This window comes from Actinomyces stomatis, assembly GCF_031292835.1.
Taxonomy (GTDB): Bacteria; Actinomycetota; Actinomycetes; order Actinomycetales; family Actinomycetaceae; genus Actinomyces; species Actinomyces stomatis.
In genome coordinates this window covers 57,302-172,644 of record NZ_JASPEP010000003.1, presented here as the reverse complement: position 1 = coordinate 172,644, position 115,343 = coordinate 57,302, and the positions used below count along the sequence as shown (strand labels likewise).

The 115,343-nt window shown below is 66.2% G+C and carries 101 protein-coding genes, 1 pseudogene and 1 riboswitch (2 of these 103 running past the window's edge); of the genes and pseudogenes, 39 read left to right on the top strand and 63 right to left on the bottom strand.

The window, feature by feature from the left end:
• Together RIV12_RS03295 and RIV12_RS03290 are read left to right on the top strand one after the other, a co-directional pair.
• A protein-coding gene (locus RIV12_RS03295) for an acylphosphatase (RefSeq protein ID WP_075418006.1) crosses the window boundary here: on the top strand, positions 1 to 8 show its final stretch. It extends 298 nt beyond the left edge of the window; the window shows 8 of its 306 coding nt (coding positions 299-306); its start codon lies beyond the left edge, outside the window; it ends in the stop codon at positions 6 to 8.
• Between the two features lie 12 nt (positions 9 to 20).
• Positions 21 to 245 (top strand): hypothetical protein, encoded by a 225-nt coding sequence (locus RIV12_RS03290; RefSeq protein WP_075418005.1) that lies wholly within the window; start codon positions 21 to 23, stop codon positions 243 to 245.
• A gap of 108 nt (positions 246 to 353) precedes the next feature.
• Here the strand turns inward: RIV12_RS03290 and RIV12_RS03285 are convergent, their stop codons facing one another.
• From RIV12_RS03285 to RIV12_RS03275, 3 genes are all read right to left on the bottom strand, one after another.
• Positions 354 to 1,250: a bifunctional methylenetetrahydrofolate dehydrogenase/methenyltetrahydrofolate cyclohydrolase gene (locus tag RIV12_RS03285; protein ID WP_309322095.1), complete on the bottom strand. Its 897-nt coding sequence runs from the start codon at positions 1,248 to 1,250 to the stop codon at positions 354 to 356.
• Positions 1,247 to 2,557: a serine hydroxymethyltransferase gene (gene glyA, locus RIV12_RS03280; protein WP_309322094.1), complete on the bottom strand. Its 1,311-nt coding sequence runs from the start codon at positions 2,555 to 2,557 to the stop codon at positions 1,247 to 1,249. Before glyA ends, RIV12_RS03285 begins: the two co-directional genes overlap by 4 nt.
• A gap of 65 nt (positions 2,558 to 2,622) precedes the next feature.
• Positions 2,623 to 2,708: riboswitch (ZMP/ZTP riboswitch) on the bottom strand.
• Positions 2,709 to 2,792: 84 nt separating this feature from the next.
• Complete coding sequence (locus tag RIV12_RS03275; RefSeq protein ID WP_309322093.1) at positions 2,793 to 3,989, bottom strand: CobW family GTP-binding protein; 1,197 nt, start codon at positions 3,987 to 3,989, stop codon at positions 2,793 to 2,795.
• A 56-nt stretch (positions 3,990 to 4,045) separates the two neighbouring features.
• Between RIV12_RS03275 and rpmB the strand changes: the two genes are divergently transcribed.
• The 6 genes from rpmB to purU all read left to right on the top strand — a co-directional run bounded on the left by rpmB (position 4,046) and on the right by purU (position 6,321).
• On the top strand, positions 4,046 to 4,285 hold the full coding sequence (gene rpmB / locus RIV12_RS03270) for a 50S ribosomal protein L28 (protein ID WP_309322092.1): 240 nt from the start codon (positions 4,046 to 4,048) through the stop codon (positions 4,283 to 4,285).
• On the top strand, positions 4,282 to 4,455 hold the full coding sequence (gene rpmG, locus RIV12_RS03265) for a 50S ribosomal protein L33 (RefSeq protein ID WP_003789591.1): 174 nt from the start codon (positions 4,282 to 4,284) through the stop codon (positions 4,453 to 4,455). Before rpmB ends, rpmG begins: the two co-directional genes overlap by 4 nt.
• Positions 4,455 to 4,760 (top strand): 30S ribosomal protein S14, encoded by a 306-nt coding sequence (rpsN, locus tag RIV12_RS03260; protein ID WP_075418001.1) that lies wholly within the window; start codon positions 4,455 to 4,457, stop codon positions 4,758 to 4,760. The genes rpmG and rpsN overlap by 1 nt, the downstream gene beginning before the upstream one ends.
• Positions 4,761 to 4,904: 144 nt before the next feature.
• A complete protein-coding gene (locus RIV12_RS03255; RefSeq protein ID WP_009403829.1) occupies positions 4,905 to 5,156 on the top strand; it encodes a type B 50S ribosomal protein L31 in 252 nt (83 codons plus the stop codon).
• A 78-nt stretch (positions 5,157 to 5,234) separates the two neighbouring features.
• The gene (gene ykgO, locus RIV12_RS03250; protein ID WP_003782012.1) at positions 5,235 to 5,357 is read left to right on the top strand and encodes a type B 50S ribosomal protein L36; all 123 of its coding nucleotides are present in this window, start codon (positions 5,235 to 5,237) and stop codon (positions 5,355 to 5,357) included.
• A 91-nt stretch (positions 5,358 to 5,448) separates the two neighbouring features.
• Positions 5,449 to 6,321, top strand: coding sequence for a formyltetrahydrofolate deformylase (gene purU, locus RIV12_RS03245; protein WP_309322091.1), 873 nt, complete (start codon positions 5,449 to 5,451; stop codon positions 6,319 to 6,321).
• Between the two features lie 114 nt (positions 6,322 to 6,435).
• On the opposite strand, the gene RIV12_RS03240 is transcribed toward purU, so the two are convergent.
• The 13 genes and pseudogenes from RIV12_RS03240 to RIV12_RS03190 all read right to left on the bottom strand — a co-directional run bounded on the left by RIV12_RS03240 (position 6,436) and on the right by RIV12_RS03190 (position 28,289).
• Positions 6,436 to 7,941, bottom strand: a complete 1,506-nt coding sequence (locus RIV12_RS03240) for an MFS transporter (protein WP_309322090.1) — start codon at positions 7,939 to 7,941, stop codon at positions 6,436 to 6,438.
• 95 nt (positions 7,942 to 8,036) lie between these two features.
• Positions 8,037 to 9,794, bottom strand: coding sequence for an AMP-binding protein (locus RIV12_RS03235; RefSeq protein ID WP_309322089.1), 1,758 nt, complete (start codon positions 9,792 to 9,794; stop codon positions 8,037 to 8,039).
• 54 nt (positions 9,795 to 9,848) lie between these two features.
• On the bottom strand, positions 9,849 to 10,574 hold the full coding sequence (locus tag RIV12_RS03230) for a 4'-phosphopantetheinyl transferase family protein (RefSeq protein ID WP_309322088.1): 726 nt from the start codon (positions 10,572 to 10,574) through the stop codon (positions 9,849 to 9,851).
• Positions 10,571 to 11,362: a thioesterase II family protein gene (locus RIV12_RS03225; RefSeq protein ID WP_309322087.1), complete on the bottom strand. Its 792-nt coding sequence runs from the start codon at positions 11,360 to 11,362 to the stop codon at positions 10,571 to 10,573. Before RIV12_RS03225 ends, RIV12_RS03230 begins: the two co-directional genes overlap by 4 nt.
• Positions 11,363 to 11,409: 47 nt before the next feature.
• The gene (locus tag RIV12_RS03220; protein WP_309322086.1) at positions 11,410 to 12,537 is read right to left on the bottom strand and encodes an HAD-IIIC family phosphatase; all 1,128 of its coding nucleotides are present in this window, start codon (positions 12,535 to 12,537) and stop codon (positions 11,410 to 11,412) included.
• Positions 12,503 to 13,675 carry an acyl-CoA dehydrogenase family protein gene (locus RIV12_RS03215; protein WP_309322085.1) on the bottom strand — a complete coding sequence of 391 codons (1,173 nt, stop codon included), beginning with the start codon at positions 13,673 to 13,675 and terminating at the stop codon, positions 12,503 to 12,505. Before RIV12_RS03215 ends, RIV12_RS03220 begins: the two co-directional genes overlap by 35 nt.
• A complete protein-coding gene (locus RIV12_RS03210) occupies positions 13,672 to 13,947 on the bottom strand; it encodes an acyl carrier protein (RefSeq protein WP_309322084.1) in 276 nt (91 codons plus the stop codon). Before RIV12_RS03210 ends, RIV12_RS03215 begins: the two co-directional genes overlap by 4 nt.
• Positions 13,948 to 14,031: 84 nt before the next feature.
• On the bottom strand, positions 14,032 to 14,871 hold the full coding sequence (locus tag RIV12_RS03205) for a 3-hydroxyacyl-CoA dehydrogenase family protein (protein WP_309322083.1): 840 nt from the start codon (positions 14,869 to 14,871) through the stop codon (positions 14,032 to 14,034).
• A gap of 12 nt (positions 14,872 to 14,883) precedes the next feature.
• Positions 14,884 to 16,572 carry a polyketide synthase gene (locus RIV12_RS13140; RefSeq protein ID WP_428978908.1) on the bottom strand — a complete coding sequence of 563 codons (1,689 nt, stop codon included), beginning with the start codon at positions 16,570 to 16,572 and terminating at the stop codon, positions 14,884 to 14,886.
• A 6-nt stretch (positions 16,573 to 16,578) separates the two neighbouring features.
• A complete protein-coding gene (locus RIV12_RS03200; RefSeq protein WP_309322082.1) occupies positions 16,579 to 26,073 on the bottom strand; it encodes a polyketide synthase in 9,495 nt (3,164 codons plus the stop codon).
• 204 nt (positions 26,074 to 26,277) lie between these two features.
• Positions 26,278 to 26,841, bottom strand: a pseudogene (locus RIV12_RS03195) (transposase); the annotation flags it as partial.
• Between the two features lie 565 nt (positions 26,842 to 27,406).
• Positions 27,407 to 27,700: an IS3 family transposase gene (locus tag RIV12_RS13135; RefSeq protein ID WP_428978907.1), complete on the bottom strand. Its 294-nt coding sequence runs from the start codon at positions 27,698 to 27,700 to the stop codon at positions 27,407 to 27,409.
• 97 nt (positions 27,701 to 27,797) lie between these two features.
• Positions 27,798 to 28,289: a transposase gene (locus RIV12_RS03190; protein ID WP_309322081.1), complete on the bottom strand. Its 492-nt coding sequence runs from the start codon at positions 28,287 to 28,289 to the stop codon at positions 27,798 to 27,800.
• Between RIV12_RS03190 and RIV12_RS03185 the strand changes: the two genes are divergently transcribed.
• Entirely contained in the window at positions 28,267 to 28,791 is a 525-nt protein-coding gene (locus RIV12_RS03185) for a mycothiol transferase (RefSeq protein ID WP_309322080.1), read from the top strand. The genes RIV12_RS03190 and RIV12_RS03185 overlap by 23 nt on opposite strands.
• A gap of 118 nt (positions 28,792 to 28,909) precedes the next feature.
• Here RIV12_RS03185 and RIV12_RS03180 read toward each other — a convergent pair whose 3' ends face one another.
• From RIV12_RS03180 to RIV12_RS03100, 17 genes are all read right to left on the bottom strand, one after another.
• Complete coding sequence (locus RIV12_RS03180; RefSeq protein ID WP_309322192.1) at positions 28,910 to 30,145, bottom strand: N-acetylglucosamine-6-phosphate deacetylase; 1,236 nt, start codon at positions 30,143 to 30,145, stop codon at positions 28,910 to 28,912.
• Positions 30,146 to 30,255: 110 nt separating this feature from the next.
• Entirely contained in the window at positions 30,256 to 31,506 is a 1,251-nt protein-coding gene (locus RIV12_RS03175; protein ID WP_309322079.1) for a DNA glycosylase AlkZ-like family protein, read from the bottom strand.
• A gap of 10 nt (positions 31,507 to 31,516) precedes the next feature.
• The gene (gene nucS / locus RIV12_RS03170) at positions 31,517 to 32,212 is read right to left on the bottom strand and encodes an endonuclease NucS (RefSeq protein WP_075417261.1); all 696 of its coding nucleotides are present in this window, start codon (positions 32,210 to 32,212) and stop codon (positions 31,517 to 31,519) included.
• Between the two features lie 237 nt (positions 32,213 to 32,449).
• Positions 32,450 to 32,866 carry a DUF2550 family protein gene (locus tag RIV12_RS03165; RefSeq protein WP_309322077.1) on the bottom strand — a complete coding sequence of 139 codons (417 nt, stop codon included), beginning with the start codon at positions 32,864 to 32,866 and terminating at the stop codon, positions 32,450 to 32,452.
• Between the two features lie 3 nt (positions 32,867 to 32,869).
• Positions 32,870 to 33,136 (bottom strand): F0F1 ATP synthase subunit epsilon, encoded by a 267-nt coding sequence (locus tag RIV12_RS03160; RefSeq protein WP_075417263.1) that lies wholly within the window; start codon positions 33,134 to 33,136, stop codon positions 32,870 to 32,872.
• Positions 33,137 to 33,181: 45 nt separating this feature from the next.
• A complete protein-coding gene (atpD, locus tag RIV12_RS03155) occupies positions 33,182 to 34,618 on the bottom strand; it encodes a F0F1 ATP synthase subunit beta (protein ID WP_075417264.1) in 1,437 nt (478 codons plus the stop codon).
• A 91-nt stretch (positions 34,619 to 34,709) separates the two neighbouring features.
• On the bottom strand, positions 34,710 to 35,654 hold the full coding sequence (locus tag RIV12_RS03150) for a F0F1 ATP synthase subunit gamma (RefSeq protein ID WP_309322075.1): 945 nt from the start codon (positions 35,652 to 35,654) through the stop codon (positions 34,710 to 34,712).
• 1 nt (position 35,655) lies between these two features.
• Positions 35,656 to 37,287: a F0F1 ATP synthase subunit alpha gene (gene atpA / locus RIV12_RS03145; protein ID WP_075417266.1), complete on the bottom strand. Its 1,632-nt coding sequence runs from the start codon at positions 37,285 to 37,287 to the stop codon at positions 35,656 to 35,658.
• Between the two features lie 105 nt (positions 37,288 to 37,392).
• Entirely contained in the window at positions 37,393 to 38,208 is an 816-nt protein-coding gene (locus RIV12_RS03140) for a F0F1 ATP synthase subunit delta (protein ID WP_075417267.1), read from the bottom strand.
• Positions 38,205 to 38,792 carry a F0F1 ATP synthase subunit B gene (locus tag RIV12_RS03135; protein WP_075417268.1) on the bottom strand — a complete coding sequence of 196 codons (588 nt, stop codon included), beginning with the start codon at positions 38,790 to 38,792 and terminating at the stop codon, positions 38,205 to 38,207. The genes RIV12_RS03140 and RIV12_RS03135 overlap by 4 nt, the downstream gene beginning before the upstream one ends.
• Entirely contained in the window at positions 38,792 to 39,001 is a 210-nt protein-coding gene (atpE, locus tag RIV12_RS03130; protein ID WP_009233409.1) for an ATP synthase F0 subunit C, read from the bottom strand. Before atpE ends, RIV12_RS03135 begins: the two co-directional genes overlap by 1 nt.
• Before the next feature lie 77 nt (positions 39,002 to 39,078).
• On the bottom strand, positions 39,079 to 39,951 hold the full coding sequence (gene atpB, locus RIV12_RS03125; protein WP_178388816.1) for a F0F1 ATP synthase subunit A: 873 nt from the start codon (positions 39,949 to 39,951) through the stop codon (positions 39,079 to 39,081).
• A gap of 209 nt (positions 39,952 to 40,160) precedes the next feature.
• Positions 40,161 to 40,622 carry a pseudouridine synthase gene (locus tag RIV12_RS03120; RefSeq protein WP_309322074.1) on the bottom strand — a complete coding sequence of 154 codons (462 nt, stop codon included), beginning with the start codon at positions 40,620 to 40,622 and terminating at the stop codon, positions 40,161 to 40,163.
• Positions 40,619 to 41,869 carry an MraY family glycosyltransferase gene (locus tag RIV12_RS03115; protein ID WP_075417270.1) on the bottom strand — a complete coding sequence of 417 codons (1,251 nt, stop codon included), beginning with the start codon at positions 41,867 to 41,869 and terminating at the stop codon, positions 40,619 to 40,621. Before RIV12_RS03115 ends, RIV12_RS03120 begins: the two co-directional genes overlap by 4 nt.
• A complete protein-coding gene (locus tag RIV12_RS03110) occupies positions 41,866 to 42,636 on the bottom strand; it encodes an L-threonylcarbamoyladenylate synthase (protein WP_309322073.1) in 771 nt (256 codons plus the stop codon). The genes RIV12_RS03115 and RIV12_RS03110 overlap by 4 nt, the downstream gene beginning before the upstream one ends.
• Positions 42,637 to 42,763: 127 nt before the next feature.
• Complete coding sequence (locus RIV12_RS03105) at positions 42,764 to 43,477, bottom strand: response regulator (RefSeq protein ID WP_309322072.1); 714 nt, start codon at positions 43,475 to 43,477, stop codon at positions 42,764 to 42,766.
• A gap of 86 nt (positions 43,478 to 43,563) precedes the next feature.
• On the bottom strand, positions 43,564 to 44,931 hold the full coding sequence (locus RIV12_RS03100) for a PspC domain-containing protein (RefSeq protein ID WP_309322071.1): 1,368 nt from the start codon (positions 44,929 to 44,931) through the stop codon (positions 43,564 to 43,566).
• Between the two features lie 125 nt (positions 44,932 to 45,056).
• Here RIV12_RS03100 and RIV12_RS03095 point away from each other — a divergent pair, with 125 nt between their 5' ends.
• From RIV12_RS03095 to RIV12_RS03085, 3 genes are all read left to right on the top strand, one after another.
• Complete coding sequence (locus RIV12_RS03095; protein WP_309322070.1) at positions 45,057 to 47,174, top strand: PspC domain-containing protein; 2,118 nt, start codon at positions 45,057 to 45,059, stop codon at positions 47,172 to 47,174.
• A gap of 74 nt (positions 47,175 to 47,248) precedes the next feature.
• On the top strand, positions 47,249 to 47,743 hold the full coding sequence (locus tag RIV12_RS03090) for a type 2 periplasmic-binding domain-containing protein (RefSeq protein WP_309322069.1): 495 nt from the start codon (positions 47,249 to 47,251) through the stop codon (positions 47,741 to 47,743).
• 180 nt (positions 47,744 to 47,923) lie between these two features.
• Positions 47,924 to 48,295, top strand: a complete 372-nt coding sequence (locus tag RIV12_RS03085) for an SdpI family protein (protein WP_309322068.1) — start codon at positions 47,924 to 47,926, stop codon at positions 48,293 to 48,295.
• 65 nt (positions 48,296 to 48,360) lie between these two features.
• Here RIV12_RS03085 and RIV12_RS03080 read toward each other — a convergent pair whose 3' ends face one another.
• The 4 genes from RIV12_RS03080 to RIV12_RS03065 all read right to left on the bottom strand — a co-directional run bounded on the left by RIV12_RS03080 (position 48,361) and on the right by RIV12_RS03065 (position 54,065).
• The gene (locus RIV12_RS03080) at positions 48,361 to 48,954 is read right to left on the bottom strand and encodes a DJ-1 family glyoxalase III (protein ID WP_309322067.1); all 594 of its coding nucleotides are present in this window, start codon (positions 48,952 to 48,954) and stop codon (positions 48,361 to 48,363) included.
• Positions 48,955 to 49,041: 87 nt separating this feature from the next.
• The gene (locus tag RIV12_RS03075; protein ID WP_309322066.1) at positions 49,042 to 50,574 is read right to left on the bottom strand and encodes an alpha-amylase; all 1,533 of its coding nucleotides are present in this window, start codon (positions 50,572 to 50,574) and stop codon (positions 49,042 to 49,044) included.
• A 399-nt stretch (positions 50,575 to 50,973) separates the two neighbouring features.
• Positions 50,974 to 52,089: a 5-methylcytosine restriction system specificity protein McrC gene (locus RIV12_RS03070; RefSeq protein WP_309322065.1), complete on the bottom strand. Its 1,116-nt coding sequence runs from the start codon at positions 52,087 to 52,089 to the stop codon at positions 50,974 to 50,976.
• Positions 52,086 to 54,065, bottom strand: a complete 1,980-nt coding sequence (locus tag RIV12_RS03065) for an McrB family protein (protein WP_309322064.1) — start codon at positions 54,063 to 54,065, stop codon at positions 52,086 to 52,088. Before RIV12_RS03065 ends, RIV12_RS03070 begins: the two co-directional genes overlap by 4 nt.
• Before the next feature lie 343 nt (positions 54,066 to 54,408).
• Here RIV12_RS03065 and RIV12_RS03060 point away from each other — a divergent pair, with 343 nt between their 5' ends.
• Together RIV12_RS03060 and RIV12_RS03055 are read left to right on the top strand one after the other, a co-directional pair.
• Positions 54,409 to 54,612 carry a CopG family transcriptional regulator gene (locus RIV12_RS03060; RefSeq protein ID WP_075417277.1) on the top strand — a complete coding sequence of 68 codons (204 nt, stop codon included), beginning with the start codon at positions 54,409 to 54,411 and terminating at the stop codon, positions 54,610 to 54,612.
• Between the two features lie 12 nt (positions 54,613 to 54,624).
• Positions 54,625 to 55,002: a type II toxin-antitoxin system death-on-curing family toxin gene (locus tag RIV12_RS03055; RefSeq protein WP_075417278.1), complete on the top strand. Its 378-nt coding sequence runs from the start codon at positions 54,625 to 54,627 to the stop codon at positions 55,000 to 55,002.
• 362 nt (positions 55,003 to 55,364) lie between these two features.
• Here RIV12_RS03055 and RIV12_RS03050 read toward each other — a convergent pair whose 3' ends face one another.
• The 4 genes from RIV12_RS03050 to RIV12_RS03035 all read right to left on the bottom strand — a co-directional run bounded on the left by RIV12_RS03050 (position 55,365) and on the right by RIV12_RS03035 (position 59,043).
• A complete protein-coding gene (locus tag RIV12_RS03050) occupies positions 55,365 to 56,174 on the bottom strand; it encodes a class I SAM-dependent methyltransferase (RefSeq protein ID WP_075417279.1) in 810 nt (269 codons plus the stop codon).
• Positions 56,175 to 56,262: 88 nt separating this feature from the next.
• On the bottom strand, positions 56,263 to 57,045 hold the full coding sequence (locus RIV12_RS03045) for an alpha/beta hydrolase family protein (protein WP_309322062.1): 783 nt from the start codon (positions 57,043 to 57,045) through the stop codon (positions 56,263 to 56,265).
• A 98-nt stretch (positions 57,046 to 57,143) separates the two neighbouring features.
• Positions 57,144 to 58,025, bottom strand: a complete 882-nt coding sequence (locus tag RIV12_RS03040) for an alpha/beta fold hydrolase (RefSeq protein ID WP_309322061.1) — start codon at positions 58,023 to 58,025, stop codon at positions 57,144 to 57,146.
• Entirely contained in the window at positions 58,018 to 59,043 is a 1,026-nt protein-coding gene (locus tag RIV12_RS03035) for an NADP-dependent oxidoreductase (protein WP_075417282.1), read from the bottom strand. Before RIV12_RS03035 ends, RIV12_RS03040 begins: the two co-directional genes overlap by 8 nt.
• A 113-nt stretch (positions 59,044 to 59,156) precedes the next feature.
• Here RIV12_RS03035 and RIV12_RS03030 point away from each other — a divergent pair, with 113 nt between their 5' ends.
• Positions 59,157 to 59,564 (top strand): winged helix-turn-helix transcriptional regulator, encoded by a 408-nt coding sequence (locus RIV12_RS03030; RefSeq protein WP_309322060.1) that lies wholly within the window; start codon positions 59,157 to 59,159, stop codon positions 59,562 to 59,564.
• A 92-nt stretch (positions 59,565 to 59,656) separates the two neighbouring features.
• Here RIV12_RS03030 and RIV12_RS03025 read toward each other — a convergent pair whose 3' ends face one another.
• The 4 genes from RIV12_RS03025 to RIV12_RS03010 form a co-directional block, all read right to left on the bottom strand.
• Positions 59,657 to 60,340, bottom strand: coding sequence for an SDR family NAD(P)-dependent oxidoreductase (locus tag RIV12_RS03025; RefSeq protein WP_309322059.1), 684 nt, complete (start codon positions 60,338 to 60,340; stop codon positions 59,657 to 59,659).
• Positions 60,300 to 60,440, bottom strand: a complete 141-nt coding sequence (locus tag RIV12_RS03020) for an SDR family NAD(P)-dependent oxidoreductase (protein ID WP_309322057.1) — start codon at positions 60,438 to 60,440, stop codon at positions 60,300 to 60,302. Before RIV12_RS03020 ends, RIV12_RS03025 begins: the two co-directional genes overlap by 41 nt.
• A gap of 215 nt (positions 60,441 to 60,655) precedes the next feature.
• Positions 60,656 to 61,435 (bottom strand): carboxymuconolactone decarboxylase family protein, encoded by a 780-nt coding sequence (locus RIV12_RS03015; protein WP_309322056.1) that lies wholly within the window; start codon positions 61,433 to 61,435, stop codon positions 60,656 to 60,658.
• A 129-nt stretch (positions 61,436 to 61,564) separates the two neighbouring features.
• Complete coding sequence (locus tag RIV12_RS03010; RefSeq protein WP_309322055.1) at positions 61,565 to 64,126, bottom strand: glycoside hydrolase family 3 protein; 2,562 nt, start codon at positions 64,124 to 64,126, stop codon at positions 61,565 to 61,567.
• Between the two features lie 176 nt (positions 64,127 to 64,302).
• Here RIV12_RS03010 and RIV12_RS03005 point away from each other — a divergent pair, with 176 nt between their 5' ends.
• Positions 64,303 to 65,307, top strand: coding sequence for an alpha/beta hydrolase fold domain-containing protein (locus RIV12_RS03005; protein WP_309322054.1), 1,005 nt, complete (start codon positions 64,303 to 64,305; stop codon positions 65,305 to 65,307).
• 67 nt (positions 65,308 to 65,374) lie between these two features.
• On the opposite strand, the gene RIV12_RS03000 is transcribed toward RIV12_RS03005, so the two are convergent.
• Both RIV12_RS03000 and RIV12_RS02995 read right to left on the bottom strand, forming a co-directional pair.
• The gene (locus tag RIV12_RS03000) at positions 65,375 to 66,637 is read right to left on the bottom strand and encodes an ATP-binding protein (protein ID WP_309322053.1); all 1,263 of its coding nucleotides are present in this window, start codon (positions 66,635 to 66,637) and stop codon (positions 65,375 to 65,377) included.
• A gap of 222 nt (positions 66,638 to 66,859) precedes the next feature.
• A complete protein-coding gene (locus tag RIV12_RS02995) occupies positions 66,860 to 67,702 on the bottom strand; it encodes a LysR family transcriptional regulator (RefSeq protein WP_309322052.1) in 843 nt (280 codons plus the stop codon).
• Between the two features lie 137 nt (positions 67,703 to 67,839).
• Here RIV12_RS02995 and RIV12_RS02990 point away from each other — a divergent pair, with 137 nt between their 5' ends.
• From RIV12_RS02990 to RIV12_RS02980, 3 genes are all read left to right on the top strand, one after another.
• Positions 67,840 to 68,718, top strand: coding sequence for an aldo/keto reductase (locus RIV12_RS02990; RefSeq protein ID WP_309322051.1), 879 nt, complete (start codon positions 67,840 to 67,842; stop codon positions 68,716 to 68,718).
• Positions 68,719 to 68,822: 104 nt separating this feature from the next.
• Positions 68,823 to 69,566: an NAD(P)H-binding protein gene (locus RIV12_RS02985; protein WP_309322050.1), complete on the top strand. Its 744-nt coding sequence runs from the start codon at positions 68,823 to 68,825 to the stop codon at positions 69,564 to 69,566.
• A 129-nt stretch (positions 69,567 to 69,695) separates the two neighbouring features.
• Positions 69,696 to 70,568 carry an alpha/beta hydrolase gene (locus RIV12_RS02980; protein ID WP_309322049.1) on the top strand — a complete coding sequence of 291 codons (873 nt, stop codon included), beginning with the start codon at positions 69,696 to 69,698 and terminating at the stop codon, positions 70,566 to 70,568.
• Between the two features lie 29 nt (positions 70,569 to 70,597).
• On the opposite strand, the gene RIV12_RS02975 is transcribed toward RIV12_RS02980, so the two are convergent.
• Together RIV12_RS02975 and RIV12_RS02970 are read right to left on the bottom strand one after the other, a co-directional pair.
• Positions 70,598 to 71,278: a response regulator transcription factor gene (locus RIV12_RS02975; protein ID WP_309322048.1), complete on the bottom strand. Its 681-nt coding sequence runs from the start codon at positions 71,276 to 71,278 to the stop codon at positions 70,598 to 70,600.
• Complete coding sequence (locus RIV12_RS02970; protein ID WP_309322047.1) at positions 71,275 to 72,462, bottom strand: sensor histidine kinase; 1,188 nt, start codon at positions 72,460 to 72,462, stop codon at positions 71,275 to 71,277. Before RIV12_RS02970 ends, RIV12_RS02975 begins: the two co-directional genes overlap by 4 nt.
• A 141-nt stretch (positions 72,463 to 72,603) precedes the next feature.
• Between RIV12_RS02970 and RIV12_RS02965 the strand changes: the two genes are divergently transcribed.
• From RIV12_RS02965 to RIV12_RS02955, 3 genes are read left to right on the top strand one after another with little or no spacing between them, the layout of a single operon-like run.
• On the top strand, positions 72,604 to 73,587 hold the full coding sequence (locus RIV12_RS02965; protein ID WP_309322046.1) for an ABC transporter ATP-binding protein: 984 nt from the start codon (positions 72,604 to 72,606) through the stop codon (positions 73,585 to 73,587).
• A gap of 1 nt (position 73,588) precedes the next feature.
• Entirely contained in the window at positions 73,589 to 74,731 is a 1,143-nt protein-coding gene (locus RIV12_RS02960; RefSeq protein WP_309322045.1) for an ABC transporter permease, read from the top strand.
• The gene (locus RIV12_RS02955; protein WP_178388808.1) at positions 74,718 to 75,902 is read left to right on the top strand and encodes an ABC transporter permease; all 1,185 of its coding nucleotides are present in this window, start codon (positions 74,718 to 74,720) and stop codon (positions 75,900 to 75,902) included. Before RIV12_RS02960 ends, RIV12_RS02955 begins: the two co-directional genes overlap by 14 nt.
• 99 nt (positions 75,903 to 76,001) lie before the next feature.
• Here the strand turns inward: RIV12_RS02955 and RIV12_RS02950 are convergent, their stop codons facing one another.
• The 3 genes from RIV12_RS02950 to guaA form a co-directional block, all read right to left on the bottom strand.
• Positions 76,002 to 76,868: a hypothetical protein gene (locus RIV12_RS02950; RefSeq protein WP_075417291.1), complete on the bottom strand. Its 867-nt coding sequence runs from the start codon at positions 76,866 to 76,868 to the stop codon at positions 76,002 to 76,004.
• A gap of 611 nt (positions 76,869 to 77,479) precedes the next feature.
• Positions 77,480 to 77,923, bottom strand: coding sequence for a hypothetical protein (locus RIV12_RS02945; RefSeq protein WP_309322044.1), 444 nt, complete (start codon positions 77,921 to 77,923; stop codon positions 77,480 to 77,482).
• 1,081 nt (positions 77,924 to 79,004) lie between these two features.
• Positions 79,005 to 80,591: a glutamine-hydrolyzing GMP synthase gene (guaA, locus tag RIV12_RS02940; RefSeq protein WP_075417292.1), complete on the bottom strand. Its 1,587-nt coding sequence runs from the start codon at positions 80,589 to 80,591 to the stop codon at positions 79,005 to 79,007.
• Between the two features lie 451 nt (positions 80,592 to 81,042).
• Between guaA and RIV12_RS02935 the strand changes: the two genes are divergently transcribed.
• On the top strand, positions 81,043 to 81,312 hold the full coding sequence (locus RIV12_RS02935) for a hypothetical protein (protein ID WP_309322043.1): 270 nt from the start codon (positions 81,043 to 81,045) through the stop codon (positions 81,310 to 81,312).
• A 288-nt stretch (positions 81,313 to 81,600) separates the two neighbouring features.
• Here RIV12_RS02935 and RIV12_RS02930 read toward each other — a convergent pair whose 3' ends face one another.
• The 9 genes from RIV12_RS02930 to iolC all read right to left on the bottom strand — a co-directional run bounded on the left by RIV12_RS02930 (position 81,601) and on the right by iolC (position 94,043).
• The gene (locus RIV12_RS02930) at positions 81,601 to 81,948 is read right to left on the bottom strand and encodes a nuclear transport factor 2 family protein (RefSeq protein WP_256695436.1); all 348 of its coding nucleotides are present in this window, start codon (positions 81,946 to 81,948) and stop codon (positions 81,601 to 81,603) included.
• A 332-nt stretch (positions 81,949 to 82,280) separates the two neighbouring features.
• Positions 82,281 to 83,447 (bottom strand): zinc-binding dehydrogenase, encoded by a 1,167-nt coding sequence (locus RIV12_RS02925; RefSeq protein ID WP_075417294.1) that lies wholly within the window; start codon positions 83,445 to 83,447, stop codon positions 82,281 to 82,283.
• A gap of 155 nt (positions 83,448 to 83,602) precedes the next feature.
• Entirely contained in the window at positions 83,603 to 84,883 is a 1,281-nt protein-coding gene (locus RIV12_RS02920) for an MFS transporter (protein WP_309322042.1), read from the bottom strand.
• 186 nt (positions 84,884 to 85,069) lie between these two features.
• Positions 85,070 to 86,686, bottom strand: coding sequence for an MFS transporter (locus RIV12_RS02915; protein ID WP_309322041.1), 1,617 nt, complete (start codon positions 86,684 to 86,686; stop codon positions 85,070 to 85,072).
• Between the two features lie 523 nt (positions 86,687 to 87,209).
• Entirely contained in the window at positions 87,210 to 88,703 is a 1,494-nt protein-coding gene (locus tag RIV12_RS02910; RefSeq protein ID WP_309322040.1) for a CoA-acylating methylmalonate-semialdehyde dehydrogenase, read from the bottom strand.
• Positions 88,704 to 89,061: 358 nt separating this feature from the next.
• Complete coding sequence (iolD, locus tag RIV12_RS02905) at positions 89,062 to 90,969, bottom strand: 3D-(3,5/4)-trihydroxycyclohexane-1,2-dione acylhydrolase (decyclizing) (RefSeq protein WP_309322039.1); 1,908 nt, start codon at positions 90,967 to 90,969, stop codon at positions 89,062 to 89,064.
• Positions 90,970 to 91,022: 53 nt separating this feature from the next.
• Positions 91,023 to 91,937, bottom strand: coding sequence for a 5-deoxy-glucuronate isomerase (gene iolB / locus RIV12_RS02900; protein ID WP_309322038.1), 915 nt, complete (start codon positions 91,935 to 91,937; stop codon positions 91,023 to 91,025).
• 137 nt (positions 91,938 to 92,074) lie between these two features.
• Positions 92,075 to 92,989: a Cgl0159 family (beta/alpha)8-fold protein gene (locus RIV12_RS02895; protein WP_309322037.1), complete on the bottom strand. Its 915-nt coding sequence runs from the start codon at positions 92,987 to 92,989 to the stop codon at positions 92,075 to 92,077.
• A gap of 10 nt (positions 92,990 to 92,999) precedes the next feature.
• Entirely contained in the window at positions 93,000 to 94,043 is a 1,044-nt protein-coding gene (gene iolC, locus RIV12_RS02890) for a 5-dehydro-2-deoxygluconokinase (protein WP_309322036.1), read from the bottom strand.
• 230 nt (positions 94,044 to 94,273) lie between these two features.
• Here iolC and RIV12_RS02885 point away from each other — a divergent pair, with 230 nt between their 5' ends.
• The 3 genes from RIV12_RS02885 (at position 94,274) to iolG (ending at position 97,426) form a co-directional block, all read left to right on the top strand.
• Positions 94,274 to 95,026, top strand: coding sequence for a GntR family transcriptional regulator (locus RIV12_RS02885; protein ID WP_075417302.1), 753 nt, complete (start codon positions 94,274 to 94,276; stop codon positions 95,024 to 95,026).
• A gap of 152 nt (positions 95,027 to 95,178) precedes the next feature.
• The gene (locus RIV12_RS02880) at positions 95,179 to 96,255 is read left to right on the top strand and encodes a transaldolase family protein (RefSeq protein ID WP_309322189.1); all 1,077 of its coding nucleotides are present in this window, start codon (positions 95,179 to 95,181) and stop codon (positions 96,253 to 96,255) included.
• Positions 96,256 to 96,436: 181 nt separating this feature from the next.
• Positions 96,437 to 97,426, top strand: coding sequence for an inositol 2-dehydrogenase (gene iolG / locus RIV12_RS02875; protein WP_075417304.1), 990 nt, complete (start codon positions 96,437 to 96,439; stop codon positions 97,424 to 97,426).
• A gap of 784 nt (positions 97,427 to 98,210) precedes the next feature.
• Here iolG and RIV12_RS02870 read toward each other — a convergent pair.
• Both RIV12_RS02870 and RIV12_RS02865 read right to left on the bottom strand, forming a co-directional pair.
• Positions 98,211 to 99,173 (bottom strand): aldose 1-epimerase family protein, encoded by a 963-nt coding sequence (locus RIV12_RS02870; RefSeq protein ID WP_309322035.1) that lies wholly within the window; start codon positions 99,171 to 99,173, stop codon positions 98,211 to 98,213.
• Positions 99,174 to 99,263: 90 nt separating this feature from the next.
• On the bottom strand, positions 99,264 to 100,343 hold the full coding sequence (locus RIV12_RS02865) for a LacI family DNA-binding transcriptional regulator (RefSeq protein WP_309322034.1): 1,080 nt from the start codon (positions 100,341 to 100,343) through the stop codon (positions 99,264 to 99,266).
• A 282-nt stretch (positions 100,344 to 100,625) separates the two neighbouring features.
• Here RIV12_RS02865 and RIV12_RS02860 point away from each other — a divergent pair, with 282 nt between their 5' ends.
• The 13 genes from RIV12_RS02860 to RIV12_RS02800 all read left to right on the top strand — a co-directional run.
• Entirely contained in the window at positions 100,626 to 101,822 is a 1,197-nt protein-coding gene (locus RIV12_RS02860) for a Gfo/Idh/MocA family protein (protein ID WP_309322033.1), read from the top strand.
• 97 nt (positions 101,823 to 101,919) lie between these two features.
• Positions 101,920 to 103,575: an MFS transporter gene (locus RIV12_RS02855; protein ID WP_309322032.1), complete on the top strand. Its 1,656-nt coding sequence runs from the start codon at positions 101,920 to 101,922 to the stop codon at positions 103,573 to 103,575.
• A gap of 231 nt (positions 103,576 to 103,806) precedes the next feature.
• The gene (gene iolE, locus RIV12_RS02850; RefSeq protein WP_309322030.1) at positions 103,807 to 104,733 is read left to right on the top strand and encodes a myo-inosose-2 dehydratase; all 927 of its coding nucleotides are present in this window, start codon (positions 103,807 to 103,809) and stop codon (positions 104,731 to 104,733) included.
• 243 nt (positions 104,734 to 104,976) lie between these two features.
• Positions 104,977 to 105,450, top strand: a complete 474-nt coding sequence (locus RIV12_RS02845; RefSeq protein WP_309322029.1) for a pre-mRNA-splicing factor — start codon at positions 104,977 to 104,979, stop codon at positions 105,448 to 105,450.
• Positions 105,451 to 105,588: 138 nt separating this feature from the next.
• On the top strand, positions 105,589 to 106,362 hold the full coding sequence (locus RIV12_RS02840; RefSeq protein ID WP_309322027.1) for a sulfite exporter TauE/SafE family protein: 774 nt from the start codon (positions 105,589 to 105,591) through the stop codon (positions 106,360 to 106,362).
• A gap of 167 nt (positions 106,363 to 106,529) precedes the next feature.
• The gene (locus RIV12_RS02835; RefSeq protein ID WP_309322026.1) at positions 106,530 to 106,922 is read left to right on the top strand and encodes a hypothetical protein; all 393 of its coding nucleotides are present in this window, start codon (positions 106,530 to 106,532) and stop codon (positions 106,920 to 106,922) included.
• A gap of 21 nt (positions 106,923 to 106,943) precedes the next feature.
• Positions 106,944 to 107,978, top strand: a complete 1,035-nt coding sequence (locus RIV12_RS02830) for a PepSY-associated TM helix domain-containing protein (protein ID WP_309322025.1) — start codon at positions 106,944 to 106,946, stop codon at positions 107,976 to 107,978.
• Between the two features lie 174 nt (positions 107,979 to 108,152).
• Positions 108,153 to 110,207: a phosphate acetyltransferase gene (pta, locus tag RIV12_RS02825; RefSeq protein WP_309322024.1), complete on the top strand. Its 2,055-nt coding sequence runs from the start codon at positions 108,153 to 108,155 to the stop codon at positions 110,205 to 110,207.
• Positions 110,208 to 110,323: 116 nt separating this feature from the next.
• Positions 110,324 to 111,508, top strand: coding sequence for an acetate/propionate family kinase (locus tag RIV12_RS02820; RefSeq protein WP_309322023.1), 1,185 nt, complete (start codon positions 110,324 to 110,326; stop codon positions 111,506 to 111,508).
• Positions 111,509 to 111,892: 384 nt separating this feature from the next.
• Entirely contained in the window at positions 111,893 to 112,822 is a 930-nt protein-coding gene (locus RIV12_RS02815; protein ID WP_309322187.1) for an ABC transporter ATP-binding protein, read from the top strand.
• On the top strand, positions 112,819 to 113,730 hold the full coding sequence (locus RIV12_RS02810; RefSeq protein ID WP_309322022.1) for an ABC transporter permease: 912 nt from the start codon (positions 112,819 to 112,821) through the stop codon (positions 113,728 to 113,730). Before RIV12_RS02815 ends, RIV12_RS02810 begins: the two co-directional genes overlap by 4 nt.
• 155 nt (positions 113,731 to 113,885) lie before the next feature.
• Positions 113,886 to 114,620, top strand: coding sequence for an ABC transporter permease (locus RIV12_RS02805; RefSeq protein ID WP_309322021.1), 735 nt, complete (start codon positions 113,886 to 113,888; stop codon positions 114,618 to 114,620).
• On the top strand, positions 114,617 to 115,343 hold the 5' portion of the coding sequence (locus RIV12_RS02800; RefSeq protein ID WP_309322020.1) for a sensor histidine kinase. 593 nt of this gene lie beyond the right edge of the window; only the first 727 of its 1,320 coding nucleotides appear in the window; the start codon lies at positions 114,617 to 114,619; its stop codon lies off the right edge, out of view. The genes RIV12_RS02805 and RIV12_RS02800 overlap by 4 nt, the downstream gene beginning before the upstream one ends.

Sequence of the window (115,343 nt, the reverse complement as noted above, 5' to 3'; positions counted from 1 at the left end):
CCGGGTGAGAGGATCGGGCCATGGATCCCGACGACGTCCGCAAGCCGCGCAGCGCACGACGACTCGGCGTATGGATGGCCGTCATCGTCATCGCCGCCGCCCTCCCCGTCCTGGCTCAGGCCTCGTTCCTGTCCCGCGTCAGCACCCTTCTGTGGCTGGCCTCCATGCCACTGTGCGTCCTGGGCTGCGCGATGCTGGCCAAGGAGCTGGCGGCACGTCGCGCCTCCAGGCAGGACCTGGACTGAGGGGCGGATCAGGACCCGACGACGCAGACCGGCCCTCAGGCATCCCAGGACGCCCGAGGGCCGGTCCGGTCAGGTGAGGCGGTCACGCGCCGGACCAGCGGCGCCGCTTCAGAGCGAGCGCTCCGCGGTCTCGACAACGTTGGCCAGCAGGAGGGCGCGGGTCATGGGCCCCACGCCACCGGGGTTGGGCGAGAGCCAGGAGGCCACCTCGTCGACGCCGTCGGCGACGTCACCGGCGATGCGGCCCTTGCCGGTGGCGGGGTCGACGACGCGCGAGACGCCCACGTCCAGGACGATGGCGCCGGGAGCGACCATCTCCGGGGTGATGATGCCGGGGCTGCCGGCCGCCGAGATGACGACGTCGGCCCGGCGCACGTGCTCAGCCAGATCCGTGGTGCCGGTGTGGCAGATGTCCACGGTGGCGTTGACGTCCTTGCGTCCCAGGAGCAGGCCGATGGAGCGGCCCACCGTGACACCGCGGCCGACGACGCACACGTTGCGGCCGGCCAGGTCGATGCCGTGGCGCTCCATGAGCTCGATGCAGCCGCGCGGCGTGCAGGGCAGCGGCGAGTCGATGGGTCCAGAGGCCCGCAGCACCAGGCGCCCCAGGTTGGTGGGGTGCAGGCCGTCGGCGTCCTTGGCCGGGTCGACGCGCTCCAGGACCGCGTTGGTGTCCACGCCCGCCGGCAGCGGGAGCTGGACGATGTAGCCGGTACAGGCGTCATCGGCGTTGAGGCGGTCGACGGCGGCCTCCACCTCGGCCTGGGTGGCGGTGGCCGGCAGGTCCTCACGGATGGAGAGGATGCCGACCTCGGCGCAGTCGGCGTGCTTCCCGGCGACGTACTTGACGCTGCCGGGGTCCTCCCCCACCAGGACCGTGCCCAGGCCGGGGGTGACGCCGCGCTCGCGCAGCGCCGCGACGCGCTCCTTGAGCTCGGCCTTGAGGGCGGAGGCCGTGGCCTTGCCGTCCAGGACCCGGGCGGCCCCGTTCCAGGGCGCCCTCACTGGGCCAGCCCCGGGTAGAGGGGGAAGGCGTCGGTCAGGGCGCGCACGCGGGCGCGCAGGGCGGCCAGGGTCTCGTCGTCGGCGGTACCGGCGGCGCCGTGGATGAGGGTGGCGGCGATGATGTCGGCGACCTCGGAGAACTCGGCGTCGCCGAAGCCGCGGGTGGCCAGGGCGGGGGTGCCGATGCGCAGGCCGGAGGTGACGCGCGGGGGACGCGGGTCGAAGGGGACGGCGTTGCGGTTGACCGTGATGCCGGCGGTGTGCAGGAGGTCCTCGGCCTGCTGGCCGTCCAGGGAGGAGTCGCGCAGGTCCACCAGCACCAGGTGGACGTCGGTACCACCGGTGACCAGGCTGACGCCGGCGGCCTTGACGTCATCGGCCCCCAGGCGCTCGGCGATGATGGCGGCGCCGCGCACAGTGCGCTCCTGGCGCTCGCGGAACTCCTCGGTGCCGGCGATCTTCATGGCCACGGCCTTGGCGGCGATGACGTGCATGAGGGGGCCGCCCTGCTGGCCGGGGAAGACGGCGGAGTTGAGCTTCTTGCCCCACTGCTCGGCGCGGCTGGACAGGAGCATGCCGGAGCGGGGGCCGCCCAGGGTCTTGTGGACGGTGGTGGACACGACGTCGGCGTGCGGGACGGGGTTGGGGTGCAGGCCGGCGGCGACGAGCCCGGCGAAGTGGGCCATGTCCACCCACAGGGCCGCACCGACCTCGTCGGCGATCGCGCGGAAGGCTGCGAAGTCGAGGTGGCGGGGGTAGGCGGACCAGCCGGCGATGATGACCGTGGGGCGCTCGCGCAGGGCGGCCTCGCGCACCTGGTCCATCTCGATGCGCATGGTGGTCTCGTCCACGCCGTAGGCGGTGGCGTTGTAGTTCTTGCCGGAGAAGTTGATCTTCATGCCGTGGGTGAGGTGGCCGCCGTGGGCCAGGGACAGACCCAGGAGGGTGTCGCCGGGGGTGGCCAGGGCGTGGAGGACGGCGGCATTGGCCTGGGCACCGGAGTGGGGCTGGACGTTGGCCCACTCGGCGTCGAAGACGGACTTGGCGCGCTCGATGGCCAGGGACTCGGCGACGTCGACGACCTCGCAGCCGCCGTAGTAGCGGCGCCCCGGGTAGCCTTCCGCGTACTTGTTGGTCAGGACCGATCCCTGACACTCCAGGACGGCCCGGGGAACGAAGTTCTCCGAGGCGATCATCTCCAGGGTCTCGCGCTGGCGGGTGAGCTCGCCGGTGAGGACCTCGGCGATGTCTGGGTCGAGCTCGGCCAGGGGCTGGTTCAGGGACGGGGTGACGGCTTGCGCGGTCATGTCTCTCCTCAGGTGTGAGGCGCAGGCCGCGGCGAAGCGGGCGGCCGTGCGCGCACTGGTGGGCGATCCGTGGCCCAGGCGGGCGACCCCGGAGTCGTGTTCGTGCCGCTCCCCGGTGGTGATCCACCCGGCGCCAGTCGCGACAGGACCACCCTACCGTGCCGGGGCGGAGCCGCGCCGCCCCCTGCCGCGCCGTGCCGCCCCAGAGTGAGGCTCGCGCCACAGGGGTGGACGCTCAGCCCTCCTGCCCGAACCAGTCGCCCAGGCCGTCGTCGGCGCCGATCCAGGCCAGCGCCTGGGCCATCTCCTCGGGTCGCAGGAGGATCCGGGCGAAGGCGCGGCGCACCTGCTCGCGCATCTCCTCATCGCCGACGCCGGTGACCACGAGGTGGCAGCGGGGCTCGTCGGCCGCGTCGCCGCCGGTACCGGAGGGGGCGGTCGGGACCTCCGCCCAGGTGCCGGCGTCGCCAACGATCACGGCACCTCCGGCGACCTCCCAGGTGCAGACCCGGCCAGGACGGCTGGGCAGCCAGAAGCAGCCGCGAGCGCACAGGCCCTGTCCGGCGAGCTCGACGACGAGGGAGCGCAGGCGTCCGGGATGGAAGGGCATGGTGGCGCTGAGGTCGAGGGTCCACACGCCGTGCTCGTCGGGGCCACCCCAGGCGCTGGTGGTGGCGGGGTGGATGCGGCTCAGGGAGGCGGCGGCGTCGTGGGTGAGGGCGGTGAGGGCCTCCAGGAGGGGTGCGTCGAGCCCCGGGAGCAGGAGGGCGTCGTGGGGGCGCAGGTGCTCAATGAGGTCGGCCCCGGCGGGGTCCTCGTCACGTCCCAGGGCCAGGACGAGGTCGGCGTAGCCGAGGTTGGTCAGGTGGACGGCGCCCGTGCAGCGGGAGTCGCCGGGGAAGGCGGTCAGCAGGCGGTGCTCGAGGAGCTCGTCCAGGGCGGTCGTGGCGTCCAGGACGTGGGCGGCTCCGGCCAGTCTCACGCCGGTGCCGGTGAGCTCCTCGGCCAGTCCGGGCAGGAGGTGGGCGAGCTCGATGGCCGCCGGCAGGAGGATGACGGTGGTGCCGCCCGGTTCCTGGGCGGCGCGGTCCTGGGCGACGGCGGCCAGGACCTCCCGCAGGGAGCAGGTGGGGCAGGTGGAGGGCATGGGGACGTCGAGCCTGACCGGTTCGTCGTCGAAGCCCTCGGCCGAGCTGTGGCTGACGAGTCGAACCAGGTCGCCGTCGGCGTCGCTGCTCTCGGCCTGGTCATCGGCGCCGAAGTGGAGCCCGGCGCGGATGACCACGGCGTCCTGGCCGGCCAGGGTGAGGTCGACCAGGTCCAGCAGAGCGGGGTCGACGGCGCCGATGACGGCCAGGGCGTGTCGGCCGTCGGCCGGGAAGCCGGGGATGTCGGCGCAGTTGTCGACGAGGTCGTCCGAGGGGTCGGTCACGGGTGTCCTCCAGCAGAGTTGACGAAACTGAGAATCATTCTTATATCATGCTCGTCATGACCACCTACTGCCAAGTCACGGGGGCCCGGCCTGTCTTCGGCCGGTCCGTCTCTCACTCCCACAAGCGCACGCCCCGGCGCTGGGATCCCAACCTGCAGCGCAAGCGCTACTGGGTGCCGTCCTTGGGTCGCACCCTGCGCCTGACGGTGTCCGCCAAGGGCATCCGCACGATCGACAAACTGGGCATTGATGTCGTCGTGGCTCAGATGCTCGCCCGAGGGGAGAAGCTGTCATGAGCGGAGCCAAGGGCAAGGACCTGCGGCCGATCATCAAGATGGTCTCGACCGCGGGCACGGGTCACACCTACGTGACCCGCAAGAACCGCCGCAACACCCCCGACCGGCTGGTGCTGCGCAAGTTCGATCCGGTGGTGCGCCGGCACGTGGAGTACAAGGAGTCGCGCTGATGGCCAAGAAGTCCAAGATCGCCGCCGAGCTGCGGCGCCAGCAGATGGTGGAGCGTTACGCCGAGCGCCGCGCCGAGCTCAAGCGGGCCTCGATCAACCCTCACCTGAGCCAGGAGAAGCGCGATGAGGCGATGGCGGCTCTGCACGCGCTGCCGCGAGACGCCTCCCCCACTCGTCTGCGTCGGCGCGACGCGGTGGACGGTCGCCCGCGCGGGCACCTGCGCGTCACCGGGACCTCCCGGGTGCGCTTCCGCGAGATGGCGCTGCGCGGCGAGCTGCCGGGCATCGTCAAGTCCTCCTGGTAGGCGGGTGCGGGCGGGGTGGGTCTGTGGGCCCGCACCCGCCGGGGGCATGCGGCGTAACGCAGCCGCAGCCGCCCTCTCGCAGCGCCGCCACCGACACCCGTCTCCACGTCAGTTCTTACATTCACCCCCACCCAAGGAGCTCGTATGCGTCCTGGGATCCACCCCAGCTACCAGCCCATCGTCTTTCGTGACAAGTCCGCCGACTTCGCCTTCCTGACCCGTTCGACCCTGACGTCGTCGGAGACCATCGAGTGGGAGGACGGCAACACCTACCCGGTCTACGACGTCGAGGTCTCCAGCGCCTCGCACCCGTTCTGGACCGGCCAGGGCAAGATCCTGGACACGGCCGGCCGAGTGGAGAAGTTCGAGCGCCGCTACGGCAAGCGCAAGCGGTAGGCGGGCAGGCGGGGCGCCACCGCCCCTCCCCTCGATCTCTCACCGTCCTCGCTGAACACAAAGAAGGAAGGAGCCGATATGAAGGTGCGTGCCTCGATCCGGTCCCTGGCCAAGCAGCCGGGGTCCAAGGTGGTCCGACGCCGCGGTCACACCTACGTCATCAACAAGAAGAACCCCCGTCTCAAGGCCCGTCAGGGCTAAGGCGTTACGGGAAGCCAAGGAGTACGGATCCTCCGGGACCGGCACCTGAGCCGTTTCTACGGCGGGGGCCGGTCCCGGTTAGGCTGAGACCATGGCTCTCTCCACGGCGCAACCCGACTCCGCCGCCCACCTGGTCCTGTCCCTGTCCTGCCCAGACCGTCCGGGCATCGTCCACGCGGTCACCGGCACGTTGGCGCGCCGCGGTGGGAACATCACCGAGTCCAAGCAGTTCGGGGACTCCTCCACCGGTCTGTTCTTCATGCGGGTCCAGGTGCTCACCACCGTGCCGCGCGTGGAACTGGAGAAGGACCTGGCCGAGCTGGCCGGCGAGTACGAGATGGAGTGGAGCCTCGATGAGGTGGGGCGGGCCATGCGCACCCTCATCATGGTCTCGAAGGAGGGGCACTGCCTGACCGACCTGCTCTTCAGGGAGCGCAGCCAGGGGCTGCCGGTCGACGTCGTCGGCGTAGTGGGCAACCACGAGACGCTGCGGGACGTCGCCGAGTTCTACGGAGTTCCCTTCCACCACATCCCAGTCACCAAGGAGACCAAGGAGGCCGCCGAAGCCGAGCTACTGGGGCTGGTGGACTCCCTCAACGTCGAGCTGGTGGTGCTGGCCCGCTACATGCAGATCCTCTCCCCCGCCCTGTGCGAGCGGCTGCACGGGGGCGTCATCAACATCCACCACTCGTTCCTGCCGTCCTTCAAGGGGGCGCGTCCTTACGCCCAGGCGCACGAGCGCGGGGTCAAGCTCATTGGGGCGACGGCGCATTACGTGACGGCGGACCTCGATGAGGGGCCGATCATCGAGCAGGACGTGACGCGGGCCGGTCATGAGGACTCGGTGTCCGTGCTGCAGGCCAAGGGGCAGGACGTCGAGCGCCGGGTGCTGGCGCAGGCGGTGCGCTGGCACACTGAGCACCGGGTGCTGCTCAACGGGCACCGCACCGTCGTCTTCGCCTGAGCGCGCTGCGGCCCACCACCGTCCGGATGGAGCCGGACAGCGACGTGGACGACTCGGGCGGCAAGAGTCGGGGTTATGCAGGCGGATCTGGCGCAGATTCTGAGGATGTCGCGCTCAGCGGTGTGGGGTGCGTGGTGTTTCTCGGACCGGGGGATTTTTCTTCCCCGGAGCCGACATGTTGACGCCTCCTCGTCGTAGCCACAGGACGCCGGTCACCAGCACCATTAGCATAATGAACAGCCCGATCGCGAAACTGGTCACCATCCCCCAGTCGGTGGCACGGTGCACGACGTCGGCAAGAAGGCTGCGCCCGGCACCGGGAGCACTAGCCGTCGTACGCAGTCCCTGTCCTGAGCGCACGCTGCTGACAAGCTCCTGCGCACCCACCGGCCACTGATCACGCACCACGTGCTCGCTCGCACTACCGAACCCCACGCCGGAGACAGCCACGCCGAGCACCACGCCGATCTGCCTCATCGCAGCGGACAGCCCAGAGGCAGCACCTGCCTCATCACCCTCGAAGGAAGCGACCGCCTGCTCGTTGACCACAGTCCCGGCAGCGCCAACCGCAATGCCTGCCAGGATCAGGCCCGGCAGAAGCACCACCCAGGTCGATGAGCCGTACAACAGTACCCATGACATCAGCGCCGCACACCCGACGACAAGGATCCCCAGCAGCCTGGCCGACGGCGCCCAGCGCCCATTACCACCACGAAACAGCCACGCCCCCGCGATGGCACAGAGACTGAACGGGAGGAAGCAGAGTCCAGTCTGCAGGGGTGAAAACAGGTAGATATTCTGTGCATACAGCGACAGCCAGGGCATCTGCCCCACCAGACCAGCCTGGACGGCAAAGCCGGTCAGGATACTCACCACATAGAGCCGGTCAGTCAGCAGGAGCCCCGGAACCATAGGTGAGTCCGAACACCGCTCGACGGCTATGAACAGCCCCATCGCGGCCAGTCCGACAGCAACGCCAACAAGCGTGCGCGCACTAGTCCACCCCCAGGCCGACCCCTCCAGCAGGACGACCGTCACGCCCCCGGTGGAAAGGACTGCCAGCAGTGTTCCGGGCCAGTCCACGTCTGAACCTCTGCGATCCGCGCCGTGATCCTTCACATGCCACGACGCCAGCCAGGACACCACCCCCACAGGGACGTTGATCCAAAAAATGGAGCGCCACCCGGCGACTAGGACCAGGCCCCCGCCTGCCAGTGGCCCCGCAGCGATAGCCACCCCTGAGATGAGCCCGTAGATTCCGGTAGCTCGTGCCCGCTCGCGTCCGGCGGCGTAGCGATCAGAGATCATCGGCACGCCGACGCCCAGGAAGATCGCCCCACCGACCGCCTGAAGAGCCCGGAAAGCGTTGAGTACGACCATCGAAGGGGCCAATGCGCACACGGCCGACCCCACCGTGAACAGGACCAGCCCCCAACGGAACAATCGCAGTCGCCCCAGACTTCCGCTCAAAGTCGCCGCTGACATCAACAACGCCCCCAACGGCAGCGTGTAGGCGTCCACTACCCACTGCAACTCACTCTGCGATGCACCAAGACTCTGCCCGATATCACCCAGTGCCACCGACACCACCGTGATATCCAGGACGTTCATGAAACTCACCGTGCAGACGAGCACAAGCGCCAGAACGCGACTATCCCTTAAATCTGCTATTTCGCGACTACCGGACTCTGCTGCAACTCCCACATCCCATCAACTCACTCGTCGTTCTCTCCAACGTCTAACCGACTGATTAGGTCCTCCAAACCTGTCCGGACAACCTTTCCAGAGATAGTCGTCGGCAAGCTGCCCGCTGGAATCACCCGCACGTCAGCAACATGCAAACCATATCTTTGCGCCACACTACGCTCGATTCCGGACCGCAACATGCTGCCAACCTCATCATCACCATCCCGAGCAAGACCTGGAACATCCGGGCTACCGTCAGTCTCAATCACTTGCTCCACGAAGCAACAGATAAGGTCCGCCGCATTCTGAAATACGACAAACCGCCGCCCACGCAGGATTGGCAAATCCCTTCGCAAAGATTTCTCGATATCGTCTGGGAAATAGTTCTTCCCCCTCACAATCATCATATCTTTGATGCGCCCAGTCACATACAGCTGCCCATCTTTAACGGCACCAATATCCCCGGTCCTCAGGTACCTCTCATGATCACCTTCGATCTCCCAACCGAATGTATTCAACGTACTAACACGATCACCCCAATAGCCCCGAGAGACACTCTCCCCCGCTACGCAGATCTCGCCAATACCTCCCTCGTCTAACGCCACACCCTGCCCGGCCTCCTCAAATCGGGCGATTCGCACCGTTGAGCCAGCTTCAACAGCCCCCGAGGAAACAACCTCAGTGGCCCCTTCACTGGCTGACTCCACCAACTCGCCCTCAGCTAATTCATCACAATCTACTGCAATTTTGCGAACGCCAGCACCCACCGGACCGCCGGTGACAAACAATGTGGCCTCAGCCAAACCATAACAAGGGAACAGAGCCGTCTGCCGTAACCCGGAGCGAGCGAAACGCGCCCCAAAGGCCTCCAATGTCATCGAGTCAATCGGTTCAGCACCACACAGCGCCACTCGAAGGTGAGATAGATCAAGACTTGCCGCCAACTGCTCACCACACCGAGCCGCCGCAATACCGTAAGCAAAATTTGGTGCGATCGAGTGCGTTGCCCGTCTCTCCGACATCCACTTCATCCACCTGTCCGGATGCTTCGCAAAATCATCGGGCCTCATACCATAGACAAGACAACCGCTATATATTGCGATCATCATACCTGCAACGAGTCCCATATCGTGTTCCATTGGAAGCCAACTCACGCCCACCGCATCGGAAAACAGTTCAGCGTACTGCCGAACTGCCCTCATGTTCGCCACGAGATTACGATGGGAGATCTCGATCGCCTTCGGACTACCAGTAGTACCGGATGAGTACTGCAAATACGCAACACTATCCAAATCGATCGGAACATACCTCTCACTTGAAGCATTTCCAGCGACTAGCTCCTCGGCAGCAACTACCCTGCAGTCAGCGCTCAAACCACGCTCCTGCAAAAGTCTCAGCGCTAGCCCCTTATCACACTCTGACACTACCAAAATTTTCGGTAGACAGTGCAACAGAATCGCGACAAAACGCTCCGAAACCGAATACCCTGAAGCCTCCGCAATAGGAGGCAAAGGAACAACAACTCGGCCAGCCAACAGACAACCTGCGAACACTCGCTGAAACCACAGCGACCGCCTCACTGCCACAGCAATGGTTCCACTATCGGAAATTGCTCCGAGCTTCATCGAAACAGTTTGAGCCTTTTCGTAGAGCCCACGAAATGTCTCAGAATCCTCAACTTCTCCAAATGCAGACAACCAGCGAAAGACATCTCTATCACCTTCGGTTTTCGCACGCCACCGTAGCACTCCCATCAAGCCATTAACGCTGGACTCGACTTCCGACACGACTAAACCTCCATTCGAGAACACGACAACGAGTCGTACTCCACGTTCTTTATTTTACGTCAGTTCCGAAAACCCTTGACAAGCGAGATTATCCAATACCGATCTCCAAGGCGCCAAGATCACCGACAAGTCCAAGTCTCCAGGCACGAAAGCAATCAGACAGCCTTCGTACGCACGCCAGCTACCGTACGCTGACGGGAATGCTCCTTTCTCTCCTGCGACCCTGAAACTCATACCGCCCAACCAGGACACATCCACGGTCCGTGGATCGACCTTCAGCCCCACACCTATCCACTTCAAATACGACTCCTTTGCCGTCCACACCCGCCCCAGCCATTCTGCCCTCCTGTTGTCCTGCAATGCAGACCACACACCGAATTCTCGGTCAGTCAGAACTCGCCGAGCGAATCCCTGACCTTCGGGCACCTCCGCCACCTCCACGATGTCGACTCCGATTGGCACAGCCGGCGCCATAGCCAGTACCGACGCCGGATGTGAATGCGAGATGTTGAACTCCACGCACATCCCGGCGGGATAGGTCACGACCGGTTTGCCATATTCACCTTGCCCAATTTCGATCTGATCAAAAGGTACCTGCGCATATGCGGAGACGAGTGCTCGCAGCAGTAAACGACAGACCACATAGGCAGCCCGGGCATGGACTGACCGCAGACACATCGCTTGGTTTACCTCAACCGCGCTAAGAGCATAGACCTCAAGCAGTTCGACGTTTATGAAACTTGACGGCCTTACGATATAAAGGCCACTATACTCACTCACAGGCCCACTCCTTTCACGCACCAGTCCTTGAGCAAACGAACAATCCTATTGAATGTCGAGTAGAAAACCTCGGCCCCGTAGTTCCTGAAATAGAAGTGTCCACCCGCCAACGTTACGAGTTCAAAGTAGCCAGCCGTATAGTTGCGCCACGCTTGGCACGCCTCAGGCGTAGCAATCACGTCCTCACGGCCCGTCAAGCAGAACATCGGGAACCCGACTGGTCGCAGTTCCGGGACGTAGTCCATGTTCATCATCAAATCCGAACGCAGGCGATCGAGTACCTCGCGCCGCTGGTGCTCGTTGAGGCTCGCGATCTCGTCAGCACTACCGGTTTTCCTTAAGAAGTCCATTAGGTAGACGTCGTCAGGTCGCTCTGGGCAGCTTCCGCACTTCCAAGGCTTCGACGAACCACTAGGGACCCGATACGGCGCCCGGCCCGAGAGGATCACGCCCGCAGGAGTCAGTCCCGCCACGGACATTTGGCTCGCTGTCTCATATGCCAAGGCCGCGCCCAAACTGTGGCCCGCCATGATGACCAACGCAGAGGCGTCCGTGATGTCCACCAGCGCCGAAGTCACCTCTGCGGCAACCTCCTCGACGGTCTGAACTGTAGGCTCGTCACTCCGCGTCCCACGACCGGCCATCTCAACCGCGAGCACCCCAACAGCCTCACCGACCACCGAGCACAGCCGCAAACAGGAAAGCGCGCTCGCTCCCGCCCAAGGAAAAACCACTAGATGGACAGCCTTCTCCGGGTCAAACCGAGAGTACGGAAATACCTCACTCACAGGCAAATCGTATACCATCACAATACCATGCCGTACATCGTCGGCTTTCACTCACAATTACTCCACTCCTCAATGACCTCTACGTAGGCGGGCTTTGAGTACTGGAACCCCTCGGACAGGGTCATCAACTGGGTGCTATCATCCAACGATGATGCCTCGGTAAATCCCGCCAGTCTGTACGTCACATACATCGGGCGATTTCTTCCGGTGTCCCTAAATCTAGCCTGCAACCGGACACCCTTCAGGGCCGCCCGCTCTGCTATCAGGCCAAGAAAAAGACTTCCAACTCCGCGCGACATCACCCTGCAGGACATAAGGAACAACATAATCGTCCACTCCGCCGCACCGACCTCGATTACAGCTATGCCAATTTGACCATATGAGCCGTACCAATCCTCCAGCTCGGCTACCAGCACAATGTTCTCACTGGACTCAACCATGGCATGAAGGTCGTCGAAGGAATACGTAACGCCCGTTGAGTTCAGTTGATTCGCTCGGACAACCAACTCCTCGGCTCGGCCAAGATCCTCGACTCGAGCCTCTCTCACAAAGAATCGCATCTTCAGTGACTCGAGAAACTCCTTGTCAGTTCCACCAAACTCCGTTTCGTCAGCATACCGCTTCAGCGCTGCCCTATAGAATTCCCTACGCCTTCCTGAGTCAGAAGTCAGAACTGTCGGAGCAAACTCAGCAAGGCTCGTAATTTCAGTCACCTGCTCCGCTGAATATGTTCGCACGTCGGGGAACCTGCACCGTACAGCATCGCGCTCAAATAGTTGATCATCGATAAAAGCCAACGAGTCGACTCCAATATTAAGATCTCCCTGGATTCGAGCAACCATTTCTGCCTTGTCGAACCAACCTATCTGCGGAACAAGGAAGTACTCATCGACCCCTAATTCCCGCAATCGCTGAATTGCAATATCGTACGAGTTCCTACTTGCGATCGAGTGCAGTATGCCCCGGCGATCCAGTTCGACTATCGTATCCAACACTCCTGAACGCAGAACATGGCCACCTCCTTCCGATAAGGTACCTTCCCATAGCGTCTCGTCCAGGTCCCATATGAGACACTTCACCTTACTTTTCGCTGTTGTACTCATATCGATGACTCTTGCTCTTCCGACAGTTATGACTCTACTATCTCGCTCCACGAACTTGGCGTAAGGCGTCACGTGTAGCTTCCGCGATAATGCCATGCTGGATCTGCGTGCTGCCCTCAATTATCTCCATCACCTTTGCATCCCGAAGCAATCTTTCTACAGGGTATCTGGTCGTCAATCCAGCAGCGCCATGCAATTGCACAGCATCGTTCGCCGCCTGCACTGCAGAAGTGGCTGCAAACTGCTTGGCTATGCATGTCTTGAGCAGAGTCGAAGAAAGTCCAAGCTCTTTGGACAGTGCGGCTTCAGCCACAAGAGCTCGACCGCCAGAAGCCGCAACAGACATTTTTGAAATAAGTTCTTGAATCAACTGGAAATCACCAATCTGGCGTCCATCCTTAGAGCGGGGCCACGCGTAATCTACCGAACAGTCAAGACAAGCCTGCACTATACCAACCGATCCCGCGGCGACGCTCAAACGACCGTAATCGAGAATACCGGTGGCGATCGCTAGCCCCATCCCCTCCCCACCTATGATTCCGTCATCGCCAACAGTCACATCCTCAAAATGGATGTCGGCCATCATACTTCCCCGCGTACCAATTACGTCGCACAAGGCCTCGCGATGTACACCCGTAGAGTGGCAGTCCACCAAGAACACAGTTGGACCCCTGTCCGCGACGGCTAGGACTAGCGCGCTGTCAAGAATCTGTCCTCCTGTGACCCAGCGTTTGATCCCGTGAAGCTCATAGCGGCCGCTCGCCGTGCGGCTAGCAGTAGCCTTCACAGCAGCAAGGTCGCTGCCAATTCCCATTTCCGAGAATGCCAGCCCGCCCAGACGCTTCCCCTTGAGCAGGTCTTGCAACCTGTTGTCTCCTACCGGTAGACGACCCCATCGACACACTGCCTGAAGAAGCATGCAGTGCACCGTAAGAAAACTCCTGACGGCAGCAGATCCACGTCCCACCTCCTCGTGTACTACCGCCATGTCGCTCAAGGAACCAAATTCTTCGCCCTCCACTTCTCCTAGTCCAACGGAGAACCCACCGATAGAGCCAATCTCAGCAAGCAAAGACCTGGGAGTGATCCCATGTTGGTCAATCGACGCAGCCTGGGGCAGAAGTCGCTCGTCGACCCATGCACGCCACTTGTCTCTGACCTCGGTTTTCTCAGAGTCTTTTTTGTCTATTTTTACATGCAGCACACTCACTGTTCCTCGCCCTCCAAGTTACCTGCCTCGCTATGTAGTGAACAGACCAGTTGTGTGAGACTGCCCAGCGTCCGGAAGCTCTTCATATCCAGCCTATCTGCAGGAATCCGAAAACCCAGGATCTCTTCAATATGCATCACAATTTCCATTGCGAACATCGAGTTAACATAACCCGATTCAAAAATATTCAGGTCGTCATCGAGGATGTTTTCAGGAATTCTGCGAGCAAGAAACGTCTTGAGTTCGTCCCGAACTTGTTCTTGTGAGTACATGTGCTACCTTCCTAATATTCAGACGGACTCAAACGTCCCATCGTTTACGTGACTCAGACTAGTTGTGGTTGTACAACATCAATATTAATAGAAACCCACTCCTTTCTTACGCCCGGTGTCTCCCGAGTCCACCATCATTCTGAGCAACGGGCACGCCCGGTACTTCGGATCGCCGTACTCCTTGTAGAGCTCGTCGATGCTTGCGAGGATGACGTCAATTCCAATTAAATCGGCTGTTTCAAGTGGGCCCGATGCGTGCCCAAAACACGATCTGAAGATGTCGTCTATCTGCTCAGGCTGAGCCACTCCTTCGTGGACCAGGAAGGCCGCCTCGTTGATCGTCATCATCAGTACTCGGTTTGTGACAAAGCCGGCAGAATCGTTCACTTCGATCGGACGGATACCTGTCCGCTTCAGCAGACCTAGCGTCTGCTCTACGGCACGCTCTCCTGTCCGGCGCCCGCGGATGAGCTCGGCAGTATCTTTCTTCGGGACAGGATTCATGAAATGAATACCTATAGTATTTTCAGGACAGGACCGCACCCCAGCAAGCCTGGTAATCGGTATACATGAGGTGTTTGCCGCGACGACCATCTGGCTCCCGCACACGTCATCGATGGCAGAATACACATCCCTTTTGACTGAAAAATCCTCAGTAACATTCTCGACGACATAGTCCACCCCACGAAGGTCCGTCACTCGGTCAGAGTATGTCACCAGTTCGCTAACGTTGCTAGACGGGGTGTACGCAAGCCCGAGCAAAGGCGATGTTCTTTCAAATGTCTCTACGTTGCGCCGGGCATTATCTAGCTGTTCAGGATCTGTGTCGATAAGTGTGACGGTTAGACCATGCCCGGCGAAGCGCTCCGCCAGCCCCGTCCCCATAGTTCCAGCACCAATGACGCCGACTCTCAACTCATTCACTTTTGTCGCTCCTCACTCACGAAATATGGACCTTGATCTGTCGATGGACTTGTGCCACCAGCGTTTTCCGCTCATCACGGTTCCAGGAATCTCCCCAGTACCCAGAGGCGGTACTGGCTCCGGGCAACGAGACGACTCAAGCCCTTCTGTGACATCACAACCTTCTCTCTCGTGTGTCTCCTGCGTTCGGTCATTGATTGAATTCCGAAGTTGGTCAGCCAGTTCGTCACTAGAAGACACAAGGTAGTCTGCACCAACACGCCACCTCGGCCTCGCATCAGCCATCACACTCCGCAGGTAACCAATAGGAAGACCAGGAGTGGAAAGAATCGCGTCAAGCAGTTGTCTTTCGTAAACCTTCAGCATCACACCCGATCGTTGACTAAGGTGCAGTTCGACTGGCGAAGAACGGGAAGTCGCCTTCTGAGCAGGATATGTGTTAGATGCTTGTTCCAGTATTACGTTGGCATTAACGCCCCCCAAACCAAAGGAGTTTACTGCTACCCTTAGACTGTTCTTGCCTAGTTGCTCCCGAGGCTCAGGACTGATAACAATACCCATTGGCAGTCCTTCCCCCGTAGTGAGTGGAGACTCTCCCATCACCTGGGGAAAACACATACGTTGCTCTACTATCAAGACGCATTTAAGAAGTCCGGCGAGGCCAGCAATTGAATCCAAGTGTCCGATATTACCAGCGAGAGAACCGACTCCGAGTTCGTTGGATCGCTCCATACTCTGGTAAGCTCTCGATATAGCCGCTAACTCGATTCGGTCAGCCAGTTCGATACCACATGCGTGGGCCTCTACATAATCGATCGAGTCGCGGTCGACGCCACCCGCCATCATGGCTTCGACCATCACGCGTTCTTTAGCCGCGCATTCGAATGACCGGATTCCCGGATAACTTCGTCCATCCATATTGGCTGCCGTGCCAAGTATTCTCGCGCGGTGTGGAGCCCCCCGTTTTTTTGCATCAGACTCTCTCTCTAGAATGAAACATACTGCGCCATTGCCCACCACACTACCGTCTGCCCGCCTATCAAAAGGGAGGCAGCGTCCCGAACGTGAAGCCTCCCTATAAAGGGGGAACTGCGGTACCTTGATAGAGGCCCCGCATACGATAGCCCTGTCACACTCGTGGTTTAGCAAGGACTCCACTCCGAGGTGAAAGGCGACGAGCCCGCTGGATGAGAATGACTCAAGTGCCAGTCCTGGTCCGTCGATTCCCAAGACGTGCGATAGTCGTGCTACGAAGCCGCCCCAACTGTGATTGTTAAGGAGTTCCGCGAGCCGATCACTCCCAACCGTATGAGAACTCATGAGGCCGAGAACGTAAGTGGAAGGGGTGGATCCGACGAACAAGCCCGCGCCGGGCACGCCTCTGGAGGGATCAGTGTTAGAAGACTCAAGCGCGTTCCATACAATTTCCATGAGCACGCGCTGCTGCGGGTCCAAGAGCTCTGCGTCGTGACTGTCGATGTCGAACAGTTCGTTCTCAAATCTATCGATGTCAGTCAGAACAGCCGCCGCTGGTGCCGACGGCACGTCTTCCCAAAATAGTCCTGTAGCGGCGTCCGCCCGGGTGTCCCGAGGCCGACTACGTATGTTCACCCTGGCAGAATGTAGCATGGCATACAGTTCGTTGTACGTCTGTGCTCCTGGAAGCCTAAACGCCATACCTGTGATCAGTACGCTGTCCAATTTTCTTCAGTCCTCCTTCCATTCTGCATCTGCCCGCATCTGAGTCAGACGCGTTGAGCGAGCTACGCGTCGAGCACTGCCTCTTCGGGAGCCCTCCTTCACACTCAGAACCTCGCTATGGCCATTTGAACCATTCTTTTTCACCCACTCAGTTATGTCACGAGCAGTTCGATACGAGTACATATCACCCGGATTCAGTTCAATACCATATGAGTCGCTCAGGTCTGCCGCAACCTGAATAGCGAGGAGAGAGTTACCTCCCATATCAAAAAAGTCGTCATCAAGGCCCAAATTGGGCACACCCAGAATTGACCTTAACACCTCTAAAACAGTGTTATCTAAGCCTGCCGAATCTACATTCGAGAACTTTTCGCGTCGACCGCCCACCTGTTCGATACTATTCTTAAGCAGCTGAGACAACGTCATTCGAGAACTGACATCGATCAACTGCTGTAGCGGCCTCGGCGATACAAGGACATTTCTTGCGTCAAGATTCAATGCCGTAACCATTGCGGCCCATCCTTCATCGAACGACAAGCCCATTCTACGTCGAATTTCGCTTAAACGGCGCCCAACAGCACTGTCAGCTACTTTAACGTCAGCGGCAAGCCACGCATCCCATTTCCACTCGTCCCAGAAAATCGTTTTCACAGGAAGATCCGGATAGGCCTCCCCTATGGCGGACATACACGAATTTGCAGCCGCGTAAATCGCTTGTCCAGGTCCCCCACCAGTTATGCAGGCAAGCGAAGCAAACTGTACGATCCACTGAACGGAGTCTGCGTTCTCCAAGTCACGTACCGCATTGAGCAAGTTCAGCGTTCCGAGCACCTTTGCCGCCATGACCCTGCGATATTCCTCCTGCCCGGAAGCCTGAACGAGAGCACCGCCAGGAACTCCTGCTGCGTGAACAACACCGCGGAGATTTTCGAGACTTTCTGATCTGAAGAGGCCGGCCACGGCGTCCTTGTCGCTGATGTCGCACGACACGACTTCGACATCCGCTCCGTATGCTCTCATTGTCTGGATGGCCGCACCAATCCGATCGATACGACTGCTCTGTATTTCATCGCAGGCGGCCCAGGATCCGTCTGGACGCTCAATGATGTTTGCAGAATCTCGTCCCACGAGAACTATTTTCCTGGCTCCTCGCTCGGCCAGTCTGAGCGCCATCTCGATCCCTAGTCCTCCAGTGCCTCCTGTTACTAGGTACACGCCCCCATCGCACTCAATCCTAGCGTTACCTCCATCTACATTACATTCAGCACCACTACCTGTAATCGTAGTTTCTTTCCACGAACAACTCCATACCTCTGAGCGGCGGACAACCAAATGCGTTGGTTTGGAATTTTTGTTATCCACCCAGGCCGTTGCCATGAAAGCACCTAGATCTCCCTGGTAACTGTCTACGTCGATATACCTCGTGGCGCAGCCTTCTAGTTCGAAAGACATACCTTTGAGCAGTCCTGCTAGCATGACACGTACGGGGACGCGTCCTCCTGCATCTCCATCTTGGCCCAGTCCACCAGTGGCTAATACTGTGACTCGAATGTCGCCCTTCGCCCGCCGAGCCGCTAGCCACGCAGCAATCGCGGTTAATGAATAAGGCCCCTGAGCAAGTTCCTCGTCGTATGGATGGGCATCACCGTAGGACCAGCAATGCAGAATGTCGTCAATCTCGATGCCAGCTGCAGCCAATGAACGCAACGTCGTGGTGAGCCCACTTACCGCGTCGTTTCGATCAACTTCGAAATCTGTCGCACTTAGGCTGTGTGTCGAATCGCCAACCATAACAGTGCAGGGGCGTAGCCCTGAGAGTTGCTGGCAGTCCTCGACGATCTGCTGCGCCACCGTACGATCCTGCGGCAGGAGAAGTAGTACTCGTCTTCCTTCTAAGGTCCGGCATGAGGTAGAACGAAGCATCGCTACACGATCCCATCTGGGCTCATAAAACCACCGCGGCCAAGGTTTCCGGACGATCTGCTCTATCTCGTTCAGAGGATCTTCTACATTAGAGTCCGCAACGTCTGCCTGCCCCATCTCCACATCGAACGCAGGCGCGTCGATCCAATGCGTCGCACGATTGAAAGGGAACGTTGGCAGTGCGATCCGGTGGCCGTCACTCCGAACTAGGCGAGACGACACAATGTCCGCTCCACGGAGCCACACCGCCAGCAGCCCGCTACGAAGCGGATACCGCTCGTACCCGACCCAGTCCCTGCTAGGGAAGACGGTCAGGATCGTACTATCGCCTTGATGCACATCTGGACTTGCAGTACCACCAATTCTTGCCGCGTTATCAGCGTCGTCGGATTCGTAAGTAGCACAACTCGTGCGTATGTCGACAGTTTCGTTATAACTGTTAACTTCATCCTGGTACCACCCGCTGTCGCCGTCATGTGTCCAACGTTTCCAACCGTCAGGCTGGTCGGATCCGCAGTCTGTCCGGCTCGCGGAAACATCAGGGTGGCGATCCATAACATATGCGAACACATCCTCCCACTCCATCTGGCCAAAATAGACGGACACAGCCAAATTTCCCGGCCCTGCAGCAAGCACAGTACGCAGCGGAACGCCTGCATCTACCAGCATGTCCAGAACCATGTAGTCTATCAGAACACTCAACATATGCTGCTCCGCACAGCCCAGAGGTTGTGATTCAACGCGACGAGCTCTCGGGTTATCCATGAGTTCCCTAATCAGCTCTAGCACGCCGGTCATGCCCCGTCGATCCGCCTCTTGTACGGCCGCATCTAGGCCCGCGACATCGACGAACGGGGGAGTAAGAGCCTCCTCTACTGCAGCTGTCACTCCGCCTAAGCCTCCATCGAGCACCAAGACGACCTTATCTATGTCTGGGACGGACTCATTCCTAATTTGTGGAGCTTCTATCGCTACCTTGAGCTCCTCCAGCAACTCGTTGGTTGACGAGACTACCCATCCCGTTCGCAAAGACCAGTGATCACGACCATGATTCAACGTGAACGCTATGTCGTCCAGACGTGCTTGGCCCGAACTCAGGACATTTTCAAGCTGTGCTAAGAGCAACTGGAGACCGGTCGAAGTGGTTGCAGATACCGTAACTATATGAGGAGAATCCATCACAGGCTGGCGATGCATCTTCGGAGGCTCTTCGATGAGCATATGCGCATTAGTGCCCCCCATACCGAGCGAATTGATCGCAATTCGCATAGGTTGTCCCGAACTCACCCACGCACTTTTCTCTACCATGAAGTCAAAACATACTGTCTGACGATCCAAATGCGGATTTGGGGTCGAAAAATTAATCAAAGGAGGGATGGTCCTGTTGCGAACCATCTGCACAGCCTTGATAAGACCAGCAATCCCCGACGCTCGATCCAGGTGACCAATATTGGGTTTCACACTCCCCAAGACGCAGGGCCTACCAGTTCTTCCACTACCATATACCCGTGATAGCGCCTCATACTCGATCGGATCTCCGATCGCGGTCCCAGTTCCGTGCGCTTCTATATATCCCACCTCGTCCGCCGTGCACCGAGCATCCATAAGAGCCTTCTGGATCGCCTCAACTTGCCCCTGAACACTGGGCGCTGTGAAGCCTGCCTTCACAGCGCCGTCATTATTTACAGCGCTACCTCGTACCACCGCAAGAATATTGTCGTGGTCTTTTATCGCATCTTCGTACCGCTTGAGGAGTACAACTCCCCCACCGTCACCGAACACTGTTCCTGATGCCCGCCTGTCGAATGCGCGGACCTTGCCGTCAGCACTCTCCATACTTCCGTTCTGATAAATATATCCGACATGGTCTGGTACTCTAATGGACATGCCGCCAGCCAGCGCCATGTCGCACTCCCGGTCACGTAAACTACGTATTGCCTGATGTGCCGCCACCAAACCGGTAGAACAGAACGTCTGAACCGCAACACTCGGTCCTGTTAGGTTGAGCCTATAGGACACCTTCAACGGCAAAGCATCCTTATCATTTGTGAGCTCCACTTGATAGTCGTTCATTTTACTGCGAACGTCGCTATTTGGCATCAAATTATTGAGCAAGTACGTGCTAATATTCGATCCAGCAAACACGCCCGTAACGCAATCCGTGCCGTGCGCTGGGTACCCCGCACTTTCGAGAGCCTCCCATGCCAGTTCCAGGAAAACTCGCTGCTGAGGGTCCGTAATTGAAGCTTCAAACGGCGAGACTCCGAACGCTTCCGCGTCCCATCGCCGAATGTCACGCAAAATTGGCCGCCTATTTATATAGCGTCCTCTCCCCTTGTCTACCGAAGAACGTGTCGAACCACCCTGGCTGCCGTCATCAGGAAACTCGCTGAAGGACTCGACGCCTTCCATAAGATTCTTCCAGTACTCATCCACCGAATCCGCGCCAGGAAACCTACACGACATGCCGATGATGGCTACACACTGCTGCTCATTCGGAATCGTCCTGCTAGACGTTGACTCACTGTCCAATTCTTCCCGATAATCAGACGTAGAAGTATCCAAGCTCCAAGCTACCTTCTCCGAACACAGATCGCTCAGTTCCTGGCTTCTCGAATACCGCCCCTCGACTTCAGCTGGCATATCCAGACTCTTACCAAGCCTTTCTTCTATCATCTTTGTCATTCGAGAGATAGTCGGAGATTCGTATAGCGACGCGATCGGCACAGAAATATCGAAATCTCGTGAAATCGTTTCGACTAACTGGACCCCCACCAGGGAGTTTCCTCCGGCATCAAAAAAATTCACGTCGTCGCTGGGAGAATCTTCTCCCAGTGCCTCGCTCCATGCCCGCCGAACTGTATTGCGTATCGATGAAGCAGACAAATCCGTATTGCGAGAATCACTACGATGTTCCGACAGGCCAGGTTGTACTACACTTTGCCTGGCGTTAGAAATAACACCCAGCCTGACGCTGTCATGAAGCCGACTTGTCATGTCGCCTGCCGACACCATCACAACTCGATGCTCGGAGGCCAACGCAACGAACAGAGCCTCCACAGCCTCACGAGTGCCCAATGCATACTGCCACCTAGTGTTAGCCGACGCATTGCTTTGGGGAAACTCGCGCTTGAGAGTATCTCTCCACGTGTCCCACCCAATAGCTAGGACTCTGTTGCCAGTGGGCTCAGACTCGGCCAGTGCTTCGAGATACGCATTCGCAGCAATGTATCCACTGAATCCTAGCCCACCTAATAACGTAGAGATGGAAGACATCAGCACAACTGGGCAGCCTGGCAGATCATCCTTAAGTACTGACAGCAGACAATTCGTGCCAGAGACCTTTGCTTCGCTATTTTTTCTTGCATCTCGTTGATCAGAACTGATCAGGAAGAATTCCGAGGTTTCCGTGCTGCCAGCAGCCTGGATTACAAGATCGACAGAACCCAGTTCAGACCTCGCCCGCAGAAGCGCTGCCCGAATCGAGGCAATATCCAGAACGTCACCTTCTATTCCACACAGTCCGGGATACTGCTGATTGGTCGTATCGAGCCAACGCAGTCTTTCGGCGTGCGTCGTTCCTTGCCGTTCTACTTCTGTCCACAAATCACCTGGTCGGCCACCTAACCTTCCGATTACGGCTACTCGGCACTGCGGAGTGCGTCCGAGCATCTCACTTGCCAGTACCCGCCCTACGCGGCCGAGACCTCCTACGATAGCAATATTCCGATACTGCCTTGCGTCCGGTTTGTCACAACCTCGAGCCGTCCGTCCCATGCCAAGAGGGTCCAAGTGACGGACAAGGCGTCGAGACCCTTCATAACGCACGCACGGAGACACATCGCCGACCGAAGGCAACTCTATTTCTTTAGCAACGAGTTGCGCCACGTAGCGTGCGGCCGTTTCCAACGGTACGCCATCAACAGTTGCCTGCTCAAGGTCAACGAGTCGGCAGGTCACATCTGGATGCTCCTGGCACGTGCACAGGAGCGGGCCTAACGCGGCACGAGACGACGGGCGGATGGACTTTCCCGCCCGGCTTGAGAACGCATCAAGCGTCAGGACCAACAGCCCTAGCGGGGCGCAGTTCAGTACATTTCTGCAAAGATTCCGTACATCCAGACAATTCACCTCAAAGTCTCGGCTCGTTCGGCCACTAGTGGTGTGCTGCAATGCCCGTATGTCCACAACAGTTGACCTAGCTGCCGATGCGTACCTGGCTTCAAAATTTGCTGCCACGCGATTTCTGGCATCGTCGATTACGTCACTCAACGAGTTCTCACGATCGGACAATTCAATAAAACGTTCAACAACGCTTCGCGACGGAAGCATGTCTGTCAACGCCGCTGCTACTAGCTCGCCCAACTCGTTGTCAGCACCCACTAGGACCACCGCCTCTGGCCCCCGATTCGATTCTATTTCGACGGATTCTGATTGTGTCCATCCCGGAACCAACAGCTCGACATCAGGAACGGCGATCTGGCCGCCGTCCATGGACGCTCTATTGCTATGAGCGCTCGCTGGCCCGGAATCTCCAGAAGGCCACAGTTGTTCCTCATCAAATCGGTAGTGGGGCAACGAGTACGGAGTAACATCTATTCTATCCGTCACATCAACGTCGAAACCCTTCACCCATGCGCGCCACAGGGATGCCTCATAGATTCCGTCATCTTCGGCAATCTTGTCCATCTGGGTACGCATCGTTCGAAAGCATGTTGCTCTCTCTCGGCGACTGAAGACAATCTGCATCGCCATGCTGCCAATCTCCCCAGTTCCCATGTCGAAGAAACACAAAGCCTTTTCTGAAAGACTAGCCGCCTCGGCTGCATTCTGCACACTTCTTGCAAAATCTACAGGCTTGCATGCGTGTTCAGCCCAGTATGTCTCACCGAGAGTCTTCTTCGATTTCAGACATTCTTCTGAAAGTCCCGCAAAGATAGGTATACGGGAATCCTGGTAGGAGACTTTCGCACATACCTGGCGCAACTCCGAACCAACATCACTTCCAATGATACTTGAATGCATAGGTAAATGAGTCTGGAGTCGGGAAACAGCAATGCCGGCTTTTCGAATAAGCAATTCCGCTTCGTCAGCCATATTTCCAGATCCTGCGACCACAGTTGCGTGCGGACCAGCCTTGATGACCACTTCCCCCACTGGATAGCTGACAATCCTGCTCAAACGGTTATAGTCGGCCGCTGCAACAATCATGTATCCATCAGATGCGGTCTCTAGAACCCTGGCTCTCTCGCATACCAAACGGACACCGTCCTCGATCGAGAAAACGCCCGCCCATGCAGCCGCACTAAGTTCGCCAATGCTATAGCCAATGGCCGCATCTGGGGTTATCCCATCATACTCCCACATTTTCGCCGACGCATATCCGGCACAGAACGCCAGCAGGTGCGTGGCTAGAGTAGACTGTGACGTATCCTTCTCGGACTCTCTAATCCCCAGAATCGCAGCAACGTCGACCTCTGGTTCTAGGACACGCCCAGCTTCAACACACTGGTCAATGGCCTGTCTGAAACCTGGATGTGCTTCATACAGTATTCTTATGGACTGTTGATTGTCATGTCCGACTCCAGGAAACACGAATACACCGTAAGGTGTTCTCTGTCTTGAGGCCTGAGTGTCCATTACATCGGCATCGGTAAGCTCACGGAGCGCCTGGACAAGCTCATCCGCGCGACGACCAGCGACAACTGTTCTGTGACTTAACGACTCACGATACCCCTTGAGCGTCTGACTTATCGCCGAAATCTTGTCATCATGTTCTTCTATTTCTGTAGCTAGCACTTTCGCATAGTCAATTAGACTGGAAGAAGTGGCCGCAGATAAAGGAATAACGGTATCGCCCGACCGGCAAACGGGAGATTTATCGCGTAGTTCCATAAGAGCAGACGTCTTGCCTCCATCACCACCTCTGCTCATTCTCGTGACAAATGCGTCAACATCACACAGAAGAACGTGACTGTTAGTTCCGGACCACCCGAAAGAGCTGATGCCAGCAACACATCCAGATTCACTCAAGCTGTCCCAGGGAACGGCATTCAGCGGTAGAGCAAAGTCGCGAGATTCCCAGCGAATTTGCGGATTGGGTGTTTCATAGTTTCGATTGGAGGGAATCACACCCTGTTTCATTGCCAGGACGGTTTTAATGAGCCCTGCCATCCCGGCAGCGCCGGCCAAATGTCCAATATTTGTCTTCACTGCACCTATATACAAAGGTGACTTTCGATTGATACCATAAGCCTCAGAAAGTGCATCTATTTCTATAGTGTCACCAAGCACAGTTCCAGTCCCATGAGCCTCAACATAGTCGACCTCCCATGGATCGACGCCCGCTGAGGTTAACGCACTGTTGATCACAGCAACCTGCGCTGACCTATTCGGTGCAGTAATTCCATTGCTGCGCCCGTCCTGATTCACCGCCGACCCCAGTATGACGGCATCGATTCGGTGCCCGTTCCTTACGGCGTCCGACATTCTTTCCAAATAGACAGCCCCACAGCCCTCGCCTAAAAGAAACCCGTCGGCCTTGGCGTCGAACGTCCAGCACCGTCCGCTGGGCGACAGCATCCGCATTTTACTGCCCTGCCTGAGTGAGTCTGGGTGAAGCACAGCGTTCACTCCCACGACGAGAGCATTGCGACAAGAACCTTGCTTAAGATTTTTGATGGCAACATCGAGGGCGACAAGCGACGACGAGCAGGCTGTATCCACCACCAGACTGGGGCCCCGCAGGTTAAGGAGATATGAGATTCTGCCGGCTGTAACACTAGCTGAAGTCCCTAGTGAATAATATGGGTCATCTAGCGCATCTTCGCCGAGCTTTTCTCTCAGCACTGTCGCATACTGCGATAAGGCCATCATTCCAATAAATACGCCTGTATTTAAAACTTCATGTCGATCCCGCACGACGCCCGCGTCGTCGAGGGCCTGTCTTGCTATCTGTAGCGCAATCCTTTGCTGCGGATCCATAAAGAATGCTTCGCGATAAGACAGCCCGAAATATTTTCTGTCGAAGCTAGTCATCCTCTCGACTGGAGCAATCTTATTTGTGTAGGACGTTCCAGGATGACTCGAGTCCGTATGTACAAGCCTGATACTGTCCCACCGTTCACTTGGCACCGGCTGGGAAATCGTCTCACCTTTGATTAGGAGATCCCAGAAAGCTCTTATGCCGTCTGCACCCGGGAATCGCGCAGACATCCCGGTAATACATACGGGATCTTCATCATTTATGACATTCTGTCTGATATGCGGCCTTTTCTCCGCAGGTGGAACGTCTATCCTTTCATCATTGCCACACTCCCCTGTCTCGATGTAATTCGCTAGCCCCTCGATTGTTCGGATGTCATACAGAAGAGAGGTCGGAATCTCGATCGACCATATGTCTTCAATTTCTCCCATAATCTGCATCATCTCAGTCGATTCGAGACCGAGATCGCTGAGCGGAGCCAAACTGTCGATTTCTTCTTCAGCGCACTTGAGTTGCTTCGCAACCCTTTGCACCAACCACATTTTAGGCTGAGGAATCCCATCGGTCTGTCGCCATTGCTGATGCTTATGCATGCGATTTATACTAGTACTGAGATGGCGTCTAGTCAATTGAGTAGTAGATTTGTTTCGGATCCTGACATTGGTTGTCCCACTTCGTCTCAGCCCCACCGTTGTTGACGAGGTGTGGCCGGGAGTTGCAAAGTCGGTGGGTGAAGGCGGCCGAGCGTTGACAGATGTGGAGTGTCGTTGAGCCGGGGGGTGCCCCTATGTGGTGTGTCAAGCGGCGGCGGGTAGTTTCGTGGCTGGTTGTGGGTCGTAGAGGGCTCCATCTCGGATCATGGCGTGCAGGGTCAGGATGCGGCGGTGGGCCAGGGCGAGAACGGCCTGGTTATGACGCTTGCCCTGGTCTCGTTTGCGCTGGTAGTAGGCCCGGGAGACGGGGTCGGAGCGCAGGGAGGCGAAGGCGGACAGGAACATGGCGCGCTTGAGCCTCTTGTTGCCGCCGTGGGAGACGTGCTCACCACGGATCGATGAGCCGGAGCGGCGTGTGACGGGAGCGAGCCCGGCGTAGGAGGCCAGCTGGGCGCCGGTGTCGAAGGTCTTGCCCAGGGTCTCGGCCAGGAAGACGGCGGCGGTCCTGACCCCGATCCCGGGCATGGAGATCAGGACCTCATAAAGAGGGTGGGCCTCCACCAGGGCCTCGACCTGGGCGGCGACATCGGCCCGCTGAGCGTGCAGGGAGATGAGCTGCCTGGCCAGGTGAGGTAGCACCGTTGCGGCTGCGTCGGTGCCGGCGACCACCACGGTCTGGTGCTCCAGGGCCGAGACGATCTGGCCGGCCCAGGTGGCGTGCCGCCTGCACCCGTGTCAAGCCCCGGGTTTTGTGGAGGCTGGTTTATCTGGTTCCGGTGGTTGCCGGTTGTGATTGTTCCTGGCGGTGGTGGTCGTGGTGGGTGTCGGGTGCCCAGGCGGCTTCGTGCTCGGCGGGGGTTCGCATCCCAATAGCGGAGTGTGGCCGGGTAGTGCCCGTACCAGTGGACCCACTCGGCGGTGGCGACCTCGACGGCGTCGATGTCCTTCCCAAGGGCCCTGGTTGCGGATCAGCTCGGCCTTGTACAGCGAGTTGAGCGCCTCGGCCAGAGCATTGTCGTAGGAATCCCCCTTAGAGCCTACAGAGGCGACTGCCTCGCAGTCGGCCAGAGCCTGCCCATAGCGAATGGACCGGTACTGCACCCCACGGTCGCAAGTGGTGCACCAGGCCCGTCAGGTCAGCACCGGCTCGTTTCCGCTGCCAGACGGCCATCTCCAGGGCGTCCAGGGCCAGGTCGGTGCACGTTGGCCAGTAGGTGGTCTGCCAGCCGATGATCCTCCGCGAGTACACGTCGGTGATGAAGGCGACGTAGACCTACCCGGAGAACGTACGCACGTAGGAGGGGGTACCTCCCGCTTGCGGGGGAATGTCGGCGACCCACAGCTCGTTCGGCCTGAACGCGCTGAAATGCCTTTCGACGAGGTCGGCTGGGCACTGCTCTCGCGGCGCGCTGCGCGTGGTTCGCGGGGACCTGGCGCGTCTGACGCCGCGCAGACCCAGGTCGCCCATGAGCCGTTCGACGGTGCACCGGGCCACGTGACCGGCACCGTGACGCTCGGCGGCCTCAGGGCGGTTGAGTATCGCGTGCATCTTGCGGGTCCCCAGCACCGGGGTAGCTGGTTCTTGTGGACCCTGGACATCTCCGCCTTGAGGATCTCGTCGCGCAGGCTCCTGGCGCTAGGAGGCCGGCTACGGCGAGCGTGAGTCAGGTGCTCGGGGCGTCTTGACTCGGCGCCAGTGAGCACCTTGCAGATCGGCCAGGCCCCGAACTCCTCCTTCTTGGTCTCGATGTACTGGCAGAGCAAAGGGACGGGCGCTCACACTCCGCCGCGATAGACAAGCCGACTGTGCTCTTCAGGATCGCGTTGGCTCTTCGCAGCTCTCGGATCTCTTTCTCAAGCTCCTTGATCCGCTGTGCCTCGTCGGTGGTGGTGCCGGGCCGGGTGCCCTGGTCGACCTGGGCCTTCTTGACCCAGGTGCGCAGAGCCTCGGGGTGAACGCCAAGCTCGTCGGCGATCCTGCGGATCGCGCCCCTGGCCCGCGCCGGGTCAGCCAACGCGTCCAACGCCATCCTCGTGGCTCGCTCACGCAGCTCATCGGGATACTTCCTTAAGTCCCATGACAGTGATCCCTCCGTGTCATCACTGCCTCCATCAAACCCGGGACGATTCACCATGACGACTCTTGAGATGCTCATTGACGTCCTGTCCCGGTCCCGTGAGCGCTTCAACCGCGCCTTCGACGGCGTCACGCTCCAGCAGGCCAACACCCGCCCCACCCCGGACCTGGCGCCCCGCATCGACTCCCTGACCTGGCTGGCCTGGCACACGGCTCGCGAGCTCGACCTCCAGGTCGCGCCCCTGGCGGGCGTCAAGCCCGTCTGGATCACCAGCGGCCACCGGGAGCGCTTCGCCCTGCCCCTGCCCGACGACACCGAGGACTGGCGTCACACGCCCGAGCAGGCCGCCCAGGTCGTCGTCAGCGACCTCGGGCTCCTCTTCTCCTACCTCGACGACGCCTACGCGCTGGCCACCACCTACCTGCGCTCCCTCACGCCGGAGACGTTCGACGACGTCATCGACGACTCCTGGGACCCGCCCGTCACCCGGGCCGTGCGCCTGGCCTCAGTCATTGACGACGCCGCCCAGCACTCCGGCCAGACCATCTACACCCGCCGCCTCCTGGGCCTGCCGGGCTAGACGCGCCCACCGGCCTCTCACCACACGTTCGCCCCGACCTGGCGGTTCAGGTCGGGGCGAACGGCTCCCACATGACAAGAGACTGCTGGGGCCCGTGCGGGCCGGTGGTGCGGGAGGATCAGGCGGCGGGCTCCACCACCTCGCCACGGCGCAGCACGGCCACGGGCCGCAGGTCCGCGTCAGTGACGACGACGTCGGCCCACAGACCCGCCCGCAGCGCTCCCACGGACGAGTCGCCGAGGACCTGCGCGCCCTGGACGCTGGCGGCGTAGACGGCGTCGACCAGGTCGACTCCCCCGCGCCAGGTGGTGCGCACGACGTCGATGAGGTGGGAGGTCCCCCCGGCGATCGCGCCACCCTCGGTGAGGCGGGCGACGCCGTCAGCCACGGTGACCGGCTGGGAGCCCAGTACGTAGTCGCCGTCGGCCATGCCGGCCGCGGCCATGGCATCGGTGACCAGGACGACGTTGTCGCGCCCCAGGGTCTCGAACATGTCCAGGACGATGGCGGGGCTGAGGTGCACGCCGTCGCCGATCATCTCCAGGACGCACTCGCCGCGCTGGGCGGCCGCCAAGAACTCGGGCACGGGCCCGGGCGTGCGGTGGTGCATGGGGCGCATGCCGTTGAACAGGTGGGTGGCGGTCGAGCGCGGGGCACGGACCGGCTGACCGGTCTCGAGGCGCTCGGCGATACGGGCGGCGGCGTCGGCCAGGGCGGCGCGTACGGGGGCGGCCTCGGAGTCGGTGTGCCCGAAGGAGGGCAGCGCCCCGCCCTCGATGAGGGCAGCGTTGACGCCGTCGTCACCGGTGATTCCGGGCTTCTCCGGGGCGATCGTCATGGTGACGACGTGCCCGCCGCCGAGCTCGATGAGCTCACGGGTCAGGGCGGCGTCGGGGTCGATGATGTAGGTGGGGTCCTGGGCGCCGCAGCGCTCCACCGAGACGAAGGGCCCCTCGAAGTGGATGCCGGCGAGCTCGCCGTCCTCGCACAGCCCGGCCAGGACCCGGGTGCGCGCGCGCAGGACGTCGAGGGCGGCCGTCACGCAGGAGGCCACGAGCGAGGTGGTGCCGAAGCGGCGGTGCTCGAGCACGGAGACCATCGCCTGCTCGGCGGACTCGGCGTTGGGGAAGGACTCACCGCCCCCGCCGTGGCAGTGGACGTCCACCAGTCCCGGCAGGAGGTAACCGCCCTCGGGTGCGGTCTGCGCCTGCTCGACGACGTCTCCGAAGCCGGCCCGGGCGGCCTGGTCAGCGGGCCCGACCCACGCGATATGGGATCCGGACAGGACGACCACACCGTCGTCGATGATGTGGTCGGGGGTGACGACGCGCCCCCGAAGTGCGCGGACCTGCATGGCTTCGTTGCTCATGAGTCGGATTCTGTCACTACTCCAGACATCAGACAACCTCCTTCAGGACGTCTTCTCCCCCACACTGCGCGGGCGAAAAGCCGGTTCCGCTTCAGTCACCCGGCCAGGCGCCGCTCCATGTGGCTGACAGCCCGGTTGACGTCGCGCTCCACGCGGGCCGACGGCGCCTCCCCGCCCTTCCACAGCAGGCCCTCGCCGACCGGCCGCACGGCGACGAGACGGCCGCGGTCCACCAGGATCGGGCGGAACATGCCGTTGCTCGCCGGGCAGATGAGGCGTTCGCCGTCCTCATCGGTGAGGCAGGAGCGGTCCTTGTAGCCCACGTGCAGCTCGTCGAAAGAGCCCAGGAAGTGCGTGGCCTGCGCGGCGCCGCGGTGGGCGGACAGGAGGTCGGGCAGGTCGGCGCGCATGTAGAGCAGGCCGGCCTTCGGTGCCGACTCGCCAGGGCCGAGCGGGCGCAGGCTTCCGCGCGCCCCGCCCTCGGCGACCGCCCGCACGAGCGGGACGCGGTGCTCGTCCGGATCACCGGCGCCCTCGGCTGAGACATGCTCCTCCCCCAGCTCGACGGCATCCTCCAGGGCGCGGGCGGCCTGCGTCTTGGGCAGCGTGGTCCAGCGAGCCAGGTCCTCGGCGCTGACCGGACCGTGGCCGGCCGCGTAGCAGTAGGCGATGTGCGCGCAGGCGGCGCGGTGGCCGGCCCCTCCGTGGGTGACGTCGGCACCGGCAGGGCCGGAGTCGGCGTCGGGCAGGGTACGCGCGTCCACGACGAGGTGCTCGTTGCCGGCCCGCGGCCCCTGAACGAGGATCCCCTCGCGCTGGAGTCGCACCAGGAGGTGACGACGCCGGTAGGAGGAGACGTCCTCGCCGCGGAAGGCCTCCATGAGGCCGGCCTCCTGCCAGGCCGCCAAGAGCACAGCGCGCGTCAGCGGGCCCTGGTCGCCGATGAGGTCCAGGGCCACCTCGGCGGCGCGCTCGCACAGGGCGGTATCGACGCCGTAGTCCGCCTCGCTGCGCCGGACCCAGGCGTCCGTGCGGTGCATGAGGACGGCCCGCAGCCAGTGGTGGTCGGCGGCGGTGGTGATATGGACGGTGCCGCGCATGGGCCAGGAGCGCACGAGGTCGCCTCGCGCGAAGGCGGCATCGACATCGGCCGGGGTGACGTCCGGGGCGCGCACGAGCAGGGCGTGCGGGACGGCGGAGACCTGCTGGCCCTGGATGGCGAGCTGGCGGGACACTGCCGCGACGACGTCGGGCGCGGCGGTGGCCGGGATGAGGCCCTGGGAGATAATGCGGGCCAGGCTCACCTCGGTCGGCAGCGTCGCGGAGGAGGCGCGGGCGGCGGGCACGGCTGACTCCTTAGAACAGGCGGGAGGTCGGGTCGTCCATGCCCCGCATGGCGTCGTAGTCGAGGGTGACGCAGCGGATGCCGCGGTCCTCGGCCAGGACGCGCGCCTGCGGCTTGATCGTCTGGGCGGCGAAGACGCCCTGGACGGGGGTCAGCAGCGGGTCTCGGTCCAGCAGCTCGAGGTAGCGGGTGAGCTGCTCGACGCCGTCGATCCCGCCGACGCGCTTGATCTCCACGGCCACGGAGCGGCCCTCGGCGTCCTTGGCCATGATGTCGACCGGGCCGATGGCGGTGGGGAACTCGCGGCGTACCAGGCGGTAGCCGGCACCCAGGACCTCGATCTGCTCGGCCAGGAGCTCCTGGAGGTGGGCCTCGACGCCGTCCTTGGTGAGCCCGGGGTCCACGCCCAGCTCGTGGCTGACGTCGGAGATGGTCTCGAAGACGCGGATGACGAGGCGGTCGTCGGTCTTGGCGGCGCTCACCTCCCAGACCTCGCGCACGCCGTCGGCGGCGGCCTCCTCGTCCGGCTCGGTGACGGCCAGGCGGGCCGGGGCGCTCATCCAGTTCAGGGGCTTGTAGGAGCCGCCGTCGGAGTGGATGAGGACCGAGCCGTCGGCCTTGAGCATGAGCACGCGGGTGGCCCGGGGCAGGTGAGCGTCCAGGCGGCCGGAGTAGTCGACGGAGCAGGAGGCAATAACGAGGCGCACCCGTCCACCCTAGCGGGGCGGGCCTAGGCCCGGAGCGATGCCGGGGCCGGCGGGCCTGAGCATCGTGTCACCCGCCGGCCTCACCTCCCCTGCTCCACCGTCGAGAACGTACTTCGCGATCGAGGACTGCGTTCTCCTCCAGATGACTGGGGGCGGACCCCAGTGGCCTGGAGGAAAACGCAGTCCTCGGCTGAAAAGTACGTCGCCGATCCGGCCGATGAGCCCCGAGATCGGGTATCAGAAGAGCCGGGGCTGCTCGGGCGAGGCGGACTCCACCCAGGCGACCAGCGCCGAGTGCGACTCCTCCATCATGGCCAGGTCGAAGCCCTCGGGACTGCGAGTGGCATCCACGCAGTGGACCTCGACGACGCGCCCCTGCTCCCGGCGGCGCCGGGCCTCGGAGAGCTCCAGGTTCAAGCGGCTCCATGAGCGTGACGGCCTGGTGGAGAAGGACACGAGGCGGTACCACTCCAGGGAGTCGAGCCGGAAGGAGGCGACCCCGCTCAGCCAGCGCTGCGCCCCGCGTGGACGCAGGGCGCACTCGAAGGAGCCGACCTGCCCGGCCAGGTAGCGCAGGCGTGCCAGGAACCCGCCTGCCAGCAGCACGAGGACGATGACGACGAGCGCCACGATCATCCACACGTGCTGCCCCATGCCTCAGGCCTCCGCGCCCTGCTTCACATGGTCGGCGGCGATCGTGATGACGTCGTGGTCCACGGAGCAGAAGCCGCCGGACACCTCGATACTGCACATCTCGCCGTCGATGGGACTCAGTCGCACCGGACCGGACCCCAGGACCGCCAGGAGGGGCTGACGGCCCGGCAGGACCCCCAGCTCCCCGTTGATCAGGGGCACGGAGACCTGCGTCGCCTCACCGGTCCAGGCCTCGCCCGCCGGCGAGACCACCTCAACATGTAAGGCCATGTCCCCCTCCTTTCCTGCGCCCGGCTGTATCCGGATCCTAACGACTCAGGCCTTGAGCTCGGCGGCGCGACGCTCCAGGTCCTCGATGCCACCGATGTTGAAGAATGCCTGCTCCGGCAGGTCATCGTACTCACCGTCGCAGATGCGGCGGAACGCCTCGATGGTCTCCGACAGCGGCACGGTGGAGCCGGCCACGCCGGTGAACTTCTCCGCCATGTAGGTGTTCTGGGAGAGGAACTGCTCGATACGGCGGGCACGGGCCACCGTCACCTTGTCCTCCTCGCCGAGCTCGTCGACACCGAGGATCGCGATGATGTCCTGGAGCTCCTTGTTCTTCTGGAGGATGGACTTCACGCGGGTGGCGACGTCGTAGTGCTCCTGGCCCACGTAGCCGGGGGCCAGGAGACGCGAGGTGGAGGTCAGCGGGTCCACGGCCGGGTAGATGCCTCGCGAGGCGATCTCACGGCTGAGCTCGGTGGTGGCGTCCAGGTGGGCGAAGGTCGTGGCCGGCGCCGGGTCGGTGTAGTCGTCGGCGGGCACGTAGATCGCCTGCAGGGAGGTGATGGAGTGACCGCCGGCGGAGGTGATGCGCTCCTGGAGCTGGCCCATCTCGTCGGCCAGGTTGGGCTGGTAGCCCACGGCCGAGGGCATGCGGCCCAGCAGCGTGGACACCTCGGAGCCGGCCTGGGTGAAGCGGAAGATGTTGTCGATGAACAGCAGCACGTCCTGGTGCTGGACGTCACGGAAGTACTCGGCCATCGTCAGGGCTGACAGGGCCACGCGCAGACGCGTGCCCGGCGGCTCATCCATCTGGCCGAAGACCAGGGCGGTCTTGTCGAACACGCCGGCCTCGTCCATCTCGACGATGAGGTCGTTGCCCTCACGGGTGCGCTCCCCCACGCCGGCGAACACGGAGACACCGCCATGGTTCTGGGCCACGCGCTGGATCATCTCCTGGATGAGGACGGTCTTGCCCACGCCGGCGCCGCCGAACAGGCCGATCTTGCCGCCCTGCACGTAGGGGGTGAGCAGGTCGATGACCTTGATGCCGGTCTCGAACATCTGCTCCTTGGACTCGAGCTGGTCGAAGGCCGGGGGCTGGCGGTGGATGGGCCAGCGCTCGGTGATCTCCAGCTGCTCGCCGGGACCGAGGTTGAGGACGTCGCCGGTGACGTTGAAGACGTGCCCCTTGGTCACGTCGCCCACGGGCACGGAGATCGGCGCGCCGGTGTCGCGCACCTGCGAGCCGCGCACGAGGCCGTCGGTGGGCTTGAGGGAGATCGTGCGCACGATGTTGTCACCCAGGTGCTGGGCGACCTCGAGGGTGATCTCGTGGGGCTCCTCGCCGGCACTGGTGGCCTGGACGGTCACCTTGAGGGCGTTGTACATCGCCGGGATCGCATCAGGCGGGAACTCGACGTCGACGACGGCGCCGATGATGCGGGTGATGCGTCCCGTCCCGGGGGTGGTGGTGTCAGCCATGTGCGTTCTTCCGTATCTTCCAGAGCTGAGAGGGGTCCTGCTCGGTGAGGTGAGTCTGTGTGGGTTCTCGACGACGTCGGGGCTGCCCGGTCTATTCGGTCCCCAGGGCGTCGGCACCCGAGACGATCTCAGTGATCTCCTGGGTGATGTCGCCCTGGCGTGCCGCGTTGGCCAGGCGGGTGTAGGTGATGATGAGGTCCTCGGCGTTGTCCGTGGCCGTGTGCATGGCCTGCTGGCGGCTGGCCAGCTCGGAGGCGGCCGACTGCAGCAGGGCGTTGCGGATGCGGGAGCCCATGTAGCGGGTCAGGAGGGCGTCGAGCACCTCGGAGGCCCCGGGCTCGAACTCGTAGAGCGGCATGGAGCTGCCGCGCTTGGCCGCCAGCTCCTTCTCCAGAGCCTCGTTGCCGGCGTCGTCGAGCTCACCGGCCCCCTCGACGTCGACCACCTTGAGCGGCAGCATGCGACGCACCTCGGGGACCTGGGAGACCATCGAGACGTAGCGGGTGAAGACGATGTGGACCTCGGCCACGCCGCCGGCCTCGGCAGGCTGGAGGAAGTAGTCCAGCAGGGTGGTGGCCACCTCCTCAATGGCCTCGTCGCTGGGACGGTCCGACTGCCCCGTCCAGGAGAACTCGATGGGCGTGCCGCGGAAGCTGAAGTAGCTCTGGGCACGCCGGCCGAAGGTGAAGATCACCGGCTCCTTGCCGTCCTTGACCAGCTCCTCGATGAGGCGACCGGTCTCGCGCAGGATGGTGGCCGAGTAGGCGCCGGCCATACCGCGGTCGGAGGTGACCACGAGGATCGCCACGCGCTTGGTGTCGGTGCGCTCCTGGGTGATGGGGTGCTCGAAGCGGGAGTAGGTCCCCAGCGCGGCCACCGCCTGGCTCAGGGCGTGATCGTAGGGCGAGGCCTCCTGCGCGTTGCGGCGCGCCTGCCCGATCCGGGACGAGGCGATGAGCTCCATCGCCCGGAACACCTTCTGGAGGGTCTGGGTCGATCGAATGCGCTGCTTGTAGACGCGCTGGTTTCCTGCCACGTCAGCCCCTCTTGACCACGAGCTGCTCGGTGGTCCTCTCGGCGGCGGGCTCCTCCTCGGGCTCGGCGACCTGGGCGCCCAGCATCTGCTCACCGGAGGCGAAGGTGCGCCGGAAGTCCTCGACGGCCTTGACCAGGGCCTCCTCGGTCTCGTCGGTGAGCTGCCCGGTGGACTCGATGGTGTCCAGGATGTCGGTGTTGCGTCGCAGGTGGTCCAGGAAGGCGGCCTCGAAGGGCAGGACGTCGGAGACGTCGATGTCGTCGAGGTATCCCTTGGTGCCGGCCCAGACGCTGGCGACCTGCTCGGCCACCGGGTACGGCGTGTACTGGGGCTGCTTGAGCAGCTCCATGAGGCGCTCACCGCGGGTGAGCTGGGCGCGGGTGGCGGCGTCCAGGTCGGAGGCGAACATGGCGAAGGCCTGCATGGAGCGGTACTGGGCCAGAGTGATCTTGAGAGTTCCGGCGACCTTCTTCATGGCCTTGACCTGGGCGGCGCCGCCCACTCGGGACACGGAGATGCCGACGTCGACGGCGGGGCGCTGGTCGGCGTTGAACAGGTCGGACTGGAGGAAGATCTGCCCGTCGGTGATGGAGATGACGTTGGTGGGGATGTAGGCCGAGACGTCATTGGCCTTGGTCTCAATGATCGGCAGCCCGGTCATGGAGCCCGCCCCCAGGTCGTCGGAGAGCTTGGAGCAGCGCTCCAGCAGGCGCGAGTGGAGGTAGAAGACGTCACCGGGGTAGGCCTCACGGCCCGGCGGACGGCGCAGCAGCAGGGAGACGGCGCGGTAGGCCTCGGCCTGCTTGGACAGGTCGTCGAAGACGATGAGGACGTGCTTGCCCTGGTACATCCAGTGCTGACCGATGGCCGAGCCCGTGTAGGGCGACAGGTACTTGAAGCCGGCCGGGTCGGAGGCCGGGGAGGCCACGATGGTGGTGTACTCCAGGGCGCCGCGCTCCTCCAGAGTGGCGCGCACGGCGGCGATGGTGGAGCCCTTCTGTCCGGTGGCCACGTAGATGCAACGCACCTGCTTGTTCGGGTCTCCGGACTCCCAGGCGTCCTTCTGGTTGAGGATCGTGTCCAGGGCGATGGCGGTCTTGCCGGTCTGGCGGTCGCCGATGATGAGCTGACGCTGGCCGCGGCCGATCGGGATCATCGAGTCGATGGCCTTGAGCCCGGTCTGGAGGGGCTCGTGGACGGACTTGCGGGACATGACGCCGGGGGCCTGGAGCTCCAGGGCACGGCGTCCCTCGGCCTCGATCTCGCCCAGGCCGTCGATGGGCCGGCCCAGCGGGTCGACGACGCGGCCCAGGTAGGCGTCGCCCACGGGCACGGAAAGGACCTCTCCGGTACGGCGCACGACCTGGCCCTCGTCGATGCCGTCGAAGGATCCCAGGACGACGACGCCGATCCTGCGCTCCTCGAGGTTCATGGCCAGGCCGGCGGTGCCGTCCTCGAAGGTGAGCAGCTCGTTGGCCATGACGCCGGGTAGGCCCTCGACGTGCGCGATGCCGTCAGCGGCGAAGACGACGTGCCCGACCTCCTCGGCCGCGACCTCGGCGGGCTTGTAGGACTCGGCGAACTCGTTCAGGGCCGAGCGGATCTCCTCGGGCCTGATGGTCAGCTCTGCCATCTCGTCTCCTTGCTGGTTGCGTTCTGGGGGCCGGCGGCGCTGGGCGTGAGCGACGACGGCGCGGGGTGGGGTGGTGAAGTTGTGGGTCGGCGTGCGATGAGCGGGCTAGCCCGCCAGCCGGGTGCGCAGCTCGGCGACGGCGCTGCGCACGGTGCGGTCCATGACGTAGTTCCGCGTCGAGATGCGGGCTCCGCCGATGACCGCGGAGTCGACCTCGCAGTTGAGGTCGATCCTGGTGCCCAGGCGGCGCTCCAGGATGGTGCGCAGACGCTCCTCCTGGGCCGAGGTCATGGGGATGGCGGTGACGACGTCGACGATGGTGCGCTGACGCATCTCGGCGGCCAGCTCGACGACGCGGCGCAGGTTGCGCAGCGGCCCGCCCTCGGCGTGGTGCCGCACGCACCAGTCCACCAGGCTCATGGCGGGGGCGCTGATGTGGGGCGCGAAGACGCCCTCTGCCAAGCGGACCCGGGCCTCGGTGCCGGTGCGGCGTGAGGGGGTCAGGGCCTCGCGCAGCTCGCGGTTGTCGGCGATCTGCTCGTGGACCTCGAAGAGCTGCTGCTCGATCTCCTCCGCCGAGCCGCCCGCGTGAGCACCGGCGAGGATCGCCTCGATGCCCAGGTCGTGGAGGGCGGAGACCAGGTCGACTGCCTTGGACCAGCGGCCGCGGACCATGGCGCTGAGCAGGTCGACGACGCGCTCGTCCACGGTGCCGGTGAAGAGCCGGCGGGCCAGGGCCACCTTGTCCTCGGCATCCCGGCCCGGGTCGGTCAGCGGCGCGGACAGCGAGTGGACGGCGACCTGGTGGGCCAGGGCGAGGATCTGGCGACCCAGCTCCTGGCCCTCGACGCCCGCGGCCGTGAGCACCGGGCTCCAGGCCTGGCTCACGGTCTCACGGGTGGCGGCAGTTCCTGTTCTCACCGCGTCGCCTCCGCAGAGGAGTCGACGCCGGCGTCGAGTCCCTCAACCGGCTCCATGGTCTCGAGCTCGTCGAGGAAGCGGTCGATGACCCGCTCGGACAGGGCGGTGTCGCTCAGGTGCTCACCGACGATGCGCTCGGCCAGGGTGGAGGCGAGCATGCCGACGTCGGTGCGCAGCGAGATCTGCGCGGCCTGCTTCTCGGCCAGGATCTGACGCTGGGCGCCCTCGATGATGCCGGCGGCCTCCGCCTGGGCGTCGGTGCGGGCCTTGGCGACGATCTCCTTGGCCTCGCTCTGGGCGTTGTCGCGGATGCGGGCGGCCTCTCGGCGGGCCTCGTCCACGAGCCGGGTGGCGCGCTTCTCGGCGTCGGCCTGGTCCTGCTTGGCCTTGTCGGCCAGGTCGAGGCCCTCCTGGATGCGCCGGGCGCGCTCGTCCAGGACGGCGTAGAGCCGGGGCAGGGCGTAGCGGCCCACCACCAGGAGGATGAGCAGGAGGACGATCGCCGCCCAGAAGATCTCATAGGCCGGGGGAAGGATGAAGGCCGTGCCTCCGCCCTGCCCGCCCTCGGCAGCCAGGGGAAGCATCACTTGACGACGAGCGGCAGGACGAAGCCGATGAGGCCGAGGGCCTCGACCATGCCCGCGCCGATGATCATGTTGGTGAACAGGCGTCCGGCCACCTCGGGCTGACGGGCCGTGGCCTCCTGGGTCTTGCCGACGAGCAGGCCGATGCCGATGCCCGGGCCGAGCGTGGCCAGGCCGTAGCCGACGTATGCGAGCGCGGTGAGGGACATATGCGGTTCCTTCTTTCTGGCGCCGGGTGGCGCAGGTGGGGTCGGTGGAAGAGGCTAGGGTCGACGCACCGTGGCGTCTAATGGGCCTCGATGGAGAGCTTGATGTAGACGGCGCTGAGGATGGTGAAGATGTACGCCTGCAGAATCGCCACGAAGACCTCGAACAATGTCACCACGATCATGGCGGTACCGGTGAGGACGCTGATCGTCGAGGATGCCTGGAGGTGAAGAAGCAGGCTGGTGGTGCCGAAGAATGTCATGCCGAGCAGCAGGTGCCCGGAGACCATGTTGCACAGCAGACGCAGGGTGAGCGTCACCGGCCGCACGATGAAGTTCGAGAGGAACTCAATGGGGGTGATGAGCAGGTACATCGCCTTGGGCAGCCCGGGAGGGAAGAGCTGGGCGGCGAAGAAGTGCCCGGCCCCCTGCTCCTTGATGCCGGCGCCGATGAAGGTGATGTAGGTCAGGGCCGCGAACACCATGGGCACGGCGACCACCGAGGAGGCGGCGATGTTGAGGCCCGGAATGACGCCGGAGAGGTTCATGGCGAGCACGCCCAGGAAGAGGGTGCCCAGCAGCGGGGCGAAACGGCGGCCGTTCTTGTTGCCCAGGAGCATGAAGGCCACGTTGCTGCGCACGAAGTCGGCGATGATCTCCAGCAGGGCCTGGCCGCGTCCGGGAACCAGCCTGAAGCGGCGGGCGGCAGCCAGTCCCAGGGTCAGGCACAGGAGTCCCCCCATGACCAGGCGGACGAAGGTGAGGCGGTTGAACTCCATGAAAGTGCCCTCACCAAAGAGCGCCTCAGGGAAGAAGTCCTCGACGCTGGGCGAGTGCGGGTGCTGAGTGAAGGCGGGCACCGCGGTCAGTGCGATAACAGCGACCAGGACGATCAGGAGCACCCAGTACCACAGCGGTTTAGTGAACGGCTTGGCGTCAGCCGTCCGCGGCACGGCGACGTCGTCGGCTGCCACGCCGTTCTCGGTGACGGTGTTGGTGGACAGGAGTTCCTCCCAATGTCTCTCACGCTTCGGGGCCTGTCCTGACAGGCACGCTAATCACGGGCCATGCTAGCGCCTCACAGGGTTCTCACGAAGCAAACGGGACACCTCGTTGCGGCCCGTTGCAGCCACCCGCCCCGACAACCAGCCCCACCCACCGGTCAGGGGCGACCCTCAGAATCACCCTTCTTCGGCTCCACCGCAAGGATTCGAGCCTGCGCCAGCACGGTCGACTCTGCGAACATGCCCACCAGGATCGCCACAATGAGTGAGACCCCAATCACTCTGGTGTCACATCCCAGGGCCCTGCCTCCCAGGAGCCCCACCGCCAGGAGCGCGACCTTTCCCAGATATCCGCCTGCCATCCAGGCCACCAGGGTTCCCGTGTCGGAGTGGATCATGCGGTCCAGGAACCACCAGGTCGCGGCCAGGAGCAGCGTCGTCGTCCCCACTGCGGCCAGCAGCGTGCCCAGCGGCTGGGCCACGGCGCCGCGGGCTCCGCCGATGAGGCACCACAGGGCCTCGCCGGCCACCAGGATCACGGCGGCCACGGAGAGGATTCGGCGCAGCCGGGCTGAGGCCTCACGCAGTGCGTGGGCGTTCGTGGGAGTCGTCTCGCTCACTGGCGTGTCCTTTCAGAGGGGCCGGACGGCGCCGACAGGGCGATCCCCTGCGGCGCCTGCCCCTCGGCCGGGCGCGTCACCTCACCGGTTCCCGAGACGTTGCGGGAGATGACGATCCGCTGCTCCTGACGGTCCTGGCGACGGCGCAGCGCTGAGCTCAGGCCGTGGCGCACCCCGGGCATGAGGTCGACGGTGACGACGAAGGCCAACAGGACCGCAATGGCGAGCCCCGCCAGCACCCAGGGCAGGGGGAAGAAGGCCATGGCGGCCACGGGGAAGGAGGCGACCGCCGCCCACAGGTACATCACCAGCACCGCACGGCGGTGGGAGTGCCCGGCGGCCAGGAGCCGATGGTGCATGTGCATGCGATCGGGGTGGGTGGGACTCAGTCCCTTTCGGGTGCGGCGCACGATCGCCATGATCATGTCGGTCAGGGGCAGCAGGAGCACCGCCAGCGGCAGGAGGATCGGCATGAAGGCGGGCAGGGCGCGTGAGCCGTCGAAGCTGCCCGGGTCGATCTGCCCGGTGACGATGATGGTGGAGGCGGCCGAGACCAGTCCCAGCTGCATCGCCCCGGAGTCTCCCATGAAGATGGTGGCGGGATTGAAGTTGTGGGGCAGGAAGCCCACGCACACGCCGATGAGCGCGGCCACGATGGTGGCGGCCAAGGAGCTGTAGGAGCCCGGGCTCGTGGCGCGGGTGAGGACGTAGGTGTACAGGAAGAAGGCGGTCGAGCCGATCCCGATGATGCCGGCCGCCAGCCCGTCGAGCCCGTCGACGAAGTTGACGGCATTGATGGCGGCCACCACGACGATGACGGTGGAGACGAGGGACAGTCGTGAGGAGCCGATCGTCAGCCCCGCCACGGGGAAGGTGAGGAGCTGGACACCCTGCCAGGCCATGACGCCGGCGGCCAGGATCTGACCGGCGAGCTTGGTCATCCAGTCCAGCTCCCACAGGTCGTCGACGACGCCGAGCAGGCACACCAGTCCCGCCCCCAGGACCACCGCCCAGGCGCTGGAGTCGATGACGTCGGAGAGGTAGGGGATCGTGGAGGCCACGGAGATCGCGGAGAACAGGCCGAAGAACATGGCCACGCCACCCAGGCGCGGGATGGGCGTGGAGTGGACGTCACGGGCCCGCACGGGGGTGAGCGCGTTACCCACCAGGGCGATGTGCCGGACGATCGGCACGGCCACGTAGGTGGTCGCAGTGGCAATGGCCATGACCAGGAGGTAGACCTTCACGCACCCGCCTCCTTCCTGTCCTGCGCCGCCTCTGCCATCCGTTCGGACAGGGCGACGCCGGCCACTCGCTCCAGGTCATCCAGCGCCAAGGCACCCTGGCGCAGGATCCGGGGGGCACGGGCGTGCTCCCCGGCGAGCGTGACGATGGTGGAGGGAACCGGTCTGGGGGTGGCTCCGCCATCGAGCAGCAGGATGTCCTCTGGCCGGGTGGCGCCGGCGCCTTCAGCACCCGGCGCGATCTCTTCGACGCACCGGACCCGCCCGGGGAAGGCGGCCCGGGCGGAGGCGGCGTCGGTGGCGGGCGGTGCGCCGGTGAGGTTGGCGGAGGTGACGGCCAGCGGGCCGCTGCGGCGCAGGAGATTCAGGGCGAGCTCATGGGCGGGCATGCGCACGGCGAGGGTGCCACGGGTCTCCCCCAGGTCCCAGGTCAGGGTCTCATCGGCGTCAAGGATGAGGGTCAGCGCCCCCGGCCAGAAGGCCTCCATGAGGGCGCGGGCGGCGTCGGGCACCTGGGCGACGAGCCCCGTCAGATCGGTGGGGTCGGCCACGAGGACCGGCGGGGGCATCTGGCGTCCGCGCCCCTTGGCGGCCAGCAGCCGCTCGACCGCCCCGGCGTCGGCGGCGTCGCACCCAATGCCGTAGACGGTGTCCGTGGGCAGGATGACGAGCCCGCCTGCGCGCAGGTGCTCGCAGGCCGGTTGGAGAGGGTCGGGGTGGGGATGAGCGGTGCTCGCGGAGGGCTGCGGGGGGTGGCTCACGCCCCGCATCCTGCCACGGATCGGGCCGGCGACGGGACAGTGCGGCAGTGTGGGCCCAGACGCGATGTCAGACCGTCACGCACCGGGCCTCCCTCACCCGCGTATCCCCGGTTCGTTCCTGGGACGAGCCCGATTCCTACACGATGCGGCGGGCCACGGCCCAGCGGGTGAGCTCGTTGCGGTTGGACAGCTGGAGCTTGCGCAGGACCGCGGAGACGTGGGTCTCGACGGTCTTGACCGAGATGAACAGCTCGGAGGCGCACTCCTTGTAGGTGTAGCCGCGGGCGATGAGTCGCATGACCTCCCGCTCACGCGCCGAGAGGCGGTCGAGCTCGGTGTCGGCCACGGCCACCTCACCCGCTCCGGCGCCGAAGGCGTCCAGGACGAATCCGGCCAGGCGCGGGGAGAAGGCGGCGTCTCCGGCGGCTACTCGCCGCACGGCCTGGGCCAGATCCTCGGTGGAGATCGCCTTGGTGACGTAGCCGCGGGCACCGGCCCGGATGACACCGACGACGTCGTCGCTGGCGTCTGAGACGCTCAGGGCCAGGAAGCGCGTCTCGGGGACGTCGTGGCAGGAGGCGACGACCTCGGCCCCTCCCCCACCGTTGCCGCCGGGCAGGTGGACGTCGAGCAGGACGACGTCGGGCCGCAGGGCGTGGACGGCCGCGATGGCGCCCTCGACGTCGTCGGCCTCGGCAATGACGTCCAGGTCGGGAGCGTGGGCGGTCAGCTCGGAGCGCACCCCGGAGCGGACCAGGGCGTGATCGTCGACGACCAGGACCCGCAGGGGCGCGCTCGCCTCGGCGGGCTGGTGGTGGTCTGTTGTGGTACCGGCGGGCGTGTCAGCCATGGGGGACTTCCTGGTGGTGACGTGGGGTGATGAAGGATCAAGGGGTCGAGTGAGGCCGAGTGGGACGGGCTCAACGATAGACGGGCTCAGTGGGTTCGCTCAGGCAGAGCCAGCACCACTTCGGTGCCGGTGGACATGCGGCGCACTCGGGCGCTGCCGCCGTGGCGCTCCATGCGGGCGATGATGGACTCGCGCACGCCGTGACGGTCCTCGGCGATGGTGTCGAGGTCGAAGCCGGGGCCGTGATCTCGCACGAACACCTCCAGGCCCTGGTCGCCGGCCTCGACGTAGAGGGAGACCGGTGGGGCGCCGTGGCGCACCGCATTGGACAGGGCCTCCCGGGCGGCGGCGACGATGACCTCGGTGTCGCGGTCGGGGACCCGGTCGCCGACGCACACGGCATCGACGGCCACACCGTAGCGGTCCTCGATCTCACCGGCCAGGTCGGTGAAGGCGTCGGCCACGGAGGTGCCCGGCGCCGGACGGTCGGTGTAGAGCCAGGCGCGCAGCTCGCGCTCCTGGGAGCGGGCCAGGCGGGCCACCGTCTCGGGCTCGTCGGCGCGCTTGCGGATGAGGGTGAGGGTCTGGAGGACGGAGTCGTGCAGGTGGGCGGCGATGTCAGCGCGCTCGGCCTCGCGGATCTCGGCGGTGCGGGTGTCGGCCAGAGCCCGGTTGGTCCGCAGCCACAGGGGCGCCAGGACCACGCCGATGGCCGCCACGAGCGCCCCTCCGGTGATGAGCCCGGAGATGAGCTTGTAGGGGGTGCTGTCCGCGGCCACCCACACCAGGATGCCGACGACGGCCAGACACACCCCGCCCGCGACCCGCAGGACAGCACCCAGGTTGCGGTCCGGGCCGACGAGGTTGTCCATCTGCGACCATGCCAGGGCCGCCCCCGTGATGACGACGATGGTGATCCCCACCGCCCCGATCCGGTCCAGCAGCCCGAAGCGCCAGGAGGCCAGGAAGAGGGCCGCCAGGAGGAGTGCGCCGCCGTCGATGACCGTCTGCGACAGGCCCAGGGCGGCTCCGCCGTCGGTTCGGCGGTCTGCAGCGCCTCTCCCACCCCTGACACGGGCCGCCAGGCGGGCACGGGAGACCGCCGAGGCGGGGTCATCGCCTGCCGGACCGTTCTCCCCGGGGAGGGTCGCCCACAGCAGGGCATAGAGCAGGGCGCCCGCACCGCCGCCGAGGGCGAGGACGACCATGACCGCACGGATGTATCGCACGGGGACGCCCAGATGGAGGCCCAGTCCCGCGCAGACACCGGCGATGCGCGCGGGCCGGCGCATTCGGGCGGCCTCGACGGACAGGTCGGCTGGCGCCGGCCCCAGCTGGTGGGGCAGACGACGCAGAGGGGGGCGTCGCCGCAGCTGGCGCGGGGGGCTCCAGGAGTACGCCCGCCCGCCTGCGGTCGGCCCGGGCTGCGCACCCCGCTGCTGAGCTGTCGTCATGGCACCATCGTGGCACGTCAGGGTCGCCGATCCGATTGTCCCCCGGCGGATTGGGGGGACAATCCGGGATCATTCAGGGGTTCCCCTGATCGTGCCGCAGGTCCTTGACGCGAAGAATTGTTGACATGAACGACATGCCCGCTTCCCCGTCTGACGGTGACTCTCCCACCGGCTCCGATTCCTCCACTTCCCCCGAGACCTCCGCTCCTTCCACCCCCCACGGCGCCGCTGGCGCCCAGCGCGATTCCCAGCAGGGCCCGCAGTACGGTCCGCAGGCGGGCCCCCCGCCCTCCTTCCAGCAGTACGGCGGACCCCGGCCCGGGCCTCAGGGTGGCTCGACCCACCGCTTCTTCGACTCCCTGCGCGGCTCGGGCCTCATGCGCACCAACGAGCGCTGGATCGCGGGCGTGGCCGGAGGCGTGGCGTACCGCTTCGGCCTGGATCCCACCCTGGTGCGTTGCGTGTGGGTGGTGCTCTCGCTCTTCGCCGGCGTCGGCCTGGTCCTCTACGGCCTGGCCTGGGCCCTCCTGCCTGAGGAGTCCGATGGGCGCATCCACCTGGAGGAGGCCCTCTCCGGCCGTTTCAACGCGGGCCTGGCGGGCGCCATCGGTATGACGATCGTCGGCATGTCGACATTCAGTAACGGCTTCATCCCCAGTTGGTACGTCCACCAGGCGGGCACCGCGGGGATCGCCGCCGCCCTGTGGACCCTGTTCTGGTTGGGGTTGATCGTCCTGGGCGCAGTCTTCCTCATCCGCAGCGCCCAGAACCGGCGCGCGAACCGACAGGCCGCTCGAGGCCCTCAGGGACCCCAGCCCTGGCAGACCGGCGCTCCCGGCGCCGCTCAGGCCCCCGGCGCCCACCCCGGTAGCCAGGACGGTCAGGCCAGTCAGGCCGGGGACTTCGCTCCGACCGCGAGCTCCGCAGCGGGCTCCATGCCGGCCTGGGCCTCCTCGACGCCCGGCTCCGGCGCCCCGGCCTTCAACCAGCCGGCCGGCGGCCAGAGCTGGCAGAGCCGCTCCTACCGGCAGTACCCGGCCTACCAGCCGGCGCCCATGCCGGCCCGTCCACCGCGCCCGCGCCGTCCCGGCCCCGGTTCCTCGCTGTCGCTGGCGGTCCTGGGCCTGGGACTCCTGACCGGAGCGGGCATCTGGTACGCCACGGCGACCCATCGCGTCGGCCTCATCCAGGGCCAGTTCATCCTCATCGGCACCCTGGTCGCCATCCTGGGAGCGGGCATCGTCGCCAGTGGCCTGCGCCGTCGGCACGGCGGCTGGATGACGGTACTGGGCTGGCCGGTCCTGTTCGTCGTTGCGATCCCCGCTCTGGCCGCTGCATCGATCGTCCCCACGAGCCTGGCCCGCATGCCCTTCGGGACCCTCAAGGACTCGACCACCGTCGCCTCGAGCACGGTGACCTGGAAGGAGCTGACGTCGTCGGCCAGCGGCGGCAGCGTCACCCGCACCAAGAACATCGGTGACCTCACCCTGGATCTGCGTGACATGCCCGCTGCGGAGGCAGGCAAGCTCTCCACCATCACCGCCCACCTCGACGTCGGAACCCTGCGTATCAAGACCGACACCAACCAGCGGGTGACGGTCAAGGCCGACGTCGATATGGGGGCGATCGACTCACAGGTCGCCCGGGCCTGGACCGTCAACGGCCGACAGATGGATCAGGAAGACGACACACGTCGCTATGACGTGACCGGCAAGAGCATCTCCACCTACAGCAGCTCCAACGGCGGGCTGGACGTCAAACGCACTCTGGCCTCCCCCAGTAGTAGTGACGGGCGGCCGGAGATCACGATCAACGCCTCGGTGGACACCGGGACGATCAACGTCGAGGAGTACAGCAACACCGTCTCCTGGTACGGCAGCACCGACGAGCCCGTGTGGATCGTCAGCTCCTGGTACGACAAGAAGGGCGATGCCCACAGTGATGCTCTGCCGGTTCCGGGTATGAACCACCAGGCCATCACGGCCAAGGACGCCGAGGCCTGCATCCGCACGGCCCACGAGAGCGTGGGCGGGGACGACCGCAGCGAGGATGTCAGCTGGAGCAACCTGTCCGACCTGACCTCCGCGGAGCGCCCCTCCTACGACTCCTGCGTGCACAAGACCCTGTCCGGGCAGGGCGCCGCACAGCCCGGTGCGACCCCGAGCCCCTCCGGATCGGCCGCTCCGACACCGTCCCCGGCGCCCACCAAGCAGTCCGCCACGACCACCCCGACAGCCGGCTGATCGCGCCCGCGCACCGGCCTCAGCCACGAGAACTCTTCCCGGGCACGTCCCGGCCCCACCCAAGGAGACCCCCCATGAGCAGCACCTCATCCACGACGTCGCCCGACGACGCCGGCAGCAACAGCACCGAGGCGACCGGCGAGGACGCCACCAGGCCCTTCCCGACCGCCGGCGACACCCAGCCCCTGACCCTGCCGGTGACTCAGCCCGCGGCCGAGCCAGCAGGTGAGCCGGAGACTCAGCCGGTCACCATGCCACTGCCCGCCTCCGAGGAGGCCGGCGCGGAGACGGCTTCCGCGGGCTCGGCGCCCACGTCATCGACGTCGAGCCCGGTGTGGAGCGCCGGGACGGTCACTGACCGGGACCGGCCGCAGAAGCCCCAGGACATCAAGGGATCCACGCTCCTGTGGGGGGCCTTCCTGCTCCTGGTGGGCGGGCTGCTCATCGCGGCGGGACTGGGGCTGCGCTTCGACTTCACGACGACGGCCATCGCCTGCCTGGCGGGCCTGGGAGGTCTGCTCGTCGTCGCCGCCCTCATCCCCAAGGGGCGCCGCAGCATCAAGCCCTGATCCGCCCGCATTCACCCCGTACCCGCCCCATCGAGCCGCGAGGACGCACCTCAGGGCCCGCCGACTGCACCTCCACGGTGCGTCCGCGAACCCGAACGTGCGTCCTCGCGGCGTACTCTTCAGAGAGAACTCAGCGGAACCGAGAACCTCCACCAGTCCGACGGATAATGAGGGACATCGATGGTTGAGACAGCATTCTCCATATTCATGAGCCTGATCCTGAGCGTAACCGGCATCCTGCTCGTGGTACTGGGACGCCGGATGGCGAAGCGCAGACTCCCACCGAACTCGTGGGCGGGAGTGCGCTACGAGATCGCGCTGCGCTCGGAGGAGAACTGGTACACGATGCAGGCCCGGTGCGCGGCAGCGACTGTGGGACTGGGCGTGGTCCTCCTCGACTCGGCTATCCTCTTCGCCATTCAGGCGGTCCTGCCCGAGACGGTCTCGATCCTGGTCCCCCTGGTCATCATGCTGATTCAGACGGTTGCCGGTATCGCGTTCCTTCACGTTCAGGCCCGCAGGTGCGCCGCGGAGCTGACGCAGAGTGCGTAGGTCGGCTCCCCCACTGACACGGGTGAGGGAGCCGGTCGGGGATAGTCGGCGTCCGGGGTGAGCGCTCAGCCCTGGTAGACGATCTTGGCCTTGACGTCGTCGACAGCCTCCTCGCCCAGGTAGTGGCGCACGATCTCCAGGCCGAAGTCGATGGCGGTACCCATGCCGCGCGAGGTGATGACGGGGCCATCGGTGACGACGGCGGCCTGGCTGACCTGCGCGCCGTGCTCGGCGAGCACGCCCACGAAGCCGGGATTCGACGTCGCCTGGCGACCCTCGAGCAGGCCCAGCTCGGCCAGGATCGAGGGGGCGGCGCAGATGGCGGCCACGGGCCTGCCGGCGCGCACCCGCTCGGTGACCGCGGCCATGAGGGGCTCGACGGCCTTGAGGTTGGGGGTGCCGGGGATGCCGCCGGGCAGGACGAGCATGTCGTAGTCGGCCAACTTCGCCTCGGCCAGGGTGAGGTCGCAGGTGACGACGATGTTGTGGGAGGAGACGACGGACCGTTCAGGGGTCACGGAGATCATCGTCGAGGGGATGCCGGCGCGGAAGAGGATGTCCACGGTCGCCAGCGCCTCGACCTCCTCCAGTCCCGGCGCGATGAAGACGGCGACGGTCTTATCGGTCCTCTGGTCGGTGGGCGCGTGGAAAGCGGGCATGTCTCCTCCAGGAAGGTCGGTGCGGGTGCCGCCATCACCCTACGCGCCCACAGCATCGGCCGAGAAGGCTGGCCCCGGCACTATGACTCAGCGCTGGCGCAGGAGGTGCTGCTCGGCGTTGTCCAGGATCGGCCAGGCGGCCTCCGGCGCGTAGACGCTCAGGCCGCCGTCGGATACGGCAAGCTCGACGTCGCCGTCGTCGGCGACGGTGACCGGCTCGTGCTCGCCCAGGACGCAGATCCACTGCTCGCCGGCGTGCCGAGCCCCGACGTGGAGACGCTTGGTCCCGGCCCTGCGGTCGGACAGGACGACGGCGAGCCCGGAGCCGGGGTGGGCATCGTCGCCCTCGCGCGCGAAGCCGACGAGGTCGGGGTCGTCGAGGGCGTCGTGCTGGGGGCCGTGGGCCAGTGCGCGCCGCATGGTCATGAGCAGCGGCAGCTCGGTGACGGCCGGCAGGTCATCGGTCTCGGGGGTGCCGAACAGGTCGCCCCAGAAGACGCAGGGGGTCCCGGTCTCGCGCAGCAGGATGAGGGCGTAGGCCGAGGGTTTGAACCACGACTCGATGGTGGAGGCCAGCGACTGACCCGGCTGGGTGTCGTGGTTCTCCACGAAGGTCACGGCGCGGGCGGGGTCGGAGGCCACGAGAGTGCCCTCGAAGAGGCGGGACAGGTCGACGTCGCCGTTGGAGGTGGAGGCGGCGTGCAGGTGGAAGTGGAGGGGGACGTCGAACAGGCTCATGAAGGGAACGGCCTCCAGGTAGCCCTCCAGCTCGGCGACGTCGCGGGTCCAATACTCGCCCACGGCTGGCAGGGCGCGCCCGGTGGCGCGTCGCAGCTCGGGCAGCCAGCGGGCGAAGAAGTCGGCGCCGACGTGCTTGAGAGCGTCCAGGCGCAGGCCGTCGACGCCGGTGGTCTCCACGTACCAGCGCCCCCAGCGATCCATCTCGGCACTGACGGCGGGGTCGGTGACGTGGACGTCGGAGCCCATGAGGTAGTCGTAGTTGCCGAGCTCGTCGTTGACGTTCTCGTTCCACTGCTTGCCCTCGAAGAGCCACACGCCCTGCTGGTGGCGGGCCTCGTCCCAGTCGGTGCCGTGGAAGCAGGTCCAGTCCCAGGTGAAGTCCGAGTGGGCACCGTTGCGCCCCGGGAAGGTGTAGCGGGTCCAGGCGGTGATCTCCTCGGCATCGCCGATGGGGCGCATGCGGTCGTGGGGATCGACGGGCGTGGCGCGCACGACCTCGGTGCCGTCTCCGCCCATACGGTGGTTGAGGACGATGTCCGCCACGACACTGATACCGGCCGCGTGCAGGGCCTCAATGGCGGCGAGGTAGTCCTCCTTGGTGCCGTACTTGGTGGGGACGGTGCCCTTCTGGTCGAACTCGCCCAGGTCGTAGGTGTCGTAGACGCCGTAGCCGACGTCCTCCACGCCGGCCTGTCCCTTGTAGGCAGGCGGCAGCCACACCGAGCTCACCCCGCAGTCGGCCAGGAGGGCGGCGTTGTCCGCCAGGAGGCGCCAGTGGGTGGAGTCGGCGGGCAGGTCCCAGGCGAAGGCCTGGAGCAGGAGGGGGTTGACGACGTCGTCAGGGTTGGCGGGACTGGGCTGGGCGTGGTTCTCGGTCACGGTTCCGATGCTGCCAGTCCTCCCCCGCGGGCGACAGCCGAATAAGCAACCAAGAACTCCATGCGTGTCCGCCTGCCCCGTGCCAGGTTGTCCTACGCCGGTCCGCACGATCCCTCCCGGTGTCCCACATGGCTCGACGGCCGGCGGCATTCCACGCGGCCGGGTGTGTGCGCCTGCGGCCGGGGACATTCCACGCGGCCAGGGGCGTGTCCTTCCGGGTGGGGGCATTCGACGCCGTCGGGGACCGGAATCCTGTCCCCCAACGCGCGACATGTCACCGGCCGGAAGAAAGTGCACCCCTGCGCGCAGAGTGTCCCCCGCCGGAGGGGAATGCCCCCGGCCGAGGGAAGGATGCGATGTGGGCAGTGCGGAACGGCGCCGCTCGCGACTCGCGAGTGGTCAGATTGACGTGAGCAGGGCGGCGACGTCGTCGAGCTGAGCGGCGATCTCCGTGAAGTCCCGGTCCAGGTCGAGGGTGCGCACATGGAAGCGGTGCCCGGTCTCGATCCACGTCTCGCAGATCGGCGGTTCGACGGCGGTCTGGGCGTAGAGCAGCATGCCGGCGACATCGCGCCCGGCCTGCCGGGGGTCGCTGGCCTCATGCATGACGTAGCTGTAGATCTGGTTGCGGTTGGCCGGGGACAGGATCTGCCTGTCGTAGCGGGAGCCGAGGATGCGCCCGTAGCACTTGGTGTCGATGATGAGGGTCCGCTGCGGCCCGGTCAGGACGATGTCGGTGTGCAGCCCTGGGAGGAAGACCGGGGCGTCCTCGATGCCTCCACTCACCCAGGGAGCGCCGGCGCGCAGGCGGGGGTGGTGGCGGCGGAAGTAGGCCAGGACGAAGCGCTCGTACAGGGCGCTCAGCTCCTGGGGGTCGAGGAAGTCGGCGAGGCTGACCGTGCCGTCGGCGCCGCTGAGCAGCCGCTCGTCCAGGATGAGCCGGCACACGCCCATGAGCAGCCGGTAGGAGCGGTTACCCCTGTGGAAGCGCAGCCTCTCCCAGTGCAGGTGCCTGAGGTCCGCGGCGCTCATCACCTTGACGTCGCCCATGACGAGCAGCGTGGACTTCAGGCGGGTCCTGCGAGCCGGGGCGATGTCGCCGTGCAGGATCAGGCGCAGGGCGGCGGTCTTGAGGAGCCGGTTCATGAGGGTGTTCTCGGTGCGCTCGTCGTAGCCGCAGCGCACCAGGCTCCGGCGGCGGGCTCTGAGCCGCATCGTGGCAGCCGGGTCGATGCGCCCCCGCACAACCGTCAGGTCCTCGGTGAAAGGCTGGTAGTCCCGCTCAAAACCGCGTCGGCGCTGGTTGTCCAGCCCGCCGGCCAGGATCGCGGCGAGCATGTCGTGCACGTGCTCGAAGTCCTCGGCCGCCAGGCGCCGGTGCTCTCCGGTCTCCAGTGCCTTGAAGGCGTAGGCGAGCATGTAGTAGACGTTCTTGAGCAGGACGGTGCTGGGACCACGCTGGTGCGGTCGGCCGGGAGCCCCGTTTCGCGCCGGGCCGGGCAGGGATGCCGTCATGGCAGGATGCTCTCCAGGGCGTGAATGCTCTCGTCCATCGCAGCCGGGTTGTCGAACCAGTACTCGCGCACCAACGGAGCCAGCTCGTAGCGCACCACCGAGGCCACATCCGCATCCGCCCCCGCAGGGTTCTCGGGGTCTGCCGCAGGCAGGCACAGGTAGGAGTGGCCGATCTGGAACCCGGGCCCGAGGGACTCGTCCTCGGCGATCCTCTGGTTGAGGCGGCGCACGACGTCGACCAGCGCTTCCAGCCTCACGCTGCCCACGGCCTCGACGTGCCTGAGGAACCCAGGGTGATCGAGGGCCGGCCTCATCTCGAAGAAGGCGAAGCGGCGCCGCAGCGCGTAGTCGATGAGGGCCAGGCCCCGGTCGGCGGTGTTCATCATGCCGATGATGTGGAGCCGCTTCGGGACGGACAGCAGCTCCCCGGACACCGGCAGGCGCAGCGCCTCCCCACGGTGCTCGGCCTCGATGAGCATGAGCAGCTCGCCGAAGGCCTTGGAGATGTTGGCCCGGTTGATCTCGTCGATGATGAACACGTAGTCCCGCCCCGGGTCGGCGGCGGCGCGCCGGCAGAACCTGGCGAAGACGCCCTCGGCGGCCGCGAACCCGCCCTCGGCCGTGGGACGCAGCCCGACGACGACGTCCTCGTAGGCGGTCGACTGGTGGAACTGCACCACCTCCACCCGCGAGTCATCCGTCTGCCCCATGAGGGCGTATGCCAGGCGCTTGGCCGCGAAGGTCTTCCCCGTGCCAGGAGCGCCCTGGAGGATGAGGTTCTTCTTGCGGCGCAGCAGCCCGAGCATCTGCTCCAGGTCCTCAGGACTGAGAAAGACCTCGTCCAAGAAATCGGCACTGGTGTAGTGCTCGTCCGCCTCATCGAGATCGTTGTTCCCGCGCCGCTCGTCCACGGATGCGGAAGAGTGCGAGTCCTCGATTCCGATCAGTGCGTTGAGCTGATCCGGTGTGTACTTCGTGTTCTCTGTGAGGCGTTGCAGCATCAGTCTGCCGATTCGCTGCTCGAGCGGCCAGGAGCCGACATGCGTCCACTCGACGTCACGCACAGCCCGGAAGGATGACCGGTCCTCGTCATAGCGATAGTCGGAGCGAACTACTCCGCGCCCCACGATCTCATTGAAGCTACGGCGGACATAGACGATGTCGCCCGGTTTCATGGCATGGATGTAGTCCCACACTGAGTCGGCGGCCTTACGTGGGCGGCCGCCCCAGTCCCCGTAATGGGTGTAGAGCGCATCCAGGAGCGACTCCTTGTCGGGGAAGGAGGCAAGATCGCCGACCCGGTCCCAGTTGAGCGCCATGATCCCAGCGGTTCGAAACTCATCCCATCTCGCCGCACCCTCACCCGGGGTGTAGAGCCAGTGCTGGAGCTCATGCTTCTTGGCTTGATTGGAGTCCCCGACACCCTGCGCCCGGACGGAGGCAGTCGACGCGCCCGAGGAGTTCCGGTCCCGGAACAGCGACTCGAGCTGGGCTGGGTTGTAGCTCGTGTTCTCCGTGACTCGTTGCAGGCTCACTGCGCCCACACGCCGGTCGAGCGGCCAGGAGCCGACATGCGTCCACTCAATGTCGCGCACGCAGCGGTAGGCGGGCCGGGCGTCGTCGTAACGGAAATCCGAGCGGACAACGCCACGCCCGATGATCTCGGTCGGACCGCGCCGGGCGTAGACGACGTCACCGGGGCGCATCACGTCAGAGAAGTCCCGGATCATCCCGGCCGCGCCGGTCGGCCTGCCTCCCCAGTCCCCGTAGCCGGCCTCCAGCGCCTCGATGACGGCCTCCTCATTCGGGTAGCTCGTGGGGTCGCCGATCCGGTCCCAGTTGAGCGCCATGATCCCGGCCGTTCGAAACTCCTCCCATTTCCCGGCACCCTCACCCGGGACATAGAGCCAATAGCCGCGTTCCTGTTCCTCGGCTGTCTGAACATCCTCGTCCGACGCCGTCATCGGCTCGCTCATGGTTCCTCCTCATTGCCCGTACCCGCGGCTTTGCGAGAACGTCCAGGGAGCATAGTAGTGCCGGCTCATCCCATCGGTACCAGCCGGGTACGCGCGCCTCCGGGCCTGGACATCCGACGCCGTCGGGGACATTCCACGCGGCCGGGGGCATGTCGTTCCGGCCGGGCGCATTCGACGCCGTCGGGGACCGGAATCCTGTCCCCCTACGCGCAGGGCGTCCCCGGCCGGAAGAGAATGCACCCCCACGCGCCAAATGTCCCCGATGGTGAGCCGCAGACTCTTGTCGATCCTGAGAACACACCCCACCTGATACCAGTCTGGTACCACCTGCTACTGTGGACGTATGGCGATGACATTGCGTTTGAGCAAAGAGGATGAGCGGCTGCTCGCGCTCCTTGCGGAGGAGGACGGAGTCAGCCGCCAGGAGGCGACGATCCGGGCGATCCACGAGGCGGCCGCGCGCCGCGGACATGAGCAGCGAGTCGCGGACGCCTCCGCCCGCATCCGCAGCCGATACGCCGAGGTCCTGGAACGCCTCGGCCGCTGATCGGGCGCAGAAATGGTTGAGTACCTGACGCTCGAGGACGCGTTGTCACTCATTGGGGACCTCGCTGTGGGACCGGTCCGGGATCTCGGCCTGCTCGACGCGGCGTTGCACCGACCTGCAACCATGCTCTGGGGACGCGACGCTTACGCCACGATCGATGAGAAGGCGGCGGCTCTGCTCGATTCCCTGGTCCGCAATCATCCGCTGGTGGATGGCAACAAGCGCCTGGGGTGGTTGGCCACGCTGGTCTTCCTGGACGTCAACGACCACTGGGTCGAGGCGCCCGACGACGACGCCTACCGGCTGGTGATGGACGTCGCCGCTGGGGAGCTCTCACTCAAGGAGATCGCTGAGGCCCTATCGCGATGGCACGGCCACGGCTCGGAATAGAGCAGCACTGTGGGGCAAGGCGTCGATCTCTCGGCTTGGAGACGCGCCCCTCCGGGCCTGGACATCCGACGCCGTCGGGGACATTCCACGCGGCCGGAGGCATGTCGTTCCGGCTGGGGGCATTCGACGCCGTCGGGGACCGGATTCCTGTCCCCCTACGCGCAGGGTGTCCCCGGCCAGGAGAGAATGCACCCCCACGCGCAGAATGTCCCCGTCGAGATCGGCCGCCCAGGCCTAGTGTCGGTACCGTGCCGACCAGTGCCAAGCCAGCACCGGTCCAGCGCCGAGCAGTGCCAGGCCGGCACCAAGCCAGGTCCTTACCCAACGCCCGGCCCAGCACCGGACCAGCGTCCATCCAGCGCTCAGGCCGAGGCTCGCAGCACCACGATGCGCTCGGCGAGCTTGTCCACCAGCGGCAGCCGCATCAGAGGCGCGAGCAGGGGGTGATAGCGCGCGATGGTTTGGGTGAAGGGGACGTCGTGGAGCAGTGTGTAACCGGGGGCCACCGTCCGGCGGAACTCCGAGGCGCTGGAGCAGCCGTAGGTGTAGCGCGCCCCCGCGTCCTCTACTGAGCGCTCCCGGCCGTACTTCTGGAACAGTCGGGGCATGACCTCGATGAGGACGGTCGCGCCGGGCAGGCGCGCGGCGATGATGTCCAGGAGCGTGCACACCTCCTCCTGCTCTAGATACATGCTCAGCCCCTCGATGATGACGAGCACGTCGCGGCTCACGTCCCCCAGCTGGTCGGGCCAGGCGGGGTCGAGGGCGGAGGCCGCGATCGTGCGGTGACGCTCACCGTCCCCGAGCAGCCGACGTCGCAGCGCGATGACGTCGGGCAGGTCGAGGTCGTACCAGGTGACGTGCCCGTCGTCGAGGCGCTGGAAGCGGGTGTCGAGCCCGCAGGCGATGTTGACCACCGTGCAGCCGGGGTGGGTGTGCAGGTACCCGGCTACGAGCGGGTCGAGTGTGAGGGTGCGCAGCACGACGCCGTCGGCCATGAGCCGGTCCTGGGCGGCCAAGGTGAAGTCGTAGTCGAGCCGAGAGACGAGCTCGACGGCGGCGGGGTCCGTGAAGCGCGGGCGGTCGGAGAGCGTGTGCTCCGCCCTGGCGTGGAGGGTCAGCAGCATCGTCTTGCTGACACTGGTCAGGTCCGCGGTCCCGTGTGCGCTCATGCGGTCAATTCTGCGGTGCCGGCGATTCGGGCACCAGTGCCGTCAGAAAACGGAATACGTCTCCGAGCCCCACGCCCAGCCGCGCGGCTCAGTCCTCCTCCAGGACACCGTTCCAGGCCAGGAAGTCGGTGGTACGGCGCATGGCCTCCTCCCAGCTGGCGTCGCCGAAGCCGTGGGCGGCGCCGGGGATGGTGACGAGCTCGGCATCGGGCGTGGCGCTCACAGCGGCCCGGGAGACCTCGATGGGCACGGAACGGTCCTGGTCCCCGTGGACGATGAGGACGGGGCGGCGGTAGGTGGCCAGCTCGGCCCCGACCTCCAGGTTCCAGCCGTCGACGGCGTAGGTGCGCCCCAGGCGGGTGCCCGCCCAGTCGAACTCCTCGGGCACTGCCGCCAGGGTGCGGAAGGCGGCGCGCAGGTTCTCCCCCAGTTTCAGTGCCGGGTACCACAGGGCCAAAGCCGTGATCCGTTGCGAGTGGCGGGCGGCCGCGAGCGCCGCGACCGCTCCGCCCAGGCTCAGCCCGAACAGGGCGACCCGGGAGGCGTCGACCTCCGGCCAGGCGCACGTGGCGGTAAGGACGGCTTCGAGGTCGGCCAGCTCGGTGAGGGCCGACATCGCGGTGGTCTCGCCCTGGCTGGCGCTGCCGCCGCCCCCGCGGAAGTCGAAGCAGACGGCCACGGCTCCGGCGGCGGCGAAGCGGCGTGCCATGGGTGCGACGCGGGTGTGGGAGCCCTCCATGCCGTGGCAGCAGATGACCAGGGGTGCGGGGGCCGACGACGCCGAGCGCGGGACGTAGGCCAGTCCTCCGATCCTCTGCCCCTGGGCGGTGAAGGTGACCTGCCGTGAGAGGTAGGGCTGAGTCGTCGTCACGTGCTCTCCTTGCTGTACGGGACCGGCAACGGGAGTCCGGCCCGGCGGCCATCGTAGACGGGCCGCCGGGCCTGGCTGCCGAATCGGGCTGCCCGGCCTCAGGAGTCGAGGTGGTCCAGCAGCGTGGGGATGAACTCCCGGTAGTACTGGAAGACCCCACCGTGGCCCGCCCCGGGGTAGATGACCAGGGTGCTGCCGGGGATCCGCCGGTGCATGTCCTGGGACAACGGGGTGGGGACCATACGATCGTGATCCCCGTTGGCGATCAGCGTGGGGGCCATGATCCTGGACAGATCCTGCGGCTGCTGGCGTCCCCATGCCTTGATGGCGGCAATCTGAGTACGGAATGCCTTCAAGGTGATCGGGGAGTCTCGCTCCATGACTCGTTCATGAATCCGGGCGAGGTAGTCGCGCGCTGCGGCCTTGCCGTCGGGTGTGCGCGGGAAGAAGAGGAACTCCTTGGCGTCGGTGCGGGCGAGCGCTCCGCGCAGCATGTCGAGGTAGACGTAGGCGGCTCCGGTTGGCCGGTCGATCCCCTTGCCCCCTGCAGGACCGGTTCCGGCCAGGACGAGCCGTCGGACCAGGCTCGGAGCGTCGAGAGTGACCTGCTGGGCGACGAACCCTCCCAGCGAGAAGCCCATGAGGTCGATCCGGGTCAGACCGAGCTCAGAGATGAAGGCCCGTGCGGCACTGGCCATGCCTTTGATGGTTCGTGGGACGTTCCCGGTGGAGGAGCCGACGCCCGGCAGGTCGACCGCAATGACGCGGCGGCCCTCGGCGAGCGCCTCAACGACGCGGGGGTCCCACTCGTCGAGGGTGGCCCCGAGGTGGGCGAGCAGGACAACGGGCGGCCTTCCGGAGTCGACCCCGAGGTCCCGGTAGGCGAAGGACTCTCCTCTCACCCGCAGGTGCCGGGTGGGAGCGGAGGTCCACCTGGTGATGGGCCCGGCGATCATGGTGGTGCCGTCTGTCTCAGGCATGAGCGGTGACCTCCTGCTCGCTGGTGGCCACGAGGACCTTGCCGCGGGTCCCGCCGGCCAGCAGCTGGTCGAGCGCGGCGAGGGTCTGCTCGAAGGGCAGAATCCGGTCGACGACGGGCTGGATGACGCCGTCGTCCACGAGACCGGCGATGGTGCGCAAGGCCTCTCCGTCGGGTTCGATGAACAGGAACCGGTAGCGCACGCCGAGTTTGCGGGCCTGGCGGCGCACCTTGAGGCTGAGGACGGACAGAGCGGCCTTGACCACCGGACCGGCGCCGGCCTGGTCGGCCAGTGACGGGTCGGGGGTGCCGGCGATGCCCACCACGATCCCACCGGGACGCAGGACCTGGAAGGATCGTGAGGTGATCTCGCCGCCCTGGGTGTCGACGACGATGTCCACAGGGGTCTCGGCCAGGCGCTGGACGAAGTCCTCACTGCGGTAGTCGATGACGATGTCCGCACCGAGCTGCCGGACCGTCTCGGCGCTGGAGGCCGAGGCCGTGGTGGCGATAGTGGCCCCCAGGTGCTTGGCGAGCTGGATGACGGCCGACCCCACTCCGCCGGCGCCACCGTGCACCAGGACCGTCTGGCCCGGCTGGAGGCGGCCGATCGTCACCAGAGACTGCCACGCGGTCAGAGCGACAACCGGCAAAGCAGCCGCTTGAGCCAATGAGATGCTCCGGGGCGCAGGGGCGAGGGCGTCGGCACCGACCACGACGAACTCGGCCCAGGTCCCCATGGCCACCACGCCGGTGTAGCCGTAGACCTGATCGCCAACGGCGAGTTCTGTGACCTGAGAGCCGACGGCGATCACCTCGCCGCTCAGCTCTCCTCCCATCACCTTGGGCAGGTCGAGCCGGAAGACGGCCTTGAACTCACCGGTACGGGTGCGCTCATCGGCGTGATTGACGCCGGAGGCGACCATCCGCACCAGGACCTGGCGCGGGCCGGGATCGGGAACGGGCATGTCGACGGCGCTCAGAGGGTGGCCGTACTTCTTCAGGACGAAGGCCTTCACGTGGTGTCCTTCCTGTGCCGCAGCACCAGACATCTAGTTGCATTGTGTTACCACTCGAAGTAGACGGTATGCTATCCGGTAACAGAATGCAACTACCTCGGAAGGAGGGCGCGATGATCCCCCGGCCCCGCTCCGCCTGCCCGATCAACCGCAGCCTCGAGATGCTCGGCGACAGGTGGAGTCTGCTGATCCTGCGAGACATCGTCCTGCATGACCGGCGCTCCTTCCGCGAGCTGCTCACCGGCAGCGAGGAGGGCATCAGCGCCCCCGTGCTGTCCCGCAGACTGGCCGACCTGGTGGAGGCGGGTTTCCTCACCAAGAATGAGGTCGCCCGCGGCAAGCAGGGGAGGTACTCGCTGACCGAGCAGGGCCTGGCAACAGTGCCGCTGCTGATCGAGCTCGGCAGACTCGGTGCACGCATCGACCCGTCGACCGCCCACAACGCCCCCAAACTCAGCACGGATCCCGACGACCTCACCAGGCGCATCGCCGCTCTCCGCGAGGCTCACGCCGAAGCATGACGCCCCCCGACTAGGCGCGGAGCGCCGAGCAACTCTGTGGGAGCGCCTCGGATTAAGAGACGCTCCCACAGAGAATCAGGACGACAGGCACCTCAGATGGCGCTGTAGCCGCCGTCGACGAGGATGGGCGAGCCGACGACGTAGCCGGAGGCCTTGGAGGCCAGGAACAGGATGGCGGCGTCGAGCTCGCCCTCCTTACCGAAGCGGTCCAGGGGGATCATGGCGCGGAAGGCCGATCCGGTGTCCTCGGCATCCAGGACGTCGGTGGTCAGCTCGGAGTAGAAGTAGCCGGGACACAGGGCGTTGACGGTGATGCCGTACTTGGCCCACTCGGCGGCCAGGGCGCGGGTAAGGTTCACGGCGCCACCCTTGGCGGCGTGATAGGCGGCCATGCCGGCGACGTTGGATCCGACCATGCCGTACATGGAGGCGACGTTGATGATGCGTCCGTAGCCGGCCGGGATCATGGCTTTCTTCGCAGCGGCGCGCGAGACGCGGAAGATGCCGTACAGGTCGATGTCAACCTCGGTGTCGAACTGCTCGTCGGTCAGGTCCTCGGCAGGGCCGAAGCTGCCGGTTCCGGCGTTGTTGACCACGATGTCGAGGCGACCGAAGGTCTCCAGGGCGGCATCGACGGCGCTCTCCACGCTGTCGGTATCGCGCACATCGCAGTGCAGGGCGAGGGTCTTGACCCCGAACTCCTCGGCGATCTCCTTGGCGACGGCCTCGACGCGCTCAACGCGGCTGCGCCACGGCGACGATGTTGGCGCCGGCACTGGCCAGAGCCTTGGCCATCTGGATGCCGATACCGGAGGAGCAGCCGGTCACGAGGGCCGCCTGGCCGGTCAGGTCGAAGTAGTTGCGGCCCATGATCATCTCTCTTCCTTGAGTCGTCCCTCGGCCCACCGGCCGAGCAGAACTGGTGTGAGGGTTGGGCACCCTGACGATCAAGAACATATATGGAAGAGAGAAGTTAGTACATATGATAAATCAGTGGTTGACCCGAGGAAGGTGACGCCAAGTCGAGAAAGCGCCCGCCCATCGCAGTGGGTCATCTCCGCAACGAGCGGCATCGAAGCGCTCAGCGTCTCTCAGCGGTAGGCCTCTGCGGAGGCGCTCTCGTCGTAGCGGGCCACGAGAACCAGGCCGGACAGGGCGTAAGGGCCACCGATGTAGGGCATGACCTGAACCAGGGCGGCGGCCACCTTCTGGCGGGAGGAGCCGGCCCTGATCGCGCCGGCCACGTGCGGGCGCAGCTGGGTGGTGGCGCCGATGGCGGCGATGGCCACGAGGCTGATGAGTTCGCGCTGGGCGACGTCGAGCCCGCCGCGGGTGGCGAAGTCGCCGAAGGCGGAGGAGGTCAGCAGGTGGGGCACGAACTCGTCGAAGGGCTCGGGCAGGGCGGAGAAGACCTCCTTGACCTCGTTGCCGTACAGCGGGGCCTGGATGGCGGCGCCGGCCTGCTCGCGGGCACTGGGGTCGGTGGCGTCGACGGTGCCGGCGTTCTCCAGGGGCAGGGAGATGCCGTTGGCCTCAAAGACCCCGTTGGCGATGTCGATGGCGTTGAGGGTCTTGGGGAAGCCGATGTAGGGGGCGCACTGGTAGATGGTCTCGCGCAGCTGGAGCGGGCTGGCGCCTATGTTGAGGGCGGCGCCCACATGCGCCCGCAGCTGCGGGAGGGTCTGCATGGCGGTCAGGACGGTGATGGTGAGCATCTCTCGCTCGACGTCGGTGAGGACTCCCGTGGAGAAGGCCTCGTCGAAGATTCCGTTCTGGAGGATGTCGAACAGCTCGGGGTCCGTGGGGTGGGGTTGGGGCTCCACCCCGAACAGCCTGGTGAAGGTCTCACGTGCCTGCGGTGTCAGCGCCATGGAGGGCTCCTTATGAAGTGCGAGCGGCTCAACCCGAGCATGTCACGTCCCTCCTCCGAGCGATAGGTTCTTCGACGCCCCTGCCTCGGCTTTCCGTGCGACGTGCGCGCGCACGTCGGCTGCCCTGGTTCACCCCTGCTCCTCACCGGAGCTACGGCCGGCCTCGGCATCCGCGAGCAGTCGGCGTTCGGAGCCTGCGAGTCTCCGGGCCGTGCGGATGACGCGGGCGGCCTGTTTCTCGAGCTCGTCGCGAGTCAGGCTCACGGCTCCGCCTTCCGGCTTGGTCCATCCACCCGGTCCACGGCCTGCGCTCCCTCGTTCAAGGGCTGCCAGGAGGTCCTCCCGGTCCGTCTCACCTCCGGGCATGAAGAGCTCGTTGCCGGCCTTGACGGTGGCGGCCGCGGTGGCACGCGGGTGCTTCATGTCGCTGCGGGTCATGCCGTCGACGACCCAATCGGTCATGACCAGGCCGTCGAAGCCCCACTCCCGGCGCAGGATCACCTCGAGCAGCTGGGCCGACTCGGAGGTGTGGACGCCGTTGATGAGGTTGTAGGAGGTCATGACGGCGGCGGGCCGGGCCTGGCGCACGCAGATCTCGAAGGCCCGCAGGTAGAGGTCGCGCAGGGCTCGGGGGCTGACCAGGCTGTTGGAGTTGAGGCGGTTGGTCTCCTGGTTGTTGCAGGCCAAGTGCTTCATGGTCACGCCCCGCCCCGGGTGGGACTGGACGCCGCGGGTGATGGCGGCGGCGATGCGTCCGGCCAGCAGCGGGTCCTCGGAGAGGTACTCGAAGTTGCGTCCGCACAGGACGGAGCGGTGCAGGTTGAAGGCGGGGGCGAGCCAGAGGTGGATGCCGAAGCGCTCCATCTCGGTTCCGACGACGTCGCCGAGGCGCTCGACGAGTGCCGGGCTCCAGGACTGGGCGAGCGCGGTGCCGATGGGGATGGCGGTGGTGTACTGCTCGCGGATCTCGGTGGGTTCACGGGGCTCGGGATCGTCGGCGATGCCGAGGGCCTCGCGTCCGGCGTCGTCCATGAGCTCGAGGAAGGTGGCGGGCAGGCTGGAGTCGCCCAGGGAGAAGGGGCCCTCGGCGTCGACACCGTAGGTGGGGGCCAGGCGCAGGCCGGCGGGGCCGTCGGCCATGATGATGCTGGGCAGTCCGGGGATCCGGGTGGTGGTCTGGCCCGCCGCACCGATGACGGTGGTGGAGGCGGCCCCGATGACGGAGCGGGACTCCTCGCCGCTGCGGTAGTCCCCCAGGACGGTATGGATGAGCTCGTCGTCGCAGAGCCCCCGGGCCTGGGTGAGGGCCTGGCTGAAGCCCTCCGGCGCGGCCTGCTCATCGGGCTCGGCGACGTCCGACCGGCGCAGGTGGGCCGGGTCGACGTCGAGCACCGGCAGGCCGGTCGGGATGTCGAGGATCGCCGGGGCATCGGGCTTCCAGTCCGTGAAGCCGGGTTGCCCCAGGTCGCCGGTCAGGCATCGGACGATTGCGTCCTGGGCGAGCTCGACGACGGCGACAGGGCTCAGGTGCCGGCTGGAGGTTCCCGCCCGCAGCAGGTAGCGGCCGGCCTCCAGGATCGTGGCGCGGGCGGCCTCGTCGTAGGAGGCCAGGTCGGTCAGGTCGAGGCCGATAGTGACCTGTGCCGTGGCGCCGGGGGCGATTTCGTCGGTCTTGGTGAAGCCTGCGAGTACCTGGAGCGGCTGGTCGAGGCGTCCGGCCGGGACTCCGGCGTAGACCTGGACGATCTCCTTGCCCGGGTAATCGCCGGTGTTGGTGACGTCGACGTCGATGCTCACGCGGGCGCCGTCAAGGCTCACCTGGCGGGTCTGGATGTCGAAGGTCGTATAGCCCAGCCCGAATCCGAAGGGGAAGAGGGGTTCCTTGCCGACCGAGTCGTAGAAGCGGTAGCCGACGTAGACTCCCTCGCGGTAGTGGGTGTCATCCGGGTCACCGAAGTCACCGATCTGGTCATCCTCGTCCCAGGCGCTCCAGGTGGTGGCGAGCTTGCCGGAGGGGTAGGTCAACCCCAGGAGAACGTCGGCGAAGGCGTCGCCGATGCAGGCGCCGAGCTGGGAGAGCAGGAGGATGTTGGCAACGTCATCGAGTGGACTGAGGTCGACGACGCCGCCCACGTTGAGTACGAGGAGGAAGCGCTCGAAGCGCTCGTTCAGGGAGCGGATATCGCGAATCTCGGAGGCGGTGAGCCTGAGGTCACCGGCCTCGGGGCTGCGGTCACTGCCCTCCCCGGAGGTTCGGGACAGGACGTAGACGGCCGCCTCCGGGGCGGCGTCGGTCTGGACGTCGAGTGGGATCGTGTACTCCGGCTCAGGCATGACCGAACCCATTCCGACCATGATGGCGGGGACGCGTCGCTCAGCCGCCTCGGCCCTGATGCCGGCGATGAAGTCCTCATGGGCCTGGTCGCGGACACGGTCGTAGGCCTCCAACCAGGGCCGGGTGACGATGGTGAAGCCGGCCACTTCCAGACCCTCCTCGATACTGGTGACATGGCGGGAGTTGACGTCACCGCTGCCTGTTCCACCTTTGATGGTGCCGCGGGCGCCGGAGCCGAACAGGGCGATCTCGCCCGGCTCAGTCAGGGGAAGGGCGCCGTCGGAGCGCAGCAGCACCATGCACTCGGGGGCCAGGGCACGGACGGCGTTGAGGTGATCGATCTCGTAGGCTTCCATATCGCGATCTCCTCTTGTCATGCCGACGGTGACGCCGCATGCAGGCCTCCGCATTGAGCGAAAGGGCTCGGTCTGCCCCATCATCACGGGGTTCTGATGCCTACGATAGATGAGGCGGGCACCGGATCCGGAGATGTCTTCGGACAGTGTTCTGTGTCCTGCGGAGCGGAGGAATCATGAGGATGTTCAGGGCGGTCAGCAGGAGCAGGATCGCCGTCGGCATGGCCAGCGTCGGCCTGACGGTGGGCGCCTTTAGCCTCTACTCCCGCAAGCGCTACAGGCGCTCGGCCGCAGCGAGCCTGGCGGAGTACAGCACCCGACCGGTCAAGATGGCGCACGCCCGCATGTCGATCACCAACCGGATCGCCCGCCTGGCCAGCCGCCCCGAACCTGCCCGCACCGTCGTCTTCCCGGCCTGGGGGCGCTTCTTCTACGACCTGGAGCGGCGCGAAAACTCGGGCATGCCCGTCTACTACGTCCGCCCGCATACGCCGTCGAACACGATCGTCATCTACCTCCACGGCGGCGGATACATCTCGACGGCGGTCTCGGCTCATGCCTGGCTGGTCGACCACCTCGCCCGCAGGACGGGGGCCGGTTTCATCATGCCGCTCTATCCGTTGGCACCCCATCACACCTGGCAGGAGGCGCACCGGCTGGTGCTGGACCTCTATCGGCGCACGGTTGCGGAGAACCCGGGTAAGCGGATCGTCCTCATGGGTGATAGCTCGGGCGGGGGCCTGGCGGCGGTCATCGCCCTGTCCCTGGCCGAGGCCGGCGACGCCCAACCTGACGAGCTCGTCCTCATCTCGCCCTGGGTCGACATCACCAACACCAACCCGGAGATCGCCGACTACGTTGAGGCCGACCCACTCATGGTGCCCGAGCCCCTCGCCGAGATCGGGCGGTGCTGGGCGGGCAACACCCCGCCAACCGACTGGCACCTTTCCCCCATCTACGGCGACCTGTCGGGCTTGAAGAAGGTGACAACCTTCGTGGGGACCCGGGAGATCTTCCTGCCGGACAATGCGCTCTTCCACGCCAAGCTCCTGGAGGCCGGGGTCGACTCGACGCTGCACGTCGGCGAGGGCCTCAACCACGTCTACCCGATGTTCCCCACTCCTGAGGGGCATCGGGCGCGGCGCGACCTCGTTCGCCTGGTCACCGGGGAGCTCGCCTAGCCACGTTCGATGACCGCCACTGGCCGTCAAGTGTGGAGGCAATCGTCGTCACATGACAGTGCGAGGATCAGGGACTCAAAGCCTTCAGGGGGAAGGTCACAGCGCCATCGGGAAGCATCATCGTGGGACCGTCCGCAGTAACAACAGCCCTGAACTGTGGGAGAGGTGTCCGCGTCGTGTCGATATCTCCGACGAACGCCGCCAGCGAGGACTGAGCCGCAGGAATCTGCCTCTGTCCCAGCTTGACCTCGAAGGCGGCCCACCGTCCGTCATCGAGCTCGACAATAACGTCCGCTTCTCTGCCCGACTTGTCCCGGAAATGATAGATGTGACCGCCCAGTACCTCAGCGAAGACCCTCAGGTGCTGCACGACCAGCGACTCGAACCAGAACCCGGCCGTCTCCAGGTCCTGCATCAACCGCCCCGGCGAGGTCGCGGTCACTGCCGCAGCCAGCGCGGGATCAACGAAGTGCAGTTTCGACGACGTCCGCACCGCATAGCGAGACCTCAAATGAGGAGCCCAGGCCGGCTGCTCCTCGACGACGAACAGGCGCTTGAGGGCGTTCACGTAAGCGATCGCCGTCTCTCCGGACAACGATTGTCCGGAGACATCCTTCGCGATGGTGGCGAAAGAGGCTTCCGTCGAAATATGCCGGGCGAGAGACCGTATGAGGGCACGCATCCTCAAGGGGTCCCGGCGCGGCTCACCATCGAGACGGCCGATGTCGATACTGATGATGTCATCGATATAGTCCCGCAGATGACGTTGTGCCTGAGAAGTCGTCAGATCACGATCCCCGGGCCACCCTCCGTGGACCAGCTCGTCAAGGACCTCGGCCACGCTCGTTCCCGAGACCAGCACAGGTTCGGGAGCCTGACCATCGAACAGTCCCGCAAGTGAGACGCTTCCATCGCCGAGACCACGCTCAAACAGGGTCATCGGACGCATGCGGATTCGCGATACCCGATGTGCGCCTGAGTGGCGGGCAGCATCCTCAACCGGGACGGAGGATCCGGTCAGGAGGAACTGCCCCGGACGCTGACGTGAGTCGATCTCTCGACGCACCAGATTCCACAGGGAGGGCTCGATCTGCCACTCGTCAATAAGACGCGGGGCCTCCCCGGCCAGAATCAGGGACGGGTCGACCTCCAGGGCCGCGCGCAGCTGCGGCAGCCCTGAGTCGAGGGCCACCTCGGAGGAGGCGTGCCGGCGGCCGGTCATGGTCTTGCCACAGGCCCGCACTCCCTCGAGGAGGACGCCTCCCGAGTAGCCGAGCGAGTCCTGGACGACGTGGTCGACAACCCGCGGCAGATAGCCGTTCTGACCCACCAGTTCTTCAGCCTCTCTTGCAGGATCCGGCCTCGATCCGGATGTTGGCGCCATTCTAATCCCCCATATGGCGTCTATCCAGCCCGGCATGTGGCGCCGTTTCGGTCCGACATGTGGCGTTTATAGATCATATGGACGGTTCCTGAGTCCCGGTGGGACGCATACCGCCGACGGCGCATTCGCTACCGTATGGCCGTGGTGGCCGCTGTCGATCGCTGCCAGTCACTGCCGGCTCACCCAGTCGAAGAGATTCTCGGCCTCCCGGCGGCCACCGGTGCGGGCCAGCAGGTAGAAGGTCGCGTGCGCGGCCGTGTCCCGAATGGGCACGATGACCCGGTCGGGCACCGAGGCCGCGAAGGAGGGGGCGTCGGTGATGAAGTGGGGTAGCGGTGAACTGCCGATCAGCCCCTCGAAGACGCCGGGGTCCTCCTGGACGATGAACTCGGAGTGAGGAAGGTTCTGGTCGCACACCTTGCGCCAGAAGCCGATGTCCTTCAGGAGCAGGAAGGTCTCGCCGTCGAGCTCGGCCATGCTCACGCTGCCCCTGGCCGCCAGCGCGTGCTCGGAGGGGAGGACCACGGCGAGGTTCTCCACCATAAGCCGGGTCGAGCACACCATCGGCAGCGCCACGGGGCGCAGGCCGATGCCCAGGTCGAAGTCGCCGTCGACCACCCCGGCCTCCACCTCGGCCTGGGCAAGCATCTGGGAGGTGAGGACCATCCCGGGGAACCGCTCGGTCATGAGGGCGGTCAGGCGCCACAACGGTGCCGGCGCGACGGTCCCCACCCGCAGAGCGCGGGTGCGACGGGCGACGTCGGCCAGTGCGTCGCGCATCGCCCGCTCGGCCCTGAGGATCTGGCCGGCGTGCTCCAGAGCCACGCTGCCGGCGTCGTTGAGGACAAGACGGCGTCCCACCCGATCGAAGAGCGGCTGGCCAAGCTCGCTCTCCAGACGCCCGAGCGAACGCGACAGAGCCGGCTGGGAGAGGTGCAGCACCCGGGCCGCCGCGCTCATAGTGCCCTCGCGCTCGATCGCCTCGAGTTGCCTCAGCTGCTCCAGTTCCATGCGCACCCTCCACATCCTTGATGCATCTGGCACATCAATAGTTCCGATACTTGCATTTTACAGGAAGGGGATTACCGGGAAGACTGATGCATGAAACAACGAGATCGAAACGATCCACTGAACCAGGAGGAAGCCCCATGCTTTACCAGACCCTCAACAACGACGTCGAGATGCCGATGCTCGGATACGGCGTTTTCCAGACCCCGCCGGATGAGACCGAGCGCTGTGTGAGCGAGGCGCTCGAGGTCGGCTACCGCCTCATCGACACCGCCCAAGCCTACGGCAACGAGGAGGGCGTGGGTGCCGCCGTGCGCGCCAGCAGCGTACCGCGGGAGGACGTCTTCATCACCTCCAAGATCTGGGTCTCCAACATGACCTACGAGCGGGCCACCGCCTCCATCGAGGAGTCGCTGCGCAAGCTGGACACCGACTACATCGACCTCATGCTCCTGCACCAGGCGATGGGCGACTACCCCGGCGCCTACCGCGCCATGGAGGACGCCTACAAGGCCGGCAAGCTGCGTGCCATCGGGGTGTCCAACTTCTACCCCGAGCGACTCGTCGACGTGGCCCTGCTCGCCGAGGTGCCGCCGGCGGTCAACCAGGTCGAGACGCACCCCTTCCGCCAGCAGGACGAGGCCCACGAGGTCATGGCCGAGCTCGGCGTCGTCCACGAGGCCTGGGCGCCCTTCGCCGAGGGGCAGAACAACATCTTCGCCAACCCGGTCCTGACCGAGATCGGTGAGAAGTACGGCAAGAAGCCTGGACAGGTGATTCTGCGGGCACTCATGCAGAAGGACGTCGTCGTCATCCCCAAGTCCGTGCGCCGCGAGCGCATGGAGGAAAACTTCGACGTCTTCGACTTCGAGCTGAGCGAGGAGGACATGGCTGCCTTCGCGGCGCTCGATGACGGCAGCCTGCCGCGCATCTTCGACCACTACGACCCCAAGACCGTGACGTGGCTGCTGCGCGACTACGTCAAGAACAACCAGCTCGCCGGCGGGACGCTGTACTGAACGCGCCCAGCCGCTCAGACCTTCCCAGCCGGATGACTATCACGAACTGTCTTCCCGACCACCCGATCCACCAGGTTCAACACAACTCACAAAAGGAGCATCATATGACTGCTCCCCGCACGATTCTCGTCATCGGCGCCACCGGCCAAGTGGGCCACGTCGTCGTCGAGGAGGCCCTGGCTCGCAGCCTGAGAGTCAGGGCCCAGTCCCGCAACGCCGCGAGAGCGACCACCTTGCTCCCCGCAGATGCGGAAGTCGTCGAGGCCTCCCCCACCGATGCCGCCTCACTGGCCGGCATCATTGACGGCGTCGACATCGTCATCCTCACCCACGGCGGGGACTCCGACCTTGAAAACCACTACTACGCCGTCTTGCCCGCGCTGCTGGATGCGCTCGCCGGTCGCCCGGAGGTCCACATCAGCCTGATGACATCCATGCGCATCTCCCACCCATCAGGCGAGTCATGGGACTGGAAGCGCCGCGCCGAACGGCTGGTACGAGCCTCCGGCCACCCCTACACAATCGTCCGCCCCGGCTGGTTCGACTACCAGGGGGCGGAGGACGCCCAGATCGACCTGCGCCAGGGCGACCTCGTCGAGAGACAGCCGGGCGTGGACCGCCACCACGTCGCCCAGGTCCTCATCGAGGGCGCACTCAACACCTCGGGCGAGCATCGCACCGTCGAGGTCTTCTCCCGGCCAGGCGCACCAGTCACCGACTTCGAGACGCTATTCGCCGCCACGAAGCCGGACACGGTCGCCGACCGCGGCGTCCTCGACCAGGACCTCGTGCCACCCGGCGATGAGCCCACCCGGGTGCAGACCGATCTCGCCCGCTTCAGGGCCTAACTGAAGATCATCGCCCAGATCACCCATGCCCACCGCGAACCAGAGAGAATAACTGGTTCTTTAACCACTGAGTGACGAACTGTCACTCGGCTCTTCTCACCACCCCCAGTGAAGGAAATGGAGAACATCATGGACACACAGAAAGTCGTCTTCACCAACAAGGATCTGGGTCTGCGCCTGGCGGGGCTGCTCCGCCTGCCCACCGACTTCAACCTCAGCAAGGACTATCCGGCCGTCGTCGTCACTGGCCCCATGCTCTCCGTGAAGGAGCAGGCTCAGAGCGTCTATGCCGAGCGCCTGACCGAACTCGGCTACGTGACCCTTGTCTTCGATGGTTCCTACTTCGGTGAGAGTGAGGGCACGCCGCGCCAACAGGAACTGCCCGACGTCAAGGAGAGCGATATCGAGGGCGCCGTCGACTTCCTTCAGTCCCTGCCTTTCATCGACTCCGGCCGCATTGGCGGCCTGGGCATCTGCGGCTCCGGCTCGTATATGTCCGTCGCGGGTGTCAAGGAGCCGCGTCTGAAGGCGATCACCGCCATCGTCCCTGCGATCTCCGATATCTCCACCTCCGCCATGGCCGGGTTCTTCATGCCCGAGGACAAGGTCAGAGCCGCCAAAATGGCCTACGAACAGGGCGAGGGAGACATCGCGCATCTCAACTTCATGCCACGCGCCTTCGATGAAGGAGCGGCGTACTACTACTCCGCACGCGGTACGCACCCGCGCTGGAGCAACGACGTCGTCGCCTGGAGCCAGCTCGACCTCGTCTCCTACAACGTTCCCGACCTTATGAAGGACATGACCAAGCCCTACCTCGTCATCACTGCGGAGAACGCCTGGAGCCGCGAGGCATCCACTGAGGTCTTCGAGGCCGTACCGGGCCAGAACAAGCAGATGCATGTCATTGGCGAGGCCGGCCACTTCGACATGTACGACCTGGCCCCTTATGTCTCCAAGGCTTTCGACTTCATCGAGCCCTTCTTCGCCGAGAACCTGTGACCATCGCGTAGTCCAGAGCCGAACCAGGCTCATCCCGCCTGCGCGGAGCGGTAGTACATGACTGCGACCTGGGTGCGGTTGCGCAGGCCGAGCTTGGCCAGGATCGCGCTGATGTGGTTGCGCACCGTGCCCTCGCTCATGAACAGCCGTGCCGCGGCCTCGGCGTTGTCCAGTCCCTCGGCCACCGCCTCGACGACCTCGTACTCGCGGTCGGTCAGGGCCGCGAAGGCGGTGCTCCGCAGGTCCTTGTCGGACGTTCCCGGGCCCTCCTCTGCCTGCTCCCGCCCGCCGGCGGGCCCGCTGAGCCTCATGGTGGTGCTGCGTTCGAGCACCTCCCCCTCCAGGACGCAGACCCCGGCCATGACGGAGCGCAACGCCGGGGCGACCTGGGCGACGTCCTGCTTGATGAGGTAGCCGCGCGCCCCCATCTTGAGGGCCCGCACGATGTACTCGTCGTCGGAGAAGGTGGTCAGGAAGACGATGCGCGCTCCTGCGTCCTCGGCCAGGATGCGCTCGGCCGCGCTGAGTCCGTCGCCGCCGGGCATCTGGATGTCCATGAGGAGGATGTCGGGAGCCAGCTCCCGGTAGCGCTCCATGGCCTCGGGGCCTGAGCTGCCCAGGCCGACGACGTCGACGTCGTCCTCGACCGACAGGATCGTGGACAGGGACTGGGCGACGAGCGCGTCGTCGTCGACGATGAGGACTCTCATGATGCTCCTTCTCTCCCCTGTCCGTTCTTGGGGATCGTGGCGAAGACCGTGAACCGGGGTCGCGGGGTGATCCGCACCCGGCCGCCCAGGGCCTCGACCCGCTCAGTCATGGAGCGCAGCCCCAGGCCCGCGCCCCCGTGGCCGTCCACGGCCGGCTCGTCCTCGGCGGGGACGACGCCGTCATTGTCAACGGTCACCTGCCAGAACGCAGGGTAGTCGGTGACGGCCACGCGGGCCGAGCGGGCCCCACCGTGGCGGGCGGCGTTGGTCAGGGCCTCGCGCACGACGGCCACGACGCAGCGCGCCACCGCCGACGGGGGCTCGACGTCAGTGGAGCAGTCGACGCTCACGGAGTCGATGCCGCAGCGCGAGCCCAGCATGTTGAGGGAGGTGGCCAGCTCCTCGCCGTCGTCGGACAGGGCGTGGACGGAGCGGCGCATGGAGTCCAGGGCCTCGTCGAGGCCTCCATCCAGGGTGGTCAGGTCGGCAACGACGCCCGGCTCGTCGCGGTGGACGACCTGGAGGGCCTTGACCTGCAGCAGGAGGCGAGTGAGGAGATGGCCGACGCCGTCGTGGATCTCGCGGGCGATGCGGGTGCGTTCGGCCAGGGCGGCGGCGCGCAGCTCGTAGTCCTGGGCCTGGAGCAGCCGGGCGTTCGTGTCCTGCAGGGTGAGGACCTTCTCGCGCAGGTCATCGCGCACCACGTGCAGGCTCCTTCGCGCCACCTCCTCCTGGACGGTGCGCAGCGCGAGGAGGGCCGCGAGAGCGCAGACCGCCAGAGCGAGGGCCAGCACGGGCATGTCCCGAACCCGCGTGACCATGACGGCCGCGAAGGGGATGCAGACGGCCACCGCCGCCATTCGCTCGAGTCGGGTCCCGAGCGCGCCGAGGCGGGCCAGGGCGTAGACGACCAGCGGAGCCCCGGCCACGGAGTCCGCCGAGAGGGCTCCCACCAGGAGGTAGGCGGCCGGGACGGCGATGCCCCACCGTCGCTGATCGACGGTCATGCTCAGGCCGGCGACGGTCACGGCCGCGATCAGCCAGATCACGGCGGACGTCTTCACCTGCCCCACGAGCAGGACCAGCAGGAGGCAACCGCACAGCAGCACGCCTTTGTCGGCCAGAACCTTCACCCCTCGATTATCGGTCGGTGGCCGGTGCTCGTGGGCCCGGCATGCCGTCATGGGACTCATTCCGGCATCTCATGACAGAAGTCATGGGGCCGGCTGCAGTCATGACAACAGGCACTTCTGAGCGCCACCGCGCCCCGCGACCATGGATGCCATGAGCCGGGGACCACCGGCGGAACGAAGGAAGGAGTCGAGATGGACATCAAGGATGAGGACCACGACGCTGGCCTGGCGGTGGAGGTCGACTCCCTGGTCAAGCGCTATGGGGAGCTGGTCGCGGTTGACGGCCTGTCACTGATGATCCCGCGCGGCCAGGTCCTGGGGCTGCTCGGCCCGAACGGCTCGGGCAAGACGACGACGATCAGCTGCGTCCTTCAGCTGCTCACCTACGACAAGGGCTCGATCCTCGTCTTCGGCGAACCGATGACGCCCACCTCCTATGACCTCAAGCGCCGCATCGGTGTGGTGCCTCAGGAGGTCGCCGTCTTCGATGAGCTCACGGTGGCGGAGAACGTCAATGCCTTCTGCGCCCTCTACGTGCGCGACCGTGCCGAGAGGCGCCGCCTGGTGGCCGAGGCGATCGCCTTCGTCGGCCTGGAGAAGTTCGTGAAGTTCAAGCCCACGAAGCTCTCCGGCGGTCTGCTGCGCCGCCTCAACATCGCCTGCGGCATCGCCCACGGACCCGATCTCATCTTCCTCGATGAGCCCACGGTCGCCGTCGACCCGCAGAGCCGGGGCGCCATTCTCGACGGCATCAAGCGTCTCAACGAGCGCGGCGCCACCGTCATCTACACGAGCCACTACATGGAGGAGGTGGAGCAGCTGTGCGACCGGATCGTCATCATGGACCGCGGCCGGCAGGTGGCCTCCGGCACCTCCGACGAGCTCAAGGCCATGATCGGCACCGGTGAGCGCATCCGGGTGGAGGTCATCGACCCCGCCCCGCTGGGCGAGGAGGCCCTGGAGGGCCTGCGCCGCCTGGAGCATGTGCGCACGGCCGCCTACCAGGACGGTGAGGCACTCATCGAGTGCTCCCCCGGGGCTCACAATCTCACCGATGTCATGAGGGCACTGGCTGCTGCTGGGGCGACCTGCGGCCGGGTGACCTCCGAGCCCCCGACCCTCAACGATGTCTTCCTGGAGATCACCGGGCGGGCCCTGCGCGACGAGGCGGCCTGAGATGTTGACCGTTTTCCTGTACCAAGTACTCAGGCTCCTGCGTGACCGAGTCCTGCTCATGTGGACGCTCGGCTTCCCCATCGTCCTGTCCCTGATCTTCATGGCGATGTTCTCCAACCTGGACAAGGTCTACGAGGCCACCCCCATGAGCTTCGGCGTCGTCCAGGACGAGGCCTACCGGGCGGCTCCGGGGCTGGACGCCTTCGTGGAGCGCATCTCCGCCGACGACGCCGATCCTCACCTCCTCACGAAGGTCACCCACTCCACCGCCTCGGAGGCCGAGACCGCCGCGAAACAGGGAGAGACCAACGGCTATCTGGCAGTCGAGGGCGGTCAGCCCGTGCTGCACGTGACTCAGAAGGGCAACGAGGCCGAGACGACTCGGGTACTGCGAGTGGTCATGGACTCCTACACCCAGAGGCAGGCCGAGTACGAGGCCCTGGTCAAGGCGGGGGCGGCTCCCGACAAGCTGGCCGCGCTTGAGACCGACCAGTCCTTCACCCACTCGATCTCAGTGACGCCCTCCCCCGTCAAGCCGGAGACCCACTACTACTTCGCGCTGCTGGCCTTCGCCTGCGGCATGGGGACGACCGTGGCCTTGGTGGCCGTGAAGGGAATCATGGCCGTCTCACCGGTGGGCGCCAGGCAGACGCTGGCGGGCCTGCCCCGCTGGAAGGTCCTGACGGCCACGCTCGCGGCCTCCTGGGTGTGCGTGTTTGCCTGTCTGCTCATCGCTTTCACCTTCATGGCCTCGGTCGTGGACGTGGACTTCGGGCCCCATGTGCTCCTGTGCCTCGTGGCGATCGGGGTCTGCAGTCTCATGGCGAGCGCAGCGGGAGCCGCCCTGGGGACGCTGGCCCGCCTGGAGATCGGGATGATCTCCGGCTTCACCTCCCTGCTGTCCTTGTTCACCGGCCTGTACGGGCCCGCGTCCCAGTCACTGGCCAGCTCCGTCGAGCAGCACGCCCCACTGCTGGCGCAGGCCAATCCCCTGTGGCAGACGGCCCGCTGCTTCTACGGGCTCCTGTACTACGACTCCCTGGCACCCTTCGCCCACAGCTGCGCAGTCTTGCTGGGCATGACGTGCCTGTTCCTGACCATCGCCCTGATCCGTGCAAGGAGGATGACCCATGAGCACCTTTAAGACGTGTGTGAGAGTTGTGGCCGCTCACCGGCTGTACATCCTCATCTACCTGGTGGTGCTGAGCCTGTTCGGCCTGTTCACCGGGATGGCCAAGTCCGAGGACTACTCCAGCCAGGTTACGACCGCCACGGCGAGTGTGGCCGTCATCGACCGCGATGGCTCCATGATCTCCCGCGGGGTCAAGGACTATGTCGAGTCCGTCGGTGAGGCTCAGCCGCTCGAGGACTCCAGGAGGGCCCTCCAGGACGCCACCGCGCAGAACCGCATCAGCTACATCCTCATCATTCCCGCCGGTTACGGGCAGAGGCTGCAGCAGGCGGCTCGCGAGGGCACCGAGCCGCCCCGTATGGACACGGTCATCGGGTACGAGTCGGCGTCCGGCGCGCTCATGAATGTGCGCACCGACTCCTACGTGGGGCAGGTCAGCGACTACCTGTCGACCACCACGGACGACCCGGCCCGGGCCGTGGCACTGGCCAAGGAGACGATGAACCACTCCGCCCCCGCGAAGCGGGTCACCCCGGACGCCACGCCTCTGTCACACGGCTTCATCACCTACGCCAGGTTCTCCTTCTACCCGCTCATGACCTTCGCGGTCGTCACGATCTCCACGCTGATGGCGGCACTGGGGCGCCGGGCGGTGCGCGCACGCCTCGAGGCCACCCCGGTGAGCGGTACTGTCCGCAGCCTCGGGCTGCTGGGCGCGTGCCTCGTCGTGGGGCTCGCCGGGTGGCTCTGGGTCTTCGGGCTGGGGGTCACGGTCTTCGAGGCCGCCACCGTGACGACATCAGCTCCGCTCCTGGGCGTGGTCGCAGCGGCCCTGGGCAGCTACACGCTCGTGGCGGTCTCGCTCGGATTCCTCATGGGGCAGATCGGTCTGGGTCAGCACGCGGCCAACGCCGTCGCCAACATCGGCGGCATGGCCCTGTCCTTCCTGGGCGGTGCGTGGGTGCCCACCGAGTGGCTGCCCGACGCCCTCGCCCGGGCAGCGAGGCTCACGCCCGGCTACTGGGCGGACCAGGCGATCTCCGGGGCGTACAACGCGACCTCCATGTCCGCCGCCGTCATTCGCCCGTTGCTTGTGGACTGCGGCATCTGCGCCCTGTTCGCCATCGCGGTCTTCTCCGTCGCCGTGGCCGTGGGTCGCGCCCGGGCCCGGTCGACCCTGTAGGACGCAGGCGCATGCGAACCCGTCCGACATGACAATGGGGCCGGCCACCAGGTGGTGGTCGGCCCCATTGTCAGGCCCTGCGGCTTCGCGCCGCTGTCGTCACTTCACGGCGACGAAGACCTTGTCCGCCAGAAGACCGGGGCTCACCGCGAGAACACCGTCCTGGGCGTTGGCCGATGGCACCGCTCGCACAACGTTGCCTGAGACACTGGCCCCCTTGTACAGCACCGTCAGAGAGTCGATAGCATCCGGGGCGGCAGCGATGGAGTCGGCCCCGTCAATGGTGACGCCATCCGCCGTCACGAAGTCGACCAGCACAAAAGCAGGCGTTTCTCCGGCCGGGTCATTGCCGATGTAGGTGGCGGTGTAGTTGATGAGAACGTATTCCTTCCCTTCAGCGGGAGGCTCATTGAACTGGTTGGCCGCGGCCACCGCATCATTAGCGTTGAAGGTGACCGAGTTGATCACCACTTTCCAGTCCTTGCTGGAGATCTCGGTACGGAGCGGGTAGGGGTTCTCCCGACTCTTTCCCTGCGCGGAGTCCGCAGCAGCCGATCCTCCTGAGTTCGACATTGCCCCATCGGGAGCCGGCGCCGCAGAGACAGCGCTCGTGGAGGACATGGCCTCATCGACAGCATTGCCTACAACCACCAGGAAGACGAAGACGCCGATGATGGTTCCGACAACCGAGACGATCACTGCGGTGACTGCGGGCCAAACGGCCTCCCCTCTCCGGAAGAGGCCCACCAAACCGACGATGAAGGAGATTGGCAGCAGGATCCAGCCGACGATGAGTGCGCCGGGGAGGCAGGCGAAGATGAACCCGATGACCGCCATCACCAGAGCAACGATGCCCACGGTGTTGCGCCCCTTCTTCATCGGCGCAGGCGCTTGCTGCATCGGCGTAGGAACCTGGTCTTGAGGCGGGTACTGCTGCGGAGGGGCGGACTGAGGAGGGTACGACATTGTGGCTCCTGATATTCGACGGTATGCCGAAACGAGACAAACGAATGCAGCGACACCCGCTGCACCGCTCATCGTAGTCAGAACAACATCCGCAATGCGCTCCCAAAGGCACAGAATTTAGAATTTTTACATTCCAAAACAGCCACTAACCTTCCGAATGAAACTCAGCCTCAGCGTGACCATCGGCATCGTCACAACAATCCGCCGGGACGGATATTCCTAGAGATCCACCGATGGGCTTGAACGGTGCGATCACGGAGCTGCCATCACCCCCGATTGAAGCAGGCTCCAGCGATCATTCACCCCCCAATGTCATCCTCCATCAAAACGCAGAAGTCGCACAACATCATCGATCTGTCGAGGATTCTTCAAAGCCTCCACCACCCTAGAGACGAGCAGTCCACCACCACCCCCGACTCTCAGCCTATCCAGATCGGGGACACCCTTTCTCCACGAGAAAGAATTCCTCCCGCAAACCACTGAAGGGAATCCCAATCATCTGCAGGAGAAGGGCATTCTCGACGAGGATCGCAGTCCTCGATGTGCAGGTCAGGCCTCAATACAAGAAGAGCGTCCTGCGCATTGCCTGACGACGGTGTACGACGACAGCCCTAGAGCCTCCCCAGCAGCTGGCGCTTGGCCTCGCAAAACTCTTTATCGTCGAGGACACCTTCATTGTGCAGCTGAGCCAGATCGCGCAGACTCGCAGTCACATCCACAGTGGACACGGGCGAAGCACTCACCCTCTGAGGCGGCTCGACCTGACCGGAGGGCAGAGCAGGAGCACTCAGCGACACAGGGCCACGCCCCAGGGCGGTCAGGACCGAGTTGCCCGTTTGCTCCAGGACGGCACCAACACTTTCATGATCTTTTCTGGGCATCGGAATGCCCGTTGTCGGATGCTTCGTCTGATTCGTCAGCACATGAACTCTCTGATCAGTGGTAATAGTCAGAACAGCCTTCGCCGATATGATCTTAGCGACCGCCCCGGCACCAGCAGCCGCAACACCAGCAGCGGATATCGCCATGACCGCAGGATTACGCTTGGCGATCATCGACACCACCTTGACCGCGGTGCCAGCTGTCGCAACCGACGGCGCAGCCGCCGCCCCAGTTACCCCAGAGCTGCCACTATCAGGGCGCTCGAAAGATATGGAGATTAGATTCTCATAAGGAGTCGATTCGTCTATCCGGCACGAACGCCTACCCTCACTGGGGCCGGCTACACGCACATATCCGTTCTCGTAGATCTCAACCTCCGAATCCCCAAACTCGCCCCTCGTCACCCGCCTTCCTGCCACCTGAGCCCACTCGGCTTGCCGAAGGCGCTCCTGCCGCTCACGTTCCTCACGCTCCCGACGAGCCCTCACTCCGGCAGTCAGCGCCCCAATCGCCATGTTCTTCCGCTCAACCGCAGCACCCTTCACAGCTTGCCCCAGAGCATCAAGTATTCCAGGCTCCTTCATAGGTCGCGTGACCGGAGCAAGCGCCTGACCGGAACCTGCGGGATGAACCTCCACCGGGGCGGGGAGACGTCCTGCGCATAGACGCCCCACGCACTGCCGTCCCACCACCGCTGACGGCCCGATCCATCGTCATACCAACCCGCCGGGACGGACATCCCTACACCTCCATTGATGCGACTGAACAGCGAGATCGTAGCACCGCCAAAACCCTTTGGAGACACAGGCCTTAACAATCGTTCAAGCCTTCAAATACCTCCTACTTTTGTCTCCTTCGAGATACAAAAGTCGCCAAACAATATCGACCTATTAGTGATTTTTCTAAGCCTCCGTTGAGTTCATAGATGAGCGCCCTATCATCCTGCAGTTCACGCAGCGACCCACCCAAACCCAAGCCGAGTCCGATCGGGAACGTACTTTCTCAACGAGGACTGAGCCCTCCCGCAGACCACTGGGGGCGGACCTCAGTGATCTGCAGGAAAAGTACGTTCCCGGAGAGAATCACAGTCCTCGATGTACAGATCCACTGAGTCGCCCTGCCGAACCGCCAGTCACCTCCCCGGCCAGGACCGATAAGCGCTCCAGACCGCTCAGCGGTGGACAAAGCAAGGCCCCACCGGCGCATCGCACCGGCGGGGCCCAGCAGCGGCGAGCAGTCGTTCCGACTCGCCGGTCACTCCCACTCGATGGTGCCCGGGGGCTTGCTCGTGCAGTCGAGCACCACCCGGTTGACCTCCGGCACGGAGTTGGTGATCCGGTTGGAGATGCGCGCAAGGACGTCGTAGGGCAGGCGGGTCCAGTCCGCCGTCATGGCATCCTCGCTACTGACCGGCCGCAGAACAATGGGATGGCCGTAGGTGCGCCCGTCGCCCTGCACCCCCACGGAGCGCACGTCGGCCAGCAGCACCACCGGGCACTGCCAGATCTCATCGTCGAGCCCGGCGGCGGTGAGCTCCTCGCGGGCGATGGCGTCGGCGGCCCGCAGCACACGCAGGTTCTCGGCCGTCACCTCGCCGATGACGCGGATGCCCAGCCCCGGTCCGGGGAAGGGCTGGCGGGCGACGATCTTCTCCGGCACACCCAGCTCGCGGCCGATGGCGCGCACCTCGTCCTTGAACAGCTCGCGCAGTGGCTCGATGAGCTCGAAGTCGAGGTCTTCGGGCAGGCCACCCACGTTGTGGTGGCTCTTGATGTTGGCGGCGCCCTCTCCCCCGCCGGACTCGACGACGTCGGGATACAGAGTCCCCTGGACCAGGAAGCGGATCTCGCCGCCCTCGGCCCCCACGGCCTCGACCACCCGGCGCTGGGCCGCCTCAAAGGAGCGGATGAACTCCCGTCCGATGATCTTGCGCTTGGCCTCCGGCTCGGTGACGCCGGCCAGGGCGCTCAGGAAGCGCTCGGTCTCGTCGACCGTGATGACGCGGATGCCCATGCCCTCGGCGTAGTCGTGCTCGACCTGGTCGCGCTCGCCGGCGCGCAGCAGGCCGTGGTCGACGAAGATGCAGGTGAGCTGGTCGCCGATGGCGCGGTGGACGAGGGCGGCGGCCACGGATGAGTCCACTCCCCCGCTCAGGCCACAGATGACGTGGGCGTCGCCCACCTGCTCGCGGATGCGGGCCACCTGCTCGTCGATGATGTTGTCCGGCGTCCAGGTGGCCGGCAGTCCCGCCTCCTTGTGCAGGAAGTTGACCAGGGCGGCCTGCCCGTGCTCGGAGTGAAGGACCTCAGGGTGCCACTGCAGCCCGTAGAGGCGACGGCCCGGGTTCTCGAAGGCCGCCACCGGCGTCTGGGAGGTGGAGGCGGTGACAGTGAAACCCTCCGGGGCGGCCTGGACCGCGTCACCGTGGCTCATCCACACCACCTGGTCGTCCGGGGTGCCGTCGAACAGGCAGGAGCCCTCCTCCACACGTGCGGGGGTGTGCCCGTACTCGCGGGTGCCGGTGCGTCCGACCGTTCCGCCGAGAGCCTGGGCCATGGCCTGGAAGCCGTAGCAGATACCCAGGACCGGCACTCCTGCGTCGAAAAGGGCCGGATCGACGGACGGGGCGCCGTCGGCGTAGACCGACGAGGGGCCGCCGGAGAGGATGATGGCCGACGGCTGCTTGTCCAGCATGGCGGCGGCATTCATGGAGTGGGGCACGATCTCGGAGTAGACACCGGCCTCGCGCACGCGGCGGGCGATGAGCTGGGCGTACTGGGCGCCGAAGTCCACCACGAGGACAGGGCCGACGGCGCTGGGAGAAGTCTGGCTGGTCGTCACCGGAACAGAATAGCCGGGGCGGCAGCCCCACCGCCTTCCGCACTGCCGGCCGACGACGGCGCCACTTCTCAGCGTTAACCACCACCACAGGATGACTAGACCAGTGGTTGACGTCGCACTCCTGCAGCACAGGTCACGTCCCCGGATCAAAACCACCACACCGCCGACACCCTCAAAGCCCCGCCAGCGCCAGGAATCCCCTCAATATCGCCACATCTGAGCACACGCTTCCGCGCTCGGACCACACCCCTCCCAGCGTCTCCTTGTGATCCACGGACTATCGACGCAACACACGTCACGATCCTTTGTCTAGACAATTGGGTGGAGCGTTCCTAGAGTTCTACGTGACGGAAAAACCTCCGTCCGGCCCACGGGCCGCACACAGTCGTGCAGGGACGCACGACTCATGGTCAGGCGGACCTGCTCGACACACACCGAGAGGAACACTCACATGACCGCCACCACCACCGAGCGCCCCACCCAGACCGTCGAGACCACCGCTGCCGCCACCACCCAGGCGAGCACCACCGACACTCAGACCGACGCCAACCGCCTCACCTTCGCCGTCGCCATGATCGCCGTCATGGCCGCTGTCATGGTCATGGCCGTCGTCGGCGCCGTCACCGGCATCCCGACCCTCATGTTCGCCTCCTCCGTCCTGGCCGCGATCACCATGGGCGTGGGCATCTACACCGGCATCAACCTCCTCGAGGCCCGCTGAGCGTAGGCGACTCCAACGAGCTCGTCTGAGCTCACCACCGGATCCGGACCACGCACCACAAGCAACGCAGGCCCCGGACCCAGCCCAGCAAGGGCACAGAACAACGAGGCTGCGCGGCCAAGGAAGCCCGCGCAGCCATGGCAACCCGAGGGGCACCGCACAGGCGGCGCCCCTCTTCTCATACTCAAACCAGCATCAGGAGCGGAAAGCAGAGCGGCGCCGGACCAATGCACCGGCACCCACGCCGGAGTCAGAACATGCCGTTGTCGTTGGCGGAGGTCTCCGGGATCACCTGGAGCACGTCCCAGTGCTCCACGATCCTGCCGTGCTCATCGAGACGGAAGATGTCGATGCCTGCATAGTCCTCCGACCCCGGCCACCGCTGGTGGCAGTGCAGGATGACATGATCCCCTCCGCGAAGGCACGCACGAACTCCACGCTCTTGCCGGGGTAGTCACGGGCCATCCGCTCGAAGTACTCGACGAAGGCCTCCTTGCCGTCGGCCACATGGGTGTTGTGCTGCCGGTACTCGTCACCGGCGTATCGCTCCAGCGCCTCCCTCGGCCGGCACTGGTTGAACATGAGGTCGTAGAAGGCCTTGACGTTCTCCTTGTTGCGCTCCAGATCAGTGGACATACGGGACTCCTCCTCTTAGCAATGGTCACGACAGTCAGTCAGAGGCCCTCCGCAGCCGACGGCACACCGCCGCGACACCCGAGATGTCCAAATCGGATACAAAGGCGGAATCCAGGCTCACACCACCGATAAGAAACCGCGTGATTCCGCGGTTCCATCAGCGGCCTGATCAAGCTGCAGGCTCCTTTGTCACCGATTTGGACACAACGCGTCCTCCGCCCCGATTTCGGATCACGCATCGCGCCTCCCACTCAGAGCAGCAGGGCCCGGGCAGGAGGCGCGAGGATGAGAAGGCGCGGTCAGCCCCGATGACCGGGGCTGACCACCGGGGCTCACAGCGACATGTCGACGACGGCGCGTCCCTGAATCTCGCGGTTGCGCAGGGCGGTGTAGCCGGCGCCGGCCTCCTCCAGCGGCAGGCGGCGCGAGACGACATCTCGGTAGTTGATGACGCCCTTGTCGGCCAGGTCGACGACGGCCGGCAGGTCCTGGCGGGTACGCGCCCCGTAGGAGCCGAGGATCGACTGCGAGCGGCGCACGGTGCGGTTGATCTCCACCCCGGCGGTCTGCACACCGGCCCCCAGACCGATCGGCACCATGCGGCCGCCGTCGGCCAGGACGTCCAGGGCGGTGGTCCAGGTGGCGGGGATGCCCAGGGCCTCGAAGGAGACGTCGACACCCTTGCCGCCGGTGAGTCGGAAGACCTCCTCGCGGGCGTCCTGGGTGACGGAGTTGACCACGGCCGTGGCCCCGTAGTCGAGCATGGGGGCGAGCTTGTCGTCGTCGACGTCGATGGCGATGATCTGGCTGGCGCCGAAGGCCCGGGCGATCTGGACGATGTTGGTGCCCACGCCGCCGGTGGCGACCACGGCGACGGTCTCCCCATAGCGCAGGTCGGCACCTCGGCGCACAGCCCCGTAACCGGTCATGGCGGCGCAGCCCAGGATGGCCGCTGGCACCATGTCGATGGTGTCCGGCACGGGAGCCACCGCAGTGGAGGGGACGACCGCGTACTCGGCCAGGCCGCCCATGGAGTACATGGCCACCGGCTCACCGTCGGGGGTGGCCAGGCGGGTGGTACCGTCGTAGAGGACGCCCTTGAGGCGGTTGAGGTCGAAGAAGGGGCCGCACAGCTCGTCGCGCCCCGAGGCGCAGGCATCGCACTGGCCGCAGGGCATGAGGAAGCCGCCGGCCACCTTCTGCCCGATCGTCAGGCCGGTGTGCTCGTTGCCGGGGCCGAGCTCCACGATGGTGCCGGAGACCTCGTGGCCGAGCACCGCCGGCAGCGGGAAGGCGATGGCGCCGCCAATGACATGGAGGTCGGAGTGGCACAGCCCGCAGGCGGCCACCTTGATGAGGACCTCGCCGCTCTTGGGCCGAGGGGTACGCAGGGTCTCGATCTGCAGGCCGACCTCATGGTCCCGCAGGACCGCGGCCTTCATGGTCTCGGGGATGGACACGGTCGTCTCTGAGGCCTGGACTGCCTCGTTGCTCGTCATGCTCAGGTGCCTCTCTGTCAGGTGTCGACGACGTCGGGCCGCCGAGTGGCTTCTTGCGGCCACACCCCCACCATACGATATTTGTCCTGACAAACCATAGGTCTGAAGTCGGATGCGCGGCCGCTGTCCTCAGAACCGCCCCGCGCGCCACTCCCCTAGACCTTGAGCTCGCGCGGCAGCCGCAGGAGCACGACGGCGACGCTGAGCACCGACAGCGTGAAGGCTGCCCAGAAGAGGGCGGACATCCCGAGGTACCTCACGACGAGCAGCGAGGCCAGGAGGACACCGGCACGTGCCAGGACGCCTCCGGTCGCCGAGGCGCGCCGCTGCGCCTCAACCAGCCAGGGCGGGATCCGCGGGTCGATCGCCCCCTGGCAGGCGGGCAGGACCAGGACCGACTGGCTGGCAACAAGGACTGTCAGGGAGACGATGATCGTCCAGGCGCCGCCCACACCCCCCAGGGTCATGCCGGCCACCAGGAAGGTCGCCCCCATGACGGCGACGACGGTGCCCAGCACCACTCGCAGGAAGCGCAGCTGCTCGACCCGGGTCACCAGCGCCAGAGCGAGGAGCGCCAGCCCCGTCCAGGTCGCGGCGGTCATGGCGATCGCGGCGGATGCGAGGCCGAGCTCGGATGCGATCAGCGGGGCCAGGACCAGGGCCGCCGCCCCCAGGGGCGCCTCCTGGGCGATGATGAGGACCGCACCGGTCAGCACGGCGGCACGCACCTCGGGCACCCGCAGCTCAGCGGGAGACATGGCCTGCTGCTCGGCCATCATCTCCGCGTCCAGACGGGTCCAGTCGATGGCCACGGAGGCCTCCAGGGTCCCGTGCAGGCAGCGCAGCGCCTCGAAGGCCTTGACGTCGCGGCCCTGCCGCACCAGCCACACCGGACTCTCGGGCAGGAGCAGGGCCCAGACCAGGTACGCCAGCGCGGCGACGGCGACCATCGCCCAGGCGATGAGGAGCCTCGAGGGACTCCACCAGGCCGCCAGAACCACGACGCCGGCCCCGGCCGGACCGAAGGCCATGGCCTGCGGCATGAGCCGCCTGTGCCCGCGCAGGGAGAGCTCGTGGCAGACCAGTGGCGCCACAACGAGCACTCCGCCCGCAGCAAGACCCACCAGGCCCGCGCCAATCAGGCCGACGACGCCGTCGAGCCCGGCCGCGACCCCGGCACCCAGCAGCGCCAGAGCCCCCACGAGCAGGCCCATTCTCCGTCGCCCCAGGTACCGGGCGAGGGGACGGCTGGTGAAGGTTCCCAGCACCATCGCCGCAGCGACAGCACCGAGCAGGGGCAGAGCGGCGCCGCGCGCGCCGGCGACCTCGATAGCCAGCCCCCCTTCCAGGGCGCCGAGGAACAGACCTGCCGCCCATGCATACAGGCGGAGGCGATCCGGGGCGGGCGGCGCGCTGCGCGGCGGATGCGGGTTCATGGACCAGTCACCGTGTACGTCATGGGCGGCAGATATGTGTTGGGCTCTGTTGGGAAGGGAAGTTGTCTGAACGAGGAGAGGTCGGGAGGGGAACTGCGACAGTGTCTCAGAGCCTCACGGTCGATTCAATCGGCTCGACTCGACTCAGCTCCGCTGGCCACTGCCGCAGTCCCTCACCCCTTGACCTCAGCTGTACTCCTTCTCGAAGCGAACCTCGAGCTCCTCCAAGGAGTGGTACTTCGTCTCGGGCACGAACTTCATGTAGAAGATGAGTGACAGGACGTTAAGCAGGCAGAAGATGAGGTAGGTCCCCGACCCTCCGAGCTTCTCCATCATGACGGGGAAGACCGCGGCGACGATCGCGTTGCCGATCCACAGGGTGCCTACGGCCAGCCCCATCGCCGTACCGCGCACCTTGGCGGGGTAGATCTCCGCGATAAGGACCCAGGTGACTGTTCCGGACTGCTTGGCGAACACGAACAGCGAGACGATGAGCAGCACCAGGTAGGGTGCGAAGGCGGGGGCTCCCGTGATGTTGCCGTCGGCGTCCTGGTAGGGCTGGATGAGGAAGTAGAAGACCGCTGCCAGGAGGCCGAGGGAGACCACGATGCTGGCCTCCTGGTAGATGCCCACGTGCCGGCGGGCGAACTTGGTGACCAGCCACAGGCCGACGGCGGAGCCCACGAAGGAGACGAATCCGGAGACGACATTGAGGGAGATCGCGTCGCTCATGGGCAGGCCGGCCGCGGAGAGCACCTTGGGCGTGTAGTACATGGCCGTGTTGATGCCGGTGACCTGGTCGGCCAGGCCCAGGATGATGCCGATGAACAGCAGGTGGCGGGTCCACTTGACGCCCATGATCTGCGCCAGGCCCCACTTCTCCTGGTTGGCCTCCTTGCGCTGGATCTCCAGCATCTCGTCGACCTCTTCGGCGATGGAGCCGTCCTTGGACTCGTCGCGCACCCGCTTGAGGGAGCCGATGGCCTCGGCGATGCGCAGGTTGGCGACGTACCAGCGAGAGGACTCCGGCATGAGGCGGATTCCGAACCACAGGGCCACGGCCGGCAGGGTGGCCAGCACGAGCATGTAGCGCCAGGTCATGCCGTTGCCGGACTCGATCATGACGTTGTTGAAGTGCTGCACGGTCTCCCAGGCGACTTTGTCGCCGGCCTTGGCGACGACCTCACCGGACTTGTTGACGACGTCGTTGGCGAGGGTGACCTCCGGGCCACCGTGCATGCGGGCGAGGACGGCGTTCATGGAGAAGGCGAGGAACTGGCCGAAGACGATCATCATCTGGTCCACGGCCACCAGGGTGCCGCGGATGCGCTTGGGGGCCGTCTCACCGAGGAAGACGGGAACGATCGCCGAGGCGCCACCGACGGCGAAGCCCAGCACGATCCGGAAGAAGTAGAGGACCCAGATGTTCGGCGAGATCGTGCAGCCCAGCGCCCCGATGAAGAAGACGATAGCCAGGAGCATGATGTTGTGCCGGCGCCCGTACTTGTCGGAGAGCTTGCCTCCCACCGAGGCGCCGAGCGCAGCGCCGATGCAGAGCAGGCCGCCGATCCAGCCCTCCTCCCAGGAGGTGATCCGCAGACCGTCGGCGCCGTGCGGCAGGTACATGTAGGGCAGGGCGCCGGAGATGACGCCGGTGTCGTAGCCGAAGAGCAGTGAGCCGAGGGTGGCGACCAGGGCGATGAGTCCCAGCGAGCGCTTCGGCCCTGAGGCGGGGGTCTGGTCGACCAGCTCCTGGATCTTCTCCGGCGTGTAGTGCGCCGCAGAACTGGGTGATGTGGACATGTGAGGAACTCCTTGGGTCGTCCGCCATCGTCGGCGGAGGCGAAAGAGAGCGCTGCTGGGTGGACCGGTCGACCCGGCCCGCCGGTCACCGCACCGCAGCGCAGGAGCGGCGCCGACATCCACGTCGACACACCCATAATGTCATGACAATAGCCTCTGGGGAAGTGGTGACGTCAGGCATTTTCAGATCCTTGGACGACACCGCGAAAATATGCTGATCTGCCAACGAAAAGTCAGCATCCCCGGGGGCGAGACGCAGGCCCACCAGGACGAATATGGCGGGCGGCTTCAGTCGCCGCTCTCCCGATGGCACCGCCTGAACGCCTGCCAGCACCCAGCAGCCTCAAGACCCCGGCAGACGTGCACGCTCCGCCGGCGCCCGGTGGCGGAGCTCTGGAAGTAGGGGCGCTCCCCTGTCTCAACAAAGGCGCGGACGCACCGTAGGGCTCGCGGACTCATCCTGCAGGATCAGTCCTTGAGGTCTATGGTGCGTCCGCGGTGATGGGTGACGGAGCAGCCGGGCTCACTCCTCGCGCTGGAAGGACATGGTCGCGGCGTAGGTCTTCTCCGAGGGCCAGCGGGTGGTCACCGCCTTGGCGCGGGTGTAGAACCGCACACCCTCGGGGCCGTGGATGTGGGTGTCGCCCAGGAGCGACTCCTTCCAGCCACCGAAGGAGTAGTAGGCCACCGGCGTCGGGATCGGCACGTTGATGCCCACCATGCCGGCCTCGACGTCGAGCTCGAAGCGACGGGCCACGCCGCCGTCGTTGGTGAAGATGGCCGCGCCGTTGCCGAAGGGCGAGGAGTTGACCTGCTTGATGGCCTCCTCGTAGGTGTCGGCGTGGACGATCGCGAGCACCGGCCCGAAGACCTCCTCGGTGTAGAGCGAGGACTCCAGGGAGACGTTGTCCACGATGGTCGGGCCGAGGAAGTGACCCTTCTCGTGTCCAGGGATGACGAGCGGGCGGCCGTCGAGGACGACCTCGGCACCCTTGGCCTCGGCGTCATCGATGAGCCCGGTGATGAACTCCTTGGACTTGGCGTCGATGACCGGGCCCATCTCGACGCCCTCGTCCATGCCGTAGCCGACCTTGATCTTCTCGGCGTGAGCCTTGACGCGGCGAGCCAGGTCCGGTCCGCAGCCGCCCACGGCCACGACGACGGGCAAGGCCATGCAGCGCTCGCCGGCGGCCCCGAAGGCGGCGGCGGAGATGTGCTGGGCGGCGAAGTCCAGGTCGGAGTCGGGCATGACGATGGCGTGGTTGTTCGCCCCGCCCAGGGCCTGGACGCGCTTGCCGTGGGTGACGCCGGTGTTCTGGACGATGTGGGCCACCGGGGTGGAGCCCACGAAGGAGATCGCGTCGATGCCGGGGTGCTCGAGGACCTTGGAGACCATGGTGCGGTTGCCGGAGACGACGTTGAAGACGCCGTCGGGCAGGCCGGCCTCCTTGTAGAGCTCGGCCGTCAGCAGGGCCGCAGACGGCGTGGCCGAGGCCGGCTTGAGGACGAAGGCGTTGCCGGTGGCGATGGCGATGGGGTGCATCCACATGGGCACCATGGCTGGGAAGTTGAAGGGGCAGATGCCGGCGACGACGCCGACCGGCTGACGCAGGGTGTGGATGTCCACGCCGGTGGAGATGTCGAAGGAGTGCTCGCCCTTGAGGGCCAGGTTGATGGCGGTGGCGAAATCGAGGGTCTCGCGCCCACGCTGAATCTCGCCGACGGCGTCGGAGTAGTTCTTGCCGTGCTCGGCCACGATCATCTTGGCCATCTCGTCCTGGTGGTCCAGGACCAGCTGGCGCATGCGGAACATGATGGCGGTGCGCTTGGCCAGCGAGACCTTCGCCCACTCCTTCTGGGCTCGGCGGGCCACCTCGACGGCGTGGTCGAGGTCGGCGTCGGAGGCCTGGAGCAGCTCGGCCTCGACCTCACCTGTTCCCGGGTTCTCGACGGCGAAGCGGCCGATCGGGTTTCCCTCGTAGTACTCTCCGTCAACCCAGTGCGCAATGGTTCTCATCGTTATCGACTCCTGATTGTCGGTTTCACGGACCCGCCCCGCCTATGGGGTGGGCAGGGCCGGACTCCGACCAAGGTCTCAGTGACGGATCGGTCGGGCGCCCAGCGCCTTGCATGTGCCTCAAGCCTAACGTCCTAGACGGCGAATGGCGCCATTTTGTCAGAACATAATGAGGGCGTTGACCACATCGTGATCTCGACGCCCCGTCGGCACTGCGGCCGAGGGGCGCCCTCCCCGGAAGAGAGCACGCACACGGCGGGGGTCCACGGCACTATCCGCCGTGGACCCCCGCCGTCGCGGTTGGCGCAGAAGCGCGCCGTTCTCCGCGTTCTACCTGCGATCCCTCCAGGTAGTGGCCTTACAGGTAGTGACGCTGAGGCTTGCGGTCACGCAGGTACTCCTCGTAGGCGCGCTGCGTGGACTCCAGCTCGGAGACGCCCGAGACCGGGACGTCCCACCAGCTCGACCCGGGCGGGTTGGGGCCGTAGAGGTCGGTCTCGATGTGAATCATCGTGGGACGGTCGGAGGCCTCGGCCTTGCGGTAGGCCTCCTTGAACTCCGAAATGGTGTGGACCTCGAGGACGTCCAGTCCCCAGGAGCGGGCGTTGGCGGCGATGTCGACACCGTCGATGACCTGCTCGTCGGCCAGGTGACTGCCCTCGCCGCGGCGGCGGTACTTGGTGCCGAAGCGCTGGGAGCCGCGAGACTCCGACAGGGCGCCGATGGAGCAGAAGCCGTAGTTCTGCAGCAGGACGTAGATGACCTTGATGTTCTCCTGGACCACGGTGGCCAGCTCCATGGGGAGCATCTGGTAGGTGCCGTCACCCACGATGGAGACCACCTCGGCCTCGGGGCGGGCGAGCTTGACGCCCATGGCGGCGGGCACCTCGTAGCCCATGCAGGAGAAGGCGTACTCCACGTGGTACTGCAGCGGGCTGCGGGCCTGCCACAGGGCCTGAAGGTCACCGGGCATGGAGCCGGCGGCGTTGATGACCACGTCCTCCTCCCCCATGAGCTCGTTGAGGGCGCCGAAGACCTCGGTCTGGGCGGGCAGGGGCCCGTGGTCCAGGTGGTAGCAGCGCTCGGTGGCCTTGAGCCAGGCATCCTTCTCCGCGGTGATCTCTTCGGAGTAGGCCGCCTCGACACGGTAGTCCGCGAGCGCCTCGGCCAGGGCCGCCAGGGCCTCGCGGGCGTCGGCCACCACCATCTCCGCGCTCTCCTTGGCGGCGTCGAAGGGGGTGACGTTGATGTTCACGAACTTCACGTCGGGGTTCTTGAACTGGGTCTTGGAGGCCGTGGTGAAGTCGGAGTAGCGGGTGCCCACGCCGATGATGAGGTCGGCCTTGTCAGCGATGTGGTTGCCGGAGTCGCATCCGGTGGAGCCCACGCCGCCCACGGCGCTGGGGTGGTCGAAGTTGATGGCGCCCTTGCCGGCCTGGGTGTCGCCCACCGGGATGCCGGTGGCGGTGGCCAGGGCGCGCAGCTCCTCGCTGGCACCGGCGTAGATGGTGCCTCCGCCGGCGATGATGAGGGGGCGCTTGGCGGCCTTGATGAGGGCGACGGCGCGCTCCAGGGCGGCGGGTTCGGGCACCGGGCGGCGCACGTGCCACACGCGCTTGCGGAACAGCTCCACGGGCCAGTCGAAGACCTCGGCCTGGACGTCCTGGGGCATGGCGATGGTGACCGCACCGGTCTCGGCGGGGTCGGTGAGCACGCGCATGGCGTTCAGCAGCGAGGGGATGAGCTGCTCGGGCCGGTTGATGCGGTCGAAGAAGCGCGAGACGGGGCGGAAGGCGTCGTTGACCGAGACGTCCAGGCTGGTGGGGTCCTCCAGCTGCTGGAGCACGGGGTCGGGGACGCGGGTGGCGAACTGGTCGGAGGGGAGCAGCAGCACCGGCAGACGGTTGGTGGTGGCCAGGGCGGCCCCGGTGACCATGTTGAGGGAGCCCGGGCCGATGGAGGCCGTGCACATGTAGGTCTGGAGGCGGTTGGTGGTCTTGGCGAAGGCGGCGGCCGCGTGCACCTGCCCCTGCTCGTTGCGGGGCATGATGTAGGGCATCTCCTGCTCGCCGTCGGCGCGGGCGATCTCGTTCTGCAGGAGGGCCTGGCCGATGCCGGCCACGTTGCCGTGGCCGAAGATCCCGAAGGCGCCGGCGATGAGACGCTGCTCGACGCCGTCGCGCTCGGAGTACTGGTTGGACAGGAAACGGATGGTGGCCTGGGCGACCGTCAGGCGGATCGTGCCGGCGTAGGCTTCGTTGCTCATCGTGGTTCTTCTCTGCTCTTCTCAGGTGGTGGGGCGGTCGAAAGGCGGATCGGCTAGTCGTTCATGGGGGTCATAGGCAGGCGCCGGTCGACCTCCTGCCCCTCCCAGGTCTGGCGCACCCAGGTGTGGTGGGGGTCGTCGGTCATGAGCCACACGGAGTCCTCGGCGGGGCCGGCCATGACGTTGAGGTAGTAGAGGTCGTAGCCGGGGGCGGCCACGGAGGGGCCGTGGTAGCCGTAGGGCATGACGACGACGTCGCCGCCGCGTACCTCGGTGCACACATCGATGTCGTGGCCGGGCGAGGGGTAGATGCGCTGGAGCGCGAACCCCTCGGCGTCACCCTCGCCGGTGCGGACCTGGTAGTAGTAGATCTCCTCCAGGACCCGTTCGACCTCGGTGTGCTCGTCGTGCTTGTGGGGCGGGTAGGAGGACCAGTTGCCTCCGGGGGTGAGGACCTCGCAGGCCAGCAGGTGGGAGGTCTCGACGTCGTTGCCCAGGGCGTAGTTGTTGACCTGACGCGAGGAGGGGCCGGCACCGCGCAGGCCGGTGCCGACCTCGGAGCGCGGGCAGTAGCGCAGCGGCTTGTCGGCGGTGGCCTTGGAGCCGGGCAGGGCGATGCGGGCGCCGTCGGCACTGGTGAGGGTCACCTCGGTGCGGCGGGGGACGTAGACGTAGTCGGTGATGTCGGTGAAGACCGACTCGCGTCCGGCGACCTCGAAGCGCTCACTGCCGGACTGGACGCTGCAGCCCCCCGACAGGGGCAGGACGAGGTACTCGTGCTCGCCGGCGGGCACGGTCAGGCTCCCGCCGGGGGCGAGCGCCACCACTCGCAGGGAGGACCACTCCCAGCCGGCCCGCTCAGGGGTGAGATCCAGCTCGTAGCTGTCGTGGGCGAGCTCGCCGGCGCGGATGACGTAGCGGGACTGGTCCGACGTCTCGGACTGGGCGGTGCGGTCGGTGTGGCCCATGGTGGTGCTCCTTCAGCTCCTGGTGGTACTCGTGCGGATTGTCTCGTACGGGGCGGCCCGGCCAGGGCCGATTGGCGGTGATTGCGGCGGCGGCCGCAGGCCGGGACAGCGAGCCCGCTTGCGGACGTATCGGGTGCTCACAGCAGGGCGACGGCGGCGTCGACGGCGGCCTCGACGTCGTCATTGCCCGGGTAGAGCAGGGAGCGGCCCACGACCAGCCCTCTGACATTGGGCAGCTCGAGGGCGGCCGCCCAGGAGGCCCGGGTGGCCTCGGGGTCGGCCGAGACCTCGCCGCCCAGAATGAGGCTGGGCAGGGAGGTGGAGGCCATGACGCGCCGTATTGATGCGGGCCCGCTGACGCAGGGCAGCTTGAGCCAGGTGTGCGCCGAGCTGCGCCCCAGCGCCTGGGCGATGCAGATCGAGCGGATGACGGCCTCCTCGCTGAGGTCGTTGACGATCCGGCCGCCCTCCCACCGCGAGATGAAGGGCTCGATCATCGCGTTCAGCCCGCGCTCGGACAGGGAGTCGATGGCCTTGGCGCTGGCCTCGAGGGTGGTGGCGCTGGCGGGGTCGGCGTAGTTGATGCGGGTGAGCATCTTGCCGCCGTCGAGCTGGGAGGTCTCGATGCCCTCGGCGTCGTAGGCGCCGAAGCGGTCGTCCATCTCGAAGGAGGCCCCCTGGAGGCCGATCCGGTTCATGGAGCCCCACACGAGCTTGCCGTCCAGGGCTCCCAGGAGCGTCAGGTCCTCGATGATCTCGGCGGTACCCAGGAACCCGTTGACACCGGGGCGGGACAGGGCCGTCACGCAGCGCTGGAGGAGGTCCTCACGGTCGGCCATTGCCAGGGGCCGCTCGCCCGCGCCGAGGGCCCCGCGGGCCGGGTGGTCGCAGGCGATGACCATGAGGCGCCCGGCCCCAGCCAGATCGGCGCGGGGGCGCTGGGCCAGGGCCTGGCCGATACGGCCGGGGTCGGTGGCCCGGATCTCGGTGACGGCGTCCGTCAGTGGCCGCGCCCCTGAGGCGGAGGCGGGAGGCGTGGGTGATGCGCTCATCGGGGACTCCTCACAGGTCCGTCAGCCCCGGGGCGACCTCGTCGCGGCGGGCGCGCATGAGCTCGAGCAGCTCGGGCTCGGTGGGCATGGCAGTGGAGCACTCCAGTCGCGAGGAGACGATCGCTCCGGCGGTGGAGGCGGCGAAGATGGTCTTCTCTAAGGACCAGCCCGACAGCAGGCCATGACAGATGGCCCCGCCGAAGGCGTCCCCAGCGCCCAGACCGTTCTTCGTTTCCACCGAGGTCACGGGCATCTCCACCCGCTCGGTGCGGGTCTTGGCCAGCGTCCCCTCCAGTCCCTGCTTGACGATGGCCAGCTCGACACCGGCCTCCAGGAGGGCGTCGGCCGCCCGCTCGGGGTCGCGCTCACCGACGGCGACCTCGCACTCCTCCCGGTTGCCGATGGCGACGGTGACCTTCGGCAGGATCCTCGAGACCTCCCGGTGGGCGGTCTCCTTGTCCTTCCAGAACATGGGGCGGTAGTCGAGATCGGCGATCGTGAAGCGCCGCCGGTCACGGGTGCCCAGGGCCGCGTGGTGGGCAGAGCGCGAGGGCTCCTTGCTCAATCCGGTCACCGAGATCCAGAAGATGGAGGCGTCACGAATGGCATCGAGCGGCAGGTCCTCCCACGTCAGCTCCAGGTCCGGGGCCGAGGGCTCGCGATAGAAGTAGAGGGGGAAGTCGTCCGGAGGGAAGATCTCGCAGAAGGTGACCGGGGTGTTGTAGGCGGCCTTGGTGACGACGTGGCGGTCGTCGACCCCCAGGCGGCGCATCTCGGTGTGCACGAAGCGCCCGAAGGGGTCATTGCCCACTCCGGTGACGACGGCGGAGCGGTGCCCGTAGCGGGCGGCGGCCACCGCTACGTTGGTGGGGCTTCCGCCCAGGAACTTGCCGAAGCTCTCCACGTCCTCCAGCCCGACGCCGACCTGGAGGGGGTAGATGTCGATACCGCAGCGCCCGATGGTGAGCACGTCGAGCCGGTCGGGGCCTCCGGGCAGGCTCTCGGGGGCGACTGCCTCAGTCACCTTGGTCGTTGCCGTCGTTGCTGTCGTCACGGTGATCGCGTCTCCACATCCTTGGGGCCTGCAGGCCTGCGGGAATGAGGTCTGCGTCGGGCGTCACTGCGAAGCCTGCCCCACAGGACCACCTCAGGTCAAGCATTTGTCAGAACATTTGAGGGTCCACTTTCCCGCGGATCGGCGCCGGGATGACGACAGTGCGTGACATCAGCACACAGCATCCGTATGCTCGAGGCATTATCACGTCTGACGCACAGGCCCATCTCATGCCCGATTCAACACCTCCTTTCGCCCTCGACATCACGATCGACCGCGATTCCAAGACGCCGCTGCACACACAAATTTCCGAGCCGTTGGCCTCACTCATCCTCGACGGCACACTGCCGGCCGGCAGCCGTCTGGAGGACGAGCTCTCGATGGCCAAGCGACTGAAGGTCTCCCGCCCCACGGCACGCCAGGCCCTTCAGCACCTGGTGGACCGCGGCCTGGTCAAGCGCCGTCGGGGCGTGGGCACGATCGTCTCCCCCATGCACGTCCACCGGCCGATGCAGCTGACCAGCCTGCTGTCGGACCTGTCCGCAGCCGGCCACACGACCTCCACGAGCGTGCTGGACTACGTCGAGCACGAGGCCGACGCCGACGACGCCGAGCACCTCGAGGTCGAGGAGGGCACCGCCGTCGTGACCTGCACCCGCATTCGCTGCGCCGACGGCGAGCCGATCGCGGTGCTGTCCAACCTCATGCCGGCGGCCATCGCCCCCACCCGCGAGGAGCTGGAGACGGGGGGCCTCTACGACCTGCTGCGCGCGCAGGACGCCGTCCCCACCACGGCCAAGCAGACCATCGGGGCCCGCAACGCCACCACCCGCGAGGCCGACCTCCTCCACGAGCGACGCCGCGCCGCCCTGATGACCGCCACCCGCATCACCTACGACCAGTCGGGCCGCGTCATCGAGTACGGGCAGCACATCTATCGCGCCTCGCGCTACACCTTCGAGACCTCCCTGTTCTCCAGCTAGCCCTCCCCCGACTCCAGGGCCACCACCGTTCCCAGGAATCTTTGTCCTGACAATTTGTTGACAGATGTCGTCGAGCACACTTCAATAGGGCCTACCGGACCGCGGCTGCAAGGACGCCTGCGCGGATGAACCCGAAAGAGAGCACAGAACCGATGAGCATCGACTACACCCCCGGACCCCTTCTCGACGCCGCCCGCAACACGCCCACCGCACTGTGGAACGACTCGGCCGACCCCGACGAGCTGCGCCAGTCCATCTCCTTCGGCGGCGTGGGCGCCACCTGCAACCCCACCATCGCCTACACCTGCATCAACCAGCGCAAGGACGTGTGGCTCCCCCGCATCGCCGAGCTGGCCGAGGAGATGCCCGAGGCCACCGAGTCAGAGATCGGCTGGCAGGTCGTGCGCGAGATGAGCATCGAGGCCGCCAAGCTGCTCGAGCCCATCTTCGAGGAGCACAAGGGACGCAACGGCCGCCTGTCCATGCAGACCGACCCGCGCCTGGCCCGCAGCGCCAAGGCCCTGGCCGACCAGGCCGAGGAGTTCTCCAACCTGGCCAAGAACATCATCGTCAAGATCCCCGCCACCTCCGTGGGCGTCAAGGCCATCGAGGACGCCACCTACCGGGGCGTGTCGGTCAACGTCACCGTCTCCTTCTCCGTGCCCCAGGCCGTGGCCACCGGTGAGGCCATCGAGCGCGGTCTCAAGCGCCGCGAGGCCGAGGGCAAGGACGTCTCCACCATGGGCCCGGTCGTCACCCTCATGGGCGGTCGCCTGGACGACTGGCTCAAGATCGTGGCCAAGCGGGACAAGCTCTTCCTCGACCCCGGCCACCTGGAGTGGGGTGGCGTGGCCGCGCTCAAGCGCGCCTACCAGGAGTTCCAGGCCCGCGGCCTGCGCGCCCGCGTGCTGTCAGCCGCCTTCCGGAACGTGCTGCAGTGGTCCGAGCTGGTCGGCGGCGACCTGGTCGTCTCCCCGCCCTTCGCCTGGCAGAAGCTCATCAACGACTCCGGCTACAAGGCCGTTGAGCGCATCAACGAGCCCGTTGCCCCCGAGATCATGGAGACGCTCCTGTCGATCCCGGAGTTCGTGCGCGCCTACGAGCCCGACGGCATGACGCCCGAGGAGTTCGACTCCTTCGGCGCGACCCGCCGCACCCTGCGCGGGTTCCTCCAGGCCGACGCCGACCTGGACGCCCTGGTGCGCGACGTCATCATGCCCCAGCCCTGATCGGCTCCAGTCAGGGTCGTCCGGGTCCTGGTGGGGGCCCGGGCGGCCAGAGCGGCACCCGCCGCACCGGGCGGGTCGACGACACGTTCAGACACGTTCCGCGTCGTCGACCCGCCCACCCACCACCGACCGCAGTTCAGACACCAACCCACACACCCACTCACACGCAGAAGGAGCAAGGATGCTCTCCATCGCCGTCATCGGCGCCGGCCGCATCGGCCACGTCCACGCCAAGACCATCGCCGCCCACCCCCAGGCCCAGCTCGCACTGGTCTGCGACCCCTTCGAGGACGCAGCGGAGAAGCTCGCCGCCACCTACGGGGCCCGGTCCTGCAAGGACGCCGAGGAGGTCTTCGCCGACCCCGAGATCGACGCCGTCATCGTCGGCTCCCCAACGCCGCTGCACATCCCCCACCTGCTGGCAGCCGCCAAGGCGGGCAAGGCGGTGCTGTGCGAGAAGCCGATCGCCCTGGACATGAAGGACGTCGAGGCCGCCCAGGCCGAGCTCGACGCCGTCAAGGTCCCCGTCATGTTCGGCTTCAACCGCCGCTTCGACCCCAGCTTCGCCGCCGCCCGCGCCGCGGTCGAGGCCGGCAGGATCGGAGACATCGAGCAGCTGACCATCATCAGCCGCGACCCGGCGGCCCCGCCGGCGGAGTACATCAAGGTCTCCGGCGGCATCTTCCGCGACATGACCATCCACGACTTCGACACCGCCCGCTTCTTCCTGGGTGAGATCGAGGAGGTCTACGCCGCCGGACAGAACCTCGACCCGGCTCTGAAGGACACCGGCGACTTCGACGCCGCCGTCGTCACCCTCAAGGCCGCCTCGGGCGCCGTGGCCACGATCATCAACAACCGCCACTGCTCCTCCGGCTACGACCAGCGCCTCGAGGCCTCGGGCCGCGAGGGCGCCCTGTTCGCCGAGAACATCCGCGCCACCACGGTGCGCCTGTCCAACGGCGAGGTCACCGACGCCCAGGAGCCCTACCTCGACTTCTTCCTGGAGCGCTACGCCGACGCCTACCGCATCGAGCTGAGCGCCTTCATCGAGGCCGTCGAGGCCGGCACCACGCCTCCCACCGGCATCGAGGACGCCATCAAGGCCCTGCGCCTGGCCGAGGCCGCCACGGAGTCGGCCCACTCCGGGCAGCCGGTGCGCCTGAGCTGAGCTCCGGTTCACCCCTTCTGACGCGAGGTGGGCGTCGTCGAGCAATCCGTCTCGACGACGCCCACCGCGTGTTCTCAGCGCCTGCGGGGCTGTTACGGGCTCGGCCGAGCCACTCCGCTGTGCTGCCCCATAACCTCCGAGAGCTTCGAAGCCATGGCGCCTCAAGACACCAACGCAGCGGGCCCGATGGTCGTTGCTCGCTATGCTGGCCGGGCAGGCCGGGGCCGGCTCAGCTGCTCACAGCCGGTCGAGTGGTGCCTGACCTGAGCTGCACGAGGGTGGGAATCTATTGGAAGAGGGTCGGGTGCACTCCAGGTAGGTGGGGCCTTCGTGCAGTATGCACAACCCCCGACCAGTAGATCCCCACCCTCGTGGAATAGACCGGCTCAGGGCGGGACTCGGGCCGGAGCCGACGCTGGACCACGACCTCCGGGCACCTGAGCAGGAGCCAGGGCCAGGCAGGGGACGGTGAGGCCGGCCCCAGGGTGAGAACGCCCGACCCCAGCGCCAAGGTCCCGCGGCGTCGACCCCACAGGCAGCCCAGTGTCCACAGCGCTGACATCAATGAGCCCGACGTCGAAGTGCCCAATAGAGATCCTTGGAATAATGCGGTTTCTCTCCGGCGTGCAGCGCCGGAGCCGGGTTGATGTCAGCACCATGGACACCGACGCCCCACCAAACCCCTTCCCTTCGTCCCCGCCGTCGGTTCCAGGGCCAGCAACTCGCCCCACCACGCGCCTCAGAAGTGAGGAGATAAGACACTCGACACAGAACGCTTGCGCGCTCAGTCCTCCTCGTACAGGCGGTAGGTGAAGGAGTGGGAATGCCCCACCGCCAGGAAGATGAGGTCCTCCCCGCTGTTGAAGGCGTTGGGCGGGCAGGTCATGGGCTCAACGGCCACGCCGGGGCGGCCGAGCTCGTCGGCGGAGTATGCCTGCACCCAGGGGGTGTCCGAGCTCATGACGACGGCGCGATCGCCCTGCCCACCGCGCAGGCTCACCTCCCACGCCCCCTCGGGCAGGGCGGTGTAGGCGTTGTCCGTCTGGATGGCCCCGACGAGCCGGCCCTCGCGCCAGTCCCAGTCGGTGCCCTCCACGCTGCGCCGGCGCGTGGGCGCCATGCGGTCGTCGACGTCGAGGACCTCGGCCGCCGGGATGGTCAGGACGCAGTCGTCCAAGGGGACCGAGCGCGTGAGGTAGGGGTGGCAGGAGACGCCGTAGGGAGCGGGGGCGGGCTCGCCCTCGACCTCCGGCGCACCGGGGACCGGCCAGGCGGGTCGGGCCGCGCCGACGTTGGTGGCGGTCACCGTGACGCTCAGTCCGCGCTCGGCGTCGAGCGCGAAGCAGGCACTGGCCTCCAGGCTCCAGGGGTAGCCGTAGGAGGCCAGCAGGCTCAGTTCCAGGACGACCCGGCTGCGGGGGGCGCCGTCCTCGGGGCCGGAGGGGTCGTCGTCGGCGACCTGCCAGTCCATCCAGCCGGCCAGGCCGTGGAGGGCCGAGCCGCTGGCCGGTTCATTGCAGCCCACGAGGAACTCGGTGCCGACGTAGTCGTAGCGGGCGCCGGCGATGCGGTTGGCCCACGGCAGCAGGGTCTTGCCCTGCCAGCCGGCGGGGAGCGTGGCCTCGGCGTCGAAGGGCATGATGAGGTCGCGCCCCTGGCGACGCAGGTGGACGAGCATGGCTCCCGACGAGGCGATACGCGCTTCGTAGTCGCCGGCGACCAGGTCGATGAGTTCTCCGTTAATCATGGTTGATCATGGCTCCTGTCCCAGTGTGCGGGGCGCGAGCCCCTCGGTTGTGGCTTCCTCGGCGAGGTTCACCGTACGCCGCGCGCCGCATCAGGCACGGGCCTTGTCCCGGCGTTCACGTGGCGGGGCCGTTGTGTCGCGGACAACAAGCTCAGGGACCACCCGGTAGAGGCGCCCGCCCAGAGGCCGGTCCTCACCGGCCACCTCCGCCGGGATGTGGCCGTCCTGGTCCGGGTGCATCCGGGCCAGCAGCGCCCGCACCGCGACCTCGGCGATGAGGCCGGCATCCTGGCGCACCGTGGTCAGGGAGAAGGCCGAGGCCGCCGTGACCGGGATGCCGTCGTAGCCGGTGACGGCCAGATCCTCCGGCACCCGCACCCCCTGACGGCGCAGCTCCATGAGGGCCCCGACGGCGCAGTGGTCGTTGAAGCACAGGAGCGCCTCGGGGAGCTCACCGGTCTGGATGAGGTGGTGGACGGCCCTGGCCCCGCTGTCCTCATCGCCGCCCCCGGGAACCACCCGCGCGCCTCGCCCCAGGCCTCGCAGCTCCATGGCCTGGCCGAATCTCTCGATCCGTCGCCCTGCGGCAGTCTCCTGCCCACCGTCCACGTGGGTGATGCGACGGCGCCCGGTGTCGACCAGATGATCGACGAGCAGCTGGATGCCGACGTCGTCACGGGAGTGGACCTCGTCGACGTCCCCCAGCTCGGTGCTGGTGCCGATGAGGACCGCCGGGGTGCGGTCCACGATGCAGGCCAGGGCGTCAACGGAGAGGTCGGGGTCGATGAGGATGAGGCCCTCGCAGCGCTGGAGCAGCAGCGAGCGCAGTCCGTCGGCCACATCACGGTGCGGGGTGGAGGTGGCCAGCACCAGTGCGTGTTCCAGAGCGGAGGCCGCCTGGAAGAGCCCGTCCACAATGAGCCCCTGGTAGGCCTGCCCGACGGCGAAGCTGGCGCCGATGAGCCCGGTGTGGCTGCGGCGCAGGAACTGGGCGCGCGGGTCCGCCTGGTAACCGAGATCGGCGGCGATGCGCAGGATCTCGCCACGGGTCTTCTCGGCGACGCCGTCGGAGCCGTTGAGAGCCGCCGAGACGGTGGAGATGGAGCGGCCGGCGCGTTCGGCGACGGTCCTGATCGTGACTCGCCCACCTCGTCCTCGAGGTCCTTTCACGGCAGACGTCTCCCTTTCCACGCCGTTGTGCCTCACGAATCTGCATGATCCGCGGGATCCGGAGTCCATCCTTGGACACCAGTTGAGCACATCCTATCCGACAACACCGGTGAGCACGTAGGCCCTGCTCAGAGCAGGTCATCAGACCTCATATTCTCCTCTTGTCAGGACAAAGGTGCTCTGATATCTTCCTGTGACGTCATTAACGACGGGTGTTTCCCGGGTCTTCCGGACACACCTCCACACACGCAGCAGCCGACAGTGTTGTCGGAAAGGACCGTAATGACCGACAAGAGAATACTGGGTATCGGAGTCATCTCCCTGGGGTGGATGGGACGGCTTCATGCCCGCAGCTACCGCGCCATCGCCGAGCGATTCCCCGAGCTGGGGGTGACTCCGCGCCTGGTCGCGGCCGCCGACCCGGTGGACGAGGTGCGCCAGGAGGCGGTGGACAATCTGGGCTTCGAACGTGCCTACGCCGACTACCGAGACCTGCTGGCCGACCCCGAGGTGGAGGCCGTCTCCATCTGCGCCCCCAACTTCCTCCACCACGAGATGGCCCTGGCGGCCGTGGAGGCCGGCAAGCCCTTCTGGATCGAGAAGCCCATGGGGGTCAGCGCCGAACAGTCCCGGGAGATCGCCCAGGCCGCCGAGAAGGCGGGGCTGATGACGGCCGTCGGCTTCAACTACCGTCACACCCCGGCCATTGAGTACCTGCGCTCCCTGGTGCGCGGCGGCGAGCTGGGGCGGATCACGAACGTGCGCGTGTGGTTCATCGCCGACTACAACTCCTCCCCCATGGGCCCACTGACCTGGCGAGCCTCGAAGGAGAAGGCCGGGGCCGGCGTCGTGCCCGACCTCATGAGCCACGGGGCGGACCTGGCCCAGTACATCGTGGGTCGCATCGCCTCGGTCACCGCGGTCACCGACACCTTCATCACTGAGCGCCCCATCCCCACCAAGATGGGCATCGGCCATTCGGGCTTCGAGATCGGTGACGAGGTGGGCCCGGTGGAGAACGAGGACTACGTCTCCATGCTCGTGCGCTTCGAGAACGGCACCGTGGGAACTATGGAGTCCTCCCGCGTCAGCGTGGGACCGCGCGCCGAGTACGTCGTCGAGGTCTACGGCACGAAGGGCTCGGCCCGCTGGAACTTCGAGCGCCTCAATGAGCTGGAGATCTGCCCCGTGCTCGACGGCGGCGCATCCCACGGCTACACCCGAGCCATGGCCGGCCCCCAGTGGGGCCAGTGGCAGCGCTTCCAGCCCGCCATCGGCACCTCCATGGGCTTTGACGACATGAAGGCCATCGAGGCCGCGCAGTTCATCGAGTCCATCGTCACCGGCAAGCAGGTGGCCCCCTCGGCCGCCGACGCCTGGTGCGCCGCGGAGGTCGACGAGGCCGTCGTCGCCTCAGCGGCCGACGGCCAGTGGCACGAGGTCCCCCGCGTCGAGGGGCGCACCACCTTCGACGCCTGAACCGCGCCGAGCCGCACCTTTCTCTTCACTCCACCATCACCCACCATCACAACGACCCCTGCGGCACTGTCGCCGCAGGACTGAGAGGAGACCCCCTATGTCTCAGGGAGTCACGACGTCCCTGCGTGGACTCACCAGGGAAGAGCTCAACAAGGCGGTGGCAGAGACGCCGCCTTCGGGCAAGCACCGCGGCGTCGTCGCCATCGCCGCCGTGGCCACACTCGGCTCACTGCTCTTCGGCTACGACACCGGCGTCATCTCCGGTGCCCTGCCGTACATGTACATGCCCTTCGACGCCAAGGGCCTCCAGCTGACCTCCTTCGAGGAGGGCGCCATCGGCGGCACCCTGCTGGTCGGCGCGGCGCTGGGCGCGCTGCTGGGCGGTCTCATGTCGGACCGCTGGGGCCGGCGCCACAACATCACCGTCCTGGCCTTCCTGTTCTTCGCCGGCGCGATCGGTACCACCGTCGCCCCCAACGTCTGGGTCATGTACCCCTTCCGCGTTGTCCTGGGCTTCGCCGTCGGAGCCGCTTCTGCGACGGTCCCCGTCTACCTGGCGGAGACGGCACCCAAACGCATCCGTGGCTCCATCGTGGCCATCGACCAACTCATGATCGTCACCGGCCAGCTGCTCGCCTTCTCGATGAACGCCATCATCAACTCCCTCCAGGGCGGCCCGAGGATCACCATCGCCGAGGACCCCAGCGGGCACTTCGCCCCGGGCCACTACGTCTTCGACGAGATCGCCAAGCTCCAGGCCTCCAAGGGCGGCCCGATGGGCGCGGACGAGTACCACGCCTTCCTCGACCAGCTCAGCATCAGCGCCGGTAACGGCGAGGCCTGGCGCTACATGCTGGTCCTGTGCTCCATCCCGGCCGTGGCCCTGTGGATCGGCATCCGCCTCATGCCCGAGTCCTCTCGCTGGTACCTGGCCAAGGAGCGCCTCTACGACGCCATCGGCTCCCTCAAGCGCGTGCGCGTCCCGGAGAAGGACGGCTCCATCGAGGACGAGATCATGGAGATGGTCGAGGCCCGCCAGCACGAGAAGGAAGAGGAGTCCCAGCGCAAGGGCTTCAGCCACGTCATGGCCACGCCCTGGCTGCGCAAGCTGCTGCTGGTCGGCATCTTCCTGGCCGTGGTCAACCAGACCACCGGCGTCAACACCGTCATGTACTACGCCCCCAAGGTGCTGGAGTACGCCGGCATGTCCACCTCGGCATCCATCACCGCACAGGTGGCCAACGGCGTCATGTCGGTCATCGGCTCCGCCATCGGTATCTGGCTCATCCTGAAGTTCCGGCGCCGCCAGGTGCTCATCGGTGACGTCATCGGCGTGGGTGTCACACTGCTGGGCATCGCGGCGACCTTCCAGTTCTTCATCGCCCCGCACATGGCCAGCCACACCGCTCCGCCCACCTGGGCCGCCTACCTCATCCTGGGACTCATGTCCGTCTTCATGCTCATCGTGCAGTCCTCCAACGGCACGATCGTGTGGACGATGATGGGTGAGATCTTCCCGGCCAACGTCCGCGGCATCATGAACGGCACGGCGATCTTCTGCATGTGGACCGCCAACGCCATCATCACCTGGACCTTCCCGCCCATGATGGAGACGCTGGGTGGCGGCATCACCTACACCATCTACGGCGTGCTCAACCTGGTCGTCGCCGTCATCCTGTTCAAGATCATGCCGGAGACCAAGGACAAGTCCCTGGAGGAGATCGAGGTCGAGATGGAGAAGCTCTACTCCTGACCCCACCCCAGCACACGCGCTCCCGGGAGGACCCGAAAAGGGCTTGTCAGGACAAAGTCCTGTTGCTAGGTTCGAGGCACGGGCCCACCGCCCGGCACCGACGCCGGCCCCTCCTCCCGGGAGCGCACCATTGGCGGACATGAGCCGACGGTGCACCAGTCACCCGCGCATCACCGCCACCCACCCACTCACCACCGTCCATCACCACAAGAGCGAGAACACGGAGCAACGATGTCCTTCACCCTCGACCCTGCAACCGCCATCTCCGACCCCCACGGCATCTCCTGGGGTATGCACCCGATCACCTGGCGCAATGACGACATCCCCGAGGTCGGCGCCTTCAACACCCTGGAGGACATGCTCCTCGACCTGGCCGACACCGGCTACGCGGGCACCGAGTGCGCCGGCTTCTTCCCGCCCAAGGAGGAGGTCAAGGCCTCCGCCGAGGCCCGCGGCATCAAGATCGTCGCCCAGTGGTTCTCCTCCTTCATCCTGCGCGACGGCGTCGAGGCCGTCATCCCCGACTTCGAGGCCACCTGCGCCTACCTGGAGTACCTGGGAGCCACCCGCGTCGTCGTCTCCGAGCAGACCGGCTCGGTCCAGGGCATCCGCGACGTCTGCATCTTCACCAACAAGCCGGTGCTCACCGAGGAGCAGTGGCCGGTGCTGGCCGAGGGCCTCAACCGCCTGGGCGACGTCGCCCACGCCCACGGCCTCGAGCTCGTCTACCACCACCACCTGGGCACGGTCATCCAGACCAAGGAGGAGACCATCCGCCTCATGGAGTTGACCGACCCGGCCAAGGTCTCCCTCCTGTTCGACACCGGCCACGCCTACGTGGGCGACGGCGACGTCATGGGCCTGTTGGAGGCCACCATCGACCGCGTCAAGCACGTCCACTTCAAGGACGTGCGCCCCGAGAAGATGGCGGAGTCCAAGGCCGCCGAGCGCTCCTTCCTCGACTCCTTCCTAGCCGGCATGTTCACCGTCCCCGGAGACGGCACGATCGACTTCACCGTCCCCTACAAGTTCCTCGTGGACCACGGCTACTCCGAGTGGATCCTGGTGGAGGCCGAGCAGGACCCGGCCATCGCCAACCCCCTGGAGTACGCCCGTAAGGCACGCGCCTACCTTGAGGGAACCCTCTTCAAGGCCTGAGACGTCACGGGGTTCGCACGGACTCCCCCTCCGGGCGAGCCCCACCGGCTGACGCCTCACCTCGACGCTCCCGACCAGTGATGGTCGGGAGCGTCGTCGTTCCCAGGCGGCCCGAGGACGTCGACCAGAGCGATCGGCCCACCCCGCTGGGGCCCGACGACCGTCACCCTTCACACGGGACCGGCGACAGTCATACTGTAGAAGGAAGGTTCTTCATCGCGATGACGCACGGGAAAGGAGAGCATGCCTTCTACAGAGGCATCGGGAACGGTTCAGGGGTTCTTCTCCGACGTCCGCCGCTGGGAGCGCGAGAATCCCCGCCTCACCTGGAGCGACGGTCTGCTGGTCGCCTACTGCGTCCTCTTCTGGGTCGTCGCGGGCCAGGGGATGCTTGCAAAGCTGCTCGAGGGCGACTCGCCCGTCTCGAGCGCACTTGTCTGCTGCATTACCGGAATCACGGCCTGGGCGGCTCTGCCCCCGCTGCAGCTCATCACCCCCTGGCCGGCTGCCAGACGGGCGCTACGAGCCGCAGTCTCAATCCTCTCGCTCGGCGCAGGAGCAGCGGCTCTCGGCCTGCTTCACGGGATCGGACTGGTGACCCAGCACACTACTCTTTGGGACTACCTGCTCAGCGCGACCCTCCCCGCGACAGCACTCATCTTCCTGGGCATCTCCGGGATCGCCGCACTGCTGCGCACCGCTGCGACACCCCGCTGACGGAGCCCCAGCGGACCTCACGCCGGCCACCGTCGACGGCGAGGCCTCTCTCCCATCGGGCCTCGCCGTCGACGGGCATGCATTAGTCTGGACAAAGTTCAGACCACACCCCGACTCTTCTCATCGCTGAGAGGTCCCGTGCTCCCCACCTTGACCGCAACCGCCTGGATCCTGCTCGCGGTCGTGGCGGCCCTGTGCGGCATCGCCAAGACCGCCCTGCCCGGGGCGGCCACCATTGCCGTGGCCCTGTGCACCGCGGCACTGCCGGCCAAGGAGTCCACTGGCGCCATCCTGCTCATGCTCATGACCGGCGACCTGCTGGCCGTGTGGAGCTATCGCGGCGACGCGGACTTCCGCATGCTGCGCAGGCTCGTCCCCGCGGTCCTGACCGGCGTCGGCGCCGGCGCCCTGTTCCTGCACCTGGCCTCCAACGACTCCACTCGCCGCCTCATCGGCGCCATCCTGCTGATCCTGGTCGTCGCCACACTGTTCCAGCGCCGCTCAGCAGCCAGGAACAGGCCCGACGACGCATCCGAGGCGGCACGTCCGACCCCGGCCGGCAGCCGCCTCGCCCGCCTGGTCTATGGCAGCCTGGCCGGCTTCACCACGATGGTCGCCAACGCCGGAGGACCAGTGACGTCAATGTACTTCCTCGCCTGCCGCTATCCGGTCAAGGCATTCCTGGGGACGACGGCCTGGTTCTTCTTCCTGGTCAACCTCGTCAAGCTGCCCTTCTCCGTCTCAGCCGGACTGGTCAACCCCACGACCCTGTCACTGGCAGTGATCGCAGCCCCGGTCGTCATCGCCTCAGCCCTGGCCGGTCGCCGCCTTGCCGAACGCATGGATCAGAGGGTCTTCGAGCCGATCATCGTCGCGCTGAGCATCATCTCCGCGCTGCCTCTGCTGCGCTAGCCCGGACCAAGTCCGGGACGCGACTCGATGAGCACTTATTTCTCCGGTCTACAAATCAGGGCGCTACCTGCGGTTATTTCCCTCAAACATGCCTGTCTGACATCACATTCCTCGCTCACAACGGAGCGTTGACGCGATTTATCCTGACCGTTACCGTATTCATCAGTATGAAGAGTGCGGCCGGTATTGATTATGTTGACGTTTCGTCCGACAGGGACGACGTCGACACCGTCACACCCCTGACGCCCTCCCCCGACGCTCAGGACGACGCGGCGGCACCCATCCTGGTCAGCGCCGACATCCATGCCGTCATGCTGGGACTGTGGGCCTCGGGCCTCAGGTGCGTCATTGTCTACGCCCTGGCTCCCGCCATCGGCACCGCCGGCCCCCTGGTCATCGGAGCCGCCCTGGTCATCCAGGTCGCCGGCGCCGCCGTCAGTGTCAGTGGCGCCTACTCCCTGTGGCGACGGCACGAGCGCGGCTACTGCGGCTACGCCCTCATCGCGACCCTCACCTGCCTGTGCGCCGTGGCCGCCCTGCTGACCCCCGCCGGGTCCTAGCCCTCCCGTATCGAGACCGCCATGGACCCCACGGCCCCTCCTCCCCCCTCTCCGCCCTCCCGCATCTGCCGGGCGGTGGCACTCCTGTGCCGCTGGCTGTCAGCAGCAGCCGGCCTGGGGATGCTGATCATTACTCTCAGCGGCGCACTCCTGCCGCACCAGGGAGAGATCCTGCGTTCGTTGAACCCGACCGCCTACACCCACGACATCGGCCCCGCTCAGGTCTCGTTGCCTCAGGCGGTCGAGACGATCAAGAACGGCCATCCTGACGAGCCCGTCCTGTCAGCGACGTGGGACACCGACGTCGTCGAGGTCAGGACCGAGCAGGCCACCTACACGGTCGATCCCTCCACCGGGCGCGAGATCAGCAGGGTGTCGGCGGCCCCGGACTGGGTCGCCGCCCTGGACAACCTGCACCGCTGCCTGCTGTCCTGCCAGGGCCCCGGTCATGTGCACTGGCTGTCCCAGGAGATCCCCCACACCGGATGGTGGGACAGTCACCGGGGCCTGACCATCGGGGGACTGGTCGTGGCCACCTCGGGCGTGGTCCTCGCGGTCCTGACAGTCAGTGGGCTGCGCACGTGGTGGCCGCTGCAGCGCTATCGGCGCGCCGTCCTGTCCGACCGCTGGCGCACCCAGGGCCTATCGAGGGACACCGACCTCCTCAAGGCGGCCGGGCTGGTTCTCCTTCCCCTGCTGTTCCTGTGGGGCTATTACGCCAGCGCGTTCAGCATCCGCCCCACCCAACCGGCCTCACCCGTCCCCATGTCCGGATACCAGTCCCCGACGGAACCGACCAGCACAGACCGGCCCCGGGACATCGGGCCGCAGCGAGCCGTCGCCGCGGCACAAGAAGCAGGCGGTGGACAGGCGGTCGCCCTGTTCCTCCCCGAACCGGGCGACCCGTCGTCGACCTATACGATCTGGGTCTCACGAGGAGAGCGGATCACCCCCCGGCAGTCCCACGGCAACGTCGCAGTGAACGTCGACCCCGGGACCGGGCGGGCCACGGCCCCCTCCGCGCCCGGCCGCCAGCCGACCGATCGGGCGGGCTAGCGCCTATGACACCTGTTACCAGCCCCTTAGTATGTGCCCGTTCCCACATCACAAGACGGACGGAGAGCGGGCCTTTGGTCGCAGATGACCCGCGGGTGGGGGCACAATCGGACCCGTACGGCACCGGAATGAGCCGGCGCCCCTGACTCCAAGACAACGCGAGAAGGACCTAACGTGGCGCGCAGTATCTACATCGCCTCACCCAACGCCGGAACCGGGAAGTCAACGGTGGCCCTCGGGCTGGTCTCCTGCCTGACCAAGGTGGTCGCCAAGGTCGGCGTCTTCCGCCCCTTCGTGGAGAGCCGTGAGGGCGATGCCTTCCTCAGCCTCCTGCTGAACCGTGCCGGCTCCACCACGCCCGCCGAGCAGTGCGTCGGCGCGACCTGGGACGAGTTCCACGCCGACCCCGAGGAGGCCCTGGCACGTATCGTCGACGCCTACCGGGCCCTGGCGCGCGAGCACGACGTCGTCATCATCGACGGCTCGGACTTCACCGACGTCGCCGGCAACCCCGAGCTGGCCCTCAACGCCCGGGTGGCGGCCAACATCGGTGTCCCGGTGCTGCTGGTGGTCTCCGGACAGCACGACGTGGAGGACGTCGTCGCCTCCGTGGAGGTCTCCATGGCCGAGATCGCCGACAATCACGCCCGCACCGTCGCGGTCGTGGCCAACAAGTGCCTCCCCGAGACCCGCCAGGCCGTCGGCGAGGCCCTGACCACCATTGAGGGCATCACCTCCACCACGCTGCCCGAGGTGCCGCTGCTGGCGGCTCCGGTGGTGCGCGAGGTGCTCGACGCCGTCGAGGGCACTCTCATCGCCGGCGACGAGACGCTGCTCGACCGCGAGGCCGAGTCCGTCCTCGTGTGCGCCATGGACGTCGCCCACGTCCTGGAGCGCCTGACCGCGGGCCAGCTCGCCATCGTTCCGGCCGACCGCTCCGCCATGCTCATCTCCCTCATGGCGGCCCAGGCCTCCTCGAGCTTCCCGATCCTGTCCGGTCTCATCCTCAACGGCGGCTTCGAAGTGGCCCCCCACGCGCTGCGCCTCCTGGAGGGACTGGATGTCAACATCCCGGTCATCACCTCCCCGCTGGACACCTTCACCGCCGCCTCCGCAGCCGGCTCCCTGCAGGGCCTGCTCGCCCACGGCTCCGAGCGCAAGATCGACGTCGCCGTGACCACCTTCGAGCAGGAGGCCGACGTCGACGCCCTCCTGTCGGCCCTGGAGGTCGAGCCCTCCGAGGTCGTCACCCCCATCATGTTCCAGGCCGAGCTGGTGGAGCGCTCGCGCGCCAACCGTAAGACGATCGTCCTGCCCGAGCCCGACGACGACCGGGTCCTGCGGGCCGCCGACGCCATCCTGCGCCGCGGCATCGCCGACCTGGTGCTGCTGGGCGACGAGACCACGGTCCGGGCCCGTGCCACCGAGCTGGGTCTGGACATCGCCGCCGCCCGGGTCATCGCCACGAACGACCCCGAGCTGCTGGAGAAGTACGCCGAGGAGTTCGCCCGCCTGCGGGCCAAGAAGGGCGTCACTCTGGAGCAGGCCCGCGAGAAGGTCCAGGACGTGTCCTACTTCGGCACGATGATGGTCCACATGGGAGACGCCGACGGCATGGTCTCGGGCGCCGCCCACACCACCGCCCACACGATCGTCCCCTCCTTCCAGATCATCAAGACCAAGCCGGGGACCTCGATCGTCTCCTCGGTCTTCCTCATGCTCCTGCAGGACCGCGTGCTCGTCTACGGCGACTGCGCCGTCAACCCCGAACCCAACGCCGCAGAGCTGGCCGACATCGCCATCTCCTCGGCCGCCACGGCCCGCCAGTTCGGTGTCGAGCCGCGCGTGGCGATGCTGTCCTTCTCCACCGGGACCTCCGGCAAGGGCGCGGACGTGGACAAGGTCCGTGAGGCCACCGAGCTGGTGCGGGCCAAGGAGCCCGACCTCGCCGTCGAGGGCCCCATCCAGTACGACGCCGCCATCGACCCGACCGTGGCCGCCAAGAAGGCCCCGGACTCGCTCGTGGCCGGGCGGGCCAACGTCTTCATCTTCCCGGACCTGTCCAGCGGCAACATCGGCTACAAGGCGGTCCAGCGCTCCTCGGGCGCCATCGCCATCGGCCCGGTCCTTCAGGGTCTCAACAAGCCGGTCAACGACCTCTCGCGCGGCGCCCTGGTGGAGGACATCATCAACACCGTCGCCATCACCGCCGTCCAGGCCCAGGGCTGAACCCTTCGGCGGTGTGGGACCGGGTCCCGGTCCCACACCGCCGAGACTCGCCCGGCCCCTCACCAGTCATCCAGTCATCCCCGCGTTCATCCCCGACCGTTCTTGAAAGGCACCCCGTGACTCAGCGCACCGTCCTCGTTATCAACTCCGGCTCCTCCTCCATCAAGTACCAGCTGGTCGACCCCGACTCGGGCGCCTCGCTCGCCTCCGGCCTGGTGGAGCGCATCGGTGAGGAGACCGGCGCCATCACCCACAAGCACGGCGAGGAGCGCACTGAGATCACCGAGCCGGTCCCCGACCACGGTTTCGGCCTGTCCGAGGTGCTGCGCCTGTTCGAGGAGCAGGGCCCCTCGCTGGCCGACGCCCACATCGTGGCCGTGGGCCACCGGGTCGTCCAGGGCGGGCGCTACTTCTCCGGCCCGGCCCTCATCGACGACGAGGTCGTGGCCCGTATCGAGCAGCTCGTGCCGCTGGGCCCGCTGCACAACCCCGCCCACCTCAAGGGCATCGAGGTGGGGCGCCGGCTCCTGTCCGACGTGCCGCACGTGGCCGTCTTCGACACCGCCTTCTTCCAGGACCTGCCTGAGGAGGCCGCCCGCTACGCGCTGGACCGCGAGGTCGCCGACACCTACTCCATCCGCCGCTACGGGGCTCACGGCACCAGCCACCAGTTCGTCTCCGGGGCGGTCTCCGAGCTCCTGGGGCGCGACGACCTCAAGCAGGTCGTCCTGCACCTGGGTAACGGGGCCTCGGCCTCGGCGGTCGTGGCCGGACACGCCGTGGACACCTCCATGGGCCTGACCCCGCTGGAGGGCCTGGTCATGGGTGGGCGCACCGGTGACATCGACCCGGCCGCCGTCTTCCACCTGGCGCGGGTGGCCGGCATGTCGATCGACGAGATCGACCACCTGTTCAACCGCGGCTCGGGCATGAAGGGCCTGGCCGGGGACAACGACATGCGCGAGGTGTGGAAGCGTATCGGCGCCGGTGAGCAGGAGGCCCGCGAGGCCATGGACATCTACCTGCACCGCCTCGTGAAGTACGTGGGCGCCTACACCGCCGTCATGGGTGGTCTGGACGCCCTGACCTTCACCGCCGGTATCGGCGAGAACGACGCGAACCTGCGCCGTGAGCTCGGCGAGCGCCTGGCCTACATGGGCGTGAAGATCGACCAGGAGGTCAATGAGACCCGCTCCGACGAGCCGCGGGTCATCTCCACGCCGGACTCGAAGGTCACGGTGCTCGTGGTGCCCACCAACGAGGAGCTCGCCATCGCCCGACAGTCGCTCACCCTCATCTGAGCCGCTCCTAGAACGCGCACAAGGGACTGACGTCGAGCCGTCCCGGGCCCGAACATCATTAGGTGCCGCAGCCACCCCCATTGGGGAAGGCTGCGGCACCGTCATCGTCCCCCAGGGGTGACAAACAGGCCGTCGACGGTGCGCGCGCCTCCTCCCGGAGGCTTCCATGGAGTCATGAGCAACGCACCTATCACCGCACCGATCATCAACCGCACGCCACGACCCCCTGCCCCTCCAGCAACACCCCTCCCCCGGACCGCGGCCACGAACGGGAACACGCCGGTTCCTGCCCCGGTTCGGCAACCTGCCGCCCCCTTCGTCGCGGCCCCGGCCGCACCCGGCGCCGCGCCCGCCCCGGCCGCCCTCCCTCCATCGAAGGGACTCGTGGTGACCACGGAGGGACTGACCCGCACCTACAACGGCGTCAACGCCGTCGACGGGTTGAACCTATCAGTGCCCGCGGGCGGCATCTACGGCTTCCTGGGCCCCAACGGCGCCGGCAAGTCCACCACGATGAAGCTCCTGCTGGGTCTGACCCGCCCGACGTCGGGCAGCATGAGTGTCCTGGGACGCCCGGTCAGCCAGCGCCACCCCCTGCCGCCGGGAACCATCGGCTCCCTCATCGAGGGCCCCTCCTACTACCCGAGCCTGACCGGCAAGGAGAACCTGGCCATGGTGGCCTCCTACCTGGGGCTGGCCTCCAACCGCATCCAGCACGCCCTGGCCACCGTCAACCTCATCGGGCAGGAGAACAAGCAGGTCAAGCACTACTCCATGGGAATGAAACAGCGCCTGGGTCTGGCCATGGCACTGCTGTCGAACCCGGCCCTCATGCTCCTGGACGAGCCGACCAACGGGCTCGACCCCGCCGGGGTGGCCGAGATCCGCCAGCTCATCGTCACCCTGGCCCGTCAGGAGGGCGTGACGATCATCGTCTCCTCCCACATCCTGTCCGAGATCGAGCAGATGGCCGACACCGTCGGCATCATCTGCGCCGGACGCCTGCGCTATCAGGGCACCCTGGCCGGACTGCGCGACGAAGGGGTCATCGAGCTACTCGTCTCCGAGCCCGCGGCCGTCGCCGCACTCCTGACCTCCCTCGGCGTGACCCACGAGGTCCGGGACGGTGCCGTGCGCACCCCCATGATGCCCGACGACGTCGTCGGCGAGCTCATCACCCGCATCGTCTCCTCCGGGACGACCATCTACCGGGTCCAGACCGTGCGCAAGACCCTCGAGCAGGCCTTCCTGGAGCTGACCGAGCCGGTCCTGGCCACTCAGCCGTCCCTCGCCTCTCAGGAGATGAACCGATGAGCACCCCAGTGAGTACAGCGGGCCCGGCGGCCACCATGGCCGCGCAGCCAACACCACCGACACAGCACCTGACACAGCTCCCGTCGCGACCGGCGGCGCCGCGCGCACTCCCCTTCTCCCCGCCGAGCAGAGCGTGGACCACCCTGGCCCTCGAGCTGGGCAAGCTGCGCCGCAAGCGCTACTGGCTCATCGCCGCCAGCGCCACCGCCGTGTGCCTGGCATGGTGCAGCATGCTCATCACCCATCGGGCGAGCGGCCCGGTTGCCGCACGCCACGCCACGCTCGCCCTGGATGAGTTCATCCAGATCATCGCCTTCCTCATGCCCATCATCACCGCGGTCCTGGCCTCGCGCATCGTCACCGTGGACACCGAGGAGCGCATGGGGCAGCTGTTGACGGCGCTGGGGCAGAGCCCCCTGACCCGCTACCGGGGCAAGCTGGTCATCGTGATCCTCACGGTCCTGTGCATGGAGACGGCCCTCTTCACACTAGTCACCGTGCTGGCCGGCCCGATCGGGCTGACCGTCACCGGCTCCTACTGGCGCACGCTGCCTCCTGCCCTGGTGGTGGTGGCGTGCTCAACGCTGGCCATCTCCGCGGTCCAGCTGACGCTGTCCACCTGCTTCGACAAGCAGGGCATCGGCCTGGGGGTGGCGGCCATCGGCGGCCTTATCGCCGAGAGCCTGCCCTACGCCTACCTCGGGAAGTTCTCATGGCTGCTGCCCTGGGGCATCGTTCCGGCCGCTACCCCCATTGACACGGTCGCCTCCTACAAGTCCATGCGGGAAATCGGCGACATGACGCTCGCGTCCCAGCCGTGGACCCTGGCGGCGCTCGCCGCGCTGGTTGCGGTCGGGTGGACCGTCGCCGCCCACCTCGTTATCGTCCACCAGGAGAATCACCGATGAGCACCACCGCACCAGTCACACGTTCCACGGCAGGCCGGCCCCTCCGGCCCGCTCAGCACCCGTCAACGCTCCCTAGTCCCTCCGGCCCGTCCACGACGCCGCAACCAACTAACCTGAGCCGGTCTGCTCCACCCGCTCCCCAGTCCCGCCCGTCGGTGCGAGCCGCCTGGTACTGGGAGAACCGCAAGGCCCCCAACCGGTGGTACTGGGTCGCCGTCACCATCCTGTGCTCCCTGGGCTCCCTGTCCGGCTACCTGCAGTACCGCACCTACCGCAGCCAGTTCGAGGCTCAGGGCGTCACCTGGGAGATCACGTGGTCCCAGTCCACGCTCCTGCTCTCGATGCTGTTCCTGCCGCTGGCGCTGGGTGCCTTCGCCGCGCAGATCGCCAGCAATGAGCACCAGGGAAGGAACTGGCAGAGGATGAGCGCCACCGGGCTGGAGACCGCCATGGTTGCGGGCAAGCTGTTGCACGGGCTCCAGGTCGCGGCTCTCACCACCGCGGTCCTGGTCCTGACCACCGCGGTGGCGGGACTCGCCTCGGGCTTCAGCCTGATAGGCCTGGTCGCCTACCTGCCGCGCTTCGCCGTCGTCGCGTTGGGAATGTGGGTCATCCTCACCTTCGTCACCTGGCTGGGCGCGGTCATGACGTCCTTCGCCACCACGATGTCCACGGTGCTGCTGAGCATCATTGCGGGGATGGCGATGCTTCTCGTGGCTCGACCGCTGAGCGTCCTCAACCCCGCAGCCTCACTGACCCGAACCACGTCGGCCATGAGCCCGGGCTACGTGACCTCACTGGGCGCCGCAGCATTCGAGGGCGTCATCTGCCTGGTGTGGGTGGTCCTGCTGGCCCTGGCTCTGCGCCGCGCAGTGAGGCGACAGTCATGAACCACGTTCCCGCAGCGCCTCACTCGGAAGGCGTCTCCCGGGTCCCGCGGACCCTCCTGGACCGGGTGGCTCAGTGGTGGCGCACCAGCACCCTGACCCTGTGGGTGGTGGCCGGCGCCGTGGGCCTCTTCCAGCTGATGGTGCTGAACGTGGCCTCGTACACCTACCCGCACCTGCCCCTGCGAGGCTGGGTCATCGCCTCCCTGCTGCTCGCCGGATCGCTGCTGGCCCGCCGCCGCTGGCCCCTGGCCATCGTCGTCGTCACGAGCCTGGCCTCGGCCGCCGTCGACCTGTGGGGTCCACGTGGTGGACTCAACCTGCTGTCCATGCTGGCTCTCTACACCCTGCTCGTCACCGCCTCCACCCGCGATCGACTCATCGGTTTCAGCATCTGCGCGCTGTGCGCCCTCACTCCCACGACGTTGGCCAAGTGGCCACAGGTGGGTGCCTTGAGCCCTGGGATCTTCACCCTGGTGCTCGTGCTCGCGGTGGCCTCGATCTCCCGCTCACGCCGGGATGCCCTGGAGCACGGGGACGCCCAGCTCGCGGCGCAGTCCGCCGAGCAGCGGCTGGTCGCTCAACGTGACGCCGCTCGTCACCAGACCCGGGTGGCGGCCGAGCTCCACGACTCCGTGGGCCACGCCCTCACCGCGATCATCGCCCTGTCCGAGGGGATGCAGGGGGCCGGCGGCAGCCCGGAGACCGACGAGGCCATCGACATGA

Bases quoted from the DNA above. Each gene is read 5' to 3' on its own strand.
- RIV12_RS03190 (WP_309322081.1), bottom strand. From the start codon at position 28,289: ATGAGCATCTCAAGAGTCGTCATGGTGAATCGTCCCGGGTTTGATGGA.
- RIV12_RS03050 (WP_075417279.1), bottom strand. From the start codon at position 56,174: ATGAGCGCACACGGGACCGCGGACCTGACCAGTGTCAGCAAGACGATG.
- RIV12_RS02835 (WP_309322026.1), top strand. From the start codon at position 106,530: ATGAAGAGTGCGGCCGGTATTGATTATGTTGACGTTTCGTCCGACAGG.
- RIV12_RS03135 (WP_075417268.1), bottom strand. From the start codon at position 38,792: ATGCTTCCCCTGGCTGCCGAGGGCGGGCAGGGCGGAGGCACGGCCTTC.
- RIV12_RS02980 (WP_309322049.1), top strand. From the start codon at position 69,696: ATGGACACACAGAAAGTCGTCTTCACCAACAAGGATCTGGGTCTGCGC.
- RIV12_RS03110 (WP_309322073.1), bottom strand. From the start codon at position 42,636: ATGCGGGGCGTGAGCCACCCCCCGCAGCCCTCCGCGAGCACCGCTCAT.
- RIV12_RS03040 (WP_309322061.1), bottom strand. From the start codon at position 58,025: ATGCCTGAGACAGACGGCACCACCATGATCGCCGGGCCCATCACCAGG.
- RIV12_RS02830 (WP_309322025.1), top strand. From the start codon at position 106,944: ATGGACCCCACGGCCCCTCCTCCCCCCTCTCCGCCCTCCCGCATCTGC.
- RIV12_RS02880 (WP_309322189.1), top strand. From the start codon at position 95,179: ATGAGCATCGACTACACCCCCGGACCCCTTCTCGACGCCGCCCGCAAC.
- ykgO (WP_003782012.1), top strand. From the start codon at position 5,235: ATGAAGGTGCGTGCCTCGATCCGGTCCCTGGCCAAGCAGCCGGGGTCC.
- atpA (WP_075417266.1), bottom strand. From the start codon at position 37,287: ATGGCAGAGCTGACCATCAGGCCCGAGGAGATCCGCTCGGCCCTGAAC.
- RIV12_RS02945 (WP_309322044.1), bottom strand. From the start codon at position 77,923: ATGATCGCCAAGCGTAATCCTGCGGTCATGGCGATATCCGCTGCTGGT.
- RIV12_RS02970 (WP_309322047.1), bottom strand. From the start codon at position 72,462: ATGACGGCATGCCGGGCCCACGAGCACCGGCCACCGACCGATAATCGA.
- RIV12_RS02975 (WP_309322048.1), bottom strand. From the start codon at position 71,278: ATGAGAGTCCTCATCGTCGACGACGACGCGCTCGTCGCCCAGTCCCTG.
- RIV12_RS03015 (WP_309322056.1), bottom strand. From the start codon at position 61,435: ATGGCGCTGACACCGCAGGCACGTGAGACCTTCACCAGGCTGTTCGGG.
- RIV12_RS02935 (WP_309322043.1), top strand. From the start codon at position 81,043: ATGACCGCCACCACCACCGAGCGCCCCACCCAGACCGTCGAGACCACC.
- RIV12_RS03005 (WP_309322054.1), top strand. From the start codon at position 64,303: ATGAGGATGTTCAGGGCGGTCAGCAGGAGCAGGATCGCCGTCGGCATG.
- RIV12_RS02870 (WP_309322035.1), bottom strand. From the start codon at position 99,173: ATGATTAACGGAGAACTCATCGACCTGGTCGCCGGCGACTACGAAGCG.
- rpmB (WP_309322092.1), top strand. From the start codon at position 4,046: ATGACCACCTACTGCCAAGTCACGGGGGCCCGGCCTGTCTTCGGCCGG.
- iolB (WP_309322038.1), bottom strand. From the start codon at position 91,937: ATGGGCCACACCGACCGCACCGCCCAGTCCGAGACGTCGGACCAGTCC.
- RIV12_RS02960 (WP_309322045.1), top strand. From the start codon at position 73,589: ATGTTGACCGTTTTCCTGTACCAAGTACTCAGGCTCCTGCGTGACCGA.
- RIV12_RS03095 (WP_309322070.1), top strand. From the start codon at position 45,057: ATGAACGACATGCCCGCTTCCCCGTCTGACGGTGACTCTCCCACCGGC.
- RIV12_RS03080 (WP_309322067.1), bottom strand. From the start codon at position 48,954: ATGCCCGCTTTCCACGCGCCCACCGACCAGAGGACCGATAAGACCGTC.
- RIV12_RS02895 (WP_309322037.1), bottom strand. From the start codon at position 92,989: ATGAGCGCATCACCCACGCCTCCCGCCTCCGCCTCAGGGGCGCGGCCA.
- RIV12_RS02810 (WP_309322022.1), top strand. From the start codon at position 112,819: ATGAGCACCCCAGTGAGTACAGCGGGCCCGGCGGCCACCATGGCCGCG.
- RIV12_RS02925 (WP_075417294.1), bottom strand. From the start codon at position 83,447: ATGACGAGCAACGAGGCAGTCCAGGCCTCAGAGACGACCGTGTCCATC.
- RIV12_RS02985 (WP_309322050.1), top strand. From the start codon at position 68,823: ATGACTGCTCCCCGCACGATTCTCGTCATCGGCGCCACCGGCCAAGTG.
- RIV12_RS02955 (WP_178388808.1), top strand. From the start codon at position 74,718: ATGAGCACCTTTAAGACGTGTGTGAGAGTTGTGGCCGCTCACCGGCTG.
- RIV12_RS03100 (WP_309322071.1), bottom strand. From the start codon at position 44,931: ATGACGACAGCTCAGCAGCGGGGTGCGCAGCCCGGGCCGACCGCAGGC.
- RIV12_RS03020 (WP_309322057.1), bottom strand. From the start codon at position 60,440: ATGATCATGGGCCGCAACTACTTCGACCTGACCGGCCAGGCGGCCCTC.
- iolG (WP_075417304.1), top strand. From the start codon at position 96,437: ATGCTCTCCATCGCCGTCATCGGCGCCGGCCGCATCGGCCACGTCCAC.
- RIV12_RS02965 (WP_309322046.1), top strand. From the start codon at position 72,604: ATGGACATCAAGGATGAGGACCACGACGCTGGCCTGGCGGTGGAGGTC.
- RIV12_RS03085 (WP_309322068.1), top strand. From the start codon at position 47,924: ATGGTTGAGACAGCATTCTCCATATTCATGAGCCTGATCCTGAGCGTA.
- RIV12_RS02990 (WP_309322051.1), top strand. From the start codon at position 67,840: ATGCTTTACCAGACCCTCAACAACGACGTCGAGATGCCGATGCTCGGA.
- RIV12_RS03030 (WP_309322060.1), top strand. From the start codon at position 59,157: ATGATCCCCCGGCCCCGCTCCGCCTGCCCGATCAACCGCAGCCTCGAG.
- RIV12_RS02860 (WP_309322033.1), top strand. From the start codon at position 100,626: ATGACCGACAAGAGAATACTGGGTATCGGAGTCATCTCCCTGGGGTGG.
- RIV12_RS03105 (WP_309322072.1), bottom strand. From the start codon at position 43,477: ATGGCTGACACGCCCGCCGGTACCACAACAGACCACCACCAGCCCGCC.
- RIV12_RS03070 (WP_309322065.1), bottom strand. From the start codon at position 52,089: ATGACGGCATCCCTGCCCGGCCCGGCGCGAAACGGGGCTCCCGGCCGA.
- iolE (WP_309322030.1), top strand. From the start codon at position 103,807: ATGTCCTTCACCCTCGACCCTGCAACCGCCATCTCCGACCCCCACGGC.
- rpsN (WP_075418001.1), top strand. From the start codon at position 4,455: ATGGCCAAGAAGTCCAAGATCGCCGCCGAGCTGCGGCGCCAGCAGATG.
- RIV12_RS02855 (WP_309322032.1), top strand. From the start codon at position 101,920: ATGTCTCAGGGAGTCACGACGTCCCTGCGTGGACTCACCAGGGAAGAG.
- atpE (WP_009233409.1), bottom strand. From the start codon at position 39,001: ATGTCCCTCACCGCGCTCGCATACGTCGGCTACGGCCTGGCCACGCTC.
- RIV12_RS03290 (WP_075418005.1), top strand. From the start codon at position 21: ATGGATCCCGACGACGTCCGCAAGCCGCGCAGCGCACGACGACTCGGC.
- rpmG (WP_003789591.1), top strand. From the start codon at position 4,282: ATGAGCGGAGCCAAGGGCAAGGACCTGCGGCCGATCATCAAGATGGTC.
- RIV12_RS03065 (WP_309322064.1), bottom strand. From the start codon at position 54,065: ATGAGCGAGCCGATGACGGCGTCGGACGAGGATGTTCAGACAGCCGAG.
- RIV12_RS02910 (WP_309322040.1), bottom strand. From the start codon at position 88,703: ATGAGAACCATTGCGCACTGGGTTGACGGAGAGTACTACGAGGGAAAC.
- RIV12_RS03185 (WP_309322080.1), top strand. From the start codon at position 28,267: ATGACGACTCTTGAGATGCTCATTGACGTCCTGTCCCGGTCCCGTGAG.
- RIV12_RS03160 (WP_075417263.1), bottom strand. From the start codon at position 33,136: ATGGCCTTACATGTTGAGGTGGTCTCGCCGGCGGGCGAGGCCTGGACC.
- RIV12_RS02995 (WP_309322052.1), bottom strand. From the start codon at position 67,702: ATGGAACTGGAGCAGCTGAGGCAACTCGAGGCGATCGAGCGCGAGGGC.
- RIV12_RS02915 (WP_309322041.1), bottom strand. From the start codon at position 86,686: ATGTCCACATCACCCAGTTCTGCGGCGCACTACACGCCGGAGAAGATC.
- RIV12_RS02950 (WP_075417291.1), bottom strand. From the start codon at position 76,868: ATGTCGTACCCTCCTCAGTCCGCCCCTCCGCAGCAGTACCCGCCTCAA.
- RIV12_RS03055 (WP_075417278.1), top strand. From the start codon at position 54,625: ATGGTTGAGTACCTGACGCTCGAGGACGCGTTGTCACTCATTGGGGAC.
- RIV12_RS03210 (WP_309322084.1), bottom strand. From the start codon at position 13,947: ATGTACTCACAAGAACAAGTTCGGGACGAACTCAAGACGTTTCTTGCT.
- glyA (WP_309322094.1), bottom strand. From the start codon at position 2,557: ATGACCGCGCAAGCCGTCACCCCGTCCCTGAACCAGCCCCTGGCCGAG.
- atpD (WP_075417264.1), bottom strand. From the start codon at position 34,618: ATGGCTGACACCACCACCCCCGGGACGGGACGCATCACCCGCATCATC.
- RIV12_RS03090 (WP_309322069.1), top strand. From the start codon at position 47,249: ATGAGCAGCACCTCATCCACGACGTCGCCCGACGACGCCGGCAGCAAC.
- RIV12_RS02920 (WP_309322042.1), bottom strand. From the start codon at position 84,883: ATGAACCCGCATCCGCCGCGCAGCGCGCCGCCCGCCCCGGATCGCCTC.
- RIV12_RS03180 (WP_309322192.1), bottom strand. From the start codon at position 30,145: ATGCAGGTCCGCGCACTTCGGGGGCGCGTCGTCACCCCCGACCACATC.
- RIV12_RS02930 (WP_256695436.1), bottom strand. From the start codon at position 81,948: ATGTCCACTGATCTGGAGCGCAACAAGGAGAACGTCAAGGCCTTCTAC.
- RIV12_RS03060 (WP_075417277.1), top strand. From the start codon at position 54,409: ATGGCGATGACATTGCGTTTGAGCAAAGAGGATGAGCGGCTGCTCGCG.
- RIV12_RS02845 (WP_309322029.1), top strand. From the start codon at position 104,977: ATGCCTTCTACAGAGGCATCGGGAACGGTTCAGGGGTTCTTCTCCGAC.
- RIV12_RS03165 (WP_309322077.1), bottom strand. From the start codon at position 32,866: ATGGGGCAGCACGTGTGGATGATCGTGGCGCTCGTCGTCATCGTCCTC.
- iolD (WP_309322039.1), bottom strand. From the start codon at position 90,969: ATGAGCAACGAAGCCTACGCCGGCACGATCCGCCTGACGGTCGCCCAG.
- purU (WP_309322091.1), top strand. From the start codon at position 5,449: ATGGCTCTCTCCACGGCGCAACCCGACTCCGCCGCCCACCTGGTCCTG.
- RIV12_RS03255 (WP_009403829.1), top strand. From the start codon at position 4,905: ATGCGTCCTGGGATCCACCCCAGCTACCAGCCCATCGTCTTTCGTGAC.
- RIV12_RS03200 (WP_309322082.1), bottom strand. From the start codon at position 26,073: ATGCATAAGCATCAGCAATGGCGACAGACCGATGGGATTCCTCAGCCT.
- RIV12_RS02885 (WP_075417302.1), top strand. From the start codon at position 94,274: ATGCCCGATTCAACACCTCCTTTCGCCCTCGACATCACGATCGACCGC.
- RIV12_RS03010 (WP_309322055.1), bottom strand. From the start codon at position 64,126: ATGGAAGCCTACGAGATCGATCACCTCAACGCCGTCCGTGCCCTGGCC.